The sequence below is a fragment of the Planococcus donghaensis genome, from assembly GCF_001687665.2.
GTDB classification, from domain to species: domain Bacteria; phylum Bacillota; class Bacilli; order Bacillales_A; family Planococcaceae; genus Planococcus; species Planococcus donghaensis.
Genome location: NZ_CP016543.2, coordinates 2,825,373 through 2,940,715 on the forward strand (window position 1 = coordinate 2,825,373; position 115,343 = coordinate 2,940,715).

Below are 115,343 nucleotides of genomic sequence, written 5' to 3' on the forward strand. Positions count from 1 at the left end.
CTTTTGCTGGATCAACCCCCATTTCGAGTGCAGCTGGAATGACTAGCGGAGCTTGGACAGCCCATTGTCCACCGCCTGACGGGATAAAGATATTCAGAATTCCCGCCGATAAAAATGTAAATAATGGTAACGTTGTTTCTGTCGAAATATTAATAAAGAAATTGGAGATCAATACCGCTAATCCGGAAGCACTTAGCATTCCCATAATTCCCGCATAAAATGGATATTGCAGCACGAATTGCCCGACACTGCTAACGGATTTCACCAAGCCTTGAGTCAGCTCACGCACATTTGAGAACATTAATAAAGCGGCTGTAAGGAATAGTAAGTTTACAGTGTTTAAATCCAATGAAAATCCATTAGTAATAAAGTGGTTGACTAAATAGCTCATTCCAAGAAAACCACCAATGAGAGGAATAAGACGTGTTTTCTCAATTTTATCATTTGGATAATTTGTTTCTTTTGACGAATCTTCTTCCACTTTAGGGTCCTCTAAACGTGACTGTTCAACTATATAGCGATCTTTTGGATTTTTCGGGTGGATTAAACGCATAACGAACGGAAGCGTTAGAAATAAAACCACCACAATAGCAATATTAACTGCGGACAACAACGTTTCTGAAATAGAGATCAATCCAATTTCACCTTCAAATACGTGCCCAGCTGTTGCAACAAATAATGCTGGAGAAGAAGATAAACCACCTTCCCAGATTAGAAAACCAGAGTAACCAGCAGCCACAAGTACACGATAATCGACATCACGAACTTTCTTAGCAACCAATTTGGCGATAATTCCGGCAACTACTAACCCAAATGCCCAACTAATTAGAGACGCTACCAATGCAGTAAACGTAACCATTAAAATGGCAGAGTTTGGAGACTTTGGAATAGATGCAATTCTCTCAAGAGCTCTCGATACGGTCTTCGTCAATGCTAAAGCGTAACTTAAAACAAAAGTAGTGATAATTTGAGCTGTAAATGTTAGTAGGCCCCACAATCCATCGCCCCAATAAGTCATCATGTCAAAAGGGCTTGCTTCTGTAAAAATTACTCCTGCGATAAAAGCGATAGCTGTTAAAATAATAGCAAATACAAACGCATCAGGTAGCCAACGTTCTGCAACTCTTGAAAATAACCCTGCCAGCTTAGCGAGCGGATTATTCTTACTCGCTTCCAATACTCTTTCTCTTTCCATTTCTTCTATACTTTTCACTTTACTCATCGCGTTTCCCCCTTAAATCCATTTTTTCATCTGTTGTTTCTGTATTTTCCCCACTGAAGTTCGTGGGAAATCTTCAGTGAAATGAAATTCTTGCGGCACTTTAAATTTCGCTAAACGCTCGCGGCACCACTCTAGTAATTCGTCTGGTATAAGTTCTCGATTTTCCTTTAAAATCACAAAAGCATGAATGGCTTCTTCGTACACTGGGTCCGGAACAGAAATAACAGCACTTTCAAATACAGCGTTATGTTCGTTGATAACCGCTTCTACTTCTCCGGCTGCTATGTTTTCTCCTGAACGTTTCATCATATCTTTTTTTCGATCTACAAAATAAAAAAGTCCACTAGTTTCATCAATTTTCGCCATATCTCCTGTATAAAGCCAGTTATCACGAATTGTCTCTTCTGTTGCTGATGGATTTTTATAATATTCTTTCATAATCGTTATACCCGGCTCCCCATAAACCGTTATTTCACCTTCTTCACCTGTCGCAACTTCACGTCCTTCTTCATCTCTTAAAACAACCGAATATCCGCAAGCTTCTTTGCCAATGCTGACATGGTCTTGAAGATTTTCTATTGGATTCATCAATGGTATAGCGATGGTCTCGGTCATGCCATAGAGTTGCCGAAGCTGAACTTGATACTTAGTAAGAAAATCTTCATACTGCTGATTTGTCAGTGACTGCGCATATATGACAAGTCTTAAAGGGTTCATAACATCTTCAGAATCATATTTTTTTTTCAAAATCATTTTAATAGGAGCTGAAAAAAGTGAACCTACTGTTGCTTTCAACCGTTTCGCCTGCTTAATATAATTTGTAGCACTGAAATTTTCAGTGATCGCAATACTGGCTCCTGCATAAAGTGCAGGCATTGCCATATAGTATTGACCATTACCGTGGAACATTGGCAAAACAATTAATACGCGATCTTCTTGTTGGTAGCCAAGTGTTTGTGCCATCTGTTTCCCCGTGTGTAAGTAATTCTGGTGCGTCAGTACGACGCCTTTCGGCTTTGAAGTCGTTCCTGAAGTATAAAGAATTGCTGCTTCGTCTTGTGTTGCTAAATCCGGAAAATCGATTAATGGAGCAACCTTCTCCATTTCACCTTCTAGCCAAGTTCCCTCTTGCCCAGTTTCTAGCCGTGAAAATAGCAATGGAAGCTGAAAACTTAAAAATTTGTCTTCGTACGCCTTTTCAGTAATAATCAACTTACTTTCAGAATGACTTACTAAATACTTTATCTCTTCTTTAGGTGACAGAATATTTGTTGGGACCATTACAGCACCAATAGATAAAATAGCAAACCAGGATTTCATGAAAGCGCTACCATTAGGTAGATGCAATAGCACTTTATCACCTTTTTTAATACCTCTCTTGTTCAATATTTGTGCTAGTTTCCCAACCTGCTCGTGAAACTCCTGATAAGTCAGTTTTTCCACATCGCCATCTTTGTCTTCAACCACTAAAAGCTCTTTATTGGCATATTCTTTACATCTTGCTGTCAACAATTTAGAAACAGCTTCATACTCCATTTAATCACCCAATCTTTCTATCCTATTTCTTAGTTCGCAGTCCATCCTCCATCCACATAAAGAATTTGACCGGTTACATAAGTAGAGGCATCAGAAGCAAAAAATAATGCGGGCCCAATCATTTCGTCTGCTTGTCCCATTCTTTTCATCAAAGTTCGATTGATAATTTTCTCCAACCGCTCTTCATCTTGCAGAAAATGTTCAGTCATAGGTGTAATTATGTAAGCAGGTGCCAAAGCGTTTACGGTTATCCCATGCTCTGCTAATTCAGCTGCCCAAACTTTTGTTAACTGATCGATAGCTCCTTTACTAGCTGCATAGCTCGTCTGCAACGGATTTCCTATTTTCCCAAGAATCGATGAAATATTAATAATACGACCACTTTTTTGGCTAATCATTCTTTTGGCAGCCTGCTGTCCCACAAGAAAAGCACCTTTTAAATTAGTATCGACAACTTTATCCCAATCTTCTTCTTCTACTTCAATCAATGATTTCCGGATATTCATACCCGCGTTATTAATCAAAATATCAATTTGTTGAAACTCATCATCTATATAATCGAATAGCTCCTCCACGTCTTTTTTTGTTGTGACATCAGAAGCTCTCCAGGAAACTCGATATCCTTGCTTCTTCATTTCATCGGTAGCTTCTATCAAAGCCGATTCGTTTCTTCCGGTAATAAGTACTTCTGCTCCTGCATGTGCTAGACCAGCAGCAATCGTGAAACCAATGCCTTTACTTCCTCCAGTAACTACCGCTTTTTTACCAGTCAAATCGAATGTTGGATATACATAATTTTGCAAGATAACTACTCAACCCCTCTAATAAGAATGAATATTCCGTTAACTTAAATTACTTTTGACTATCTTTCAAAACAAAAGCACCTTTTAATTTCGAGTTTCCTTGATTATCTTCGATCCAAACTTCCCCTTCATTTTCAGTAAGCATCGTTCCAGTTATCTTCAACACCGTCTCCGTATGAGTGACGGCCTGAAAACGAACGCTTAATGACTTAAGTTGTTGATTTGGAAACCATTCTTCTATAGCTGCAGCTGCCCAGCCCATGACGAACATGCCATGGACAATTATTCCAGAAAGCCCTTGGCTTTGTGCAACTGCCGGAACAGTGTGGATTTCGTTGAAATCGCCCGAAGCCCCTGAATATTTCACAAGATCAATTGGTGCAATGGGGTTTTTGATGATTGTCGGGAGTTCAATCATGAATTCACCTCCAGCATTTCAATGATTGTAGCCCGACCGATTGCTACGGTCTCATTCCATTGATTTTTATAAACCGTTTCCAAGAGAAAAAAGTTTTTCCCTTTTTTGCAAAATTGATCTTTAAGTCTCACTTGCGCCGAAATGGTATCTCCGACCACCATTACTTTATAGTATTCATAGGTTTGCTCACCGTGAAGAACATTATTCGGATTCAGTTTCAGAAAATCTGAAAATAGTTGATAAAAGCTCCGATCATTCCAAAAATCAATGACAGTGGTAAAAGTCGGAGGTGCAGGAATCCCGCGATAGCCAGCTGACTTAGCTATCTCTTCGTCAAGGTATACTGGATTATTTAGTTGTAAGGCTTTTGCAAATTCCTTTATTTTTCCTGACTCGATTAAAAACGGTGCATAATTAAAAATGATTGGTTGTCCACTCATCATTCCACCTTCTTCTCAGGAGTTCCTATCAAATCAATCGACCATTTCTAGTCTGATTCGCCATATCGATTAAATTTGAAACAGCTTTATTTAAATCACTAAATCGATCGTCATCGATTTCTCCAATTTTCCACCGATAATGGATTTGCTGTAAAATGACAGCGAGCTTATAGAAACCGAAGGCCACGTAGTACGTTATACCAGACACATCACGACCACTTTGTTTTGCGTATTCCTTAATAAACTCTTTTCTATCGAAAAACCCTGGCTGATTCGTAACAACATTAATACCCATATCCGGATCTCTCGGTCCAGCCCAGTATGCCACCGTCGAACCTAAGTCACTTAATGGATCGCCAATAGTTGATAACTCCCAATCCAAAATGCCAATAGCTTTGCTTGGATCATTTTGATCAAGCACCATATTGTTTAACTTAAAATCATTATGAACAATTGTTGTTTCGGGATTAACTGGAATATGAGCCTCTAACCACTGTTCAAGTTCATCTAGATTAGCAATCTCCTCAGTTTTTGATTGACTATACCGTTTTACCCAGCCCTTTACTTGACGCTCCATAAATCCTTCAGCCTTCCCCATGTTAGCCATACCAGCCTTCTGATAATCAATGGACTGTAGCTGAACTAAAGTACTGATAACATTTTTTGATATTGCTTCTCCGACTTGCTCAGAGCTACCATAAGATTCAGGAAGTTTATCATCGATTACCACACCTTGTTTTTTCTCCATAATATAAAAATGCTTGTCCATTAGCTCGGGATCTTCACAATAAATATATGGCTTCGGAGCTAGCGGGAAAACAGGGTTCACTTTTTCCAACATACGGTATTCTCTTTCCATATCATGTGCTCTCGGTGGCACCTCACCAAAAGGCGGCCGTCTCAGGACACCTTCCCAGTTCCCCATTTGCACCAAATATGTAAGATTCGAATAGCCTTCTGAAAATTGTTGAACAATCATTTTTTCTTTAGGAAGACCTGGAATCGACTTACGTAAATATCCTTCGACTTTGTCCCAGTTGATTTGTTGGACTGTCTTGTCTATTGCACTCATTTTATCTACTCCTTGATTATCAGTCATATGTAAAAAAACCTTGTCCGGATTTCCTGCCGAGACGGCCAGCCCGCACATATTTTTTTAATAAAGGTGCAGGGCGATACTTAGAATCATTGGTTTCGTTGTATAAAGTCTCTGCTACAAAAAGCATTGTGTCCAAGCCTATCAAGTCAGTTAATGCGAGCGGTCCAATTGGGTGACTTGCGCCTAACATCATGCCTCTGTCAATATCTTCCGCCGATGCAATGCCTTCAGACAAAACAAAAATTGCCTCATTAATCATCGGAGTCAAAATTCGATTGACTGCAAATAGAGGTGCCTCTTTAACTGAAATAGCTACCTTATTGAAACGTTCAGCGATTTGATGCGCAAGCTCAAATGTTTCATCAGTTGTTTGTTCCCCTCTGATGATTTCAACCAACTGCATGACTGGAACTGGATTAAAGAAATGCATGCCAATCACTTTACCGCTACGCTTTACAGAGCTAGCCATTTCGGTAATACTCAATCCTGATGTATTAGAAGCAAAGATAGTAGAAGGTTTGCAAATATTGTCGAGTTCAGCTAATAGACTCTTTTTAGGTTCAATTTGTTCAATGATTGCTTCGATCACCAAATCGACGTCCTTTAAGTCATTGATATTTCTTGTTGGAGTAATTCGCCTTCTGATTTCATCACTTTGACTTTGATCGATTTTCGTTTTCTCGACATTTCTAGCTAAGGTCTTTTCAATTCTTGATACTCCACGTTCTAGTCCAACCGCGTCGACATCGTACAAAAATACATCAAAATCACTTTCAGCAGCTACTTGAGCAATGCCATTCCCCATAATTCCTGCGCCGACAATTGCTATACTTTTCATCAACCCATCTCCTTTAGGCTTTATTTCCCTTGAAAATCAGCTATTCTTTTCTCTGTAAATGCTTTTACACCTTCCTGCATATCCTGCGTTCCGATTAACTCTGAGAACAATTGCGTCTCCAACGCTTGCCCCGCAACTAAACTTAGTTCTAAACCTTCATCAATTGCTCTTTTAGCATTTGCCACTGCTAGTGGTGCTTTTGAAGCAATCGACCTCGCGAGCTTCATTGCACTGTCAAAAGCTTGTCCGGTTGGAACTAGTTTTTCTGCAAGGCGTGCTTCGTAAGCCTGTCTCCCTGACAACGATTCCCCTGATAAAATCAGCTCTTTTGCTTTTCCAGGACCAACTAATCGTGCCAATCTTTGTGTGCCACCGTAACCAGGTAATATACCTAATCCAGTTTCAGGGAGCCCTAACTTCGCTGTTTCTTCGATAATACGAATATCACAAGCAAGCACCAATTCTAAACCTGCACCAAGGGCCAGTCCATGAACCGCACAAATAACCGGTTTTCCATTCTCTATCTTGTCAAAAATCTTTTTACCTTTTTCTACAAGTGCTATACCGCTTTCTTGTGTTAATTTTGGAAATTGACGGATATCTGCACCTGCAGCAAAGGCCTTTTCTCCAACAGCTCGTAGTACAGCCACCCGAATGCCTGGTTGTTGATTAAGATCATTGATAGCTTCAGCTAATTGATTCAACAGCTCATCTGTTAAAACGTTTAAAGGCGGATTATTTAAGGTTACTACCGCCACGTCCCCCTGCCTTTCCAACTCAATCACGGTCCAATTTTCTTTCTGCAATGGCTTTCCTCCCTTACATTTTCTTAGTAGCTGTTACTTGATAGTCATTGATAATTTTTCCTTCTATAAAAACCGGAACAACATCCACTTGCTCATGATGGCGAAGAACAAATTCCACAGCATTAGGAAAGTTAAATTTCTTCAGTAAATGAGCCGTTTCACATTCATACAAATCCACAAAAGACCTTTTCTCAGCATCTCTATAAGCCTCTCTAGCGAGCTTCGAAGAATCGGATAATTCATAGTCTCCCTTGCTCATCAAATGTTCAACTATTTGCCCTGCACCGATAAAGTCTTCCATTGAAAAACGATCATCATTCCCGGAACAAATTAAAACAATAGAGGAATTATCTTGCTGCAGATGAATTTGCTCTGCAACCAAATGACCATTGACTATAGATGAAATAAACAACGTCTTTGCTTTACTCGCTTTTTCGATAGCGATTGTGCCATTTGTCGAACAAATGATAGCCCCTTGTTTTTCATCGCTTTTTCTAATTAGTCCAGGATCAGGATAACCAAATCCGGGAAGAGATTCTCCTTTTTTCTCACCTAACAAAATATGAGGCTCAGATTGACTCTTTGATAACTCGATTGCACATTCACTGTCTTTAACCGCATAAATGGGCTCGAAGTTATTTTCAAGTAAAAAAGCAATCGTAGATGTTGCAAGGAAAACGTCAATGACGGTTGCTGTACAAGCTGTCAACTTTTCTTCTGCAACGGCTTCTTTTTGGGTGATGACATGGACCTTTCTCATCGCAATCAATTCCTTTAATTTTTCCGCCTGACTGTAATTCAAGTACTTAGCAAGCACGAAAAAAATTATTGTTAAGCGAAATTTCTTTTTCGCTTCTTATACAAGCATTCTTAAAAAATATTCCGCATAGATATCTTCTATTTCTTCTTTACTATACTGACCTTCGGCTGAATACCAGACTTGCACCCAGTTGGATGCGCCTAATATAATCATGCGAGCCATCTTTGGATTAGAAATAGTAAATTCTTCATTTTTTACACCTTCAGCTATAATTCTGTCGAAAATTTTAGCGTAGTTATCTCGCTTTTCAATAATTTCTTCGATGTTCTCTTCTGAGAAAAGTTGTTCTGGCTTAACGATCAGATTAAATACCTCTTTTTCACGAATAGCAATGTCCAAATGTGCTTTTATCACTTTTTTCATCTTGTCCATTGAAGATATTTCTTCGGAACATATACTTTCTAACTTTTCCATAGCTGAGGATAAAATCAAATTATGACAGTTATACAGAAGCTCTTCTTTGTTTTTAAAATAATAATAAAGAGATCCTTTAGTCATAAGCAATTCTGCAGCAATGTCTTCCATGGTGGCATTTTGATAGCCATTTCGCGAAATAACTAAACTTGCCGAACGAAGAATATCTTCTTTTTTCTTGGCTGCTTTTCGTTCTCGGAGACTCATACTGTCACCTCACTCATTCAATTTCAAAGCAATTCTTCTGGTTTATTTTCTGTTTCTCTCATTACCATTGATGGATTGTTATCTAAAATATTTTTAATAAAAATAAAAATATTCTCAATGACAATCATGGCAAATGCGATAGGAATTAGGAAAAACAACGGATATAACGGATATAATGTTCCGGCAGCAGGAAAAGCGGTTTTTCGATCAAGACCGCTCATAGCATATTCCCAGCTGAATTGAACAATTAACACAAGGACAAACAATTCAAGCAACAACATAAAGAAAATCATTATTTTTTTTGCTTTTTTGTTTAATCTCTCTAAAATCAAATCCATTTTCGGTAACACACCTGAAGCATAAACGTACGCAAGACCTGGAAACACTACTAACGGCATCATGTAATTTTGAATTATCTCAAACCCTCCACGGATGGAGCTTGAAAAAAGTGTTCGCATGGTCACATCGTACACAATCATTAGCATCATCAGGAGCACACTGATACCACTAATCCAGATTCCCGCCAGTTTTATATAATGAAAAATGTTATAGGCTTTCCATACACCATTCACTCAAGTCCACTCCCTTCAATCACTCACATGGAATTTGGTAACCACGTGGCTAGTCCTGGAAACGCAATCATCAATCCACATACGACTACCATCGCGACAACGGCAAAAACCATCGAAATTCGGAATATCGACCCTGAACTAATTCCACTCACCCCTGCAACTGCGTAAACACTCAATCCGACAGGCGGCGTAATTAGCCCAATTGTACAAATAACAGCAACAAACACACCAAACCAAAGAATATCGACTTGAAGTTCCTGGATGATGGGAAGAATAACTGGAATTGACATTAAGATTACAGCAGCACCTTCTATAAACATGAACATGAAAAACAACACAACCGAAATGGCAATCAACACTAATACCGGGGTATCCATGATTGGTTCAATCAACTTTATCAACTGTCGTGGCAGTAGAGATAAGGAAACAAAGCGTCCGAAAATTTGTGCCCCGATCATGATAATCATGACCATTCCTGTCAGTTTGATAGTTTCAACGACAGAGCTCTTGAAAAACTGGAAATTGACCTTCCCAAGAACTAATGCAGAGAGAAAACCTACGAAAGCTCCGACCGCTCCTGCTTCTGTCGGTGTAAAGATACCTGAATAAATGCCTCCAAAAATAATTAAAACAATAAGAATAGCAATGACGCTGACGATGACTAAACGGCTAATAGCTAATTTTTCTGGCGTATGTACCTCATGGATAACGGGTTCCTCGAATTGTTGCTGTTTTTTTCTATCCATTTGAAAATACACTAGCATTACTAAAATAAAAACAATCATCGTTAGTATTCCTGGGATGAAAGCACCGACAAACAAACTCCCTACTGGTGTCTCTGTTGCTACCCCATAAAGGATTAAAATAATACTTGGCGGTATGATTCCAGATAATGAGCCTCCCGATGCCGCAATCGCTCCAGCAAGTGGCGCGCTGTAGCCATGTTTTCGTAATTCAGGAATCGCTACTTGACCTAATGAAGCTGAAGTAGCGGTTCCAGAACCTGACACTGCCCCTAACATTCCTCCAATGATTAAAGTCAAAATGCCTAGCAAACTATTCTTGCCTTTGGACACTTTATGGACCATATAAAAAATATCTTGTACTAGACCTGAATGAAGAATAAACTGAGCCATCAGTACAAAAAGAGGAATGGTCGTCAAAGTATAACTGGCCACTCTGTTAAAAGGCTCATTTCCCAGTAAACCTGGTAAAATACTAAAGCCCTCCAGTAAGATCAAACCGATTATTCCGCTAGCAAGGAGTACCGAATGTATATACAATCCTGTTGCTAACAAGACAATCATCATTGCTAGAATAATTCCTATGACCACTAAGTTATCCATTTCCAACCTCCTTACATCAAATTATGAAAACAAAAGGGTAGCACTCTGCATATGAAAAGCCTCCCCTTTTGCTGAAATGGTTATTCCAAATTCATAATAGACTCTGGAACTTCACCACCCTCTTCAATTAGAAGGTCTCTCCACATTTTAATAAGGTCATTTCCTGGCAAGCCATTTTCCTCCAGCAATGCCGCATAATCTGTCCAAGTTTCTTCAATACCATTGTTAAAATGATCTTGTACTGCTGGATCTAAATCAGCAAAATCAACAAACTTACCACCATTGGCTTCATTTTCAGGAATAATTTTCTCTGCTCGATTTATCCATTCCTGAGCACCTGGTTCAAAAATTTCTTCATTTGCCTGAATCATCGCTTCTTGAACATTCTCAGGCATTTCTTCCCATCTCTCTTGGCTCATTCCGATAAAGGAATTAAAGTGTCCAAAGTTGATACCAGTTAAGGTATAACGGAACAAATCTTGAAAACCATAGCCTGTCCAGTCGGCAATGCTATAAAATGCCCCTTCAAATGTTCCCCGGCTTAACGAGTCGAAAATTTCTACAGCTGGCATCGTGACACTGTTGATTCCTGTTTTAGCCGAATACATCTCATGAATTCTCGAAGGAGTACGCAGTGAAGTGCCTTCTACATCATTCACTGTATTAAATTCATGACCAGTTGTTGAAATGGAATATTCTTGGGTAGTCGAAATCGGAAACACCTTGAAATTCCCAAATTGCATTTCTGAATATGTTTTTCCATCTGCTAGTTCTTCTTCACTTTCAAGAAGTTTTTTCCAAGCTTTCGAAGCAATCAATGTATCAGAATGGTTTAGTGGTAGCATCGTCACTTCCGCCATCGGGAATTGGTCCGGCTGATAAATCGGTAAGACAAGTGCTACATCAACCGTACCGGTTTCGAGTGCTTCCGCCTCATCGGGTACAGACACTAGTTCTCCACTAGTAAAAGATTCAAACTGTACTTGCCCTTCCGTTAGTTCTTCGACTCTTTCCATCCAAGGTACCATCGAAGCTTCCCACCAGGCGTGCTGTGCACTTAGTCCAGTAGCTGCTCGCAAAGTAATTGTTTCACCTTCTGAAGAAGCAGTTGTTCCTTCAGTATCTCCACAACCTGACAATAGTAAGACTACACCTAGACCTGCAATTGAAAAACGAGATTTGACTGATTTCATAATTTTTCCCTCCATCCATTTATTGTTACGCCCTCTTTGTATCCGCTTACAAAAACCTTTTTCCTTTAAGGTTTAACGACTAGCTTTCCGTAAGTTTTGCGATTCCCCAACAAATCCAATGCATTCGGAACTTCGTTAAATGAATATTCTTCATATATCATCGGACGAATAGCGCCTTTTTCATATAAAGCCATCAATTCATAATGAGCTTTCATCACTTCTTCTGGATACAAATTGCGGAATAAACCGAAATGGACACCAACCACGGAATAGTTTTTTATTAAGGCGTGATTGGTTGGGGCATCCGCAATCCGCCCGCCTGCAAATCCTATGACCAACAATCGTCCTTCAAAAGCGATGCATTTTCGCGAACGGTCAAAAGTGTCACCACCAACTGGATCAAAAATGATATTTGCACCTTTTCCTCTTGTGGCTTCCTTAACAATGGCAACAAAATCTTCTGTTCGATAGTTTATAACTTGATCAGCACCGAGCTTCTTACAAATTGCGGCTTTTTCATCACTACCAGCGGTGGCAATGACCGTGGCTCCCGCTGCCTTCCCAAGCTGAATTGCTGCAGAGCCAACTCCTCCTGAACCTGCATGCACCAATAAAACTTCCCCTTTTTGAAGACGCGCTGTCCGGTGCAAAGCAAAATATGCAGTCTGGTAAGTGATAAACAAAGCAGCTGCTTCGCTATAGGAAAGTGAAGCAGGAATAGGGAAGACCCCTTCTTCCTTCATCATTGTCCATTCTGCCAGGCCACCCGTCGGTAATTGCGGTGTCGCTAAGACGCGCTGACCTGGTTGAATGCTTACTCCTTCTCCGACTTTTTCTACAACACCTGAAATTTCAGCTCCTGGCGTAAAGGGTAGGTCATGCTTTTCCTGGTATTTTCCTTGGCATTGAAGGATATCGAAAAAATTCAAGGCAGCTGCTTCTACTTTCACGAGCACTTCTCCTGCTTTTGGTTCTGGATTTTCAATTTCAGTAAGTTCTAGAGCTTCCTGTGGATCTCCAATGCGGAGTACGGTCCAAGCTTTCATCAAGCCACTCCTTTCTTATTTCACATGTAAAGTTTCTTTTAATTGTTCACGTAGTTCAAGACGACCTACATCACGCAAATGGACTTGGTCTGGTCCATCAACTAAACGAAGCGTGCGGGCATTCGCATAATGTGCTGCTAATGGGAAATCTTCTGTTAGTCCAGCTCCACCAAATACTTGTATAGCGCGATCGATAACATTCAGTGAAACGCGCGGTACCGCTACTTTAATCATGGCGATCTCTTTACGAGCAGCTTTTGCACCTTCCACATCAATCTTATGTGCTGCATGTAAAGTTAGAAGACGGGCCTGCTCAATTTCAATTCGACTTTCAGCAATAATTTCTTTAATAACGTCTTTTTCAGCCAAAGTAGAACCGAATGCTTCTCTACTGTCCGCTCGCTTACATAATAAATCGAGCGCTCTTTCGGCAGCTCCAATTGCGCGCATACAATGGTGGATGCGACCAGGTCCTAAACGACCTTGTGCGATTTCAAATCCTCTTCCTTCGCCTAGCAACATATTGGATACTGGTACTCGAACATTCGTGTAATGAACTTCTGCATGTCCTTGTGGGGCATCATCATAACCAAAGACTGTAAGCGGTCGGATGATTTCTACTCCCGGTGCATCAAAAGGTACGAGAATCATTGATTGTTGCTGATGTTTCGCTGCATTCGGGTCTGTTTTCCCCATGACAATTGCAATTTTACAGCGGGGATCCATCGCCCCTGTAGTCCACCATTTCTTTGCATTAATAACGTATTCATCGCCATCACGAACGATGCTACTTTGGATATTAGTAGCATCCGAAGAAGCAACAGCAGGTTCCGTCATCGAAAAACAAGAGCGAATCTCTCCACGTAGTAATGGCTCAAGCCATTGTTTTTTCTGTTCTTCTGTTCCGTACTTAACGAATACTTCCATGTTTCCGGTGTCTGGTGCGTTGCAGTTAAACAACTCTGGTGCTATCAATGAACGACCCATGATTTCGCACAAATGTGAGTAGTCGTAATTCGATAAGCCTGCTCCATATTCCGGATGATCTATAAACAAATTCCATAACCCTTGTTCTTTTGCTTTTCCCTTTAGTTCTTCAATGATCGGTGGAATCGTCCAACGGTCGTCAGCTTCCTCCAAGTATTTTTCGACAGTCGCTTCGTTCGGATAAACATATTCATCCATGAATTTTAATAGTTTCTCTTTTAATTCTTCTGCCTTTGGTGATAATTCTTTAAGCATTTGTTTTTCCTCCAATGTTTTTCAGTGTATTTTTTAAAATTTTACCGGATGCATTTCTTGGTAAGCTATCGATTAACTCAAACTCTTCAGGTATTTTAAATTTTGCAAGCGACTTTTTACAATGCTCTTTTAGAGCGGTAAAATCGCGTCCATCCAATTTTGGACCCACTACAAACGCTTTTATTTTTTCTCCAAAAATCGGATCTGGTTCACCAATTACTGCAGCTTCTACTACATCAGGATGTGCCTTTAATACATCTTCTACCTCAATCGAGAAAATTTTTTCTCCAGCGCGATTGATCATATCTTTCTTACGGTCTCGTATATAGATAAATCCATCCTCATCCTTTATACCAAGATCACCTGAATGCCAGTACCCTTCTGTAAAATTAGAATGATTGGCTACCGGATTTTCCCAATACTCTTTGACAATCATTGGTCCTTTAATATAAAGCTCCCCAGCTTCCCCAGCTTGGCATTCCTTTCCTTCTGCGTTAACAATTTTAATTTCGCCTACTTTAACAGGGAGCCCTACTGAAGTTACTTTGGAATCAGGATATGCTACCGGCATTAACGTGGCAGGAGAACTTGTTTCTGTTGCGCCATAAGCATTATGCAATTGAGCATTTGGAAATGCTTTTTTTAGCATCGTAAAAGTTTGCTGATAAATAGGTGAACCACCAAAAGCCACTTTTTTCACAAAGTCAAACGAGTGCTTCTGAAATTCTTCACTGGTAGACATCATGATAAAAATGGTTGGTACATTAAACAGGAAATTAATCTTGTTGTCGATTATGCGTTTGATATATTCTTCATTCTGATAGCGCCGCATGCTATAGGCAGTTCCGCCAACATAAAACATATGTAATAATTGTCCGATTAGCCCTGTAACATGGAACATCGGTACCGCAATAAGGGTATTAAATGTATCGTTTGTTTCAAACCCCAGTTTAAAATTCATTAAACTATGAATAACATTGATATGGCTCAACACTGCGCCCTTAGGTTGTCCCGTTGTACCAGAAGTGTAAATGATGAAAAGATTATCTTCTTCGTTGACTGTGATTTGCTCATAATGACTTTCCTTATTCAGGAGCTCTTCGTATGTATTTTCACCACCAATAATAAGAATATTTTCGTGCGCAACTCCTGAAACACCTTCGCTAGCTTTTTTCACTTTACCTTCAAATTCTTGCTCGCTGATAATAATACTTGGTTTGGAATTTCCAATAATATATTGAAGTTCCTCCACAGCTAATTTGACGTTAATGGGAACCATGACCGCACCGATTTTTGCACATGCTATAACTAGTAAAGGAAATTCACAACTATTGCCAACTACGGCCGCTACACGATCCCCTTTTTTAATTCCTCGCATTTGAAGGTTAGCAGCAATAATCGTGGCTAACTCTTCTAGTTGCCGATAACTCAAAGATTCTTCTTCCGTCACAACTGCCAGTTTTTCCCTATAGATTTTACAGCTTTCACTGACTGTATCTCCTATAGTTTGTGGACGTTCTTTAAAAACCTTGACTCCTTGGCGACCAAACAAACTTATTTCTTGAATTTCCATAAAACGCCTCCTCATAAACCAGAATGAAAACCCTTACATTTAAATACAAAAAATAAAATAGTCATAATTTTCATACTATTGCTTCAAAGTCAGTATAATTGTTCTGTTTTTGAATTACAAGTCAATTTTAAAATTATCAGAATATTTTTTTGAAAATAAAAAGATGCTCTGATTTTCTCAGAGCATCTTTCCCTACTTATCCTTCTAAATCCACGTTGTGGTAAACCTGTTGTACGTCTTCTAAATCTTCAATTGCATCAATCATTTTTTCAAATTGTGCTTGCGCATCTTCTGGCAACGGCAATTCGTTTTGAGCAAGCATCGTCAACTCAGCTACAGTAAATTCTGTAATGCCTGCACTTTTGAATGCTTCTTGTACTAGGTGGTATTGATCCGGTTCTGCATAAACAATTACGCCGTCTTCTTCTTCCATAATGTCGCGAACATCAATGTCCGATTCCATCATTAGTTCCAACACTTCGTCAGCTGTTTTGCCTTCAACTCCAAATACCGCGGTGTGGTCGAACATATACGCAACCGATCCACTAACCCCCATATTGCCGCCGTTTTTACCAAATGCTGCACGAACATCTGAAGCAGTACGGTTAACGTTGTTTGTTAACGTATCTACGATGACCATCGAACCATTCGGACCGAATCCTTCATAGCGCAATTCATCATAGCTTTCTTCAGATCCACCTTTGGCTTTTTCAACCGCACGGTCAATAATCGCACGTGGAATGCTGTAAGTTTTTGCTCGCTCTAACACTACTTTTAAGGCTTGGTTAGATTCTGGATCTGGCTCGCCTTGTTTTGCAGCTACATATATTTCACGTCCGAATTTTGCGTAAATCCGGCTTGTGTTGGCATCTTTTGATGCTTTCTTTTCTTTAATATTGTTCCATTTGCGTCCCATTAAATTTCCTTCTCTCTTCAAAGTTTCACATTACATACTATTCACTATCTACTATTATAGTACAAATCATTTAAATGTAACGCAAATCACTAATAAAAACCGAAGTCTTTCTCATGTAAAGAGCACGATTATCTCTAACTAATAAGGAGAAGGTTGGTGAAAGTAATTCGGTTTGACCAAATTTTTTTTATAAGGCTTGTGGAAAATATGCGTTGTAGCTGGAGACATCGGCGGAATGAGCCATGCCCAGTTTCCAGTAACATCTCGTCCTTCGCTTTCTTCTTTTTTCTCAAAGTTTTTGAATTGCTTTGCGGCCGTATGATGATCAACGATGGTCACACCTGCTTCTTGGTACGACTCTAAAACGGCAATATTCAATTCAACTAATGCTTTGTCTTTCCATAAAGAACGATTGGACTGTGTATTCAACCCCATGAGTTTTGCTACTGCTGGCAAAGCATTGTATCGATCTTCATCTGCGAGATTTCTTGCACCAATTTCAGTGCCCATATACCAGCCGTTAAAAGGAGCCATCTTGTATGCAATGCCTCCAATTTCTAATAACATATCAGAAATTAAAGGAACCCCGTACCACTTCAACCCCAATTGTGAGAATCCTGGTATTTCCGGATGATCTATTTCAACTTCTTTAATTGATGTTCGTGGAATTTCTTTTAAAAATAGTTCCCCATTTGGCATTTCAAAAACTAGTGGCAAAATATCAAAAGCGGTCCCCGTTCCTTGCCAGCCAAGTTTTTGACACTGTATTGTAAATTCAACTGAACTCGAATCGCCAATAATGCCTTCCTGTGTCTCATACCCTGCATAACGAATTAGCTGGTGATTCCATAAGCGCATTGATTTTTCATTTTCCTGCTCTTGACGAAAAACGGTAATTGTAGGGCGAATTTTGCCACCATTTGTAGCAAAATCAATGTGTCGAACCAACGCTTCGAAAATACCTTCTGCAGTCGTTTGATGCCTTTCATCAAAGACCGTTAGTGAGTTCCAAAACAACCGACCGATGCAGCGATTATTATTGCGCCAGGCCATACGTGCGCCATGTTCTACCTCTTCGAAACGATGTGTGTAAGTTCCGGTATTTTTAATTTCGATTTTTATTTCGAGTAATCTATTCGACTTTTCGCACGCACTCTTCCCGAGCTCTTCATAACAAGTTTCAATAAAGTTAGTCGCTTCTTCTAATAAAAGCATCGCTGAATTGCTAATGGTCATTGTTTTCACTCCTTATCCATATCATACACTTGAAGTCCCTTTTTTTCTGTGACAGTTCTCTGAACCCCTATATTTCCATAAGCTTTTCCAGTACACTAAATGAAAAGTAAAGATATTGTCAGGAGGAGCTCAATCGATGGTAAAAGCGATTTTTTTTGATTTGGATGATACTTTGTTATGGGATAAAAAAAGTGTGGAAAAAGCATTTCAGGAAACATGCCGATTAGCCGAAGAATTAACGGGTCAAGATTGTTCAGGGTTAGAAGAAGCCGTGAGAGCTGCCGCAACTGAACTGTATTCAGGGTACGATACATACGACTTTACAAAAATGATAGGCATCAATCCTTTTGAAGGACTGTGGGGAACTTTTGATGATGAAGGAGAAGATTTTCAAAAAATGAAAACCATCGTTCCAACTTATCGTCAAGAAGCTTGGACGCTTGGTTTACAGAAAATCGGAATCGAAGACAGCGCTGAAATCGGCAGCCAGCTTGCTGAATACTTTCCCGAAGCACGTAAAAGAAACCCTGTTCTATATGAAGAAAGTTTAAATGTACTAGCTGAATTAAAAGAACATTACCAACTACTTTTATTAACAAACGGTTCACCTAGCTTGCAACAACTTAAACTTGAAATCACACCTGAAATTGCTCCTTATTTCGATCACATCATCGTTTCTGGTGCATTTGGAAAAGGAAAACCAGACCCTGACATTTTCTATCATGCTTTATCTAAATTCGACTTTACTGCTGACGACGTATTGATGGTCGGAGATAATTTAATGACAGATATTATCGGTGCCGGAAAAGTAGGCATCCGCTCTGTTTGGATCAACCGTGAAGAAAAAGCACCGCATGACACTATCGTCCCGACATATGAAATTCAACATTTAGAAGAATTACTTCAATTGTTAGAACAACTTTAATGAAATAGGAGGTATTGGAATAGACTTGATCCAATACCTCTCTCCTTGTATATTTCTTGATAGACATGTCTATTTATCATAGACGCTAGTGCTGGCGCGTCCACGGGGTAGACGAAGCAAGAAGACAGGTGATTTTCCTGGCTTCTTGCGGGAGTCACCCCCAAAGCGACCAGCGCGGTTTTGTTGTCTCACATTGTGCAAACGGACTTTGCTTAAAACCTCAAAGGAGATCCTCGTAGCGAGGACCTCCTTTTCTTTGATTATATGTTAATAGCTGTAACTCCTTGAATTTCATCTAATTTCGCTAATTGCTCAAGACTACCTGTTTCTGCAGGTTTATCAATTGATAACATCATGATGGCACTTCCTCCAACGATTGAACGTCCAACTTGCATTGTCGCAATATTGACGTTTTCCTGCCCAAGTAGCGTTCCCACTCGTCCAATCACACCTGGACGGTCATTATGACTAACGTACAATAGATGACCTTCTGGTACAACATCTACTAAATAATCATCTACTTTAACAATGCGTGCTCCTTGTCCATTCAACAATGTCCCAGCCACTTTTCGAACACCATTCGCCGTTTTTACTTCTACTGTGATGAGCGTCATAAACCCTTTCGATTCAGTAGTCTTTTGTTCTGTTACGACGATGCCTTTTTGGTTGGCAAGATACAAAGCATTTACATTATTGACTTGTTTGCCAAGATGGCGCTTGAGCATCCCTTTTAGCATGTTGCGTGTTAACGGTCTTACGTCCATATTCGCTAATTCTCCCGCATAACGTACGGTAACTTCCTCTGCCGTTGCACCCGCTAAATCCGTCAAAAAAGCACCTAGACGTTCTGACAAATCAAAATAAGGTTCGATCTTTTTCATAATTTCTTTTGGTACGGATGGCAGATTCACTGAGTTGCGTACAGTTCCTGTCGTGAAATAGCTCACCACGTCCACGCTAACATCTACTGCTACGCTTTCTTGTGCTTCAAAAGTACTTGCGCCTAAGTGAGGCGTCGCGATAATTTCTGGTAAATCCAATAAACGAAAATCGACCATCGGCTCTTGTTCAAAAACATCAAGTGCGGCTCCGGCAACTTTCCCCGATTTCACAGCATTGTACAACGCATTTTCATCAATAATCCCACCGCGGGCACAGTTAACGATTTGAACGCCATCTTTCATGATTTCAAATGCTTCTTTATTGATCAAATGCTTTGTTTCTTTTAATAATGGCGTGTGCACCGTTATAAAATCTGCTGCTCTTAACACATCTTCTACAGAGCCAAAATCGACGCCTAGTTTTTCTGCTTTTTCAGCTGTTAAGAAAGGATCGTAAGCAATAACGTTCATTCGTTGACCTTTCGCCCGAGCCGCTACTTCTTGACCAATTCGTCCAAATCCAACAACACCGAGCGTCTTGTTTTTCAATTCGACACCGACATATGATTTCCGGTCCCATTGCTGATTGCGCAATGCATGGAAAGCTTGAGGGATTTTACGGGCCATTGACATAATCATCGCCATTGTGTGTTCTGCAGCTGAATTGGTGTTACCATCTGGTGCATTTACCACAATAATGCCATGTTCTGTTGCTGCTTCTAAATCAATGTTATCGACGCCCACACCTGCACGACCAATGATTTTCAAGTTCGATGCTTTTTCGATCAACTCACGCGTTACTTGCGTTTGGCTTCGTACCAGTAATGCATCAAAGCCATGAATACGATCTTCTAGTTGCTCGGGAGTTAAATTGGTTTCCATGACGATGTTTACTCCATTTGCCTGGCGTAAAGGATAAATTCCTTCTTCACTTAATGGGTCACTGATTAGTATATGAAATGTCATTTCGCTTTCGCTCCTTCTGTTAAAAAGACTCGCTGTGCAGCGGCAATTCCTTGACCAAGTTCAATTTCTTTCCCGACTTTCATTAACCCAATTTCCATCGCTGCGATAGTTTGTAACATATCTGCCGGAGAGCAGTAACCCATATGACCGATACGGAAAATCTTTTTCGCTAAATGCTGCTGACCGCCTGCTACTTCTAAAGCAAATTCTTTTTTCATGACTTTACGGAATTCTTCAGCATCAAAATCATCTGGTTTTACCGCAGTAACAGTTGGGGATGCATCTTTATCAGAAGTGAGCAATGGGATGCCTAATGCATTAAACGCGGCACGTGTCATGTCTTTCATGAGACGATGTCTCGCATAGACGTTCTCCAATCCTTCTTCTTCAAGCAACTCTAATACTTGCTGCAAACCAAATAAAATTGATAAAGCAGGCGTAAATGGTGTTGTATCTTTTAAAATATTGTCGCGGTGTTTTTTAAGGTCCAAATAAAATCTTGGCTGAGGGTTAGCTTCGATTTTTTTCCATGCACGTTCGCTTGCTGCGATAAACGAAAGTCCTGCTGGCAACATGAAGGCTTTTTGTGAACCTGTTACGACTACATCAATTCCCCATTTATCCATTTCAGTTTCCGTACCCGCTACACACGAGACGCCATCAACAATCACAAGAGCATCTGACACTTCTTTTATAGCAGCAGCCATTTCTTTAATCGGGTTCAAAACACCCGTTGAAGTTTCACAAAATGTAGAAAAGACCACTTTGATTTCAGGATGTTCTGAAAGGAAGTTCTTTACCGCTTCCGGATCCACTGCTTGTCCCCACTCTACTTCGAAAACATGAGTTTGAATATCGTATGCTTTACAAATTTTCGCAAATCGATCACCGAATGCGCCTGTTACAAGAACCAGAACTTCTTCGCCAGGAGCAACCGTATTGACTACCGCTGTTTCTAGCCCCGCAGTTCCACTGCCTGTCAAAATGATGACTTCTTGTTTTGTTCCAAAAACACGTTTTAGTCTTGGTCGGATGTCACTAATCATGTCAGATGTACTTTGGCCACGGTGTCCAATCATCGGTTGTGTCATTGCACGTTGCACACTTGGTGGGATTGGTGTTGGTCCTGGGATTCGTAAAATTTGTTGGTCTGTCAGCATAATAAATTCATTCCCCTCTCGATTTACCCGCTTTCACGGGTCACTACGTTTACGTATTAAAGTGAAAAAAGACCCTTCTCCCCCTACATAAAGATGTAAGGGGCGAAGAGTCTTTAGTTCGCGGTACCACCCTAATTCACTGTCAAAAAACTGACAGTCTCATTGGTTCACATGCGTAACGTGCACGAACCGGATGGACCTACTGGTTTTGTTCAATCCATCTATTCAGGAGTGCTACTAAATGCGGAAACCACTGATTCTCACCAACCATCAGTTCTCTTGAGATTTCCTTGCACAAAGTGTATCTCCATCAACATAGTTAATCGGTATATTTGAATTGACTCCATCATATACAGCGAAAAAACCATTGTCAATATATAAAAAATATTAAGATTATTTTGCAAGCGTTTCCACTTTCCGCAAACCTAACAGCCACAAGACTTCAAGAAAACCAAAAAAAATTTCATAATTCAATCTAGCCCGTCTATTTCTACTTTACTTTTTGTTTCTAAAAAGATCAGCATAGAAAAACCGTCCATCAAACGTGCTTAATGGACGGCAAGGTTTATTAGCTTAAGCCAAAATCATTTACTAATGCTGCAAGGCCGCCTTGGTAGCCACTGCCAATTGCGTTAAATTTCCATTCGTTGCCATGGCGGTATAATTCGCCAACCACTAGTGCTGTTTCGATTGAGAAATCTTCGCCAAGATCATAACGGATAAGTTCTTCGTTTGAGTTTTCGTTTACAATGCGGATAAATGCATTTGAAACTTGACCAAAGTTTTGTCCGCGGCTGTCTGCCTCGTGAATCGTTACAGTAAATACCACTTTATGAATATCGGCAGGAACGTTTGGTAAATCTACGATTACTTGTTCATCGTCGCCTTCTCCTTCACCAGTCAAGTTGTCACCTGTGTGAACAACCGAACCATTTCCGCCTTCAAGGTTGTTATAGAATACAAAGTCTTCTGGTCCGCGTGATTTGCCATTTTCACCCACTAAGAAAATAGATGCGTCTAAATCGAAATCGCCGCCACCGCTATATTTGTTGGTATCCCAACCTAAACCAACGACCACTTTTGTAAGACCTGGATTTGTTTTTGTTAAATCGATTTTCTGTCCTTTTGAAAGGTTAATTGCTGACATCGTAAATTCCTCCTCTAGTTATTTAGCTTTGCGTTGAGCATCTTCATATTTCTTTTGCAATTCTTCGATGCGGAGACGTCCTTCTTCACGCATTTTACGGTTTTCTTGCTCAATTTCGCGTGTGTCGTTCATCCCTTGCATAATAGTTTCCCATGTCTGTTCAATGGTTTCAATCTTGATGCTCGGTTGACCCGACATTCTCGCAATATCAACACTTTGACGTGAAATGTCGTTGGCATTGTTAAGTAGCATTTCGTTCGTGCGGCGATCCAATTCACTCATCGATTCGGCCACTAAGTTTTGACGCTTAGCTGCGATGGCATTGATCAAGCCTGTTTTAAAAATCGGAATGGTCGTCACAAAAGCTGAGTTGATTTTCCCGATTAGTTTTGTGTTCCCGCGCTGTAGCATACGGATTTGAGGCGCCGACTGATAAGAAACTTGTTTGGCCATTTCCAAGTCATACACGCGTTGTTCTAAAAGCTCAATGGCATTTTGCAAAGAGTTTAGTTCCATTAATGCCATTTGATCCCCAGATTCTGCTTTTGCACGAACTGCAGGCTCTTGAGCTTTTAGTTCTTCAACTTTAATGTCACCTGCTGCGATGTATTTTTCTAACTCCATAAAGTAATTGAAGTTCTGGTTGTATAGTTCTTCTAAAGTTGTTGTCGATTTTTTCATTTCGCCTTCATACTTTGTAATTTCAACGTATACTTTGTCGATTTCAGTTCCCATCGTTTGGTACTTATTAAACAATTGTTCGATTACTTTATTGCCTTTGTTAAAGATTTTGTTGAGGAAGCCTTTCTTTTCAACGAAATCTTTCTTATCGAATTTGTCCATGATTTTACCTAATTGTTTTAGTAATTCACTAGACTCTTCCATACTATTTGCTTGAACAGAATTTAATACTTTTCCTGTAAAAGCGGAAATTTCATTGGCTGGCTCACGGCCAAATTCCAATAAAGCAATTTGGTTTTTCGGGTCGATTTTCTCCGCTAATTGAAGAACTTCAGGATCTTTTTTAAGTTGAACTTTTAATTGGTTTTCATCCTTCATCACCAATTCTTGTTGTTCGATTTGATCTGGCATATTGGTCATCGGTTCTCACTCCCTCTTTGGCTATAGCCATTTTTTAAAGATTTTCTTCACTACAGAAGGCTCACGGTATGGCTCGTTAAAGCTCCGCTCATCGAGCCAGTGTGTGTCAAATGACTCCACATCAATCCATCTTTCAATATCTTGATGTCCTTGAGGATTGATAACAATTACATCAAGCCCAAATACATGGATGAGCGCGATAGCATTGGCATCCGCCCGGCTCAATTCACCATCTTTTTCTTCGTTATAAAACAACATTGTTGGCACAAATTGCGGATAATCAAACAATTGAATCAACTGAATGACTGAATCTGGTAACGACATCGATTGCGAAAAAGCATATAGCTGCAGTTCTTCAAACGATTCGCTGCCTTGAGTCTGCAGTATCGGCTTTTCTACATGCCTTGCAATTGCGGCAGCAATCGCCGTCTGCACACCATCCGGCAATTTATTGTATTTCCACCAATGTGCCGTTTTCATCTTCTCCGGATCAAGCTTCCCGTTTTTCCCAAGCGCTGCTCGGTAATGAAATTGCTGGTTGCCTTTTCGTTCTTCGATAAACGGGAAACTTCGAATCAATTTCGTGTCTTCACGTTCGGTCAAGTTATGCACATTGTCCCAAAAGCGTTTACGATCTTTTTCAATGCCCATTACTTTTGAGAAAACAACAGGAATGTTGACTCGCCCACTCCCTACTGAAAAAGATGGTCGAACCATCGCACGTTCTTTAGCAAGCATGAATGCTTCGTCCATTGTGGTCTTCAAGCGAACAGATTGCGTCAAATAAGATTTGAATTGGAATGGTTTATACAGTCCTGAATCATCGTGGTGCAATAACCGATCTACTTCTTGTGTAGCACGATAAGCGACCGTTCCTACACGTTTTGGCTTTTCTTCCGGGAAGGGCAGAAGAGAATCAGCATTTACTTGGAAACTATGGCTATGGAGCCCCTCACTTCCAACAGCCTTTTCAAACCACCGTTCTCCTTTTGGGTCATAAACAATAACATGAAAACCAAAATCGGTTGCTAACTTTAAAAACCAATTCTCACTTTCCGTAACGCTGCCGTACCACAAAAAGCCCGGCAAGCCTTTTTCTAACTCCAATTTTTCAATTTCAGGTTCGATATGATTAAACATCCACTTAACCAAGTCTGTCGTTACGCGACGAAAAGACGAATGCGTCGTATCCCCACCTGATTGCGCTTGAAACGCTTTCAGAATATCAATCAACACAAGCCGCAAACGTCTATTAAGGTCTGCATCTTTTAACTTAGGCAGTAAGCCTTTGCCATCAAGAAAAGCTGTCATGCGATTGGGTGATAAGCCTTTTTCTTTTTTGTTCATTTCAAACAAGTCCTGGAGTGTACGCAAACGATCTTGTTCAATGTGTTTGTTCATCTTGTCAGAAAGTCGAATTAACCGACCTTCCGACGCTTCTATAACGTCGTAAATTGAAGCGAAATATTCATCCGCATCAAGTGTCATACCTGTAATTTGGCCAAGCAATTGAGGATAGGTAATGCTGTTTTCTTCAATTTTCGTTTCACTGTGATCCACAATCGGTTTTTTCAGCCATTCCCCGATTTTCTCCGGATCCCAGGTTTTAGCGGGGATTGGATTCAACTGAACCATCGGAATCTCTCCTTGCTTTGTTGCTTACTGTCGTTGCAATGATAATTCAGCCACACGAGCTAAAATTTCCTCGCCTGCCTTAATGCCATAATTTTTTGTTTTATGAATATGCGCTGAAATTGAAACTGCATTTTTCGCAGCTTCACCGTGAGCTGCAAGCATGCCGTAATTGGCGCTTTCTAACAAATCCAAATCTAATAACGAATCTCCAGCAGCAACAACATAATTTGCCCCTATACGCTTCTTAATATACTCCATTGCCCCTGCTTTCGTAATGCTTTCTGGCATAAAATAAAGCTTTCTGCCTTGAAGCGATAATCCCCAGCCAAGCTTTTTAAAGGTAGTGGTATAAAAATCCAGCTTGTCTTCCGGAAACCGAGCACGATCGATGATTAAATAAACAAACCAATCGTCTGCTTCTCTAACTTTTAGTACCCAATCCTCAGAGAAATGACGTTCAATTTCCGGTAGCAATTCCTCTATAATGGTTTTACGGTTTATGCACGTTTGGCGAATTTGGTCGGACCATTCTTTAATCGGATGACCATTTTCTAAAATAACCGCTCCATTAGAAATAACTGCAAACTGTGGATGTTGCCCTTCAAAAATACCGGTTACTCGCTCGTACTGAGCTTGCGTACGCGTTGTCACCGGCAGAAAAAAAGCAGAATCGCCAATATTCCATAGTGCCGATTGACTCTTTTTTGTCATAAATGACAAAGGCTTGCCCTCATAACGCTCTACTTCTACTAGCTCTTCTTCAGTGACCTCCATCCCCATTGAATTGCGGGAATAGATTAAGGTTTGGTCTAAGTCGCTTGCAAATAATACCGTCATATTTCTTTACCTGATCGGATTAGACCAATTGCACGATAAAACAAGTCAGGAACTACTTCGACCGGCACATCTTTTTCTTTTGCCAGCATTAAAATATGATGGACGTCTGGATTTTCCAAGCTGTTAACCAGTACTTTCCAAGGACTTCTTCGTAGTAAAACACGTGTCGTTTCACCAACACCCGGTTTAATCAAATGATAGTCGGTTTCCTGATACATTTGCTGGCCAATTTCTTCGACTTCTTTCATGCCTTGCCATGTTCTTTCTGCTGTAACAGGAGTTGAAACAGCATCTTTTTCGACTCTCTCGCGCGTATCCTTAAAACAACTAGTAACTTGATCAACAAAGTCATTTGATAAATCTTCTTCTAGCAATTCACCATAAAACTTTGCTCCATGAAAGTCATCTTCACCAATATACAGTTTGTTTAAAATGGTTCGACTGACAAGTCCGGATACCGTAGCATTCAGGCATGCACTTGGAATAAGAAAGTCTTCACGCGTGCCGAATAATACTGCACACGCTCCAGGGTCGGCCAGTACAGCCATATCGTCATGCAAATCCATTTTTTTCGTCTGATTCAAATGATTTACTGCTTTAGTCAATTCTTTTTGAATCGCGCCTTTTCCTGTCCAGCCATCCACAAATTGAATACGGCTTGTCGGATGTGCAGCACGAATTGAATCGATTGCTTTTTCATCGATTCCTTTGTCACGCAAAATCGATACACTATAATGTGGCCAATCCATATTCAGAACTTTTTCAGCATACCGGCGAATTAAAATGCCGATTGGGCTGCCTGCACGCGCTAAAGAAACTAGGACAATATCATCGGTTCCTGCGTTCATAAAAATACGGCGTGTTACAAGCCCCACTAAATAAGCTAATTGCTCTTTTGTTTTTACTACTGTTTCGTGATAAAGCTCTGTGTATTCGTCAGAAGGACGATATTCCATTGGCAGGCGCTCTGCATAATGAGCCCCTGTTTGAACTGCTTTTTCACGCTCTTCTAAAGTACTTTCAGTAAATACTCCGCTTACATCTTTTAATAGGAAAGTGATGTCTTCTTTCGGATAACTCGTTTTCACTAAACCGGTAGCTATCATTCGATTTCTTCACTCCTTTTGGTCGTTGTTAGAGAGATCCATTCTACTGGTGCTTTTTCTTCTAAATATGCTAGTAACGGCTGCCACTCGGAGGTTTTAACAACCGACTCAGCAAGCAAATAAATCCGATCAATATCCAATTCATTTAAATTATAGATGAATTGGTCTATCCCTTCCGCATCTGGCAAGTTAAATTTCGCTTTTTCTTGAATTGGATAACCTGTTGTCTTTGCGGCAAAAATTGGACTGCGCGTCGTTGTCTGTACACGTGAATTGCCCCCTAATGCTAAAGCAAAACGAATGGGCAAATACATATTCTCGCCTACTCCAATGACCAATGCTTTATCGCTTTTTTTTGCCACTTGCGATACTGCAGTTTCTGCCCAACTCGTGATTTCATCGTGTTCTTTACTCGTAAGGCCAAAGCGCCCCGTGTGCGAAATATATTGTTGTTTTGTTTTTGAAGCGGCCGATAATTTGTTTTCGCTTAATTCGATAGACGGAGCTCTTGCTCCTGTCCCATTTAATAGCTTATCTATAGGTTCTTCAGGTGCTCGGCTATAAACTAATTCAAATTCACCAGACATTAACGACAAGATTTTCAAACTAATGCCTCGCTCATTTATAGCTGTCTCTATTTTTTCTCGTTGGCTAGCATTCCGCCAATCGAGAATCGACAGCGACACGTAGTGTTTCCCAGGAAATTGATCATCCAATGCACAAACCAAATTCAACAAAGTATTGCCCGTTGAAATTTCATCGTCAATAAGCACAATGGTTTCAGCTTCTTCAAGCATTCCAGAAGGCGCATATACTTTATGGGAAGTTGCGTGGGAATGTTCTTCTTCAAAGACAAAAGATGGGGTCATGCCAACAATTTCTTCACGGGTTGTATGAAGATAAGCTGCTTTTTCAAAATGCTGAAAAACTGAATGACCAAGACCTGTCGCAGTTTCCGCCATTCCAATAAAAACCGTTTTTTGCGGCATCTCTTTTTTGAATTCGAGTGATTCGATGCTTAGTTCGCGATTTGCTTTGTTGGTTTCAATCATTTCAACAAGCTGTTTTGTATCCGGATACCCGTCGAGACCTGCTTCTTCTATTAACAAAGAAGCTAGTAACGTTCCTGTTCCAAGTGCTAAAGATGGATCTACAGCTAAATGTTTAGCAATCAGCTTGCTAACAAATAAAAACTGACGTTTTTTATTGACACGCAAAGCTACAGAAAAAAGCGATTCCGGAGAAAGTCCAGGATACGTATCTGTAACTGAAATTTCCATCGTTAAGTGATCCCATAATTTAGTATTGATTTGATAATTGGTTCGCCCGGAGATGATTGAGGACGTCGATTGGTTGATAGTTTTCATTCAGCACCCCGTAGACTTCCGCTTGAGCAATTACTTTTTTAGCCCAGCTCAAATGCGGTTTTACTTCGTTCATTTTATTGCGTTTAGGGCTTTGTAAAACACCATTTCTTCCCTGGCTTTCATTAAGGATCAACTTGGCATCTTCATAAGCTTCGAGCGATATGATATGTCCAGCATTAACAATTGATACTTGAGATGGATGAATACAAGTTTTCCCTTTAAAGCCGTTTAAAATATCCAATTGAACTTCTTCCCAAAGAGTTTGTTCTGGTTTTGACGACAGCCATAGTTGTTCTCCGACAGAAAAATATTCATAGACAGGACCCGAAACGGTGAATCCGTCTTCTGAACGGCCAAACTGGTTTAATATGGCGATTAAACAATCACGAATAATATGGACATCATAAACCGTTCGTTCCGCTGGTCGTCGCAAGCCATACAGGCTAGAAAAATCGGTTGCCCCCACGCGCACTGTCAAAATCCGTTCGGCTTCTGACTGAATAATTTTGTATAATTCCGCTAAAGTCTCCTCACGAGACTCACTGTACAACACTTCTTTTGTTTCCAGTAAAGGCAGGGCGTATAGCTTTCTACCCGCTGCTTCGCTAGCACGATCGAGTGCCTCAAAAAACAAGGGCAACGTGTCAGGTAAACATTTCGGAAAAACAATTCCTGTTATAACACTTAATGCGGTTCCGGCATTTTTGATCAATTTATCCAATTGATCCGGTGTACGAATTCGTAAAAACAAAACCGGACCGGCTGCCAATTGTTCAGCACTTGCTTCTTCGAGCTTTTTAAATTCATTTACTGTATTTTTTTCCGCTTGCTCTAGTTCTGTATCAGCTACTGCATCTTCTAGGCAGACAATTAACGTAGTTAAGCCAGTAAATGCACCTTTACTATACTCACCATTTAAAATCTTTTGAGCGAAATCCACTCTAGATCCCGGTGTATAAAGTGCTGCGCCTACTGCTAAACTTAATGTTTCCCGTTTTGTATCACGGTTAAATTCTGCCGGGGAATATTTAAAAAAAGTCTTTAAATCAGAATCGGTTAATCCGTTAAAATGTCTCATATATGATCCCTCCCGGCATGCTGCCGTAACAGCCCGTTCAAATTATCCATTCCTGTATGAATGGAGAAAAAGCAAGGAGACAGTCTCCTTGCTTTTCCATCGTTTCCTCAGCTGTTTAAGCCAAAGTCCTTCACAAGCGACTCTAAGCCACCTTGATAACCGCTGCCAATGGCATTAAATTTCCATTCTCCCCCGTGACGGTAAAGTTCACCAACTACCACTGCGGTTTCAATTGAGAAATCTTCCCCTAGGTCGTAACGGATCAATTCTTCATTTGTATCGCCATTTACAATACGCACATATGAATTGCTTACTTGGCCAAAGTTTTGACCGCGTGCTTCAGCATCATGAATCGTAATTGCAAAAGTGGCTTTTTCAATCGATGCAGGAATGGCTGATAGGTTAACGTTTACTTGTTCGTCATCCCCTTCACCTTCACCTGTTTTGTTATCGCCCGTATGCTCTACAGCACCGCCAGCACCCGTCGTATTGTTGTAGAAGACGAAATCTGCTTCTGAAGCTGTTTTTCCTTCGCCATTTAATAGGAAGACTGAAGAATCTAAATCGAAATCTTGTCCGCCGTCGTATTTATTTGTATCCCAGCCTAATCCCACAACTACTTTAGATAAACCTGGGTTACTTTTTGTTAAATCTACTTTTTGACCTTTTGATAAATTAATTGCCATTACTCCAACACTCCTTAAGAATATTTGTTTGCAATTGATCCGATATCAGGTTCTGATGCGCCTTCACCAATCGCCGAAAACTTCCATTCAGTTCCTTGACGGTAAAGTTCGCCTGTGATTAACGACATTTTGCCCGCATAGTTTTCTGTTAAGTTGTAATGAACCAGTTCCTCTTTCGACTGATTATCAACTAAACGAATAAATGCGTTTTCGATCATACCGAAATCTTGTTTCTTTTTCTGTGCGTTGTAAATGTTTACAACAAAAACTAAACGGTGAATTGACGGTGAAATTCGTTTTAAATCAATATTGATCATTTCATCGTCGCCGTCACCTTCTCCAGTCAAGTTATCCCCTGAATGGACTACGCTGCCGTCTTTGCTTTTTTTGTTACCGAAATAGATCAAGTTTTCTTTTGCAGTCAACTTGCCGTTTTCGTCTAGTAATAGAACAGACGCGTCACAATCAACGTCAGCTCCGCCGCCTCCGCCGCCTAATAAATTACTTAAGAAGCCTCCACTTTTTTTGGTTGCAACTGGATCCCAGCCTAAGCCAACCATAATGCTCGAAAGCGATGAACGTCCTTTTGTTAAATCGATCTTTTGACCTTTTACAAGATTAATCGCCATTCCTAACACTCTCCATTCATCATTATGTATTCTATTTTAATGGTATCGGTCTAACATGTAAAATTCAACGAGTAAAGCTTACCGGAAATTTTTAAATTTCTGACAGCTAAAATCCCTCAAGTTACTATAACACGCCGAATTTTCAGACAAATGTTTTCTTAAAACACCTGACGTATACTAATACGTATATAAAGCTAGGAAGTTTCATTTTCTTATGTATACTTCTTAAATAGCATGGGTAATGTGAGCTATTGAATCATTTCAGTCAAAATTAGAGAGGGGAAATAATAATGAAGCTTATCTCGATCGTGGTTCCGGCTTATAACGAAGAAGCCAATATTGCAGCAATGCACCAAAAATTGATGCAGGAACTAGAGTCGCTTCCATATCGTTATGAAATTATGTTCATTAATGATGGCAGCAGTGATAACACCTTGCGAGAAATTTTGAAATTAGCTGAAGCTCATGAGCATATAAAATACATTTCCTTAACACGAAATTTCGGGAAAGAATCTGCCATGCTCGCCGGCTTAAAACGCATTCAAGGAGATGCTGTTATCGTAATGGACAGCGATTTGCAGCATCCGCCAACGTTAATTGGGGAAATGATTCAAGGGTATGAAGATGGCTTTAACCAAGTGGTCGCTAAACGCTCGCGTACAGGAGATTCTAAAGTTCGGTCGTTATTTTCTTCTCTTTATTACAAAATCATCAATTCAATCACGGATGTAGATTTTCAAGACGGTGAAGGAGACTTCCGTTTACTAAGTCGGAAAGCAATCAATGCTATTTTGGCATTAAGTGAAAGCAATCGTTTTTCTAAAGGGTTGTTCTCATGGATCGGCCTTAGCAAAAAGACCATTAACTATGAAAATGTATTGCGTACGGATGGCGAATCAAAATGGTCGTTTAGCAACCTTGTCAATTATGGAATCGATGGGATAATTTCATTTAATATGAAGCCGTTGCGCATTTGTTTTTACACCGGCTTTTTAGTGTTATTTTTGTCTCTCATTTATATTTTCTTCACACTTTATAATATTATGAGAGAAGGAATTGGAGCTCCGGGTTATTTTACGACAATTACAGCGATTTTGTTACTTGGCGGCATCCAACTGATCAGTCTTGGTGTGATTGGGGAATACATTGGACGGATTTATAACGAAACAAAACAGCGCCCTCACTTTCTTGTAGATATTAGCAATGCGGATGAATATCATGAATCTTAAAGCGCTGAATACTGAATTTACTCGTTTTATCTTTGTCGGTGTCCTTAATACATTGAGTTACTACTCCATTTACTTAGTTCTTCACAACCTGTTCAATTTGCCTTACCTTTTGGCACATATCGTGGGCTTTTTAATCAGTTTAAATATTTCATTTTTCTTAAACTGTTACGTTACGTATCGCATTAAGCCCACTCTAAAAAAATACTTGTATTTCCCATTAACACAAGTTGTGAATATGTCCGTTTCGACTATACTTATTTTTGTTTTCGTTGAATTTCTACACCTTAACAGCAATATTGCACCTTTTGCTGCTGTATTGTTCACAGTTCCCATAACCTTTATCGTATCAAGCAAGATCCTTAAAGATACACCTTCACCAAAATAAGCAAAAAGACGGTGACTCTATGCAAAAGTTTCGACCTATTGTAGTTCTCATGCTCATCAGCCTAATCTTGTCGGCGATCGGACATCTTGTTTTTCTTCGTCAATGGTCTAATGATCATTTTATGGTAGGGATTAATGATGGCCTTTCACAAATGATGCCTTTTAAACACCTTCTCTATCAGCAATATACTCAAGGCGAGTTTTTCTATTCTTTCGATTTTGGTATAGGGGCTGGCACGTTTAGTGAATTGTCTTATTATTTTTCTACTTCCATTGTATTTTTGGTAACAGTAATAATCGTCTCTATGCTCCAAACATTGCACATTATTCAGACTACCGATGTCTTGTTTTGGGCAAATGCTGCTGTTTTTATTAGCATTATTCGGTTAGCTGCTATCCTGTTTATCACCACTCGATTATTTATGTATATGAAAATATCTAAACCCGCAGCACTACTAGGCGCTTCACTTTACGGTATCTCTGGCATGTACTTCCGCCACGTGACGTATTGGGAATTTTTCGCGGATGCTTTTTTATGGCTCCCGATTTTACTGCTGGGGGTTGAAAAGATTTTCCGTGAACAAAAGCCCGGCTGGTTTATAATTGCCGTAGCGATTTCCATGATTGATAACTTTTACTTTGCCTATATTAATCTATTACTGACCGCTATTTATATTTTGTTCCGTTTGTTTATCCCGTTAGCAGTGAATGAACAAAGTAAAATGAAAAATATGATAAGCTTTTTGGTCGCCGGATCTATTGGTGCTGGCATTAGTGCAGTATCGTTTATACCGGCAGTTTATGCCTATTTAAATAACCACCGGCCAGATTTTAAGCAAGAAATTCTTTGGGTGGACGAAGCTATTGATAATATTTTATTTAGTAGCTCTATTATTGTCTTGCCTGCATTTTTTGTTCTTGTATTATTTAGCTGGTTTTTATACCGCAATAAAACATTCCGCTTGTTTGCGCTTCTTGGAATTGTCGCCATTATTATGCACAACAGTCCAATGATCGGCAGTGCTTTTAACGGATTTTCTGCACCGCAATATCGGTGGGAATACTTTTTGTCGTTAGTTATGGGTGGAGCCGTTGCGGTTGCCATTGACCATTTGCATAAATTCACGTGGCGAAGCTTTTTTATACCAGCTTTACTCGCGATTTTCAGCTTTTGGTTTTACACATGGAGAGATAAATATTTCGAAATAGATTCACAGTTTTCAACGCTATCCATTAATGCGCTAGTCATTACGTTTACACTGCTATTTTTGTACACTCTATTTAAGAAAGACTTTATTAAATGGACATTAATGGCATCCATATTGATTTGGACATTGCTTTTTGCCAATTTGTATCAAACTGAAAAAATTCTTGAAGAAGGAGACATTTCACAAGTTGGCAAAAAACTAATGACGGGTGTCGATTACAACGATCCCGAAATCATTGAATTGTTGGACTATATCCATGAACAAGAAAACAATGGACCTTATCGCATCGATTGGATGGAAGGTGTCCGCAACAACACCCCAATTGTTCAAGATTTCCAAGGATTCAGTGCGTATTCGAGTATTTTAAATGAAAATTTATTGTATTTTTATTTATATGACCTGGAAATCGATATGGGACGTGAAAGTGTCAGTCGCTATGCGACACTTGGCAATCGTGCAAACTTGTACAGTATGCTACAAGGAAAATACATTATTCGTTCTCGTGGAGATTCCAATATTCCATATGGTTTCGATGAAATCCATGCGTCACCCAAATACATCATTTATAAAAACAACTATGTCTTACCGTTCGCCCGTTCTACCGCTAACGTATACGAAGAACAGCAATTAGCGGCAGCCTCTCCATTAATGCGCGAACAAGCTATGTTGACCGGAGTCGTACTTGATCGAGGAGAAGTAGCTGATCCTTTACCAGAGCCGGATGAAAACATTCTCAACTTTGCTACCGTCCCAATCGGTGCTACGTTTAACGATGGACTGTTAAAAGTAGTTGAAAGAACAGGTGGCTTAAATTTAAACTTGGACAATCCGCCTAAATCTGGTGGTGATTTATTCGTTTCTTTCCACTTGATAACAAAAGCAGAAGATCAAGGTTTTTTACTCGAAGTAAATGATTACCAAACGACAAGAAAATCCAATCAGTCGATTTACAAGACATTTGTAGATGACTTAACCATTCGTATTCCGGCTGAAGATCTGATTAAAATTCGGTTACCTAAGGGTGAATATGAAATAACAGAAATTCAAGTATATGCAGCTTCTTACCAAGCCCTGCGTAAACAAGCTGATGAGCCAGATTTATCTAGCAATTTATCAATTGATGGTAGCCAAGTCGAGTTGAATTTCGATAATGCAGCGCATGATGAATTTTTAAAATTATCTATTCCTTATGAGCGTGGTTGGCGAGCGACAATTAACGGGGAAAAAGTAGAAGTTTTAAAAGCCGATTTTGCATTTATGGCCCTTCCATTAGAAGCCGGAAACAATAACATTTCTCTTTCTTACCGTCCGCCGTTTTTCAAACCTACGGCTGCAGTAAGTATAGTCTCCCTATTTCTTGGCTTCGTATTTGTTTTTCGTAAAAGAAGAAGGCAAAATGAAAAAATATAACATAAACGGAAACTCCTATCTGTATAAGGAGTTTCCGTTTTCATTTTTCTATGCTCAGTAAGAAGACGGGTTTAAGTGAAGTATGTGCGGGAATATTGACGTTAAATACTACTTAATTTTAAGGAGGAGTTAACATGACAAAAGATAAATTCGAACAAATAGATGAACAAGTTGAGCCACAAGAACAATCGACACAACCTGGTTCAGAAGAACAGATGCAACCAGAACCAATTTATGATGATAAAGATTATGTGGGCTCAGGAAAGCTAAATGGCAAAGTTGCTTTGATCACAGGTGGAGACAGCGGCATTGGCCGTGCAGTGGCAGTAGCATATGCTAAAGAAGGTGCCAATATTGCGATTGCTTATCTTGATGAACATGAAGATGCAGATGAAACACTCAAAGCGATTGAATCCTATGGGGTGAAAGGAGTTAAATTTGCTACCGATATTAGTGATGTAGAAAATTGCAATCAGCTAGTAGTAGATGTCATTTCTGAATTTGGCCAATTAAATATTTTAGTAAATAATGCTGCCAAACAATTCCCACAAGAAGATTTTTTAGCGATTAGCCCTGATCAATTAATGGAGACATTCTCTACCAACATTTTCAGTATGTTCTATTTAACGCAAGCTGCTCTTCCTCATATGCAAAAAGGAGACAGCATCATTAACACGTCTTCCGTAACAGCTTATCAAGGTTCTCCTGGACTAATTGATTATTCATCTACGAAGGGTGCGATCACGAGCTTTACACGTTCTCTGTCAGCCAACCTTGCGCATCAAGGGATTCGCGTGAATTCGGTCGCTCCTGGACCTATTTGGACGCCATTGATTCCTTCAACTTTTGATTCAGAGAAAGTTCAAAAACATGGTCAAAACACCTTATTAGAACGACGCGGGCAGCCTTCTGAATTGGCACCTGCTTATGTATACCTAGCTTCTAAAGATTCTACTTACGTTACCGGTCAAGCCATTCATATTAATGGTGGAGACTTTATCAGTTCTTAACACAAAAACAGACTCGGCAAAATGTCGAGTCTGTTTTTTTATCGCATATTTTGTTTGCTTTTTTCTTCTTGTGCGATGAAATTTAATGCTCTTTCAATTGTCGAGAATGTTACTAAGCGATCATCACGGTCTAAATCATTAGAAAATTGTTGGGCGGCCGATACAGTTATACCCGTTACATAAAGCTTGCTTCCCATTATTCGAAGCGCATCGTAAATCTGCTTAAACCAATAAAGCGGTGAATTTTCATTCCACGATAAGCCGGTAATGTCGATGATGACATATTCAATGCGATGCAATTGAACATATTCACAAATTTTCACTTTCAACGTTTCAAAACGATGATGATACATTGTCCCAACGAGTGCTACCGTTGCCACATTTTCTTGTACCGATAAGATTGGCAACATTAATTTTTCGATTTCATCTTCGTTGGCCATGATTGCTTGTTGCTGAGAACGTTCGAGCGTAATATCGGTTTGCGTACCGATAAAGTACAATTTCCCTTCAATTCGTACCGGATCAATAACTAGTCGATTCCAAAACGGCGAGCCGTCTTTACGATAATTTTGAATCGTTACGATGACTTTTTCTTCAGCAGCAATAGCGGTCCGCATCTTTTCAACATCTTCTTTCGCTGTACCTGCCCCTTGTAAAAATCGGCAATTGCGCCCTATTATTTCTTCTTGAGAGTAACCCGTCATATCAACAAAAGTTTGATTTGTATAAATAATAGGGTTATCCGGTTGCGACGGATCCGTCACGATCGTGCCCACTTTGCTACCATCCAACATTGCTTCAAGCAAAGTAACTTGTACTTCATGGTTTAACTCTTTCAAGCAATCCACCTCGTCTTTCGTTTCATAAAATAATCCTAGCATAACCACGAAGCGAAATCCAAAGACTCCTCTGCTTTCGCGTTTCAGCTTCTCTTCATAGGGTAAATAGAAGAACAAGGAATCTTTCATACAGGAGGAAGATATAATGGCAAAAGTATTAGCAGTGTTATCGAGTGGTTATACAAATGAAGAACATAATTACGTAACCGGTTGGTGGGCAGAAGAACTATTTGCTCCTGCATTAGAACTTGAAAAAGAAGGGCATACAGTTGAACTGGCTTCTGTTGACGGAGGTAAACCTATCGTCGACCCGATAAGCATTAGTGCAGAATATGACCCGAATGGCGTATACAAAAAACAATATGAATCCGGGATTGCGGACAAAACCATGCCAATCGTTAATGTTAAAGCTAGCGATTACGATGCGATTATGATTGTTGGTGGACATGGTGCAATGTTCGATTTAGCGCACAATGAAGATTTGCACGCCGTGATTAATGTAGTTTACGAAACAGGTGGAATTGTATCCGCTGTTTGTCACGGACCCGCACCCTTAATTTATACAAAAACAAAAGAAGGACGCCGTTTGCTTGAAGGTCTAAAAGTAACGGGTTACCCAAATGATAAAGAACCAAAAGAAATTGTCGACTTATTGCCTTTCAGCTTAGAAGACGAATTGAACACCATTGCCAACTATCATGAAGAAAAAGACCATGACGCCTATGTTGTTTGGGGCAGTAAGCAAATTCTTACAGGACGTGACCCCCAATCTTCTGAGCTGTTCGGTAGAGAATTGGCACAAAAATTAACGAAACGAACACTTCAAGCGGAAGAAAAGTTCACAAATTAAGCTACTTTAGCTAGAAGAAATAATAATGATTTTAAGGAGGCATTTATATGAATAAAAATAAAAATGAAGATCATGAAGAAGAATATATGGAGGCGACGGAAGAAGAGGCAAAACACCGTTCCCCAGAAGAAAAACAAGGCATTCAAGAACCACGAGTAACAGGCTATAAACCGTTACAACTCGGCATGATTGTCTTTGTTATTTTAGTTCTTGTTATCGTTGGTTTTGGATTCGGCACTGATTGGTTCGGTATTTTCGACTAATTATCTTATGTGATTTTGTCATAATACAAAAGGCTTTCCGATTGTCGGAAAGCCTTTTGTGATTAGTTATTCTCGGTTAAAGTTAGTTCGAAATTTTGTAACTCACCATTTCTATAAGCTTTCACCTTTAATGCATCGCCTACTTTTGTTTCATTGTACAAATACTGTCGAAGTTCTAACACGGAATTTACAGCCTTCCCGTCTAATTCGACGATGACATCATAAGGTTTCATGCCCGCAGAAGCTGCTCCTGAGTTTTCTACAACTGATTGAACGACAATCCCGCCTTCAATTTCTGAAGGTAAGTCTAACTGGCTCGTGCGGTATTGTGCCGGCACTTCAGCTAAATCCAAAATAGCTACGCCCATAGATGGTCGGTGTACAGCCCCTTCTGTTTCTAAATCCGAAATGACTGGAATCGCTGTATTGATCGGAATCGCTAGCCCAATTCCTTCTACAGCATCTTGCGAGATTTTCATCGAGTTAATGCCGATTAATTGTCCTTTTGCGTTGATTAACGCGCCCCCACTATTTCCGGGGCTAATGGCTGCATCAGTTTGAAGAACTTCTGACTGCCAATCTTCTGTCCCATCCTGGTTAATATCCAGCGGTACTAAGCGTTCGGTTCCTGAAATGACGCCTGTGGTAACAGATCCTGAAAATTGTAGACCCAGTGGATTCCCAATGGCAATTACCGGTTCTCCTGCTTGTAACACAGATGAGTCTCCAAATTCTGCAACAGTTTCGATACTTTCACCTGGCACTTTTAAGACAGCTAAATCGGTCCAAATGTCGGTTCCAAGCACTTCTGCATCAAGTTCTGTGCCATCGGCCAAAGTGACCATCACATCTTGCGCACCTTCTACTACGTGATTATTTGTGACGATATACGCCATATCGCCGTCTTTTTTGTAAATAACCCCAGATCCTGCCCCTGCTTCTTGTGACTCTTTTTGGTCACCTGTTTGCGAAGCGAAAGGATTTTGCTGAGCAATTTGTAAATTAGAAACACCCACAACGGCACTAGAAGTTTCCTCTACAATTTTTGTCACATCTGAAGTCACCACAGTAGATGTTGTTTGCAATCCGCTAACAGCCTGATTTGTTGAGGTTGTTGTCGCATTTCCAACTTCTCCATCCGTCACACTTGGCAAAATCACACCTACTAATAATGCTCCGGCAACCAGTCCTGTAAAACTTGAAGCAAAATAGCCTTTTTTGTTTGTTTTTGTTTCGGTTGAATTATAATACCCCATCTTTGTGTCCTCCTTATTCTGCTAATTCGTTAACAATGTTATAAGACTCTGTTTTTTCCGCTAACCATGCTGCGTATTGTGTATTTAACGCTTCATCAAACAACGTTTCTTTTATTTGTTCTTTGCTATCTTCTAAATCGGCTTCTGTTGCTTCTGTTTTACCAGTAACTTGAATGATATGAAAACCATAATCTGTTTCGACAGGATCACTTATTTCATCTACTTTTAAACTGAACGCGGCTTCTTCAAATTCGGGCGTCATTTCACCTGCACCAAACTCTCCTAACGCTCCACCGTTCTCAGCATTGCTTGTGTCTATTGAATATTCAGCTGCTAGTTCGGCAAAGTCATCACCATCATCTAGTTTTGCTTTTACTTCATCTGCCTCTTCTTGCGTTTCTACCAAGATGTGATTTGCTTCTACTTTTGAAGCTTGTGCAAAAGTTTCTTTGTTTTCTTCGAAATAAGTACTAATTTGCTCATCTGTTATTTCAATATCGGGTCCGATGATTTTTTCAACTTTCAAGTAGATTTTCATTTCTTCTTCTAAATCTGCAATCGACATACCACTTGAAGCAAGTGCTTGTTCAAGTCCTTCTGCACCACCATATTGCTCTTCGTAAACAGCCATTTCTGCATCAATTTCTTCTTGTGTCACTTCAACTTCAGCTTTTTCTGCTTCTTGATTGACCACTTCGTTAGAAATCATTGCATCAAGTGTCGTTGCTCCTGAAGTAGCTACTAATTTTTCATATAACGCTTCTTTTGTTATTTCTTTGTCTCCTACTTTTGCGACCGTTTCATCCCCATTAAAAGCAGCTAATATAAAAATAGCGGTTGCCGCTAACACACCAATCGAAATATAAATCATTTTTTTCATCATTATGTCCCCTTTTCCTATTCGTTATATCTAGCTTAACAAGCAAGTATGAATAAACTATGACCAGAGTTTTAACAAACATATAAAGTTTTCTACACAAAAAAATGAACTAAAGGTTATGACCTTAGCTCATTTTTGTGTGGTAACAGAATTATGAATTTTGTTCCTTGCCCTTTTTCACTTTCCACTTGGATTTCTCCTTCGTGAAGTGACACCAGTTGCTTAACGATTGATAAACCAAGCCCAAATTGACCACTTCCGCGTGATAAGTCCGCTTTGTAAAAACGACGCCACACAAGGTCAATTTCTTCTACATCAATGCCTTCTCCATTATCTTCTACCGTTACCTTCATTTGTTTCGCTTCCCTATGAGTTGAGATCGTAATGACGCCTTTTTCAGTAAATTGAATTGCATTCTTGACAATATTCATTAGGATTTGAATTAATCGATCCATGTCTCCATAAATAACATCTCCAGGATTTGTTTGAATAACAATTTGGTTGCCCTTTTCTTTTGCTTGTAAGTAAAGCTGCTCTTTAATTATTTCCAAAAGTTCGTCTGCTTCAATTTCTTCTTTCGTTAAAGTTACTTGATTAGATCTAATTTTTTCATAATCCAAGTTTTCATTTACTAAACGTATGAGCCGTTTTGTTTCTTCACTTGCTAAACGAATGCCTTTTTCTCGCTGATTTTCTTCAATCATATTGTTACGCAAACCTTCCATAATCCCTGCTATTGTTGTTAAAGGGGTGCGCATTTCATGGGAAACATCTGCCATGAATTGTCGTCTGCGGTTTTCAAGTCGATCGATTTCTTCGTTAGATTGTTGAAGTTTAGCAGCCATTTTATTAAAGTCATGTGCCAAATCACCAAACTCATCGAAATTTGACTCTGGTAAATTCACATCGTAATGTCCTTCACTTATCATAGATGTCGCTTTTCGCATGCGTTTGATTCGGCTAACATGCATTTTAGATAACCCTAAGCTAAGCAACAATGCGATCGCTAGCGCAATTAACACGGCAGTGACTAAAGTTTTATTCAACTCGGCAATCATTTCACTTACACCGCTAACAGGAGCAGCAAGAAGAACCCCTCCAGCTAATTGTTCATTTTCGAAATACGGCATCGCTACAAATGTTACCGACAATTCAAATCGTTCAACATCCCGGTTAACGGTCAATGTTTCCCCTCGTTCAATAACGTTCCATTCTTCTGGCGTCAACTCTACAGGGGGAAAAGAACCTGAGACCGGGTACATAATCCGACTTTGCTGATCAAAAACGATAAAACTAATGTTTTGCGCTTTTAAAATAGAGACATAGGATTGCAGATTTGTTCCTGGACGTGCTCGCTCAAGTTCTTGGATGATTTGTCCACCGTATTTCTCCAGTTCTTCTGCCTTTTCAGCATATGCAAAATCATCTACAAAGCGAACAAATAAGATACTCAAAACCAAAAAAGCAATGAGTAATATACTCATATGGCTAGCGATTAGCTGATAAAAATACTTAATTCGCGTGTTCTTCAAATTTATAGCCAACTCCCCATACTGTATGGAAAAGCTTGTCTCCGCCATCTATCTTTTTGCGGAGACGCTTAATATGAACATCTACTGTTCGTTCATCGCCATAAAACTGATAGCCCCATACTTGTTCCAAAAGTTGTTCCCGACTAAATACTTGTTTTGGATGCTGCAGAAAAAATACCAATAAGTCGAATTCTTTTGGTGTTAAACTATCAACGGCTTGACCATCTTTTAAAATATCGCGTGTTTCTTTATTGACAATAAAATGGATGGTTTGAATTAAATCCGACACAGGTTCTGGCTTTTGAACTCTTCTCGTCACGGCTTTTATACGTGCCATTAATGTTAACGGGCTAAAGGGCTTTGTGACATAGTCATCCGCACCCATTTCAAAGCCAATAACTTGATCAGATTCACTGTCTTTTGCAGTTAACATAATAATAGGAACAGCGCTTCCTTCTTCTCGAATTTTGCGACATAATGCAATCCCATCCATCCCTGGAAGCATCCAGTCCAAAATCAACAAATCATGTTTACCTTCTTTATATTTTTGGTAGCCTTCTAGTCCATCTGCTGCAAACTCCCCGTTAATGCCTTCTTTTGAAAAAAACAACTCCAACATGGAACTGACGCTCGGATTGTCTTCTACGACCAATATTCTCATCCCGCACCTCCGTCTATCTTTCTCTTAAAGTTAAATGACAAATCCAAAAGACGCAAGAAGATTGAAAGCCGCTCTTCTGTAAAAGAAGAACGGCTCAATATTTTTCAGGCTTTTTGTTCGCGATTTTTGAATTTCTCGAACAACGACCCAATCATGTCATAATCAATGTCGATATTGTTTTCGTATGCATATTTCACGCCATAACCAAGCGCTAATGTCATAGATGAGGCGACGGTACCACCAATAACCGATCCTGCTCCCGGGATAAATTTTAGCGCTTGGCGGTAAATGGTGTGCCCAATTGTTTGCGTCGCAGTTACAACAATCATGTCTTTTGCTGCTTTTTTCGTTAACGGTTTATCGTAAAGGTTGGATAATTTAATGATTAAACCTGCTTGTAACGTAGTAAGCGGCAATACATCAGAACCTGGAATGGGTGACGCGCCGATTACCCCAGCTGAAACACCTGCACCAATAATCCAACGATTAGCCGCTGAGGATTTTTCTTTTATGCTTTTGGCGAAGAGCAGGTCTTTACCCTTCTTTTCGAGCAAAAAAAGAATTTCCTTCTTTAAAGTGTCGAGATTTTCTTCTGTTTTTGAAGAAATCGGAATAACTTTGTATTTATTGACAGTATGGTTTTTTATAAACTTTACAATAGACGGTATATCTTCCGCAGCATCGATTTTGTTTAAGACGATTAAAATATCTTTGTTATGTTTTTCAATTTCATTGAACTTTTCTTTTTCACTCTCAGAAAACACTGTCCCTGCAGCGTTGAGAAAAAACAAGACAACATCCGATTTTTGAACAAATTCCAAAGTTTTTTTAGGATTTTCATCGTTCGGGTCATTTAAACCAGGTGTATCCATAAATTTGATGTTTTCTAATCCTCTAATATTATAAGGGTCTACGCTGACCGTTTCTCCTGGCATTGGATTTGTGCTAGCAATGTCTTCTCCAATGATTTTATTGACGGTCGTAGATTTCCCAGCATTTACTTCACCGATTAAAGAAATCAACAGTTCCTGCTCAAGAGAATCGTTTACTTTTTTCATTTCTCTTTCAAACATCTTATCCATCGCTTGCATAACTTCTTTTTCGAATTCCTTTACCATGACTCCAGTTCTCCCCTCGTGCATACTTACTCATTCTTCACTTTAACAGCTTTTCTTGAATTCCGGGTATTTACTCCGTATAAACTTTCAATAACGTATCCGCATAGTTCATCAACGTTTCCGTATCTTTAATGTGTTTTTTAGCTGCGCTATTTTTATTGCGTTTCTCCATAGTCTTCAAATCGTATAGAACATCTGGCAATTTAGCTCCTGGTGCTTTATAAAATTGTTCAGACTGGATATAAGAACCACCTGGCATATAATAGCGCATCCCTAGTAAATTCTTTTTATACTGAAATAAGTTATGCCCCATCATTGGATAGTCGTGATCGATTCCGAGTAACGCGAGTACTGTTGGCATAATATCCGTTTGACCACCAAGGCGAGTCATTTCGGTTTCTTCAAAAAGATTTCCTCCAGTAAATAACAGTGGAATCGTAAATTGATCTTTTAATGAATACTCATGCCCTAAAAACTCTCCTAATAATTGACGATCTTCCTCGGTCACTAAACTGCCGTGCATACCAGAATGGTCTCCTAAAATAACGATTAACGATTCATCGTAAAGCTCTCGATCTTTTAGTATTTGAATAAACGAACCGATTTGTTCGTCTGCGTAACGAACCGACTGCAAATAATTGCCGATATACATGTCCTCATATTCAGAAGGAAGATCTAAATATTGCATAGTGTCAGGCATTTCAAATGGTGTATGACTAGTAACTGTAACAATATTGGCATAAATTCGCTCATAGGTTTCGAGCTGTCGCGGTAATTCCCCTGCTACAAAGTCAAACAACACCTCATCTGCTGGTCCAAAGCCAACTTCTTTAACGTTTGGTATGTCTTCACTCGAAAAAACCTCTTCGTATCCAAGCACTGGATACAGCACATCACGGTTCCAGAATGTCACTTCATCAGCGTGATACGTTGCCGATCCATAACCTTTTCCCTTTAACGCTCTTGCTAACGAAGGTGCTTCTTTTCCGGACAAGCTATTTGATGTCGGAATCATTCCTTGTGGATAAAGCCCTGTGTTGACCATCCACTCCGCATCAGAAGTTGTCCCAGCTCCTACTTGTTGAAATACATTTGAAAAATAAGCACTTTCACTCAATAGCTGATTAAGGTTCGGCGTGATTTTCTGTCCATTTACTGACTTGTCTATAACAAATTCTTGTAAAGACTCAACTTGAATGATAAATAAATGGCGTCCTTCAGCAACTCCGAAACTATCATGTTCACGAACTTCGACAAATTTATTGCCTTTTAGTTCTTCTAGTTCTCGATCAGACAACTTAATCGAAGAAGCATGGGCGCTCTCTGTCGACCGGTTATACAATTGAGCTACTTGAGACTGCAAATATCCATGTTCCTTCGCAAAATAAGAAACATCAATGATCGACTGCTGCAGGGAATAGGTCACCGTAACAGCACAAATCGCTGCCATGCTAACTGCCACATGTTTCAAAGCATCTAGCTTTACTGGTTTTTTCCATCGACGTGCCAAAAGGAAAAGCACTAAAGCATCGAGGAAAAACAAGAAATCCCATGGATTTGAGAGCATCGTAATGGTGCCACCAACAGAGCTCGATTGTGTCAATTGCTGCAAATCATAATAAGAAGGAATGGTCGAATAGTAACGCATATATAATGTGATTGTAAAAAAAATAAGGGAAACCAGCAAGTTAAAAATCCAAACGGCTCGCCACATCTTTTTATGAGCAACTAATAAAACGATCGATAGCAACAAAGCCCACATTGGGAACTCAATTAAAATAATGTGCCAAATTGATTTCTCATTAAAAATAAGCACACGAAAAGCACTTACTTTCATCAATAACAAAAGGTAAATAAGGATATATGGCATAAAATTTGTTTTTTTCACTCAGAGCACCTCTTTTCTACAGACGAAAAATCTAGTTGAATGTTGCATATATTCAATTTAAAAGGGAATAAGAATCTATAGTGTGATTTAGAACTACACACCTCATCAGCAGGCAAGCTAGTTATCTTTTTTTATCCATGAGCCTGACTAACTAAAAGGAGCGATTCGATGCAACCAGTAAAAGCACTTTTCATCAACACTTCATTAAAAAGTTCAAAAGAACCTTCCCATACGGAAGAGTTTATCAAAGATGTTCAAGTTCACTATAATCAATTAGGTGTAGAATCTGAAGTTGTGCGTTTGGCCGATTATGCTATAGCCTATGGTGTACAACCAGATATGGGCGAAGGGGACGAATGGCCGCAAGTTTTTGAAAAAGTAATGGCTGCAGATATTGTAATTATCGGTACGCCTTTATGGCTTGGAGAAAAAAGTTCGTTAGCGACACAAACGATTGAGCGTCTTTACGCGAGCAGTAGTGTAACTAATGACAAGGGCCAATCCATCTTCTACAATAAAGTTGGCGGTGTAGCGATTACCGGCAACGAAGATGGTGCTAAACACGCAGCCGCTTCTGTTCTTTACGCACTTTCTCATATCGGATTTGTCGTTCCTCCAAATGTCGACGCTTACTGGGTGGGCGAAGCAGGTCCTGGTCCGTCTTATATGGATACTGAAAAAGATAATGAGTTTACTAAAAAAGCGATTAGACGACTTGCTTATAATACGTATCATTTTGCAGGTATGCTTAAAAATAACCCGATTCCAAGTGAAGGAAATACACTTGAATAGTATTCATTTAACAAACTGACAGCCGTTGTGCTGTCAGTTTTTCTATGTAATTATTGCCATAACCGCACTACCGATGTTTGCCCCTTAGTTATTTCTACTTTAAACACGTCTGGGTTGGTCAATTTCCCCCATGCTGAAAAGTCATATTGAGAATCGATACTTTTTAACAGTAACCCTAGCAAGTTTCCATGAGTTACCGCAGCGGTACCATCTTTCATGTCCTGTAATGCTGCTATTGCACGAGTTGTTGCTTCTCCACCCGATTCGCCTCCAACAAATTTCAATTCCGCATCTTCGAATGACGCTTCCAACTTTTCTATCCAATCTGGTAAATCTTCCGAGCTTAATATGCGTTCAGCTAAGCGCTCATCAATGATGATTGGCAAATCCATTTGTTTAGCCGTTGGTTCAATAGATTGTATCGCTCGCATAAACGGACTCGAAACAACATACTCAACTTTCTGTTGTTTTAAAAACTCCGCCAAATCCTCTGCCTGTTTTTTGCCAACCTCTGTAAGTTCGGCTTCGGGCGCTTGTCCAGTCGCTTGACAATGCCTAATTAGATAAATTGTTTTGTCCATTATTTCTCCACCTTATTTCAATTGATATGTCTCGAGCAAACTGCCTTTTAGTAGTTCCCGCTATATCACACATTCCCCCAATTTATACTTTTTAACCTCAAAAAAACTCCCGAGCATAAGCTCAGGAGTAATAAATTATAATTTTTTCATCAAGTTTGCCATTTCAATAGCACCGGCTGCCGATTCCCAACCTTTGTTGCCTGCTTTTGTTCCTGCACGTTCGATTGCTTGTTCAATCGAGTCTGTTGTCAATACACCAAAGATTACTGGAATATCTGCATGGTCACTAGCTCTTGACACACCTTTAGCAACTTCACTGCAAACATAATCAAAATGAGGAGTTGCACCTCTGATGACTGTCCCTAAAGTAACGATAGCATCATAGTTTCCACTCATTGCCATCTTTTTCGCAACAAGGGGAATTTCAAAAGCACCTGGTACCCAAGCAATTGAAACATCGTCTGCTCCAACGCCGTGACGTTTTAACGCATCTTCTGCCCCACTTAATAATTTACTTGTAATAAACTCATTAAAACGTCCTACTACAATTCCGATTCGTAAACCTTCACCATTTAAATAGCCTTCAAAATGTACAGTCATCTATTCCATCTCCTCTAGTAGATTAATAAGTGGTCATATTTTGTTGTTTTTGTTGGTATGTCACTAAATCTTTAATCGTCAAAATACCTAAACCAAGTCGGTCTGCTACATGCAACAAGTCGTTAACACGCGCCATTGTGCCATCAGCATTCATAATTTCACATATAACCCCTGCCGGAGGCGATCCTGCAAGTTTTGCTAAATCCACTGCTGCTTCAGTATGTCCTGTCCGTTCTAAAACGCCGCCATCTTTTGCAATTAAAGGGAAAATATGTCCTGGCCGTTTAAAATCTGTAGCTTTTGCATCTGGCTTTACTAAGCTCGTAATCGTATGAGAACGTTCAAAAGCACTGATTCCTGTCGTCGTATCTTTATGATCCACACTGATTGTAAAAGCTGTACCATATTCGTCTGTATTGTGATCCGTCATAAGACCAATCTGTAAGTGTTGAGCGATTGATTTTGCGATAGGTACACAGATCAAGCCTCTTCCTTCAGTTGCCATCAAATTGACGATTTCAGGAGAAGCGAATTCTGCTAAAGCAACAAAATCACCTTCATTTTCTCGATCTTCATCATCAATTACTATGATGGCTTTACCATTCTTTAAATCTTCGATGGCTTTTTCTACCGTGTAAAACATTTGTGTCGCGCCTCCTTTTAAAATCCGTTTTCTGCTAACCAGCTTCTGCTAATTTTCGGCTCTGCTGTTTGAATTCGCTCGGTATACTTCGCTAGTAGATCGCATTCGATATTGACCTTTTCTCCTATGCCTTTTTCTCCTAATAACGAATCTTCTTGCGTTGTCGGAATAAGAGAAATGGTCACAGTATTATGGGCAAGTGCAAAAATAGTCAAAGAAGTACCATCTACTGCGATTGACCCTTTTAGCATCATGTACTTCATTAGATGAGGCTCGAGTTCGATTGTTTTGGTAATTGCATTCGCTTCTTTTTTCACTGAGCGGATCACACCAACGCCATCAATATGTCCACTAACAAAATGACCACCGAAACGTCCGTTAGCAGGCATCGCACGTTCAAGATTTACCCTGGAACCTGTTTTCAATTCCTTCATCGTTGAAGATTTGACTGTTTCCGGAATCACATCAACGGTGAAGGTACTAGAAGTGAATGTCGATACAGTTAAACAAACGCCGTTAATGGAAATACTGTCTCCACGCTTAACGTCTTCTAAAATTAGCGCACAGGAAATGGTTAGCTCCATTGCTTGTGGCTTAGAGCGAACTGAAGCAACATGGCCAAGTTCTTCAACAATACCAGTAAACATTTAGGCACACTCCTCCATTCTGTTCGCTATAGCGTATTCAATTGTGGGCTTACGAGTTTTCGGGTGCTTTCCACCATGGGGCGTATGGGTGGTGAGGAAAGAGTTTTGCAGAAGAGTTTGAAACCATAACACAATGTGCCCTGCTTCTTTATCAAGTTGACCAGTTGGATGGCAATTTTTCGTACCTTGAAGAGGCTCGTTTTCCATAGAGGAACTGAGCAGGGTTAAAAACCGTTGATTTGTATTTCCAGAGACTACTCCCTGATAAAGGTGGTTGGTCATACAAATTCCTCCTTTCAATTTCTACACATTGAAAAGAAGAGGCACATAACGAAGCCGATCTCTACATTCTTCTCCCATCCAGACTGTAACTGTCGGTGCCGGAATTTCACCAGCTCCACCGGTTGAACGCTTCAAACATAGTGGCCTATGCTTGTCCTCGTTCAAACGGGTCACGGACTTGCAGTTTCCTGCTCACCGCCGGTAAGGAATTTCACCTTGCCCCGAAGAATTAGATTCGTAGTTTCGTCCTTTTAATAGTAGCATAGAAAGAAACTGAACCCTATCAATCAAACTGATTATTTTAAATTAAGAAGCGTTATTTCTAAATTTGCTTTTCTTATTCTAAAGGAGGAACTGATATGTCCCACCATCAACAAGTAAAAGGCATAAACGTAGATGCTGAAACCCGTTGTATTCACTACCACTCATCGATTGATCGTATTGCCATTAAGTTTTTCTGTTGCCAAGAATACTTTCCTTGTTTTGAATGCCATGAGGCGGTAGGTTGTGGAAAGCATGACGTTTGGCCAACCGACCGCTTTCAAGAAAAAGCGATTTTATGCGGTACTTGTGGACATGAATTAACCATTGCCGAGTATTTAACCTGTGACTCTACTTGTCCGGGTTGCTCTTCACTCTTCAATCCGGGTTGTAGTTTACATACACACCTGTATTTCAAATAAATAAAAAACCAAGTAAAAGCAACACTGCTCTCACTTGGTTTTTTTAGTAGATAAAGACATCACGAATTGTTCACCTTTCGAACGCATAATTCGTCTACCGGTATCTATAAATCCAGCTTTTTGGTATAGCCGTTGGGCCGGTATGTTGCGCGCGTTGACTCCTAAGACCACTTCATCGAAATTCGGAAATTCCTCTTCCATAAATTCCGGCAGTGCATAAATAGACCCCGTTGCAATGCCTCTTCCTTGAAATTTCGGGTTAACCGAAAATCCCCTAAGCAATAAAGCCCTAGGATTGTCCGAGTATTTCTTCCGGTCTTCTGATTCATCCAACTCAAAAAAACCAGCATCTTCCCCACGCGCTTTAATGATAATAAAATGTTTTGATGGATTACTAGCATCTTTTTCAACGATTTCTTTAGGTAAGCGTGTAAATTCTAGCTGATGTGTTGGTAAGTCGTAATCGATAGATCGCTTTGAAGAGTAGCGATGCAATGTAACTTCCCTTTTTTTAATCACTCGAGGCGGCCCCCTTGTTTTCATTTGCTATCTAGAAAATCGATCTTTATTCTTTTTTCAATGTCACTACGACAACTTCCGGACGATTGAAAATTCGGAGAGGAAACGTACTGTTTCCTAACCCGCGACTAACGACCATTTGGGATTCGGCGTTCTCAAAAATCCCTTCTGTTACTTTTGGAAACCATCCTTGGCCAGTAGCATATAACCCACCAATTCCAGGAAGACGAACTTGTCCACCGTGAGCATGTCCTGCAAAAACAATATCCACTTCTGCTTCAGCATAGTTAGCTAGATATTCGGGACGATGTACTAATAACAAAGTGAAATCATCAGTCAAATGAGCAGCTTCAAGATAATCATGCGTAACCTCGTCCCCGTGCATTGCAGGTTCGCTTAGTGGGTCATCAATTCCTGCAATTTGAAGCGTACTGCCATCCTTTTCCCACTCTACTGAATCATTCGCCAAAACGATCACCCCGCGTTCTTGCAAAGAAGCTGTAATTTCATCCACCTTATTTGAAGCTATTTCATGGTTTCCCGTAACAAAATAGACTTTACTCATCTTCACTATTTCATCTACTAACACCAAACTCGCTGACAAATCATAGCGATTGCTGTCAATAAAGTCGCCTGTCAAAAAAATCGCATCAGGTTTAGCGGATTGTATTTTCTTTATTAAAGAGGATTGATCTTTCCCAAAAGTTGCATTGTGCAAATCGGATATTTGAACAATTTTCACTCCATCAAAAGCCTCAGGTAACTCTTCAGAGACTACTGTATATTCTGTGGTTTCTAACCACTTATTATTACTCCAAAAGATGCCCCATAAAACTAGCGTGAACAAGATAATCATTACAAGTTTCTTCATATTTTAATTAGCCTCTATTCGATTCTAATTTTGTTGACTGCACTGTAACATGAACTTTAAGCATTGCTCATTGTTTCATCTGGCGCGACAATTTCTATTTTTAAGCGATCTGGTCCTTCAAAGAAAACCGCATAATAATCTGGTCCGCCCGCATAAGGATGAAGATCTTTATATAAAATTCGTGCCCCTAATTGCTTTATCTTTTCAGTCATTTCGTTTACTTGCGCATGTGACGATGCGTGAAATGCTAAATGATTCAATCCTGTTTCTTTGCGATGATAAGGAATTTGTAAAAACTTTTCTTCTGTTTGGACAAAAACTAAGTAGGTAGGACCTGCCTTATAGCTAAATCCCTCTTCCCATTCTTGAAATAATGAATAGCCTAGAAGTGGCAATAGTTTGCTGTAAAAAGATTTGGATTCTACTAAATTCGAAACGTTAAGTTCCACATGGTGCAACATATTCCCCAGCTCCTTTATGCCATTTTAACAGTTGAACCGAAGACTACCTAATCACACTGTTATCATGAAACTCCAAACTATACTTTCGTCTTTGCTTTATTTTTTTTTGCTGCCCAACTCCCTACAGCAAACAAAAAAATGATAAGAAGGACTGCTATTCCGATAGCCCCCCATAAACTACTATTAGCAGAGCCTGTTAACCACTCTACTCCATATTGAGGGATTTTTACGGGTGAAAAAGTCCAGTTTGAGCCGAATAATCCATCAATTAATTGAATCAACAAATACGTGCCCAATGCAATAGCTGCAGCAAATCCGCTATTCGGAGCAATAGCACTTGCAACTAGAACGAAAGCCATAACAACTAGCACCCACATACTATAAGTTCCTACCATTTGGAATACTTTGATCAATTCCACTTCACCAAAAAATAAGAATGTATAATAATAGCCTGCCAAAAACCCTAACCATACACTGACTAGAGAAATAACAGATGCCGTTGTCCATTTGCTTAAAAAATAGGCTTTAAATGAGAGCGGTCGAACATACAACAAAGTAGCAGTTCCACTTTTCCGCTCTCCTGCTATTGTTCCCATATAAGCTAAAATCAGCACCGCAATCCCAATAGTTTGGAATTGCTCCATAATTGCCGCTAACATTTGTTCCGGTGTAGGTGTCGGCATTTCAAACACCGCTCCTTCTGGCAAGCTTCCAGAGGACTCAAGAATTTGCGGAAGAAAATAATTTGTAGTGGGTTCTACTATGCCCAAAAGAATAAAAATTGCGGGTATCCAGTATATTTTATAATTACGTATATTTTCTAGCTGTTCTTTTCTTAATAGCAACAGAAATTGTTTCATTTATTAGCAACCACCTTCAGAAAGATTTCTTCTAAGGAGGCATCTTGAAACTCGACTCCTATAATATCCTGTTTTTCCGTAGATAGGACGTAGAGAACTTCCTGCATTGTTGGTCCTGTTTCAGAAACCGGTAGTAGAACAAAATCTTCTTTAACTTCACATTTCCACGTATGATTGCTTGCGAACTCTAACGCATTGATAGAGTTTCTAAATTTCATTTGAATATACGGAGCTGCATGTTTTTTCTTAACATCTTTCAAAGAACCTTGTTCAATCAAACGTCCGTCTCTCATGAATAATAGCTGATCTGTCATTTCTTCCGCATCATTCAAAATATGAGTAGAATACAAAATAGTCGTATTTTGTTGTAATGATTTTAATAAGTTTATGATTTCTCTGCGTCCTGTTGGATCTAATGCCGAGATGGGTTCATCTAGTAAAAGCAATTCGGGCCTGTGAACAATCGCTTGCGCAAGACCTAGCCGCTGCTTCATGCCTCCTGAAAAGCTGCCGGTTTTTTTATGTAAAGCATTTTCAAGACCTACAAATTCTAACGTTTGTATGGACTGCAACCTTGCTTGTTTAGTATCAACTCCACTGATTTTAGCTGCTAATTCTGTAAATTCAAGCGCTGTTAGCCATGGAAAAAATTGTGGATATTGAGGAAGAAAACCAATGGATATATCTTTTTTCATTATGATTTCCCCGCTGGTCGACGATAACAAATTAGCCAGCATCGATAAACTCGTTGTCTTTCCGGCACCATTTGGACCAATCAATGCCGTAGCCGTCGCTTTCTCTAATGTAAAAGAAAGATCTTCAACGGCTGTTTCTCCTCCATAGCGTTTTGTGAGGTTTTCAACTTCTACGATGTTCAATAATTTTTCCTCCCTATAACCAAGTATAGAATGGGCCCAATAAGATTAATAACCACAATAACGATGCCCCACATCCATTTCGGTCCATTTGGGTTAGGGTTTTTCACTAAGTCCACTAAAGCGAAAATCATTAAAGCAAGTTGAATAAGAAAGATTGGCACTAAAGCCATAATCATTGTAGTTTGATCCATTGATACTGCCCCTCCTCTCTCATTTCAAGCTATTTTATTTACCATTTTAACGATAAAAAAAGTGATGTTAGAAAAGTCTTCTCGGTTTCTCCAATGCTCCACTGATTTATCTCTTTTCGCAAGCTATCTTTTGTCCCGAAACCTTTCACAAATCCGTTTAATCGCGCAGCAAAAATCGAGTCTACTAACATATCCTTATTTGGATAAAGCGTTTCCAACTGATCGAGCGCTTTTGGGTAACGCTTTAAATAGTATTTTTGATGACGTTCTTCTGCCAAAGTAAACTGGCTAAAAAGAGCAACCTCTGTTTCAATTGACTCTCCAAGTTCTGCTTCCATTTCTTTTCGGATTGTTTCAATTGTTTGCTTTTGTTGATCGGTATGATAATGCAGTAAAGAAATATATTGTCTTCCTTTGTAATTATCACGATTTGGATAGTGATTACGCCAAAATTCCTTTAGTATAGTTGCGTAGCTAATCACTTGCGGGTCGTATTCAATTTGAAGCGTTTCTGTATGGTCACCCATCATGCGGTAACTAGGAGTTGGAGTTGTTCCACCTGCAAATCCGACACGCGTTCTCATAATACCTGCCATACTTCCAAACCGCGCATCCGGCCCCCAAAAGCAACCCATTCCAAAAGTTGCAAGTTCCCATTCTTCTTCATTTGTATAAATTTCTTTTTCAATTGTTTCGATAGTCATTTGTTGATTTGTCATCACAACAAACTCCTTCCTTCGAAAATTCCGTAGCAAATACTATACAGCTAGCTGTTTTCCACTTAAAATTACTGTAACAAGACCACTCAGAAAATGCATGATTTAAACACTGCTTTGCTTATTATTTCCGAGGGAAAAGAAAGTAGGGAGAGATAATGGAAAATCGAAAAAAAGAGATTATTGCTTATTTCAGAGAAATGGATCGCAGCTATTTCATGGACGCTAATAAAGATCTCGCCTCACTCGATCATGCTCTGCCCATTGGATTTGAACAAACTATCTCACAGCCATCGCTTGTTCTTGAAATGACTTTAGCACTCGATCTTCAGTCGCACCATAAAGTGTTAGAAGTAGGAACAGGTTCCGGGTTTCAAACTACGTTACTTGCCGTTTTCTCAGGAGCTGTCTACACCATTGAACGAATTGAAGAATTACACAATCGTGCAAAAGAACGGTTAGCTCAATTAAACATCCACAATATTCACTTTAAATTGGGAGATGGTAGTATAGGTTGGCAAGAACAGGCTCCTTTTGATCGCATTATGGTAACAGCCGCCGCTTCAGAAGTGCCAGCAGAATTGCTTGACCAATTAAGTAATGATGGAAAAATGGTCATTCCAGTTGGTAACTCCTTTAACCAAGAACTGCTCTTAATCGAAAAAGATACTAATGGAAAACTGCACAAGATATCTTTAAACAAAGTGTTATTTGTTCCGTTAAAAGGAAAATATGAAATTTAACCAAGAAAAGGGCAAGCTCAAAAATGAGCTTGCCCTTTGTTGATTTACTTACTTGTTAGAAATGTCTTCAAATTCTTTAGCGATTCGTTCTAAAGCTTCTTGAATCAGTGGACGCGGTGAAGGTGTACAAATTCGCTGATAAAACTCGCCTTCTTCTCCAAACAGGTTGCCATCTTCTAATAAGACATTGGCTTTGTTGTAAATGCGGTCGTGAATTTCCTTTGCCGAAATTCCGTAACCACTAAAATCTAACCACATAATATATGTGCCTTCTGGTATAGCCACTTTAACTTCCGGCATGTTGTCTGCTAAAAATTCTTTAATATACATCATCGTGCCATCTACATAGTCCTTTAACTGCTCTAGCCAGTCTTCGCCTTCATTGTAAACGGCAATTAACGCCGCTATGGCAAATGGAGACGCTAGTTGCATGCCCATTTCAGTAGAGAATTTAGTTCGCAATTCTTCATCAGAGATAATGACATTGGTGCAATGAAGCCCAGCCACATTAAAGGTTTTATTGATCGCTGTGCATGTAATGATATGATCTTTGTGCTCTGCTACTTTCGCCATTGGCACAAATTTTTCGCCACGACGAAGCAAATCTCCATGAATTTCATCTGCCACAATTAAGACGTTATGGTTATGACATATAGCCGCCATTCTTTTTAGCTCATCTTCATTGAAGTTTCGCCCTGTTGGGTTATGGGGATTACACAAAATAAACATCTTTGTGTTGTCCTCTTTTGCTTTTGCTTCAAAATCTTCAAAGTCGATTGAATAATAGCCATCCTCATCTTTTTTCAATGCATTATTTACGACATGCCGATTATTTCCTTCAATTACAGAAGTAAAGGGAGGGTAAACGGGGCGTTGAATCATGACGCCGTCTTCTGCATTTGTAAATGCTTTAACTGCAATATTCAATGCATGAACCGTTCCCGGACTGTAAACAACATGCTCTTTTTCTATTGTCCAATTATGTCTCTTTTGCATCCAAGATTGAATCGCATCAAAATATTCATCTGGAAAAACAGAGTAGCCATAAATTCGGTGGTCAACTGTTTTATGCAATGCATCAACTAATGGTTGAGGCACTGGTAAATCCATATCTGCAGTAAATAACGGGATGGTGTCTTCATCGTACCTTTCTGTTAGACCAAACTGCTTGATCAATTCTTCTCCGTCCCATTTCAAGGAGTAAGTGCCTCTTCTATTAATAATTTCATCAAAATTATAGTTCATACGAAACTCCCTTTCCTCCAGATCGGTTACTTGACTCTCTCATTGATTATCAAAGAAAGCCGGGGGTTATTGCAACCAAATGAACTTCAGAACTCCATTTTCAATTTACCGTCTTCTAGTATCAACTTGGCATTGAATTTTTTTCCGTTTTTCGAAACAAAACCTTTAATAACGGGCGTCTTGCCTTTCGTACACAAATACTCAATTTGCTTGGCGGTTAGTCGTTTTTTCAGGAAAGTCGCAGGAAAAGATTGCTTGCAACCATTTTCGTATTCCGTGCAATTATAAGAACCTCTTCTAGAGACAATCATGCCTTTTTTACATCGTGGGCAAAGCGCAATTTCGTCTTTAGCATCAGGCGTGGCAAGTTTTTCTGGCAACCCATTTTTCTGCATTTGAGCTGGTACTTCGTCGAGCAGTTTTTGAATAAATTTGCCGATAGTAGCTAAAAATACTTCAGCTGATCCTTCCCCGCGTCCAATTTTCTTTAAATACGTTTCCCACTTTGCCGTCATTGATGGACTAGACAATAAATTTCCCTCAATAGACTGACATAGAATACGCCCTTTCTCTGTAATCGAAACAATATTTTTAGTAACAGAAATGTATTCATGACGTTTGATCGTTTCAATAATGCCACTTCTTGTCGCTTCCGTACCAAGGCCTTCAATTTCTTTCAAAATCTCGGTATCCTCTACGTCTTCCACAAGCTTTCCGCATGTCTTCATCATCGCGATTAGTTGCCCTTCTGTGTAAGGCTTGGGTGGTGTCGTCATACTTTCTTTTATATCAATCTTGCTCTTAACAGGCTCTTGCTCGCGCAATTCCGGCAAGGAAGGCTCTTGTTTCGCTTCTTTAGAAACAGCAAACAGCTCTTTCCAGCCTTTTTCAAGCTCGGTTTTGCCGGTTGTGAAAAATGGCAATCCTTTAACTTCTGTTGTCACTTTTGTTTCTGCATACCGATAATCTTTATGGAACATCGCCAATGTCGTACGCAATACTTCTTCATACAAATTACGCTCGTCTTTCGCTAAGCCTTCAATTTTGCGTGCTGTCGGTATTGTTTTGGTCGGGATGATGGCGTAATGCTCTTGAACTTTAGCGCTGTCCACAAAGCGCTTTTTAGGTGCTTTTGACGCGATTGGAAATGGTGCATTGATGATTTGTTGGTACTTCTCAACTTGTCCTGCCAAATAACTAAATTCACCAGGCGTAATGTGTTGCGTGTCGGTTCTTGGGTAACTCACTAATTTTTTCTCGTAAAGGCCTTGCATGACAGATAACACTTTCGCCGGACTGTATTTCCACTTGCGATTGGCCGCTGCCTGCAAAGTCGATAACGAATGGAGTTGAGGAGGTGGCGTACGTTTTTCTGTCGTTTTGACTTGTGTCACAACACCCTCTTCTTTTGCTCCAATCGCATGCTTTGTGAGCAATTCCTCTGCTTCTTTACGCTCTTTTGCACGCAACTTCACTTTGCCTTTGTACCGCCCTTTTTCTGCCTCAAATGAGCCTTCAATTTCATAAAAAGGTTCTGGTACAAACGCTTCGATTTCTTTTTCACGCTGGTAAATGAGAAAAACGGTTGGTGTCTGCACGCGCCCAATCGCAAACACTTCGCGTATGCCTTTTTCTTGTAGCAATAACGAATACAAACGAGATCCGTTCATACCAACTAGCCAATCACTAATTTGACGCGCCTTGGCTTCTTGATATAGTAATAAGTCTTGTTGATTGTCACGCAGTTCTTGAAACCCTTTTCTGACTTCATCTGCTTCTAGTGAGTTAATCCATAGACGTTTTATTTTTTTGTTCTTAGCACCTGTATGATAGTAAATGCTATAAAATATATTGGATCCTTCCCGGTCAACATCACACGCATTGATGACCGTATCGGTTTGAAATATCAACTTTTTAATGATGCCAAATTGCTGGGCTTTGCCTCGTGCTATTTGAAACTGATAAGTGTTCGGCAAAATTGGCAAAGCAGCTAATGACCACTTTCCCCATTTCGGATCATAAGCTTTCGGTTCTTTTAACTCCACAAGATGTCCAATTCCCCATGTGATATATGCGCCTTCTGGAAAAATCGGATCTGGTGCAATTTCTATAAAACCATCACGTTTTGTGGACTTGAACGCTTCAGCATAGGCCTTTGCTTGGCTTGGTTTTTCAGCGAGTATCACTGGTTTCATGTGCGTCTTCCTTTCTTTTTGACCTTACTCTTATTGTACCCCTACAATGAAAGAATCAAAGCAAAAAGGCAATTCCCCATAAATTAGGGTATAGTAGATTTTAAGCTAAAGAAACATAGACAAAGGAGTCGTTCACAATGAATAGTAAAACGGCTTTACTAGCAGGAGCTAGCGGATTGGTTGGTAAAGAATTACTTTATATCCTATTAAACAGCTCAAATTATTCGAAAGTTATCATTTTGGTGCGCCAACCTCTTGAAATCGCTCATGAAAAGTTACAGCAAGTTACTACAGATTTCGATAAAATGGAGGAATACGCCAAATACTTTGATGTGGATGATGTTTACTGCTGCCTCGGCACTACTATAAAAAAAGCCGGGTCACAAGAAGCATTTAAAAAAGTGGATTATGACTATCCTCTTAAAATGGCTGAATTGTCCGCATCACAGCAAGCAAAAAACTTCTTAGTTATTACAGCATTAGGGGCAGACTCTACTTCCAAAGTTTTCTATAGTCGTACGAAAGGGCAATTGCAAGTGCGTCTAAAGAAATTAGGATTGACTGCTCTCCATATTTTCCAACCTTCTTTGCTCTTGGGGGAGCGAAAAGAATTCCGTTTAGGCGAAAAAGCTGCGGCTTCGTTAAGTCCCATTTTTAATCGATTTCTGAAAGGGAAAATGGAAAAATACAAACCCGTGGAAGCCAAGTCAGTAGCATTAGCTATGTATGAAGTCGCTCAAATCGAGAGAACAGGAAACTACACGTATCCATCCGACCGAATCGAAACAATAAGTGGAAAAAGTGCTGAAATATAAAAGAGGACGCCTTTTAAAGGGCGTCCTCTTTTATATGTTAAAGAATATCTGACCAGATTTTAATAGCGGTACCTAATATTAATAAGGCCAAAATCCATTGAAGATATTTGGTATTCATTTTTTGTCCTAGCTTAGCTCCAAGCGGTGCTGCAATAAGACTTGCAACAATCATGATAGATGCTGGACCATACAAAATCTGATCCGTAACAATTTTACCAACTGTTGCACCGATTGACGACAAGAATGTAATCGCAAGCGAAGTCGCAATCGTCATCCGTGTTGGGATTTTTAATACAATCAGCATAATTGGTACCAAAATAAAGGCACCTGCTGCGCCTACGATTCCGGCTGCAATTCCGACAGCAAATGCTAATCCTGCTGCTAGCCATTTGTTAAAGGTAACTTGATCAAGCGGAATGTCATCCACACCTTTTTTAGGCATAAACATCATGATTACAGCAATTGTTGCCAAGACAGCATAAACAATATTAATAGCTTGCTCAGACAACAGCGTTGAACCATAACCACCGATAAAGCTACCTATTAAAATCGCACCACCCATATACGCGATTAAGGTTTTGTTTAAATAGCCACTACCACGATATGCCCATACACCAGCAATCGTCGCGAAAAATACTTGGATAGCACTAATACCTGATACTTCATGGGCACTAAATGCCGTATAACCTAGCATTATTGGTATATAAAGTAACATCGGATACTTGATAATCGAACCGCCAATTCCGACCATTCCGGAAATAAAAGAACCAATAAAGCCGATGAGAAATATAACAACGATAAAATCTATGCTCATTTTACATCACCTTTCTAAAAGGGAAAAGGGTATCGTACCGATACCCTCTGGTCCACCTCTTAGCCTTTCTTAATCCAAAATTTGAAGACGTCGCCCTCTGTTTGAGAATCCATAAGTTCGTGTCCACCTGATTTTGCCCATGCAGTTAAATCTGCTTGTGCGCCTTTATCAGTTGCCAAAATTTCAAGAATTTCGCCACTTTCCATAGTTTTCATTTCTTTTCTTGTTTTTACGATCGGCATTGGGCATGCTAGCCCTTTTGCGTCTAATACTTTAGTTGCGTTCATCAATATCTCTCCTTTGAGTTGTTTAATACTATTTATTGAATCGACTATTTACTATTCCACTGTTAGCTATTTCACAAACTATCTCTGCTTTTTTGCGAACTTGCGAAAATCTTCGCTGATTTGCTCTATAACGAAAATAATTGGCTATTTAAAGGTGTAACTTTTACTTAACGGACGGCACAGCGATTTGGTCCAATTTCCATTTCACGCTGTATTTCTTCATCTGGTGTGATTTGACCCATATTTGTTTTGCGAATGTCTTGATAGGCATTCGGCTGTGGCGGTAAGTTTTTTGTAACCATATTACGAAATTCCTGCTCGTCCGAAATATTCAATCCGTGGTTTTCTTTAAACAAATCACCTAGTTTTTTAGCCACACTGCCATCTTCATTTAACTCATCCATAATCATGAAATGAGCTGGAAGAACAATAAGTTCGTTTGCTAGATCTTGATAACGCGAGTAAAGAGATTCTCTCAAATCGCCTACCCAGTCTTCTGCAAGACCTGCAAGGTCCGGACGTCCAATTGAATCGATGAAAAGAATATCCCCAGTCAACAAGTACTTGCTATCTACGATAAACGAAGTAGAACCAATTGTGTGACCTGGTGAATAAAGAGCTTCCATTTCAAGTTTCGAGCTTCCAATTGCCACTTCTAACCCATTTTCTAAAGCTGCATATTCAAATACAACACCTTCTGCATCTTTTGGTGGCAAGTAATACGTTGCACCTGTCGCTTCTGCAATAGCACGACCGCCAGAAATATGATCGGCGTGTAAGTGTGTATCAAAAACATGTTTAATTGTTGCGCCTTTTTCCTGCGCGAAGTCCAAGAAGATATTTGCCATGCGAGTTGCATCAACTACAGCGGCTTCTCCTTCAGAGATTACCATATAAGACAGGCAACCTTTGCCAAGACGTACAAATTGATATAATTCTCCGCCGTTGCTCAATTCACCGACTTTTACTGGTTCCAGATGCTCACTCCAAGCTTTCATACCACCTTGTAGATAAGCTGCTTGAACGCCTTCTTCTGACAACATTTCTGCTACCATTATAGAAGACCCTTCTTTTGCACAGACCACTAAAATGTCTCTGTCTGTTGGCAATTCTGAAACCACTTCTTCGACGCCGTCCAATAAATCGAAATAAGGTGTATTCAAATATTGGATATTGCCTCCTTCGATTTTCCAATCCGCGAAGGCATCGCCATTTCGTACATCCAAGATGAACAATGGCTGATTGTTTACTACTTTTTTTGCTACTTCACTTGCTGTCATTGCTGTAACCGTCATACAAAATTACCTCCAGGGGTATATATTTAGTTAAAAATTTTTAAACTGTTTTTCCTGTCCAATCTCTCATACCTGGTACTACGTTATAAAGTTTATCAAAGCCTTTTTTGGCCATCGCGTCTCCTGCAATTCCACTTCTACGACCAGAATGGCAAATGATATAAATTGTGTCTTCTTTTTTCAACTCTTCCATGCGCGTTTCTACATCACCTAAAGCGATATGAACTGCACCGGGAATATGAGATTCTTCAAACTCGTCTTTTTCACGAACATCTAAAATTGTAAGATTTTCATCTGTTTCTACTTTTTGAGCAAAATCAGCTAATGCGATTTCAGGTATGGTAATGGTTTCTTCAGGAGATCCTGCACCATCTTTACGTAGAAAATGGCGCAAAACGTCTCCTTCAGTTTCAGTCCCAATATATTGATGACCTGAACTTTTTGCCCATGCTTGAAGATCAGCAGTTGATCCTTTATCTGTCGCAAGAATTTCTAATACTTTCCCTGAATCCATGCTTTTCATTGTTTTTTTTGTTTTTACGATTGGCATTGGACACGCCAATCCTTTTGCATCTAATGTGAAGTCGATCTGTACCATTAAATTTCCTCCTTGATATTCCGCCTGTTGTTCAGCAGATATTTTAGTTTGTTTCGCCATTCCAATTCAACATTCCGCCGTCCATGTTCGTAACATTGTAACCTTGATTTTCAAGGAAACTAGTTGCTTGACCACTGCGTCCACCTGAACGACAAACCATAATGTATTCTTGGGATTTATCAAGTTCGCTCATGCGAGACTCCAATGTTCCTAAAGGAATATTGATCGCACCTGAAATTTTACCTGCTGCAACTTCGTCTGTTTCACGAACATCGATCAAATTGATTGATTGGTTACTTTCCAATAATTCTTGAACTTCTTGAGTTGTCATGGTTTTCATGATAAATCTCTCCTTTTATCTGCGGTAAGTGCTCATTCCGCCTCTAATGTTTGTAATTGCGGTAAAGCCATTTTTTTTCAATAATTGGCTTGCTTTGCTGCTGCGCATTCCACTTTGGCAAATAACGAATGTTTCTTTATCTTTTGATAGTTCATTCATACGTTTCGGGAGTTCATTCAATGGAATGTTTTTAAAGCCTTTAATGTGATTTCCTTTGAATTCACCTGGTGTTCTTACATCAATATACTGCTTATCTTTTTTACCAAGCTGTGATTTCATTTCTTCTGTGGAAATCGACTGAACTCCTTTAGTAGGTGTCGTAAATCGATAAACCAACCAAAGAACTGCCGCTCCAATTATGACCCATGTAATCCATTCCATCGTGCATCTTTCCCTTCATATTTAAGTTTAATTAAATGAATAGGTTAACGTGCCCGTCTTCTGCATCTCCAAGATAAGCTGCAACTCCTGCATACTCAATGTTATCAAGTAGCTCTTCTTTTTGAAGTCCTAGAAGATCCATTGTCATTGTGCAAGCAATCATTTTTACATCTTGTTCTTCTGCCATTTCAATTAATTGTGGCAAAGATAATGCATTGTGTTTTTTCATAACTTGTTTGATCATTTTCGGGCCCATTCCACCGAAATGCATATTTGATAAACCAAGTTTATCTGCACCTCTTGGCATCATTTTCGAGAACATTGTTTCTAAACGACCTTTTTTCAGCTCTGGTGGATTTTCTTTTCTTAATGCATTTAATCCCCAGAATGTGTGGAAAATTGTTACTTCATGATCGTATGCCGCAGCACCGTTGGCAATAATGTAAGCCGCCATTGCCTTGTCATAGTCACCGCTAAATAATACGATCGTAGTTTTCTTTTGCTCTTGTGCCATTGTATTGCCTCCATTTAAATTACCCGTAGGGGTATTTATTTTTTCAAAAAAAATAACGTTTTATAGTGACGCCGCACTTTTTATACCCTACAGGGTATGTTAAAGCATATGTTTTTGATTGTCAAACATTAATTTTCTATCTGCTCTTTACGAGTAAGTCTACAGCTTCTTTTACCATGCTTTCAGTACTTTCACCTTTTTCTATGCTTTCACGTACGCATGATTCTAAGTTATCGCTAACGATTACTCCAATAGCACGATCTACTGCACTTCTTACTGCTGAGAGTTGCATAACGACGTCTCTGCATTCGCCTTCGCTCTCAACCATTTTAATTACACCGCGTAGCTGGCCTTCTATTCTTTTCAATCGGTTTTCAACAAGTTTATCGTATTTCATATCGATTATGCCTCCTATTAATAAAATAAAGGATATCTTACTTACCCCTTATTTTATACCCCTTAGGGTATGCAGTCAACACATTAGCTTACGATAAAAATCTCTTTAACATAAAGACCAGCTCGGGTGCATATGTGCATATCTAATTACACAGACTGGTCAATACATTTGATCAATCGTTGTTCAATGTCTTCTGCAATCGATTTAATATTTTGGTCTTCTACCATGCCAATCAAAGCAGTTGGTTTTGGCATTCCAATTTTCACACTGTCGCTTTCTTTGTAAACAACGATTTTACAAGGCAGGAAGTAGCCAATCATCAAGTTTTCAGATAGTACCCGATTTGCTTCTTGCGGATTACAAACTTCTAAAATCGTATAAGGAGTATCGAAATCTTCCCCTTTTTCTTGAAGCTTCGCAGTTAAATCAAAATTCCAAAGTACGCCGAACTTTTCTGCCTTTAAGTTTTCTTCTAAAGCTTCAACGGCCTCGCTCACTGATTTAGATGTATCGACTGTGTAATTGAACATATATAAGTTCCTCCTCATGTTTTTTCGCTCTACAAGTACCCTACCCCGTATAAAATCGGTTAAACATAAGAAACCTCAGTTCAAGCTTTTATCTATTCACCAAATAAATGCTGCCCATGTAATTGCGATGGCGAGGATAACCAAGCTTGAATAACTGCCGACAATTATTTGTTCTTTAAATGAAAGAGCGTTTTTTTGAAAAGCTAAAAATGTGGTTGGTGAATGAATTGGTAATACTGTAACACCACCAATAATCATAATCACTAAAAATGCACTCGCTATAATCGACAAGTCAAGAATACGTGCATAATTCATAATGATAGGAAAAATAATAATCATTGAAGTCGAGGGTACGACAAATAAAAAACGTAACACAAAAATAAAACCAGCAATAAAAACAAAATTGCCAACCTCTCCGAGCCCTTCTGGTAAAAAGCTCATCAATTGTTCAGCGAGCACGAGTGCTGTCCCATTCATTTCAATTACGTAACCAAGTGAAAAGGAAGATCCTATTAGTAAGAAACTTTCCCAATCATAGTTTCTTATCGTCTGATTGGTTATTAACCCATTAATCGGCATTCCATAATACCCTACTAACAAGAGAGGGGCCAATACTAACGGCACTTGTTCATGATCTAAAACAATCCAACTAATAATCATCATGCCAAAAGGTACGATCACCCACCAAAAACGTGGCGGGAGTTTTTCATCATTCATTTTAGGAACTTCCCAATTAGTAGCGCCCCTAGCGTCATTTTGCCCCTTAAAGTAAAACCAAACGCTAAAACTAATAACTAGCATTGCGATCCAAAGTGGTGGAGCAATGCGTAAAAACCATCCGAGCCATGAAATTTCAGTATTTCCAAAATCCTTCAATAGTTGCGCCGCCAAAATTGGAAATCCACCGCCGGTAAACACCACCATTGTTGAGTTTTGATTGAACATTCCTATTAAGTACATGCAGTATTTACGAAATAAGCTTTTTTGTCCAAAGCCGAACTGAACGTTTAGTTGTTCAATAATGGGCTCGAGTATACGAAATCGTGCCACAGCTGACGGCAAAAAAATAGGCATCCATAAAATAAGCAGAGGCAATCCGAACAAGATTGCTCGAAATCCACCCCTGCTAAATTTCATAATAATTTGCGCAAACACTCGATCTACTCCTGCTGTTACTAAAGCTGATGATATAAGAGATAGTACTAATATAAAGTATAGAGCACTAGAAATAAAACCTGTAAAAGCTTCTTCTGGCTCGCCTACCACACCAAACATCAACATCAATCCAATCAGTACAAAACTCGATGCCGCAATAGGCAATGAACTGATTGTCCAAAAATAGATGGCAATACCCAACAATAGCAGCGTTAATTGCTGCTGCAGTGAATACGCAGAGGCAATATCAGGATATATATAGTAGATACTAGTCAAACTCAACAGAAAAAACAGACTCCAAAATCGAAATTTTGAAAGAGCCACACCATCCCTCCTTACATGTTAGCTAGTTTGCGACGGCTTCTCCATTTTAGAAGACCGGGAATAACTAGTGAGAAGAATGCAATCAAGATTAATGATAGTGGCAAAGGACTGTTAACGAAGATGGCTAAATTCCCATTAGAAATAGTCATCGATTGTCTGAATGCTTGCTCCATCATTCCCCCTAAGATAAATGCCAAGATAAACGGCGGGGCTGGAAAAGAAAAAACTCGCATTGCAAAACCAAGTGCCCCGAAAACAAGAAGCATATAAAGATCAAATACGTTAAAACTAATCGAATACACGCCGATTAAACTAAACATAATAACCAATGAAATCAATAAAGGCCTCGGAATGCTCAATATCTTCGCTAAGTAAGGAATAAGCGGCAAGTTCAAAATCAATAGAAAAATATTCCCTACATACATACTGGCAATAATTCCCCAAAAAATCTCTGGACGATCCGTCATTAACAATGGTCCAGGCTGAACGCCTAATACTAGAAATGCGCCTAGCATAACCGCTGTTGTGCCAGAACCTGGAATACCTAGACTTAATAAAGGAACAAACGCGCCACTTGTAGCCGCATTGTTTGAACTTTCTGGAGCGGCTAACCCTTTAATAGAACCTTTTCCAAATTCCTCTGGATTTTTTGAAATTCGTTTTTCAAAGATATAACTAATAAATGAAGCGATTGTTGCACCTGCACCTGGCAGTACGCCGAGGATAAACCCAACAAATGATTGACGGGTCATTGGGCCGCTCATTTCTTTCAAATCTGCTCTTGTCACTTTTAAGCTGCCAAGTTTTTGATCATCACTCAAGCTCCGATTTTTCCGATTAAGCACTAACATGCAGACTTCTGCAATAGCAAACAAACCAAGTGCAATAATTAAAAAGTCAAATCCGTCAAACAAATTTACATTCCCAAACGTAAATCGTTGTGTCCCAGTTTGCGGATCAATTCCGATAGTAACGACCATTACCCCAGCAACTGCAGCGATCATCGCTTTTATCGTAGAACCTTCAGATAAACTGGAAATGGCGGTTAACCCCATAAGCATCAATGCAAAATAGGCAGGTGGGCCAAACGAGATGGCAACACTTGATAAGGCTGGGGCTAACAACATCAGCATAATAACAGAAACCGTTCCCCCGAAAAATGAAGCAATCGCAGCGATGGCTAGTGCTTTCCCAGCCTTTCCTTGTTGCGCCATTGGGTAGCCATCAAAAGCTGTTGCCACAGTTCCTGAAATCCCAGGAGCATTTAAAAGAATCGAGGAAGTCGATCCCCCAAATACAGCGCCATAATATACTCCGGCCATCATGACAAGTGCAGGCGCTGGATCCATTCCATATGTAATCGGAATCATAATGGCTATGGCACTAATGGGTCCAAGCCCTGGCATCATGCCGATTAGCGTACCGACTATAACACCGATCAAAACAAACAAAATTCCTTCCCAGCTTAAAGCGACTTGAAAACCTGTTATCATTCCATCAAAAGCATTCATAAAGTCCACACCTCCTATATTGGTAAAATGCCTTTAGGTAGCGAAATTCCTAAAGCAAAAACAAAGATCACATACATCCCTAAAGGAAATAAGATTGAAACAATAATGTTGGATTTCCATTTGGTATATCCTAAAAACCATGAACAGAAAAAGATGAAAATTGCAGTCATAATGACAAATCCAATGATTTCAAATAATAAAATATAAAGAAAAATCATGGCAAAAACAGCTAGTAAAACCAATAATTCTTTTTTAGGAATATTGCGTTTCTCTTTTTCCGCCTCGGTTTCAATAGCTTTAGAGAAAAAGAGAGCAACAGATAAAATAATCATTAAGATGCCTAGTCCTTTTGGTATCACATCGGCATCTACTGGTGCATATGGATAATTCGGTAATTGAAAGCTTAAAAACAAATAAATGGCTGCTATAACAAATAAGATTAGAGCTATTCTTCGATTGATGGTTAACGGCAAGTGGAACGCCTCCTTTATACTGAAAAGAAAGAAACCGAATAATTGTTATTCGGTTTCTAAATTCTTTAGTTTCCTAACCCAATTTCCTCTAATAACACTTCAATTTCTTTGTATTCATTGTTTAAAAATTCCTCGTATTCTTCTGAACTTAAGTACATTTCGTTCCAACCATACTTTTTGCGCACTTCAGCAAATTCTTCAGATTCACTTAACTCTTTGAATTTTTCTTCGTAGTAATCCACTGCCGCCTGATCCATGTTTGGCGGTCCAAAGAACCCGCGCCAGTTGATAAAGCTTTCATCAATTCCTTGTTCGATAGCTGTTGGGAAGTCTGAAAGAATTTCGCCTTCCATTCGTTCTTCGGCTGTCACACCAAGAACTTTGATGTTTCCAGCACGCACTTGTTCTACCACTTCTCCAACACCTGTAGAAAATACATCAACTGATCCGTTTAATACCGATGTTAATGCTCCACCATCTTGGTCAGATACATATTTGATTTTCTTTGGATCTACACCTGCTGCTTTGGCGATGCGAACAAATTGCATATGATCCATACTTCCGGGAGATGATGTTCCTACGACCGTTACACTCTCAGGATCTTCTTTCATTTGATCAAACAAGTCATTCAAATCTTCCCATTCGCTATCTGCACTTACTGCAAATGCGCCATAATCTGCAATCATATTTGCTAATGGTGTAAAGTCTTCATGACCATACTCAGACTGTCCATTTAACGGGACAAACATTAAGGGTGGCGAAGAAACAAATAAATTATAAGGACTGTCATCTTGACCCTGAATATATGCCCAAGCAATGGCTCCACCGCCACCTTCTTTGTTGATAACGGTCATGTTCTTTTCAATAATTCCCGTTTCACCAAAAACTCTTGCCACTTCACGAGCTGTCGTATCCCAGCCGCCACCAGCTCCAGCCGGTGCTACCATTTCGATATTTTTTGAAGGCTCGAATGCCCCAGCTTCACCTGTATTCGCATTCGTAGATTCTTCTGAGTTACATCCAGCAAATACGAAAGCACTTGCTGCTAAAATTGTCGTAAGCATTGTTTTTTTCATTCGATTTCCTCCTCGTTTTTTGATTAACTTGAGTATAACTTTGAATTTTCAGAATGTAACCGTTTGCAAAATAAGCTATTTAAAGAGTTTTGTGTTCTTTTTGTTCATAAAGTTCACGAAAAAAAGACTGATGAATAGCATCAGTCTTTACTGTCGAAAAAATTTACATAAGCAGTTTAAGATGGCCTTAACCCGTGCTGGTGTCTTTTTTATAGACGAGTCAAAGAATCTTGAGAATTTTCTATAGATGAAGAGCGTACAAAAGAAAAATAGGAGTGAGTCTGGGTTGTCCACATACACAAGTTTATGAAGTCTCAAAACCGTGCTGATCGCTTTGGGGATGACTCCCGCAAGAAGCCAGGAAAATCGCCTGTCTTCTTGCTTCGTCTACCCCGTAGACGCGCCAGCACTAGTGTCTTTTTTATAAACGAAACGAATAAAGAAGAGACTGATATATAATATCAGTCTTTTTTCATGTAATAATGTCGCTCAGGTCTTCCTACAATTCCATATGCTAATTCCGCGTAACATTCTTCAATCGTTACAAGGTGTTCTAAGTACCGACGAGCGGTTGTTCGTGAAGCGCCCATTTGTTCGCCCATTTTCTCAGCCGTAATGCCTAATGTGTTTCCTGTTAAGACGTCTCTTACCTTTTCTAACGTGAGAGGATCGATTCCTTTCGCACCGATCGTTGGCTTTTGAACAAGTTTTACACCAAAAAAATCATCTAAAAAATGCTGATCAATGTCTTGTGTGTTTTGAAGCGTTTTTTTACCTTCTATGTAGTTCATGATTGTGGAGACAAATCTTTCTAATGTCGCCGGCTTAATAATAATGCCTTTTACCCCTTTCCGTATAGCTTGCTCTACATATCCTTTATCGTTTTCAGCAGATACTAATATGACATCTGTTTGTGGACTTAAAGTACGTATGTCATCGATCAAATCAATTCCCAATCCATCCGGCATATAATTATCCAATATAACCAAATCGATTTTTTGCTCTTGTATGGCCTTTAAGGTTTCTTGACAATTGCTAGCTTTGCCAAGCAATTGTGCTTCGGGGATCTTCTTAAGAAATTGTTCATGGATATTCGCTACGCGAAAATCATCTTCAGCAATATATACTTGTATCATTAACTTTTCCCACTTTCTTATTTCGGCAAAAAGACTGTAAAAACCGTGCCTTTTTTCAGCTCTGAGCTGACTTCTATCGTTCCTTGTAATTTTTCAACTGCTTGTTGCACAATTGTCAATCCGTATCCTCGATCTTTTTTTCCAACTTTTGTTGAAAACCCTAGCTTAAATAAGTCTTCCATGTGTTCCGCTGGAATTCCACGGCCCGAATCTTCTACCTCGATAACTAAATCGCGGCCTAAATCAGTAACGAAAAAAGAAACTTCTTTAACAGGTTGTTGCACTACTTCTTCAATTGCGTTGTCTATCAAGTTCCCTAAAATGTGAATCAGCTTAGCAATATCAAAGTGATCCGGAAGTTCTTCTAAAGAGCTATTTTCGTCAATGAGCAGTTCTACTTTATTTTCTGATGCTTTGCCCATTTTCCCTAATAAGATTGCTTGAACTTTTTTATCCTTAATGTGGTCGAGCATATATTTTGTCTGATTTTCATGAATTTTGGTTTCTTGTTGGATCAACTCGATGGCTTCATTCTTTTGTTCGAGCTGCAACAATCCGGATATTGCATATAGTTTATTGGAGTATTCATGTGTTTGAGCCCGTAATCCTTCTGAGTATTGCTGAATTTCTGATAAAGTTTCCAACACTTCCTGAATATCGGTTTTTTCACGAAAAGTTGATACTGCACCTACAATTTCATTTTTGTGCATAATTTGGGTCCGATTAATAATCAGCACTTTGTTGCCAATAAGCATTTCTTCGTTGCGCATCACTTTATCTGGTTGCAATGCTTCTTTCATTCGTGAGTGAGGAAGAACATCAGCAATATCCGAATTAATAACGGCTTGTGTAAGTCCCAGCATTTTTTCGGCAGATTGGTTGATTTCAGTAATTCTTCCCCGATTATCAATAGCCACTACTCCCTCTACTATGGAAGAAAGTAACGCTTCACGATCTCGGTACATCGCTGCTATTTCCCTGGGCTCTAATCCCATAGTTTCTTTTCGAATATTTTTGGCTAACAGAATACTACCAACTACACCAAGTGCCAGAGCTAGCAACACAAACTTTAAAAGCTCTAAGCTTTTTTGAAGAATGATTTGCTGTACGTCTTCTAACAAGTAACCAACTGAAACTAGTCCAACTACATTTCCGTTGCTATCAAAAACGGGTGCTTTTCCGCGCAAACTCGGACCGAGTGAACCTTGAGCTTCAGATGTATAAAATTCGGCATTTAATAATGCACGTTCATTGTCGCCTCCTACCATAGCTTTGCCAATCTTCGACGGAGTAGGATGAGAATAGCGAATACCATCTGTATTCCCCACCACAATAAATTCTGCTCCCACTTGTTTTCTCATATACTCAGCTATTGGTTGAATCGTCTCTGCTGGGTTTTCATCGTCCATGGCCTCCACCACACTAGGCATAACTGAAATGCCAATTGCAGTTTCAAGTGCACGGGTTCCCACGTTTCCTTTCGTGTCACCCACTTCGTTATAAATAACAATGCCTCCAAAAAAAACAGTGACAAATAATATCAACGACATACTTAATAGTATAATTTTTGTTTGAAGCGATAAATTCTTCATACTCTATACTCCCACAAGATACTGAATTTTTAATATTTGTAGTCTATCACACTTTATGTAAAGAAAAAGCTCATTTTCAAGACAATTCAAACAAAAAAACTTCATCCCCTAATAGAGGATGAAGCAAAGAATAAGGCTTTAGTTTTCTTTTTGAATATCTGCCTGCAACTCAATTTCCACATTGCCTTTGATCGCACGTGTAATCATGCATGAACTTTCGGCTTTTTCTGCTAGCTTTTGCGCTAGCGCTAAGTCCTTTTCTGTCGCGTCACCTTTTAACACCAATTTAGGCTTATGAATAATACGCTTGTACGTAATGACGCCTTTTTCAACTTCGACAATTCCTTCTGACTCCATGGTGAGCGATTGTTTTTCTAATTTACTACGCTCCATCATGGCAGCAAGCGTAATAATGTAACACGTCGCCGCTGCACCTAAGAGCATCTCGTCAGGATTCGTACCGACTCCTGGTCCGTCCATTTCTGGTGGGATCGAGATGTGTGTTTTTAAATTACCTGTTTCAATTTCTCCTACATCGTTACGAAGACCTGGCCAATTCGCCTTTAAATGAAAGCTATGCAATGCCATTACACTTCTCTCCCATCTTTCATCTCTTCAATACGCGGCATCGCTGTTAAAGCACCTGCTTTCGTCGCGCAAAGAGCTCCCATTCGATTCCCAAAGTCAGCACACTCTATGACGTCCTGCTGTGTTTTAGGGAATCCGTTTAAATAGACGTGACGAATAATCCCTGCCATAAATGCATCTCCCGCTCCTGTCGTATCGACAGGTTGTACAGGAATAACCGGCACATGGATTGTTTGGTCTTGAAAAACCGCATAAGTACCATTTTCACCATCAGTTACAAAAACCAACGGAATCGCATTGCCAGATAATCGTTCAATTCCCTCTTCGAGTGAATCTGTTTTCATTAAAAATGCAAGCTCTTCTGTTGTTAGCTTAATGATATCGGCTGTAGGTAAAAATTTCATAACAATTTGACGGCAATGTCCTTCGCTTTCCCAGCGCAGTGGTCGAATGTTCACGTCATAGGAACAAATAACATTATGCTCTTTTGACAGTTCAATCGCCTTTCGTGTGGTCGCCCTCGCCTCTGGATGAAAAAGAGTTCCTGAACAAAAATGAAAGCCACTAGCTTGCTCAAAAGATTTGGTGTTTAATTGTGTTTCCGTCACTTGAAGATCCGGAGTTTCATTCACATACGAAGCAAATACTCGATCAAACTCAGGCGTCAAATGAATATAAACGCCACTGACTCTTTTTTCAGGCACCGTAATTGCGTGTGTTAAATCGACCCCTTCTCTTACCAATTCATTGCGTACAAAAGTAGAGGTCTCATCGTCCCCCGTGATGGTGATGAAGTGTGAAGGTATGCCTAACCGACTAACGCCTGCAGCTACATTTACTGTAGCTCCGCCGAGATGGCGATTAAATGAGGTGTTAGTAGTGTCTGTAGCGATATAATCTACAAACGCATCTCCATATGTGAGTATGTACTTATTTTTTTTCATGCGTAATTCTCCTTTGTGTTAAAAACCTTCTTCATTGATATACTAGTAATTGGATAAATTTCAACTAGCATCAGAAGACTTCATAATATGAGTCTGTACAATTATACTCTCCATTTTTACAGGCAAGACCGCTTTTCACTAAGTAAAAGGAGGTTTCCACCTTGGAAATCAGTATACGACAGGCACTTCCTGGCGATGCAAAAAAAGTCGCACCTCTTATTATCAACGCTATCGGTAAAATTGCAAACCATATGACCGCAGAAAAAGATTCTGTAACCGTACGCGAAAAAGTTGAAGATATGGTGCGTGGAGAAAATACACGTCATAGTTACCACTATACATATGTAGCCACTTTAGCCGGGGACATTGTAGGCATTTTAGTTCTTTATCATGGCAACCAAGCAGAAGTTTTAGACCGTTATTTGATGGAGCAATTGAAAAAGCAAGGACATGAGCGAATATTTGAACCTGAAGCGCATCTAGACGAATGGTATATCGACACTGTTTCAATCGACCCTCCTTATCAAGGACAAGGAATTGGCTCAAAACTACTTGATTACGCAGAAGAACTTGTATCATCTAGTGGAAATAGTAAGCTTTCGCTCAACGTCGATGTGGACAAGGAAGGGGCTATTCGTCTTTACAAACGTCTCGGGTATTCTATTGCTGAACCGTGGATGATTATTGGCGAGCCTTTCCATCACATGGTGAAAATCATTTCTTAAAGCCTATATTAATATAGAAGAAAGCCGCTCCAGAAAATCTGGAGCGGCAGTTTGTAGATAAAATAGTACTTACTCATTTTTTGTATGCATATAGGATTCTCCGCACCCAGTGGACGCTTTCCGCGGACTCCGCGCTGAGCCTCCTCGTCGCAAGCTCCTGCGGGGTCTCATCACTTCGTTTTTCCTCTGGAAAGTCAGTGACCGAAGGGACTTCGGACAGTGGCTTTGCGACGAAGCTAGCGCAGCGATGCAGGAGCATATCTTTGCCCTTCGCCACTTGGTGCTCCGAATCTTGGAGTGAGTAGAGGAAAAAACTTTTCATAAGTTATTTTTATGATGAAGCGTACTAAAGAATCTTACTTTGTTTGTAGCAAGAAGCCTTCAACTGGGCTGGTCCACGGAGACTCCTGTGGGACAGCGAAAGCTGAAGACCCCGCAGGAATAGCATTGGCCGAAGCCTGCGAGGACAAGCTTTTGCGACGAAGCTAGCGCAGCGATGCAGGAGCATGGGTTTTCAGTGACGAGGAGGCTGAAGCTGAGCCCACGGAAAGCGAAGTGGCCAGCCCGGTTGAAGAGTATACATCACTATTTAGTTTAATAAGACTTTATACACAGTCTGAGCCGCTCCAGAAAACCTGGAGCGGCTCTTTTTAGCTTATTACTACTGTTATTGCTCAGTCATCCATTGAGGTTTACCGAATCCTTCAAAATTCTCATCGATTACTTTTTCGAATTCTTCCGATTCCACAATTTCTATTAAATCATTAGCCAATTCACTATCTTCATTTTCTGCTTTAACCGCCACTAAATTACGGTACTGATCTGGCATGTTTTCAAGTGCCAATGCATCCAAAAGATCCATTTCAGCTGCTAATGCAAAGTTTCCAGGAACAGCGGATAAATCAGATCCTTCAACTGCACGTGGCAATTGACCAGCTTCGATTGGCTGGAATACTAGGTTCTTTTTGTTCGTAATAACATCTCTTTCTGAAATTTTTAAGTCATCTACTTCTGGATCCACTTCAACGAGACCTTGATCTTCAAGAATCTGCAAAGCACGAGCCGCATTAACAGGGTCATTAGGAATTGCGATGGTTGCGCCATCTTCAATGTCCTCTAATGTATCAAATTGATTAGAGTAAATACCCATTGGTGCTGTTGGCACAACGATTAAGCCAGACAAGTCCATATTGTTTTCTTTTTCAAAGTTCTCCAAGTAAATGGTGTGCTGGAATAGGTTGGCATCAATATCGCCACCATCAAGCGCAATATTGGGTTGTATATAATCACTAAATTCTACCAGTTCAACTGTATATCCTTTTTCTTCAAGACCTGGGACAATGGCTTGTTTAAGCATATCGCTATAAGGCCCTGCCGTAGCTCCTAATTTAATGTCTTTTGAAGGCTCTCCTGATGTTGCTTCGTTTTCTTCACTGCCACATGCCGCTAAAGCTAATGCACTTGCTGCTACGAGTAATCCTAATTTTTTCATGTCATTCTCCCCTTATCGTTTATCTATCGCTTTCGCTGTATAGTCTCCTGCTTGTTGAATCAATTGAACCAACACAATTAAAATTACGACTGTGACAATCATGATGGTGTTGTCGTATCGATAATAACCAAAGCGAATGGCCAAATCTCCTATGCCTCCGCCACCCACAACACCAGCCATAGCTGAATAAGCAACTAAGCTAATAATCGTTAATGTAATTCCTTGGACGATGCTCGCCTTTGCTTCAGGGAGTAGAACGTCTTTAATAATCATCCATGGTGTGGCTCCTACTGCAATAGCTGCTTCAATTACCCCTTTATCAATTTCACGAAGTGAATTTTCTACAATTCGCGCGAAAAAGGGAATGGCTGCAACCGATAAAGAAACACTGGCCGCAACCGGACCGATTGTTGTCCCTGTGATAAGTTTCGTCAAAGGAATAAGTGCTACTAACAAAATGATAAATGGAATAGAGCGTACAATATTTACAATAAAGCCAAGCACTGAGTTGACTGGTCGATTTTCAAGAAACAAGCCACGATCTGTTATAAATAGCAAAATTCCGAGTGGCAATCCTATAATCAGTGACACCGATAATGAGATGCCGATCATCATTAACGTTTGGAAAAATGCAGTTTGGATTTCTGGCCACAACTCAATAATTCGTCCCCATTCAATGTCCACTCGATATCACCTCCACAATTGCTGACCTATTTTCTAAGTATCTCAAAGCCTCCATAACTTCTATTTCAGCGCCTTTTAACTCCATAACAAAGATACCAAGTGGTCGCTCTTGAATATACTCGATGGCTCCATGTAAAAAGTTACCTTTTACTGAAAAGCTCTGGAGCATGTCGGAAATGACGCCTTCACCGGCTACGCCACCTTTAAATAATACTTTTACTAAGGTTCCTTTAAACTCTTTTAAAATATGTACTGGCACATTAAAGGATACGACACTAGAGATAAATTCCTTTGTTAGTTCTTTTTGAGGATCCGCAAAAATATCGTATACTCGTCCTTCTTCAATCACACGCCCCCCTTGCATGATGGCCATGCGATCACAAATTTCTTTTACGACATTCATCTCGTGAGTGATTAACACAATCGTAATGTTCAATATTTGATTGATCTCTTTTAATAACCGCAAAATTGATAAAGTCGTATTAGGATCGAGTGCTGAAGTTGCTTCGTCACATAGCAGCACCGCGGGATTGTTGGCCAACGCTCGCGCTATGCCGACGCGTTGTTTTTGACCACCACTCAACTGTGCAGGATAGACATCCCGTTTATCAGCCAAGCCGACCATTTCAAGCAGTTCTTCTACACGATTTTTAATCTCTTTAGAAGGCGTACCAGCCGCTCGAAGTGCAAAAGCGATATTGTCATACACCGTCTTTTGACTAATCAAATAAAAATGTTGAAAAATCATGCCGATTTTTAATCGCGCTTTTCTCAATTGATCGCCACTTAGCGTAGTCAAATCTTTTTTATCGACTACGATACTGCCTGAAGTTGGTCGTTCAAGTAAGTTGATGCAGCGAATCAGAGAACTTTTTCCGGCTCCTGAATAACCAACAATTCCGAAAATCTCTCCTTTCCCAACTTCAAGTGAGACATTGTCCACTCCGGTGACGGTACCATGCTTTGTTGTATAAGTTTTTGTCAAATTCTTAATCTGTATCATAGCTTCCCCCCGGCAATAAAAAAATGCCTCTTTCATCAAGAAAGAGACATCGAAAATTTTAATTTCTCGACTTATCTTCCGAAATGCTTTTACATTTCGCAGGACTTGGCACCTTCCCAATTGGGGGTTGCCGGACGTCATAGGGCCTACCCCTCGGTCTCTCTTGATAAGTTGTTATATTAGATTGAATTTTATATTACAGACATAAATTCAGAGTGTCAATCAAATTTTGAATGTTTCGTATAATTTTTCGCGGCGATCGTCGAATACCGGAATTCGTTTTCGAACTTCTTCTACTTCGTTCAAATCAATTTCCACATAACCTATGCCTTCTTCTTTTTTCATGTCTAACCGAATTTCTCCCCACGGAGCAACTACCATGGTGCTGCCACCAAAGACGTTGTTCGGATCACTGCCGATGCGGTTAACGCCAACAATAAAACATTGGTTTTCAATCGCACGAGCTTGTAGTAACGTACGCCAATGATCAATTCTTGGCTCCGGCCATTCTGCAGACACAAAAATAAGCTTTGCATCGTTCAATGCTTGCGCTCGAATCCACTCAGGAAAACGGATATCGTAGCAAATAACACCGCCATAAACGACATTATCCAATTTAAACGTGCCAAGAGAATCGCCTTCTTCTAAATGAATATGTTCATCCATCAATCCAAAACGATGTGCTTTATCATATTCAGAAACAAGCTCACCTTTTTTATTGACGACATACATCGTATTGTAAAAACCGTTATTTTTCTCTGTTGAAACAGAACCCCCAACAATGTTTACCGATTTTTCTTTTGCAAAGTTTTTCAACATCTCTACTGTCCGGTTTGTACTGTCCGCCAATGTGTTGAGCTCTGTTAGCGCATAACCCGTATTCCACATTTCAGGCAAAACTATCGTATCTGCCCCATTGTCAGCGGCTTCAGTTAAATAGTTCAATACCTGCTGGTAGTTTTTTTCTGGTTCCCCAAATACAATATCCATCTGAACACATGCAATTTTCATATTCTCTCCTCCAGTAGACAAGCTCCTCTAAATTCTATAAGATTCGGAGTAGAAGTGCAATTATTTCGAAAATAAGGAGAATTACATGGACTTTTCTAACCGCTTGCAAAATTTACCGACTCAATTTTTTGCTTCTCTTGTTGCTAAAACAAGCAAAGCTATCGCTGAAGGACGTGATGTGATTAATCTTGGCCAAGGCAACCCTGATCAGCCAACACCCGATCATATCGTTAAAGCATTGCAAACTGCAGTGACCGATCCAAAAACGCATAAGTATTCACCTTTCCGCGGAATATCAACTTTACGTCAAGCAGCAGCGGATTTTTATAAACGCGAGTATAACGTAGATATCGACCCTGATTTAGAAGTCGCGATTATGTGCGGGACAAAAATTGGTTTGGTTGAATTGCCATTAGCATTATTAAACTCAGAGGACCTCTTATTACTGCCTAACCCAGGTTATCCTGATTATTTGTCCGGGGCACCATTAGCGAATATTGATTTTGAACTGATGAAACTTGATCCACAAAAAGGCTATTTGCCAAACTTTGATGAGTTATCGGAATCTGTTCGCACGCGCGCAAAATTAATGTATTTAAACTATCCAAATAACCCAACAGGTGCCGTAGCGAACAAAGAATTTTTCGACGAGACTGTTGCTTTTGCGAAAGAAAATAACATTGCCATTGTTCACGACTTTGCCTATGGAGCTATTGGTTTTGAAGGTAAAAAACCTACAAGTTTTTTACAGTCTGAAGGAGCAAAAGAAGTCGGTATTGAAATGTATACATTATCGAAAACGTACAATATGGCTGGCTGGCGCATTGGATTTGCCGTGGGGCATCCGAAAATGATTGAAGCATTAAATTTAATCCAAGATCATTTATTTGCTGGATTATTCCCTGCTGTTCAACTAGCTGCAGCTGAAGCGTTAAACGCCGATCAGCAATGTGTCGACGATTTAGTAAATCTCTATGAAAAACGCAGAAACGTACTCGTCGCCGAATGTGCACGTATTGGTTGGGAAATAACAGCTCCCCAAGGCTCATTCTTTGCTTGGTTACCGATTCCAAAAGGTTTTACGAGTATCGAATTTGCTGATTTCCTACTTGAAAAGGCAGATATTGCGGTAGCTGCCGGTAGTGGATTTGGTGATGGTGGAGAAGGCTTTGTCCGGGTTGGACTACTCGTTGACGAAAGTCGTATTGTTGAAGCAATCAGCCGTATTGAAAAACTAAAGTTATTTTAAACAACAAAAGACAGCTCCTTGTTTTTAAGAGAGCTGTCTTTTGTTGTTTAATCCGCCACATGCGATCTGGTTATTCGACAACCCCCACATGTTCGAGTGGTGAAATTCGCACTTTCACTTCTCCCACAACACTCTTTTCTGAAATAAACCCTAAAACTCGGGAATCAGTACTGTTCAATCGATTATCTCCTAACACAAAATAAGATTCCGACGGCACAGTAAATTCTTTCAAATCCTCGGTTAATCGCAACATGCCCATTTGTTTTGCCGTTTTTAAATTTTTTTCTAAATAGGGCTCAGTTACTGCTTTTCCATTCAAATAAAGTTGATCATCTTGCATGGAAATAACATCACCCGGCACTCCAATTACCCGTTTAATAAAATTTACGCCATTTGGCGCAGTAAAAACAATCATGTCGAAATTTTCGATTGAGTAAATTTTCGCTAGCACGACTTTATCATTTTCTTCAAACGTAGGCATCATCGATTCCCCGTGGACGGCTACTGGTTCAAACAGAAAATGCCTTGATAGTAAGACAATTAGTACAGTCAAAATGATGACTCGCATCCAAGATATAGATTCTTTTACAGGATCTTTATACACATCGTCTCCTCCTATAACTTTATATCTTTTATTATAATACGCATTATGCTTTGTGCCTACTGCTTGGTTTTATCCTTACAGAAGCAATTAACTTCATAGGCTTTTAACGGCCCTTTCCAACATAGAATGACGCCTCTAATTCTTACTATCTATATAGCTTACTAGCGTCTGAATCGTCAGACTTTTGAGCCCTTCGCAATTTTATGTTACACTCAATAAAAAATGTAGGTGATTAGAATGGTAGGAAGAAATGATCCATGCCCATGCGGCAGTGGCAAGAAATACAAAAAATGTCACGGAAAACAAGAAACTGTATCTATCAACGATTTGGTGAATGAAGAACTATTCAAAGTACGTCAACAGTTCTTCTCGGAAAACCCAAATCAGACACATATTACTGAATTCCGTGAGTTACAACAAGAATGGCAGCCACATTTGATGAAATCAATGGCTGAAAACGATGCACAAGCATTTGTTATTGAGAATTTCCTGTTCATGAAAAAACCTGAACTATGGGAAGAGTTTTTAGAAAAACAAATTGAACTTGCTCAACGTCCAACAACAAAAGAAGTACTTGGAAATTGGAAAGACGTAAAAGTATTCCTTGGTCAATATATTAAAGGCGATACAGAAAAAGCTCAATTTACAGATGTTTTCACTGGTGAAACCCTTGAAATGGCAGATCAACCACCAACAGATATGGAAAACGGTCAAGGCTTATTAGCAATCCTTCTTCCAGATTCACGCGTTGGTGATAAAGGCGTTTTATTCTTGAACGGCTATTTAACAGTTGTTGGAGAATTTACTCCATTCTTCGAACAACTGAAAGCACAAATCGCTACTGAAAATGCTTCACAAGATGAAAGCTACTTGCGCGATAACTACTTAACCATTGTTGAACAAATTGTTAAGTACTCAACTGGCCGTGTAGAAGAAAGCATCCAGCTTTCTCCAGAACATGATTCTGTGATGGCTGAACTTGATAAGCATATCGAGAAAGCTGATTTTGATGAAGAAACAGTTAGCAATATTACAAGTATTTTAAATAGCTATCTCGTTAGCCAGCAACCAACTGTCCAAAAACCTGAAGCACTTGTAGCAGGATACTGGAGATTCTTACAGGATCACGAATTGGTGAAAGGCCCTATGCTCTCTTCAAAAGACTTAAGTGAAAAATTCGGTGTATCTTCAAGTACAATCTTGAAACGCTCTAAAGAATTCAGCGCTTATTTCGAAGAATTGTTAGCCAAAAAATAATCCCAAAAGCTGTAGCACATTACCGTTTATTGGATATATCAGCAAAAAGAGTAGCCTCGGCTACTCTTTTTTTGTTTGTTGATAACTTTAAAGGGAATCATAAAAGAAGGAAGAAAAAACGGTGTCTATAAGGAAATTTCTCTATTTTAATCATCTTATACACAGTAAACCGCTAATTATTGTGTGCTATGTGGATAAGTTTTTAGAATTTTGTTAATTTTATTGCATAAAAGAAACTTATTAACATGTGGATAATTTTATTAAAACTAATAAAAGGAGGATGAGTATGTTTGAAATCACACTCAGTAGTTTTATACGAATCGTTACAGTCGGATTTCTAGCTTATGTGGGACTTGTTATTTTACTTCGGGTGTCAGGTAAACGAACATTAACAAAATTAAATGCTTTTGACTTGGTCGTGACAGTGGCTTTAGGTTCGACCCTTTCGACTATATTACTCAACAATAGCATAAGTTTACTTGAAGGAATGACAGCATTTGGGATGCTCATTTTATTGCAATATTTGATGACTCTTTTTTCTCTTCATTTCGATTGGTTTAACAACTTGATTAAGTCAGAACCACGTCTTTTGTATTTAGATGGAAATTTCTTAAAAAGCTCTATGCGAAAAGAACGCATTAAAGAAATGGAAATTCTTCAAGCTATACGAAATACAGGATTTGGATCTACGGAAAAAGTAAAAGCAGTCATCCTCGAAACTGACGGTAGTTTATCAGTTATTAGTAGTGAAACAGGCAATGCGTTAAAGCACGTTAACTCAGAAGTAGATTTAAACGAGACCTAATTTATTCACGAAAAAAGTGCATGGGTTTTATCCATGCACTTTTTCTTATGGTCTAGGTGGCTTCACGCGCAATTTTCGGTATTCCCGTCTTGCAGGTGCTGTTTCAAAAAAGAGTTTTTCGCCTACCGATTCCGGCAAAACAGGAGGAACAGGGGTTGGTTTGCCATCGTCTCCCATTGCAACCATCGTCAAGAATGATTCTGTCGTTAACTTTTCATCACCTGTTTGAAGGTTCTTTGATTTTACTCGGACGTAAACTTCCATCGAAGTTCGGCCTGTTGAAGTAACATTCGCCTCAAGTTCTAATACATCTCCAACTTTAGCTGAAGATAAAAAATCAACCGAATCAATAGATGCTGTTACAACAACTTGACGACGTGCGTGCTTCATTGCCGTAATTCCTGCGATTTCATCGATGTATGCTAAAACTTTCCCCCCAAAAATAGAATCCATGTGATTGGTATCAGGAGGAAGAACAAGCTTGGTTTGAATGGTTCTTGATTCTTTCATCGGTTTTGCTTCCATTATCATCAATCCTTTCTATAATAGCCGTGTTATTGGAAGTTTCCCCAAAACAATAGCCTTTCCTTTATAATATATTGAAATGAGGAGGAATACTTTATGTCAGAGTTATTGAATATTTTAAACACCCCTGAATTCCAGTCCAAAACAACCTTAAAACATCAGCTTCAAAAGCTTGGCATCGTGGCCGGGGACCGAATAATGGTTCATTCATCATTAAAATCTATGGGATGGATCGCTGGAGGGGCTCAAGCGGTCGTTGAAGCCTTACTAGAAACTATTACAGAAGCAGGCACTATCATTATGCCCGCTCAGTCTTCGGACAACTCAGACCCTGTTTACTGGATGCAGCCACCGGTTCCTGAAAATTGGCATCAATCGATTCGCGACCACCTTCCTGCATTTGATCCTCACTTAAGCGGACTACGGGGTATGGGCAAAATTGCCGAATGCTTTCATCGCCACCCAGCGACCATTCGAAGCCCCCATCCTTCTCACTCATTTATGGCGTGGGGGGCCCATGCCAAAGACTGGATGAGTGAACAGCCGATTGACGATTCTTTTGGAGAAAAATCACCCTTGGCAAAAATGCTACAAGCCAAAGTCAAAATTCTTTTAATTGGGGTCGATTTCGATTCATGTACAGCTCTTCACTATGCCGAATTTGTTCAAGAAAATCGTTCCACTTCACCACAAGGTGCCGCTATGATACAGGATGGAGAACGAGTTTGGCAAACATATGACTGTATCGATATGGATTCAGAGCGCTTTCCAGAAATCGCCAAAGCTTTTCCAGGTGTTATTTCTAAAGGCGTATTGGGGCAAGCCGAAACGCAAATCGTTGATATGAAAGAGATTGTCGAATTTGGAATCGACTGGATTAAGGAACATCCTACAACATAAAACATAGAAAATGCCAGCACTCTTTGAGCAGCTGGCGTTTTTCATGGCGTAATAATTTCGGATAACAATTTTTCTAAACGATCATTGTCTTTATTGAATGAGTCAACAAACGCATTGATAATCTCTGCAGGTTCACGTACTTTTCCCCACTCTAACTGATAGCCTGCATTTTGTAGCAATTGACGTGCAAATTCACGAATACTACGCCCATTCCCTTCTCGAAAAGGATGCAAAGCATTCAATTCCGATAGAAAATAAGCTAGTCGACTAACGAGCTGATTTCGTGGCAACTTTTTCAAGTAGTTCTCAGCTTTTAATTCGTTAAAAATTTTAAGCAACTGTGTTTCAATGTGTTTGGGATGAGCAAAAGACGAAGAACCTTTCGAAATCATTTCTTTTCTCAATTCTCCAGCAAACGGATAGACATCTTGAAGGATGTATTGATGAATGGCCAAGTAAGCTTTAACATCTAAAGAGTCTGCTGGCTTTTGTAATCGCAGTTCTGCAAGGCGGAACAAAGAATAGACTTTCTCCAATTCTTTCAGCTTTTCTTCATCTTCTACATCAAACAAATTGATCAATACATCAGTACCGGGGTAACAATACATTGAAGCATGTTGATACTTAGACATTGAACTTCCTTTTGATGGCCTGATGGAATTGTGCTTCCGTCCGTTCACCAGTTAATACCGATCGAACGAAGTTCTCATCCTCACTTGTCACATCAAATCCTTCTGTAACTAAAGAATGTGAAGCATAGGAAATCGCATGATTGGCTTGTTCATGGGAAACTCGGTTTGCTAAATTCGTCAACGGAATGACCACCTTTCATGTAGAAATTATACCATTTCTCTACTGTTTTTTCTATCATCAACCCTTGCTCCATAAAGGTTTCGATCGCATTTTATATACTGAAAAAGAATAAAAAAACCCGGATGCAAATGCATCCGGGTTCGTTTACGCTTGTTGCTGCAATTCTTTACTTTCTTCGGGCGTGAAAGCTCTAGACCTTGTTAAGAACCGCTTGCCTTCAACTCCCTCTAGTGAAAACATTCCGCCTCGCCCTGGCACGACATCAATAATCAGCTGGGTATGGCTCCAGTAGTCAAACTGGTTTTTATGCATATAAAATTCACTGTCTCCGATAACCCCCATTAAAATGTCTTGATCCCCGACAAATAAGTCGCCTTTCGGATAACACATAGGCGAGCTACCATCACAGCAGCCTCCGGATTGATGAAACATGACAGGGCCATGTTTTTCCTTTAGCAATTCAATCAATTCAAGAGCAGCATCTGTCGCAATTACGCGTTCGACCATTGCTATCCCTACTTTCTTGTAGTCTTTAGACTACATAAGATCAAAAGAATCCTTGCTTGTTTTCATTGTAGCTAACTAACATATTTTTTGTTTGTTGGTAATGGTTAAGCATCATTAGATGATTTTCACGACCAAATCCAGACATTTTGTATCCGCCAAATGCTGCGTGAGCTGGGTACTGGTGGTAACAGTTTGTCCATACGCGCCCTGCTTGGATACCACGTCCAAAGCGATAAGCTGTATTCGTATCACGTGTCCAAATTCCAGAACCTAGTCCATATAATGTATCGTTAGCGATTTCAAGCGCTTCTTCTTTTGTTTTAAACGTCGTAACAGAAACAACTGGACCAAAAATTTCTTCTTGGAACACACGCATCTTGTTGTGCCCTTTAAAGACGGTCGGTTGGATATAGTAACCTTCTGCTAAATCGCCTTCTAAATGGTTCCGATCACCGCCTGCAAGAACTTCTGCGCCTTCTTGTTTACCGATATCTAAGTAAGATTGAATTTTCTCCATTTGCTCTGTAGAAGCTTGTGCTCCCATCATCGTTTCTGGATCAAGCGGATTTCCAAGTTTAATCGCTGCTACACGCTTTAATACACGCTCCATAAACTCGTCGTAAATGTCTTCTTGGATCAATGCACGAGATGGACATGTACACACTTCACCTTGGTTTAATGCGAACATAACAAATCCTTCAACTGCTTTATCAAGGAAAGCATCGTCCGCGTCCATAATGTCTTTAAAGAAGATATTTGGTGATTTTCCACCCAGTTCCAATGTTACTGGGATTAAGTTTTGTGATGCATACTGCATGATCATACGACCAGTAGTCGTTTCACCTGTAAATGCTACTTTGCTAATGCGTGGACTTGAAGCAAGTGGCTTCCCTGTTTCAAGACCAAAGCCGTTTACAATATTTAAGACACCAGGCGGTAAAATATCACCAATTAATTCGGCTAATACAAGAATACTTGCCGGAGTCTGCTCAGCAGGTTTTAATACCACGCAGTTACCCGCAGCTAATGCCGGAGCAAGTTTCCAAACAGCCATTAAAATTGGGAAGTTCCAAGGAATAATTTGACCCACAACACCAAGCGGCTCATGGAAATGATACGCTACTGTATCGTCATCAAGTTGGCTTAAAGATCCTTCTTGTGCTCGGATTGCTCCAGCAAAATAACGGAAATGATCGATCGCTAGTGGTAAATCGGCATTTAGCGTTTCACGTACCGCTTTCCCGTTATCCCATGTTTCAGCAACAGCTAACATTTCTAAGTTTTGTTCCATGCGATCGGCAATTTTCAGTAAAGCATTGGCACGTTCAGTAACTGAAGTTTTGCCCCACGCATCTTTAGCTGCATGTGCTGCATCAAGTGCTAGTTCTACATCTTCGGCGGTTGAGCGCGCAATTTCAGTAAATTTTTTGCCTGTAACTGGCGAAACGTTATCAAAGTATTGACCTTTGACAGGCGCTTTCCACTCTCCATTTATAAAGTTCTCATATTTCTCTTTAAAATTTACTTTTGAACCTTCTGTATTAGGTACTGCATAGACCATTCTTATCTCTCCCCTTTGATCATTTTACCATTATGTACACGCTTTCATTATTTCATTACCCCTTGGCGTAGTAATAACAGCTTCCCTTCTATATTGTCAAACTAATCTAAAAATTGCAACTGTAAAACACTAATTTTTTTTATTCATCCCCTTGGTTCATGTATAATGAGAGCGAGACTAGGAAATACGGTACTGAAAGGAATTTATTATGCGAATCAATAAGTTTTTAAGTGAGACAGGAATTACTTCTCGGCGCGGAGCTGATAAGTTTATCGAAGCAGGTCGAGTGACCATTAACGGCAAATTAGCCGAACTTGGTAGTAAAGTAGAATCGAATGATGAAGTAAAAGTCGATGGCAAGATTATCGAACAACCGCAGCGGCAATACGTCTACTTAGCGTTAAACAAACCAGTAGGCATCACGAGCACAACAGAGCGGCATATTGAAGGAAATATTGTCGATTTCGTTAATCACCCAGAACGTATTTTTCATATAGGCCGCTTGGATAAAGATTCAGAAGGGCTTATTCTATTGACGAATGACGGGGATATTGTCAACGAAATTTTACGTGTTGAAAATGAACACGAGAAAGAATACATCGTTAAAGTAGACATGCCCATCACTGAATCTTTTTTATCCAAAATGGAACAAGGTGTTGAAATTCTTGGAACGAAAACACTTCCAGCAAAAGCTGAAAAATTATCTAGTTACACCTTTAAACTAACCTTACGTCAAGGTTTAAACCGACAAATCCGTCGCATGTGTTCAGCACTTGGCTATGAGGTTCGGAGTTTAAAAAGAGTCCGCATTATTAATATTTTCTTAGGAGATTTACCTATTGGTGAATGGCGCGATTTGACAGATGCTGAACGAACAGAGCTGTTCAACCAACTCAATTACACACCAAAACGCTAAGGGGGAATTTGATATGTTAGCCATGAAAAGCACACCTAACCATACAGGGGTTAAAATTAGCGGCGATTATTTTGATTTGGATGAGCTAAACTTAGCCATTTATAAAATGATTGGGCAAGAAGACCAGTATTATGGCTATGAAGGATCGAGAATGAGAATCCTTAGTATTTCCCATGAAATCCGGTGTGCCGCTCAAGGCGACCGTAATGTAGACTTTGTGTTTAATGGTCTTCACGAACATACAATGAAGCAGCACGAATTAATTGCTCCTGATAAAAATATTTACTTTTCTACTGAAGTGTTGTGGCCTGAAGTAATTTATGCAGCAATCGCTTTAAAAGATTTCGTGAACTTCTACCAAAAGGATAAAGAATTTCCGTTTTGGGACGTGCACATCCCTACAATTCTTCGCTTTCAATCATTGGTTCTTGATTGTTTACAAGGGCATGTTCCAGAAGAGGAATTCGATGCTATCTTACAAGCCTTTAACCAACCGGGCTCCGTAAACGATTACGCTATCCAATACGTAGACCTATTAAACTTAAAATACATCGGCATGACTAAAAAGCAACGTGAACAAAGTCTATCAACGATCGCAATGAAAATCGCAGTACAAGATCAAGATTACACAGCGTTTCGCAACCAAGTAATCGCCGCGGCTTCTCCACATAAAAAGCCGATACACGAAATTTCCATAAAAGCCGAATATCCGGAAAACTTTGAGTGGTGAACAGAAAAGTGAAAGTGCCTGTTCAGCTCCGACAGGCATAAGGCAGAACAGCAGTGTGGCGCTCTTTGCCACGCAGCTGGGTTGCCTTATGTCCCGAGGAGCTAGGCACTTGCAACTAGACTAGAAAAGCGCAGGCTGCCATGTAGATTCGACGGGCATAAGTACAGAAATCAAAAAAGCTCACGCTAACAATGCGTGAGCTTCAGACTGTAGACAAAGTCTTATTAAACTGAATAGTAATGCATAATCTCCAACTGGGCTGGCCACTTCGCTTTCCGTGGGCTCAGCTTCAGCCTCCTCGTCACTGAAAACCCATGCTCCTGCATCGCTGCGCTAGCTTCGTCGCAAAAGCTTGTCCTCGCAGGCTTCGGCCAATGCTATTCCTGCGGGGTCTTCAGCTTTCGCTGTCCCACAGGAGTCTTCGTGGACCAGCCCAGTTGAAGGCTTCTTGCTGCAAACAAAGTGAGATTCTATAGTGCGCTTCACCGTATAAACAACGTGGTAAAACATTTTCCCTACTCACTCCAGGATTCGGAGCACCTAGTGGCGAAGGGCAAAGATATGCTCCTGCATCGCTGCGCTAGCTTCGTCGCAAAGCCACTGCCCGAACTCCCTTCGGTCACTGACTTTCCAGAGGAAAAACGAAGTGATGAGACCCCGCAGGAGCTTGCGACGAGGAGGCTCAGCGCGGAGTCCGCGGAAAGCGTCCACTAGGTGTGGAGAATCCCATATGCATACAAAGAAATGAGTAAATATTTTTTTGTCTACAAGCTGAAGCTCACGCTAACAATGCGTGAGCTTTTTTGATGCCATAATATGCAGAACAACTAAGTCACTTGGTTCCAGTGCCGTCAACCTATGTCTTTCATTGGACTTTATATGAAGAATATTTTCAGAAGTCCCTTCAACAACTTTCCCTTCTACTTTAAAAGAAACCTTTCCACTCCACACAACAATGAGAGTATCCGCTGCTGAGTCATACTCCGGAATAGTTTCTCCAATTTGCAATTGTATATTTACTACATTGGTGTTTTCAAAGCTTAATATTTTTTGAACATGTTTACTTTTCTCACCCAGTAGATTAGGAGTTTCAATCCATTCCATTCAAACACTTCATTATCTGTTATACAGACTATGTACTCGCTACCAACAAAAAAGCGCATGTTCCTTTGAAAGTTCAAAGGAACATGCGCTTTTCATTATTTATTTACCTAACATTTCATCTACTTTGTCTTGGTTGTTATCGATCCATTCTTGTGCAACTTCTTCAGGATCTCCACCTTCTTCAATCTTCACAATCATTTCTTCCACATCGTCAATAGTGATATTCCAGTTACTTAAGAATTCATAAGCTTCTGGTGCACTTTCTTTTAATTCATTGTTTGTAATAACTTCAACAGAAGATGTTTCGAAAAATCCTTTATCGTTCGCCAATACTTTTAAATCGAACTTATTGAACATTGTATGTGGTCTCCAACCATAGAAAATGACGGGTTCTTCATCTGCCATCATTTTTTGAGCTTGAGCCATCATACCGCCCTCTGAAGAGTTTACTTGTGTCATATCAAATTCATAAGCTTCAAGAATTTCGTTACTTTCAAGTGTAGCGCCTGCTCCTGCTTCAATTCCGTAAAATTTGTTACCAAAATCATCTTCACGGCCTTTTAAATCTTCAAGTGTATTAATATCTTCCATATAAGCCGGAACTGTCCAGCCTGTTTCTCCGTCTGGGTAGCTTACGGAAACACTTGAAATGTTATCTTCATACTTATCAAGGTAGGTTTGGTGCATTGGTACCCAAGCATCCATGAATACATCTAGATCCCCCCGAGACAATCCTGTGTAAACACTGCCTGCATCTGCACTTGTTTCAACTACTTCATAACCCATGTCTTTTAAGATCAAACCAGCAACTTTTGTTGGGGGTACTGTACTCGTCCATGGTGTCACACCGAAAGTGATTGTTTTTTGTTCAGCACCTTCAGCCTCTCCTGCTGCCTCTTCGTTATCAGAACCACAAGCTACTAAAATTGTTGTAAGCAATGCAATCATTGCTAAAAATAATAATTTTTTCATCATTTATTTCCCCTTTATTTTTTATTTATTTCGAACCAACCCTTGAGTGATTCGATCCATTACAATCGCTAATACTACAATACCTAAACCGCCTGTTAGACCAAGGCCAACGTTTACGGTAGAAATACCTTCAAGAACTACTGAGCCCAGTCCTGGAGCTCCAATCATCGATGCGATAACTGCCATTGATAAGGCAAGCATCATGGTTTGATTAATACCAGCCATAATAGAAGGCATAGCCAGTGGCAATTGAACTTTATAAAGCAACTGCCATTTTGTGGATCCGAAAGCTTTTGATGCTTCTACAACGTCCGCCGGAACTTGGAGAATTCCAAGTGTTGTCATACGTACAGCTGGTGGCGTAGCAAACACAAAAGTCGCGATAACTGCAGGAACATTCCCAAGTCCGAATAATAAAATCGCTGGTATTAAATAAACAAAACTTGGCAATGTTTGCATAAAGTCTAAAACTGGTCGGACAATGCTAGCCATCGTTTTATTGGTTGCTGCTAATATCCCCACTGGAATACCAATAATGACTGATATTAGTGTAGAAACAATAACAATCGCTACTGTTTGCATTGCTGCTTCCCACAATTCAACAGAACCTAAATACAAGCTACCTAATAATGCAAATAAAGCTAGACCCTTGCCGGAAAACTTCCAAGCAATCAATACAAGAATTAGGACCAGTACTTCAGGGGGCGTGACAAGCAATAAATTGGTTACTCCGTCCACAAATGTTCGAAGGCTATCACTGATGCTGTCAAAAAAATCACCTGTGACCGGTAAAAGCCAATCATCTACAAATCGATTTGTCCATTCTTCAATGGGTAATGTGAAATAATTCATGGAGTCGTCACCTCTTCTTTCCCTAATACTAAGCCAGAAAGAATTGAAACCCGTGAGACAATTCCAAGTAATTTTCCGTTCTCAATTACTGCCAGTGGATATTTCGCTTCGACAGCCACACCAAAGAGGTCATTTAAAGGGGTATCTGGAGAAATCTCATGAATATCTTCTATTAATACCGTTTCAATTGCCAGCTCTTTTTTATAAGCATTGATGGCATTATCAATTGTTAGTAATCCTTTGAAGTTGTTTTCTTTGTCTACTACAAAGATACTTGAAGCTCCTGCATCTTCCATCTTGCGAACAGCAGCTAACGCACCACTCTTATCCATCATATGAACTGCTGGCTTTTTCATAACATGAGAAGCCATAAGCACTTTTGAGCGGTCAACATCTTTAACAAAGTTCGAAACATATTCATTTGCAGGGTTTTCCAATATTTCATCAGCTGTCCCTACTTGAACAATTTCACCATTTTTCATTATGGCAATACGGTCACCTAATTTCAGTGCCTCATCCAAATCATGTGTAATAAACAAAATCGTTTTTCCCAGTTTGTTCTGTAAATTTAATAATTCATCTTGCATTTCTTTACGGATCAATGGATCGAGCGCACTAAATGCCTCATCCATTAAAAGAATATCTGAATCATTAGCTAGTGCTCGCGCTAATCCAACACGTTGCTGCATTCCGCCACTCAACTCTTTTGGATAGCTTTGTTCATATCCTTGTAAACCAACATCTTCTATCGACTTCTGGGCGCGCTTATTCCGCTCTTCTTTTTTGACCCCTTGGATCTCAAGACCGTACGCAACATTCTGTAAAACGGTACGATGCGGAAATAACCCAAACTGTTGAAACACCATGCCTAGTTTTTTTCGTCTAGTTTCAATTAAATCGTTTTTACCCATTTCAACAATGTTTTGGCCATCAATCAGTACTTCACCTGAAGTTGGCTCGATTAACCTGTTTACTAAACGGATTAATGTTGATTTACCACTTCCTGATAATCCCATAATAACAAAAAATTCGCCGGCTTCTACTGAAAAAGAAGCTTGGTTAACGCCTACTGTCATGCCAGTTTCAGCTAATATATCTTCTTTTTGATCACCGTTCAAAAGCCTTTTCAACCCTTGTTGGGGATTAGAGCCGAAAATTTTTGTTAAGTTATTCACTTCAATCTTATTCATCGACATGCTCCTCATTAGTTTGTTACAGATAATCAACGAAAGCCGATTTTTCTACCTGCTTGTTTTGGTATCGGCAACTCTTTTTGTTTTTGTGCAAGTATCTCTACTTGTGTAGCTATTTTTTCTGGAAATGGTGCTGGTTTTCCTTGTGCAGAATCCATTCCCATCCACATTTGCTCACTTGTGGCGACTAGCTCACCAGCTGAGTTGGTCATTGAAAGAAAGGTATGCAATCTTTTTGCGTCACTATCTAACAACCTTACCTCAATCGCCAAGTTGTCCTGTTCGTGTACTTCTTTCAAATAACATAAATGTGTTTCAAGAGTAAAGATGGTGTAGTCGAGCTGATGCCGAGCATCTTCAGTTAATCCTAAAAAATCGATAAAATGATCTGTTGCTTGGCTGAATACCTTTGCATAGGCCGCATCGTTCATGTGGCCATTATAATCAACCCAATCACTTTGAACCTTTTCTTCGTATCGAAAAGATGATTCCCCCACACAACTCAGCTCCTTTCTACATTGTTTTCACAACCGTTAGTTACTTAGCTGCTGTCGTTTCTGGCCAGTACGATTCGACCAAATCCAGTAACTCAACCAAGAACGCATTGCGCTTATTTTCTAACTCTGCAATTGTCGTGTCGTTGGCATGACTTTCACAACCTATGATTACTTTCTCTTTCAATTCTTCTGTTAGTTCAGGCGCTTCAAGCTTAGTCCAAGGTAATTTTAATGCTGGCCCAAATTGTTCGAGCATATGGCGCATCCCTTTTTCGCCACCCGCAAGGTGGAAGGTAAGAAATGGACCCATTTGAGCCCAACGAAGACCGGCTCCATAAACGATCGCAGCATCGACTTCTTCTGTAGTCGCAACTCCATCATTTACAAGATGTAATGCTTCGCGCCATAACGCTTCCATCAAACGGTCGGCTAAGTGACCTTCAATTTCTTTTTGGATGATTAAAGGTTTCATCCCGACACTTGCGTAAAATTCTTTAGCACGATTTATCACATTCGTATCCGTCTCATTGCCCGCAACTAGTTCAACAAGCGGCAAGATATACACCGGGTTAAATGGATGAGCAACAACCAACCTTTCAGGATGCTTTAATCCAGCTTGCAAAACGCTTGGCATAATCCCTGAAGTACTTGAACCAATTATTGCATCCACTTTCGCATATGTATCAATGGTTGCTAGTACAGATTTTTTCAAGTCTTCTCGTTCAGGCACGTTTTCTTGGATTAAATCAGCTTCGTAAACAGCTTCTTCAATCGTTGGCATAAAGGTTAATCGGTTCCGGTTTGCTCCTTTAGCCAATCCGATTTTTTCTAAAGACGGCCATGCTTGATCTAAAGCTTTTTGTGTCCGCTCTTGCGCACCTTCTGCAGGGTCAAACGCAACCACATCTAAACCTTGAGCTAGAAAGCGTGCTATCCAGCCGTTTCCGATTACGCCCGTTCCAATTACAGCTACTTTGTTAAACGAAGATAAATGCTCGCTCATTATTTTTCACCTCCGTATGGGTTTCGCAAATTAAAATGAATACGCGCTTCCTGAGGTGTCATCACTTCTACATTCGCTGTGTGTAATTTTTTCACTGCTTGATCTACAAGTTGTTCATTACGTGCAAAGACGCCTTTGCCTAAATACAAATTGTCTTCAAGCCCGACACGAACATTTCCACCGTGTTGCGCAGCCATTTCCAAAATCGGCATTTGCATCCGGCCAATACCGAAAGCGGACCAATGAGCATTTTCTGGGAGACGGTTTTTCATATACAGCATTGTTTCTTCATCTGCTTCAGCTCCCCACGGGATACCTAGACAAAATTGGAACATTGGATCTCCATCGATCAAACCTTCAGCAATCAATTGCTTTGCAAAACGCAGATGTCCTGTATCAAAACATTCTAGTTCAGGTTTTACGCCACTTTCTTGTATCAACTTTGCTTGTTCACGTAACCATTCTGTCGGACTCATGTAAACCATATCGCCAAAGTTGACACTCCCGCAGTCTAGCGTACACATTTCCGGAAGCAAACTGCCAACCGGTTCGTGTCTTTCTTTAGGCGTCTGCATATCTGTTCCTTCTCCACCAGTTGATGGATTGGCGAGGTTAGGGATAAAGTCTCCTCCCCCACCTGAAGTAATGTTAATAATTACATCGGTTTCAGCTTCACGAATGCGTTCAATGATTTCTTTGTAATGATCTAAATTATGGCTAATGCCACCTGTTTTAGGATCACGAGCATGAACATGCGCAACCGTTGCGCCCGCTTTTGCCGACTCGATTGCTGAATCTGCAATTTCTTTTGGCGTGACAGGAACATATTTGTTCTTGCCAACGGTATCTCCAGCTCCCGTTACCGCTGCTGTCAATAAAACTTTTTGTGTCATGTAACCTCTCCTGTATTTTTAGACATTTATTTTTTAATTTACTTTTTATTCCATATAAACAATTAACTTGTTTTTCTATACTTTAAACTGTACCATCCAGACGGTTCTCCTTCAAGGCGATTTCCTGTACAAATGACCAGAATATTCGGCGTATATACCTCGCTAACGTAGACGCTCACTGGGTTGAGAGAGTTATTAAAAAAAATAAAAAAATCGCATCATTTTGTTTAATGACACGATTCCAGTTTACTCATTTATCCATTTTTTCATTTTTATATAAATTTCTTTTTTCTTATGTTCGTCTAAGTGATGGATGTCAAAAAGCTCTGATAACCAAATTCCATCTGCTGCCAAACGAATAATTGTTGCTTTGACTGGATCAATTCCATCATCTTCTATGGCAGCTTGCCATTCGTTATAAAGATCTCGAATCGGATCCAGCAAATCAGAATTCACAGCTTTTGCAGCTAGTAAGCCTGCATGCATTTCTTTGTTAGGATAAGTATTGTTAAATGTTACATCTGCGTATGCACTAATCCACTTTCCGTGCTCTTGAGTTGATTCTTCTACAGAAGCAGAAATTTTTTCTCGATAATTCCCAGCTAGATGTTCCACCATTCCTTTTACCAACGCCTCTTTAGATGGAAAATGATAAAGCAACCCACCTTTACTAACACCTGCCTCGATTGCGACTGCCTCTAATGTCAGATTAAAAATACCACGCTCACTAACAACTTTCGATGCCGCATGAAGAATTTCAATTTTCCTAGTTGCTCTAGCCATAAGCATCTCCTTTACTGAGTGAATTTTACTTTACTATACTTCGTGGACGGTTTTTTTTCAAATTCCTTTTAGCTTATCTATTTATAAAACGGCTGTCTTTTGCTACTGACAATAACCTGCAAATAAACTAAACAAAAAAGCTGATTCTACGAAGAATCAGCTTTTCAAAACTAGGATTACTCTAACTTAGAGTTTCTACTCATTAGTTTCTTCCTCGTAAGGGGTTATCGAGTCAGGAGTTGTGGCCAAATCACACCAAGAAACAATTCCGATGATGCGATCGTTTTCAACAATGGGCAGTCGGCGAATTTTGTGTGTAGTCATCAATTCCGCTGCCTGCTCAGCGCTTAACTCAGTTGTACCTGTAATGACTTCTTCCGATAAAATTTCTGCAATGGCCGTATCACTCGGTAATTGTTCGGCTAAGCCACGAACGACGATATCTCGATCTGTAACGATGCCAACTAAACGACCTTTTTCACAAATAGGAATAGCACCAACGTTTATTTCACGCATCATTGAGGCAACTTCTTGAAGTGTTGATTCGGGCATACACGTTTCGATATCTGTTGTCATGATTTCTTCAATTCTCATCTTCTTGCCTCCCCATGTTATCTCATACTATACCTTAACCGTTTTAAAGGAGAGCAAACGTCAATTCCTAAAAGAAGGAAGGAGTCAGTTCTAATGAACTGACTCCTTCCTTCTCAATTAGGATTATTAACCCATTTTTAGCTCGATTATTCCACCAATTGAATAAATTGTTTTGTGCGTTCGTTTTGCGGATTTTCGAAAAACGTTTTTGGATCTGCTGATTCAATAATCGTCCCTTTATCAATCATAATTATGCGATCTGCCACTTCTTTCGCAAATTTCATTTCATGGGTAACGACTACCATCGTCATACCTTCTTCGGCTAGTTGCTTCATAACTTGAAGTACCTCACCAACTAATTCTGGATCCAATGCCGAAGTTGGCTCATCGAATAACATAACCTTTGGCTCCATTGCAAGAGACCTTGCAATAGCGACGCGCTGTTTTTGTCCGCCTGACAGCTTGCTTGGATAGACATTTGCTTTATCTTCCAAACCTACTTTTTTCAATAATTCCATTCCTAAAGCTTTTGCTTTTTCCTTTTTCATCTTTTTAACGGTAATTGGTGCTTCGATTACGTTTTCCAATACCGTCTTATGAGGAAATAAGTTGAAATGTTGGAACACCATACCGACTTCGGCACGAATGTTTGTTAAATTATCTTTTTTCGGATTTACCGTATGACCATCAATGATGATTTTTCCTTCATTGATCATTTCAAGAAAGTTAAAGCATCTGAGAAGTGTACTTTTACCAGAGCCACTGACTCCAACTAGAACAACCACTTCTTGAGGCTTTACATGAAGGTCTACGCCTTTCAGCACCTCGAGGTCACCAAAGGATTTATGAATGTTTTCTCCAATAATCATGTTAGTTCCTCCTTAGGCTTTATCGACATCGAGTTTATTTTCATACCAACGCAATAGATACGTAAAGATCATTACAAGCACCAAGTAATACAATGCAACAACTAAGAAAGATTCAAAAGGTTGGAAAGACTGTGCTGCCTCACGGTTCGCGAGCGCAAAAATTTCCGATACCCCAATAATATAAACAAGAGATGAATCTTTTAATGTAATGATAAACTGGTTGCCAAGTGGCGGAATTGAGCGACGTAATGCCTGCGGGAAAACAATACGTTGCATCGTTTGTTTCCGGTTCATACCAAGTGACATACTTGCCTCACGTTGACCAGGGTCAACGCCTTGAATCGCACCACGGAAAATTTCCGCAATATATGCACCATTATGGATACCTAGAGCAATTGCACCAGCCCAGAAATTGTCCATTGTATAAATTTCCACAATCCCAAAATACAAGAACATAATTTGAACGATGAGTGGTGTCCCACGGATAACTGTAATATACAGGTTCGCAATTCCTTCCAAAATTTTTGAACCCGAGATTTTCATCAATGCGAAAATTAAACCAATTACAGTACCTAGAATAACACCGATTGCAGTTAATTGAAGAGTAACAACGGTAGCTCTTAGGAATCCTGGATAGGTCCGCATGAATACTTCATAGACTGTTGAAAATAACTCTAACATACACACCATTCCTCCTTATCCTAATTGATTACTTGAGGATTTCGACTCCTTCAAGATCTACATCAAGGAGGTTACGGCCAAACCATTTATTCGAAATTTCATCATACGTGCCGTTTTCGATAATTGCTGCTAATGCTTCGTTTACTGCAGCTAAAAGTTCTTCATCGTCTTTGTTAATAGCAACAGCTGCTTGTTCAATCCATAATGGATCGCCAACCATTTCGATTTCAAGTCCAGCATTTTGTGCTTCAAAGCCTACTACATCGGCAGTAATAACTGCGTCTAAACGACCTTCAATTGCTAAATCCTGCAACGCAACAACGTCACTATTATAGTACTGAATATCGTCTGTATATTTTTGTGCTGCTGTATCGTACGTGCTTTGACCAACAACGCCAATTTTTGCGCCTTCTAGGTCTGCTTCAGATGTGATTTCTGTATTTCCAGCTTTCGTGAAAATTACCCCACCTGAATAATAGTATGGATCAGAGAATGAAATCTGTTTTTCACGTTCTTCTGTAATGGCCATCGATCCGATAATCGCATCAAAACGATTTGTCGTTAACCCTTGAATAATTGTTTCCCAAGGCGTAGTGACCGGATTTGGTTCAAGACCCATTTCTTCTGAAAGTGCGTTACTAATATCAATATCAAATCCTGTTAAGTCGCCACCTTCTGTAAAGTTGAATGGCTTATAAAGACCACTTGAAGCCGTCGTGAATTTTCCTTCTTCAACTAAATTCAAATCACTGTTTCCACCATCTGTGTTTGAACCTTCCTCCGAACTAGATGAGTCGTCTCCTCCACAAGCTGCCAATAACATTCCTGCAGAAAAAATGACGCTTAAAAATGATAATTTCTTTTTCATTTTGTTCTCCCCTTTTCGTTTATAATTGACCAAACCGCGAAAGCGTTTCGGAAATTCCTAGTATCAAAATTTCTTACATAAAAAGCTCTCGATCTTTGTAGACTGCTTCTACTTTTGACAAATTGTCATTTACCTTAGCATGTTCTTTAACATAAACAAAACGCATAATCGAAGTTAAAAGCGCATGAACAGATGTGTATGAATCGATATTCAAATTCGAGTTTACAGATACGGTTAGCGAATAGTCTGCATAAGTAAGCGCTGGCGATTCCTTAGAGTCCGTTAATACGACAACTTCTGCGCCTTGGGCTTTAGCACTCCTCAGCGTATCAATAGCAAGCTTGGTGTACCGGGGAAAAACAAAGGCAATTACTAAATCCCCTTTTCCCAATTTGGCAAGTTGCGTGTAGTACTCTCCCGTTGAAGGATACATAGTTTCCGTATGGCCCAGCACAAGATTTAACCAATTGGCGAACCAATGAGCGATACCATAATCAAAGAAGTTTCCAGTAACGTAAATTTGATCTGCTTGACTAATTTTATCGACAACTTCCAAAAGTTTTTCTTCATTTATCGATTTTTTCAGTTTCACAATACTCAAAATATCCGCATCTAGTAAATTCTCTAAAAAAGACTGATCGGCGACAGGCTCTGGAATTTTCTGCTCTGCCTTTTCCAATCGTTCTTCTGCTAACTTTCGCTGCACGACTTGTTGAAATTCTGCATATCCCTTGTATCCAAGTTTTTGTGTCCACCGAATCACTGTAGATTCACTGACATTTACTCGCTTGCCTACTTCAAGAGCAGTAGAGAACGCTAAAAAAATAGGTTCTTTAAAAAACAAATCGCTAACCTTTTTCTGGCCCGAACTAAATTCTGTATAAGAATTAGATACACTCCGCAGTAATTCCTGCATATTTAACGCCTCCACTTGAAGAACACACTCATTTACTCTTCAAAGTATACTATTGTGCAGGAAAACCTGCAATAGTTTACAGAAAATTCTATAGAAACTATTTTTACAGATTATTTATAAATATGTATAAATAGCCGTTCTTAAAGGGTTTTAGGCATTAATCTAAATACAAATAAAGTACGAATAAAGCGTGATAATTATTTTTTCGAAGCTGTTTTGCAACATCACATCAACCATTTCCCTAAAACACTATCCCCTTTTTTATCCAATTTAAACCCAGAAACTAAAGCACGCCTCTGTCCTGCATCACTTGTTTTTATATTCTTCTCCAGTTCCTATATAATCTTTGTATAAGTAATTTATTGAGGGGTTGTTTGGCGTGTGGGAAAACCGGATATTTAAGCTGTTTATTTTTTGGTATATTTGTGGAATTATCCTTCTCGGATTTGACCTTTTACCTTCATGGTTGGAATGGGCAAATGCATTTTTTTTAATTTTGGCTGGCACTCTTGGCTTTCTATATTTTCTTAATCGCTTTGATGTGCTTAGTGGATCTGTTCTGAGCGCTTTTATCTTCTTCTCTACTTTTATAGTTGAATGGGCAGGTTCGGATAGCGGTTTCTTATTTGGCTCTTACGATTACACAGAGCATTTTGCCCCAAATATATTTGGCGTGCCTATCGCAATTGGATTTGCTTGGTTAATGGTTATGGCTACCACACACGTCGTGGCACGTTGGATAATTCCAGCCGGCGGTTTTTTCTACGCTGTGGTTGGAGGGATTGGTGCTGTAATTATAGATTTGATCATTGACCCAGTAGCCTATCAAGTCAAACAATATTGGATTTGGGAAGATACTGGTCTTTATTATGATATTCCTTGGACGAACTTTTTTGGCTGGTTCGTAGTGGCCTTTGTTCTACACGTTGTAATCGACTTCCTAATGAAAAAAAAATCTTTGGTTATTGCTGCCGAACAGCCTGAAAAGCGTATGGTGCTTTTATATGTATTAATGATTGCTATGTTTGTTATGCTCGGATCTATCGGTGGTTTATTATTAGCCGCTTTCTTAACTACTGGATTAACCACTTTGATCGTTTTAGTGGCTTGGAAGAGGCGACCAGTATGATCAAAGCCACTAAATCTGCTTTGTTTGAAACCGGCTTCAACTTGTATTTAACGCCACTTATTCGATTTTCTTTTAGTCGTTTACTTGGTCAAGGAGTAAAAGCAATTCCTCAAAAGCCCGTATTATTTATCGCCAATCATAGCTCTTGGTGGGACGGTTTGGTGTTCTTTTACTTAAATCGGACGATTTGGCATCACGATATTCATATGATGATGCATGAAAAAGGACTTAAGAAATATTCTTATTTCCGCTATCTTGGCGCATTCTCTATTAATCGTGAGAAACCAAAAGAAATTCTGACTTCACTTCAATATGCTGAAGCTTTATTAAAGCAAGGAAAATCCGTTATTCTTTTTCCGCAAGGCGATGAATTTCACCTTGAAAAGAGGCCGCTCACTTTTCAATCAGGTGCCGCTTATTTAATGGAGAAGTGCCCTGAAGTTTCTGTAGTGCCAATGAGTTTCTACTATTCTTTTGGACACCAACAAAAACCTGAACTTTGGGTTCGTCAGCATGCGGTGATTTCAAACGAAGAAATTGCTCAGTTAACAAGAAAAGAGAAAACCTTATACCTTCAACAACTTTGTACAGAACAACTTGACCACTTAAAAAGTGCAGTCATTAGTGAAAATAGCGAAGCGTTTCAGTCTCTCGGAAAAAGGAGAAGTTGATCATGATTCTTTATATCGGAATCCACGTATTTTTTTTAGCCTGGATTATTATTAATCGACTATTCCTACCTTCCTTGCCAAAGCAGCCAAAGCTTACTTGTGAACCTTTTGTTTCTGTCTTGGTCCCTATGAGAAATGAAGAACGCAATGTGGCTACACTTATAAAATCCTTAAAAAACTCTACGTATCGTCAGTTGGAATTTATCATCTTAAACGACCAGTCAACAGATGGGACTCAACAGGCACTTACTCAAGAAATTGCAGGAGACTCCCGCTTCAAAATTATTATGGGCCAAAAACTCCCTGAAGATTGGGTCGGAAAAGTTCACGCTTGCCACCAATTACAACAGGAAGCTTCTGGAGAGTATTTATTGTTTGTAGATGCAGACGTTCGTTTTCGTCCAAAAGCTATCGAGCAATCACTGGTGTTGCTTCAACGAAAACGAGCGCAATTGTTAACCGGATTCCCTGCTTTTGATGTATCACCTTTTCTTAGCAAATTGCTGGTTCCCATGTTGCATTTTGTAGTATTGTTTCATCTCCCCGTTTTTCTAGCTAATCACACCAAATTTAAAGCAGCCACTGCCGCTAATGGAATGTGGATGATGTTTGAATCATCAAGTTACCGAAAGATTGGGGGACATGCAGCAGTTTACAATTCATTAGTTGAAGATGTTCATATCGCCAGGAAAATAAAGGAGCACGGTTATAAAGTCGTATTGGCACACATTACAATGTCCGTAAAATGTCGTATGTACGATACTAACGCAGAAGTGTGGGAAGGATTTTTGAAAAATAGTTACGCCGGAATTGGCCGCTCTCCTGTCATGGCTTTTTTCCTCATTCTCTTTTACTTTATTTTCTATATCCTTCCCCCGTTTCTCGCAATCTATGGCATATGGAATGGATTTTATTTATGGGCGGTTCCATATGCGTTAACAGTAGCTCAGCGGTGGTACATTGATATGGTGACCAACCAACGTTGGTACTTGGCGTTTCTCATACCACTGCAAGCTTTAGCAATGCTTGCTGTACTCACACAATCTATGCGCAAGTCTTTAAAAAAACAAGCTTACTCATGGAAAGGAAGACATTATTCATGAAAAAAATTGTCATCGTTGGCGGTGGACTGGGTGGATTGGCTTCTGCGGTGACGCTTGCCCATGCAGGGTTTGACGTAGAACTATTTGAAAAAAACGATCATTTTGGTGGGAAACTGATGCCTGTGCAACTTGGAAATTATCATTTTGATTTTGGCCCAAATACCATTACAATGCCGAAAGTTTTCACCAACATTATTTCGCAAACAGGAGAAAACCCACAAGACTATTTAGATTTTATCCCATTAAAAGCGCATACTCGCAATCACTTTCCCAACGGTAGTTTTTTTGACTTTACAAACAATCAGCAGCAGATGATTTCTCAGCTTCAAACAATCGATGCCCAAGCGGCAATGAATTACCCTACTTTCATCAATGAAATTAGCCGTTTGCATAAACTATCCGAACGTTATTTCTTCCCAGTAACGTTTCAATCGTGGCGCGATTACTTGTCACCATCACTTGGTTTCGCACTTTTCCAAGTACGTCCTGTAGAATCTATGCATCACTTTTTCCAGCGTTATTTTACGAACCCTTTCTTGGTTCAAGCCTTTGACCGGTATGCGACATACATCGGCTCGTCCCCTTACCAAGCACCGGCTACATTTTCCATGATTGCTTATTTAGAGTTGGTCGAAGGCGTTTACTATACAAAAGGCGGAAACACAAAAATTGCTGAAGCTTTTGCTGCCGTTGCAAAAAAAGCTGGGGCTAAACTGCATTTAAATACAGCCGTTACTAAAATTATTACAGACAAGGGTCAAGCGACGGGCATCGAACTCCAAGATGGGACCTCTATCTCAGCTGACAAAGTAATTTTAAATGGAGATTTGTTATCGGTTTTTCCTGACTTAGTCGCAGAAGACGTGCGTCCGTCTTTATCTGATAAAAAGATAGCGGCGTTTGAACCTTCGATATCAGCGTTTGTGATTACCGCAGGCTTAACGAAAAAACTCGATATGCTAAAACATCACAATGTTTTTTTCTCATCAGATTATAAAAAAGAATTTACCGATTTATTCGAGACTGCTGCATATAGCGATGAACCAACCGTTTACATCAGCAATTCCTCTTATACAGATCCAGCTATTTCACCCGATGGAGACAATTTGTTTATCTTAGTCAATGCCCCGGCCTTAACTAAAGAAGGGCATCTTCAAATCAATCCTGAGTTGTATAAAGAACGTATTTACGATTTTTTGTTTAGCTACGGCGTTGATATCCGAAGCCACTTAGCAGAAGAAAGAATTTTCACACCTGCTTTTATTCGCGAAAAATTTGGGTCGTTCCGAGGAGCTTTATATGGCCCATCTTCTAACCGAAAAAAAGATGCTTTTTTGCGCCCACCAAATGCAAGTCGCGATATTCAAAACCTTTATTTTGTTGGGGGCAGTACGCACCCTGGGGGTGGGTCACCGATGGTTGTTTTAAGCGGATTGAATGTTGCGAAGAAGATTATCCACATGGCTCAGCCAAAATAATTGGATAGACGACAAAAAGACACTTAAACGCGGGTTCCCTCCGTGTTTAAGTGTCTTTTTCAATTGTCTTCAGGCAAGGAATCGAATTCTTCTTTTTTCTGTTCAAGCCATATTTTCATTTCTTCCGATGTGAACTTGCCCATATTATTCATCGCATCTAAATGAGCTTGATCTCCTTGCTGAAACATCTCTTTTCCATGTTGTTGACTTTTTTTCGCTATTTCCTCAAAAGAATTCGCACTAAATGGTTGATCGCAGGCACCTGCTAGTTGTTTACAGGTCATGGTCTTCATTATTGTGCACTCCTCTCGCTTTAAACGCTCTTCTTGTTATAAGCAAGCTAATATGGCTTGTTTTGATTCGTCGGGCACAAAGTGTTTTTCACGGAACACGTTGTATTCTTTTGATCTGATTGTTGCTAAAATCTCACGGTAAACGAGGGCTGCTCCTTTAACTGGTACGCGTGAAGATAGTGGATATTCATGAATGGTTTCAAAAGCCTTTTTATAATGACACTCGGCTTTTTCAGCCAAATCTTCCCAAACCGCAATAAACTGGGGACTAATAATTCCGGCACGTAATTCGTCTTCATGCAATTCGTATTTCTTCATAATTTCTTCTGGTAAATAGATTCTTCCCATTTCCAAATCTTCACCAATATCACGAAGTATATTGGTGATTTGCATGGCATAGCCAAGCGAAATAGCACCTTCTTTTAAAATCACTGTTTTTCCCGGTGCTAAAATTGGCAATAACATCAACCCTACTGTACTAGCTACGTAATAACTATAGTGCAGCAATTCATCCATTGTTCTGTAGCGGTTAATGGTCAAGTCCATTTCCTGCCCTGTAATCAAACCCGAGAACGCCTCAACATCCATTTCGTAATTGTCAAATACGTCTGCAAGTGCTACCCACATAGGATTTCCGTCATCATAAATGCCTGTCAAAAACCTTTGAAAGTCTTGTTTAAATTGTGCAAGCTCTTCAGTCGAATTTGTTCCTTCATCGACAATATCGTCTACTGTGCGACAGAAAGCATATACGGCCCAAACTGCTTTTCTTTTTTCTTTCGGCAATAATGAAAAAGCTTTATAGAAACTTTTCGAATGCATAGCAATGACTTTTTCACAGGAAATATAAGCATCTTTTAAATTCATTATGCATTGCTCCTTTCCTTTGCAAAATCGCCTTGGATTTGTTCAGCTAGCAACTTTGCGCCTTGCATCACAATAGGAATGCCTCCTCCTGGATGTACTGAAGCACCTACTGCATACAAGCGATCTGTTTTAAACGGTTTAACTTGCGGTCGGAAAACGCCTGATTGGAACAAAGTTGGACCAATTCCGAAACTGCCTCCTTTAAACAAACCAAAAGCTTCTGCTTCAGAAGGTGTACGAACTTCCATCCATTCAACTGCTTCACGGAAATTCGGGAAGGCTAAACTTTCTATACGATCGATAATTCGATCAATCCATTCTTTCTCATTTGCCCAATCAATATCTGTTCCGGAAGGTACCGGAACCAATACATACAGTACGCCTTTGCCTTCTGGCGCTAGTGAATCATCTATTTTTGATGGATGAAACGTGTAAATTGCAGGATTTTCAGTCTTCTGCTTTTTCACAAACACATCATCCATGTGGTCGATGTAACTGTCACCGATGAAAAATTGGTGGACATTGCCTTCTTCATATACTTTATTCAATCCAAAATACAATAATACGCATCCAGAAGATGCTGTGTAACTTTTCTTTTTCTGTTCAGGCAACACTTTTTCAATGCCTGGAAAGTCGCCGTTATAGACAACCGCATCGAAAGCTTCAAAGCCGGATGCTGTTTCAACTCCGGTAGCTTTTTGGTTTTCAGTCACGATTTTTTTAACCGGGCTACTCGTTTTAATCGTTACGTTAGTACGTGATCGAAGTGCTTTTTCTAACACCGGAATTAAGCTGCCGTATCCACCTTTTAGGTAGTACACACCGTGTTCATGTTCACTAAAAGGAACAAGCGCATACATGGCTGGAGCGCGGAAAGGATCTCCACCGATATACAAAGACTGCAAGGAATAAGCTAGCTGTAGTCGCTCATCGCGGAAATAGTTCGACATAAGTTTGTTAACAGATTGTTGAGGTTTTAATTTCATCAATTTTCTTATGTTTCCTGCTGTGAAAAAATCGGCTTTATTTACAAATGAATGCTCTAAAAATGAAGATTTGCCGATTTTAAAACGCTCACGTCCTTCTGAAATAAATCGAAGAAACCCTTCTTTTTCAGATGGAAAAACATTTTCGATTTCCTCTAACTGCCGATCAATGTCTGGATATTTTGTGTAGACTACTCCATCTGGAAAGCGAATTGAGTAAAGTGGATCACATAATAACAATTCGGTATCCTCTTCTGGAACTCCTGCTTGTTGTAAAAGGTCTTGGAACATTTCAGGTAGCAATACAATAGTAGGGCCTTGATCAATTTTAAAGCCATCCCGCTCAACAAACGTTAAACGGCCACCCAATTTATCTTCTTTTTCAAAAATAGTGACGTCAAATCCCATATTGGTTAAATACAAAGCACCCATCATGCCACCAACGCCGCCACCAATCATCGCGATTTTCATGCAAATCCCTCCATTGCTGGAAGCGGTAAGATTGGAATTCCTTTTTTACCATGTTGCTCAAGTATACCGTTAGTTGTAATACGTGCCGATTCTAAGATTGTCGGTAATCCACTTCCTGGGTGTGTGCCACCACCGACTAACCAACAATTGCTCAGTTCTTCAAATTTATTGTGAGGACGGAAGACCATCATTTGTGTTAATTGATGTCCTAAGTTAAATGTCGCTCCTTGATAAACTGAATAATCTTCTTGCCAGCCCATCGGTGTTAACATTTTTTCAACTTCTATATGATCGCGAAGATTTTTGAATTCCGATTTTTCTTCAATCGTATCTAATACCAATTCACGGAAGGCTTGTTGTTCGTTTTCCCAACCGATGTCACTAAAATTATTTGGAACTGGCGCTAAAATATACAATGCCGATTTTCCTTCAGGGGCTAAAGTCGGATCTGTCACACTTGCATTTTGCACATAAATTGAAGGGTCTGCAGAGAGGATACGCGATTTCGTCATTTCTTCTACATTTTTTTTATAATCTTTAGCAAATATAATCGTATGGTGAGAAAGATCGTATTTTTTATCCAGTCCTAAGTAGAGCATAAACGTAGAGCACGAGTATTTTTTCTTCGCCAATTTCTCTGGTGTGTATTTTTTTAAAATTCCCGGTTCGACCAAATTATTCATAACGTGCGCAAAGTCACCGTTAATAATGACTTGATCTGCTTTTTCACGCTTGCCGTTTTCTAAGTCTACTCCTTTGACTTTACGATTTTCGATCCATAGTTTTTTTACACCTGTGCTAGTATGGATTTTGCCACCTAACTCTTCTACTACTTTCGCCATCGCATGCGATAGTTGATTTACCCCGCCAATAGGATGGAAAATGCCGTAAGCGTGCTCCATATAAGAAAGAATAGAAAATGCACCCGGACACTCCCATGGAGACATCCCTAAATACTTGGATTGAAAGGCAAAGGCCATTTTTAATCGCTCATCTTTAAAATATCGAGATAAAACATCATAAAGCGTTTTGTTTATTTCAAGTTCTGGCAACGCTTTTAAAACTTTAGGATGGACCATATCAAAATAGCTATCCATCTTTGATTGCAACATCGGCGATAAGGCTTCTAACTTCTTGGCCGTTTCTTTCATAAAACGTTCATAACCGTCTCCATCGCCTTTGAATTTTTCATTAATTTGCTTTTTCATTTCTTGGTTATTTCGTGTCATTATCAAGTTTTCATCTTCAAAAACTAATTCATACATTGGATCTAGTTCAACAGCATTCATATAATCTTTTAAGTTACGACCTGTTACTTCAAACAATTCTTCTACTAAATGCAGCATACTCAAGAAAGTGGGACCCGTATCAAACGTAAAATCACCAAGACGCAGCTCTGCATTTCGGCCACCTATCCACGGTTGCTTCTCATAGACATCTACTTTATATCCTCTACTTGCCAATAACATAGCTGCGGCCAGTCCCCCTGGGCCTGCGCCTATCACAATCATTCTCTCTGACATAACAGATGCCTCCATTTCAAATATCCCGTAAACTCTACAATAGTTATACAAATATTATACCGCCCGATTATTAAAAAGACTATTTATTTGAATTTACCCTCTTTCGACTTTTTATATGTCTTTATTCACATTTAGATATACAGTTTCTGAGAATGCTCGTTGATTATCTATTCAATTGCTATGTTGAATCTATTTTTAATCCATTATATTTTTATTCATTAAAAAAGCCAGCTCACAAAATGAGCTGGCTTTATATCAATTTAGTATTTTTATTTTTACGTTTTTGCGTCCCCATCGAAGCGCATTGCTTTGAGTTGGGATGAAGACATCAATTTTATTTCCTTTAATTGCACTTCCAGTATCGCCTGCAACTGCGTAGCCATAGCCTTCTACGTGAACTTTCGAACCTAACGGAATAACTCTTGGATCCACTGCTATAACTTTAAGACCTGGGTTTTTCTTTAAGTTAATCCCTGTTTTTGTTATACCAGAACATCCTTTGCAGTATGCTGTGTAGGCAGTCGCACTCACTGTGAATTCTTTTGCTACCGAACCGCTTGTTGAACGAGAAGGAGTTGTTTTTTTAGAAACTGTTGTTGCTGCTGTTTTCTTTAACTTAAGTTTTTGATTTGGATAAATCGTGCTAGATTTTAAACCGTTCCAAGCTTTTAAGTTACTAACTGACACTTTTTGTGATTTTGAAATTTTGTAGAGGGTATCTCCACGTTTCACTGTGTATATTGTCGAACTTCCGCTTTTAGAAGTAGATGCTTTTTTAGAAACTGTTTTTACTGTTGTCTTTTTTAATTTTATTTTTTGGTTTGGATAAATCGTATTAGATTTTAAACCGTTCCAAGCTTTTAAGTTACTAACTGACACATTGTTCATTTTTGAAATTTTATATAGGGAATCTCCACTTTTTACTATGTATACGTTTGATGCTGCTGAACTTTCAATCGAAGTGCCTAGGAATAAAATCAGTGCAAAACTCAAGACCATCAATAGTTTTTTCAATCCGCTATCCCCTTTGCTTTTTCTTAGTACAACCAAAATAGCACGGCAATATTACAAACGTGTAACAATTAGAGATAAGTTTCATTACAATATGACTTCTTTTTGTGACATAAGTATGGTTAAGGCTTAATTTTTATCCTAAATAATGGGTTTTTAAAAGACTTTTAGACCATTTCATATGTTGCACTTGAAATATATTCCCCGGGAAATAAAAAACACGCACTCTCAAAGAGTACGTGTCAGCTTATTTATTTATTTGCTTTATGAACTTTCAATGTTTTGCCTTTAACGGTCTTATCTTTCATTGCTTTTAATACCATCGGACCTTTGCCATTTAAAATATCGATATACGTTACCGTATCTTGAATTTTAATGATCCCGATATCTTCAGCTGTCACTCCGGGAATACTTGTTAACGTTCCTACAAAGTCAAAAGCACGGAGTTTCTTTTTCTTACCACCGTTAAAATACAGTTTCAGAATATCTTTATTGACTTGCTCGTTTTTGTTTTTCTTTAATTTCGGACGACTTTCTAGTTTTTCTGTAAATGCCTGCATCGCTGCATCCACTTCATGAACAGAAGGTGCGGTTCTATGTGGAATTTCAAATCCGATATAGCTTTCAATTTCAGCTAAAAATTTATCTTCGTTTGGCGTTACAAACGAAATGGCTTTACCTGTTTTCCCAGCACGTCCTGTACGACCTGAACGGTGCACGTAACTTTCTTTTTCCATTGGTAAGTCGTAATTGATGACATGCGTGATGCTGTCAATGTCAATTCCACGAGCTGCTACGTCAGTTGCTACTAAATATCGGAATTCTCCACGCTTAAATTCGTTCATAACCGCCGTCCGGTCTTCTTGCAACATGCCACCATGCAATTTATCACATGTGTAATAATGTTTTTCTAATTGTTCCATTACAAAGTCAACATTGTCTTTTGTGCGACAAAAAATAATACAGCTATCCGGATTTTCCACAATCGTCACATCACGTAATAGTGAAAACTTCTTTTGCTCTGCTACAACAAATAACGAATGATCAATTTGATCCGTCAACGTTTCTGTAGAGGCAATTTCGATATGTTGAGGATCAATCATGTACTTTTTCTGTAGTTTTTCTACATTTTCAGGCAATGTTGCTGAAAAAAGCATCGTTGTCCGCTGTTTTGGCAATTTGTTAATAATTGCTTCTACTTGTTCAACAAACCCCATATTCAACATTTCATCTGCTTCGTCAAGAACAAGATACTCAATTTGCTCTAATTTTAATGTTCCACGCTCGATATGATCCAACACACGACCTGGAGTGCCAACTACAACATGGCATTTCTGCTTGAGTTCTGCTTGCTGATAAGCAAATGGTTGTTTACCGTAAACTGCTGCAGCTTTAATACGTTTAAAACGCCCAATATTTGTTATGTCTTCTTTTACTTGGTCTGCCAGTTCACGTGTTGGCGTCAAAATCAGCGCTTGCGGTTTGTTTTCTTCCCAGTCAACCAGCTCACATATCGGAATACCGAATGCTGCTGTTTTCCCACTACCGGTTTGCGACTTTACTGTTAGGTCAGTCTTAGAAAGGGCTACAGGGATAACTTTTTCCTGTACTTCTGTCGGTTTTGTATACCCAAGGCCATCAAGTGCTTTTACGATTTGTTCACTAATATTGTATTCGTTAAATTTTTTGTTACTCATAATTATTCTCCATCTCCGTTCAAAAATTTCAGGTTCTTTTATTATCGCACGGATTAGAAAATTCTGCAGTTAAACGATTATTAAGTTATATCTAGTTTTCTTACGCTACTTGTTATTGATCCATTAAGCTTACTGAAACTTTTACGTCCAAAGACTGACTACCTCCACGGTATACACCTTGAACTGGGCTCACATCATTGTAATCTCGCCCAACCCCAACACGGATGTGACTTTCTAATGCCTCTACATTGTTCGTTGGATCTAAGCCAACCCACCCAATACCTGGCACCATTACTTCTACCCAGGCGTGACTCGCAGCATCACCAACAAGTGCAGAGTTTTCACCCACATACAAATAGCCGCTAACGTAACGAGCTGGTATATGCTTACTACGCAAGATACCAAGCATCACGTGGGTGATATCTTGGCAAACCCCTTTTTTAAGAGAAAATGATTCTTCTGCTTTTGTATGAACCGTAGTAGAATCTCCGTCATACGTAAAGTGTTGATGAATATATTCCATGACATCAATCGCATATTGTACCGGATTTTTCATCATTCCAAGTTCACGATCAATTTGACTCATTTGTTCGGGAGTTAAATACGTGTAAGCTGTATTGCTTAAAAAGGCCAAATAATGCTCCCCAAACAATTGCGAATGAAAAATAGCATTCATTTCCGGAGAATAATCGATTCGATGGATAAACGGACTTTTTTGAATACTGACAATAGAGCTGGTTTTAACTTCTAAATGTTGATGATGCTCCGCAATGAAAAAGGTTTCTACATGATTTCCCCAAATATCAATATGTTCTTTCGTCAATGAAGCAGGTGTAATGTCTGCGCGATAAGAGAGAAGACGTTGACATTCATCGGTTCTCGGTTTTAAGCGAATCGAATTCATGCTTTGGTCAACGATTGTGTCATATTCGAATATATTCGTGTGTTCAATCTTATATTTCATAGTAGTAATTCCTTTCGCGCCCATGCTCTGTGATTGGCTAGATCCTACCAATTTCGTCTCGGAATCGCTTAAATAATAGGTTTTCGAAAAGATATGGCCAATTTCATTGCAATTATTTTGAAAGTCATTCAGAAAATCCATAATTTCATCTGAATTCAACTCATCCATACTGATTTCCTTAAACTCTTTTTGTAGTTGATCTAATTTCGCGTAAAGTTCCCATGAATAATGTGAAATTTTTCCACCTTCCAATTCGTCAACTGCTTGACGGACGTGTGCCAAGCAATAGCGAATTGAACGCGGAAAATTCGTATTGGCAATTAGAAAAGACAATACTTTTTTAGGTTTCATTTGAGGGGGATTCATTTTTAAATAAGCGTTATATCCATTAGTCATCCTTAAAGCAGCTAGCCAATAATAATAGTCTTCGGACTGAGTTTGAAACGACCGCTCTAACGTTCGCTCGCAAACTACATTTAAGATACGAGCCGTTTTTTCAGCACGCTCTAACCATTTAGCAATTTTGATAATTTGGTAGGGTACGCCTCGAGGCATTGAAGACTCGACAATACCTTGTGTAATCAATGAGGTTAGCTTAACCTGTTCGAGGAAGTCTCGCATTTCTTTCACTGTGCAGCTTTGGTGGTCCATCTCCTGCAAGGTTAAATAACAGCGATTCCACGCTTCCCAGTAATCATCTGGAATGTGATCTCGACTAATTCGAGCATTTTCTCGAACAACTTTTACGCAACTTGCAACAGAGTTAAAATTGCTTTCTTCCATTGCCAAATAATAAACAAGTTGGTCTTCTTGATAGCTCGGCATAGACTGGATTTTCTCCATCGTTTCTGTCGAAGCACAAATCTCATAAACCAACTTCCAATCACTGCCTCGGGCCAACTCTTCGTCAGAGGCTTCAATCATTTGCAATAATTGCACGTCTAGAATGCGAGCATTGTTCTCTGCCCTTTCTACATTTCTCGACATCCAATACAACGAATTCGCTACACGACTAAGCATCAAGAGTCCGCCTCCTCTTCTTTATTTTTGAACACCCATGTGTCCTTTCCACCGCCACCTTGTGAAGAATTGACAACAAGTGAACCTTCTTTTAAAGCAACTCGGGAAAGTCCGCCTGGCATAACATGCGTATCTTCACCTCTTACTACAAAGACTCTCAAATCAACATGGCATGGATAAAATTCTTCTCCTTGATATGCAGGAGCACGAGATAATTTAATCGTTGGCTGAGCAATATATTGGTGGGGTGTTTCAATAATTTTCTCTCGGAATATTTCGATCAATTCCTCAGAAGCATGTGGCCCGACTAACATATCGTAGCCACCTGACGCACCCACATTTTTTACTACCAATTCGTTTAAGTGATCCAATACCCATTCCCGCTCCTCAGGATTGTCTAATAGATACGTTTTGACATTATCGATAATTGGTTCTTCTCCCAAATAATAGCGGATCATGTCCGGAACATATGCATAAATAGCTTTATCATCAGCCACTCCATTGCCAATGCCATTTAAAATGGCTACATTGCCTTTTCTATAAGCCATCAAAAGTCCAGGGACCCCTAACGCAGACTCGGCTAAAAATGCTTCCGGATCTAAGTAATCATCATCAATTCGGCGATAAATGATATCTACCCGTTTCAAGCCTCTCATAGACTTCATATAAACAATATTTTTTTTGACGATCAAGTCCCGTCCTTCTACTAAATCGATTCCCATTTGTTGAGCTAAAAATACGTGATCATAATAAGCAGAGTTATACATACCTGGCGTTAACAAAACCGCAAAAGCTTTATCTTTTCTTGATTCTGGTGCATGATCTAATATCGCTTGATGCAAATGAGACAATTGGTGCTCGAGGGTGTGAACAGACTGGTTAGCGAAAAATTCGGGGTACACTTGGCGCATAACATATCGATTTTGATACACGTATGACAAGCCTGAAGGGTTTCGTAAATTATCTTCAAGTACGTGATACTTCCCTTCTTCATCACGAATCAAATCAATACCCGCTAAAAAAATGTGGTTTTTTAGTGGAATGTCGATGCCTTTTACTTGTTCATCATAATAATAAGGGTTTTCTTCTACTAATCGCCTTGGGACGATTCCATCTTGAAGAATACGTTTTTCATTGTAAACATCTTCTAAAAATTGGTTGAGTGCTTCTGCACGTTGAATCATTCCTTTTTCAATCACTTCCCAATCTTCGGAAGGAATAATAATTGGAACAAAATCAAAAGGCATTGTTCGTTCAGTCCCAACATTATTGTTGTATACAGTGAATGTAATGCCCTGTCTTAAAAATGACAATTGAGCGGTCTCGTGCTTTTCTCTAAGCTCATCGTTTGAAAATTTTTGAAGAACCTCAAAGAATTTTCGGTAATGCGATTTCGGCTTTCCATGTGGCGTAAACATTTCATCAAAAAATGCTCCAGTTGAATAAGTTTTGAACAAACCGGTGACCCCCTTCAATACATAGAATATTCAGACAAAAAATGAGTAAGAAAAAGCTATGCCGTTTCTGCAAACGCGCATAGCTTATCTTACTTCTATTATAACAAAATCATTTTCCAAATGTTGAATCTTCTGAAGATGATTGATTTTTTTTCAAAGATTCGCTATATTCCGTGCTTCCACCATAAACCCCACCCGTCGGCTTATTGGAATCTGAAGAACTTTTACTTTGGTCATCTGAAGAGCGATCGGCCGTTTTAGATGTCGACTCTTGAAATTCTTTATTGGCTTTATCCAATACTTCTTTTTCTTTATTCATCATTTCTTGCTGAGCATCTATTGCTGTTTTCACTTTTTCCACAGCTTTGTTGACCGTTGGTTTTACTTTATCCACCATGCCACCAGACTGTTCATTTAACCGATCGAGCCCTTTTTTAATATTTGCCTTTATGTCTTCTTTACTGGTTTGAGTAGTTCCATCCGTCATAGTTTTCTGCTGAGTCATTGCTGCACCGATTAACGCACCGAGACCGATTAATACGAGCTTACCAAATATTCCACTTGATGAATTTCTAGCCATATGAACCTCTCCTTTTCGCAAGTATAGAAACTATTGTGTATAAAGTATTGACCATTTTTTTCTTTTTCAAACATTTCTCATTAAACAAAAGACACCTTGAAATTTTCTAGGTGTCTCTTCACATTCGTTATAAATTCAATTTACCTTCTTCTATTAAAACTTGTTCAAAGGCTTTAACAACTGCCTCATCATATTGAATTCCAATCAAACTATTAATTTCAGCCATCGCATATTCAGCAGAAAAAGCAGCGCGGTATGCGCGGTCTTCTGTCATGGCATCGAATGTATCACAAACTCCAATAATTTTAGCTTCAATCAATATTTCATCACCCTTTAGTCCGAACGGGTATCCTTTTCCATTTACACGCTCATGGTGCTGTTCAACGATGGCCGCAATATCCGCATAAGGTGTTTCACGAATCATAGCAGCCCCTTCGCCCGGATGTGTTTTCATCAAGTCAAATTCTTCGTTTGTTAGTTTGCCCGGTTTTCTCAAAATTTCTTCTGGAATATTAATTTTCCCTATATCGTGCAATATAGAGGCTAATAGCAAGCCCTCTGTTTGTTCTTTTCTTAATTTCATTTTAGATGCTGTCTTAACGGCATAATGAGCTACTCGAGAACTGTGTTTATGTG

121 protein-coding genes, 1 pseudogene, 2 riboswitches and 1 other annotated feature (2 of these 125 cut by a window edge) are annotated in these 115,343 nt (G+C 39.5%); of the genes and pseudogenes, 22 read left to right on the forward strand and 100 right to left on the reverse strand.

Annotated elements, in window-relative coordinates; genetic code table 11:
- The 18 genes from BCM40_RS13895 to BCM40_RS13980 all read right to left on the reverse strand — a co-directional run.
- On the reverse strand, positions 1-1,222 hold the 5' portion of the coding sequence (locus tag BCM40_RS13895) for a short-chain fatty acid transporter (protein WP_238323730.1). It extends 170 nt beyond the left edge of the window; 1,222 of the gene's 1,392 nt are visible here — the first part of the coding sequence; it begins with the start codon at positions 1,220-1,222; the stop codon falls past the left edge of the window.
- 12 nt (positions 1,223-1,234) lie between these two features.
- A complete protein-coding gene (locus BCM40_RS13900; protein WP_083394531.1) occupies positions 1,235-2,758 on the reverse strand; it encodes a class I adenylate-forming enzyme family protein in 1,524 nt (507 codons plus the stop codon).
- A 29-nt stretch (positions 2,759-2,787) separates the two neighbouring features.
- Positions 2,788-3,561 (reverse strand): SDR family NAD(P)-dependent oxidoreductase, encoded by a 774-nt coding sequence (locus tag BCM40_RS13905; protein ID WP_065525369.1) that lies wholly within the window; start codon positions 3,559-3,561, stop codon positions 2,788-2,790.
- A gap of 49 nt (positions 3,562-3,610) precedes the next feature.
- Positions 3,611-3,979: a MaoC/PaaZ C-terminal domain-containing protein gene (locus tag BCM40_RS13910; protein WP_065525368.1), complete on the reverse strand. Its 369-nt coding sequence runs from the start codon at positions 3,977-3,979 to the stop codon at positions 3,611-3,613.
- Positions 3,976-4,419 (reverse strand): FAS1-like dehydratase domain-containing protein, encoded by a 444-nt coding sequence (locus tag BCM40_RS13915; protein WP_238323731.1) that lies wholly within the window; start codon positions 4,417-4,419, stop codon positions 3,976-3,978. The genes BCM40_RS13910 and BCM40_RS13915 overlap by 4 nt, the downstream gene beginning before the upstream one ends.
- A gap of 28 nt (positions 4,420-4,447) precedes the next feature.
- A complete protein-coding gene (locus BCM40_RS13920) occupies positions 4,448-5,491 on the reverse strand; it encodes a phosphotransferase family protein (protein WP_065525366.1) in 1,044 nt (347 codons plus the stop codon).
- A gap of 19 nt (positions 5,492-5,510) precedes the next feature.
- Positions 5,511-6,356 carry a 3-hydroxyacyl-CoA dehydrogenase NAD-binding domain-containing protein gene (locus BCM40_RS13925; RefSeq protein WP_065525365.1) on the reverse strand — a complete coding sequence of 282 codons (846 nt, stop codon included), beginning with the start codon at positions 6,354-6,356 and terminating at the stop codon, positions 5,511-5,513.
- Positions 6,357-6,376: 20 nt separating this feature from the next.
- Entirely contained in the window at positions 6,377-7,162 is a 786-nt protein-coding gene (locus BCM40_RS13930) for an enoyl-CoA hydratase/isomerase family protein (protein ID WP_065525364.1), read from the reverse strand.
- A 13-nt stretch (positions 7,163-7,175) separates the two neighbouring features.
- Positions 7,176-7,922, reverse strand: coding sequence for a 2-phosphosulfolactate phosphatase (locus BCM40_RS13935; RefSeq protein ID WP_065525363.1), 747 nt, complete (start codon positions 7,920-7,922; stop codon positions 7,176-7,178).
- Between the two features lie 96 nt (positions 7,923-8,018).
- A complete protein-coding gene (locus BCM40_RS13940; protein WP_065525362.1) occupies positions 8,019-8,603 on the reverse strand; it encodes a TetR/AcrR family transcriptional regulator in 585 nt (194 codons plus the stop codon).
- 23 nt (positions 8,604-8,626) lie between these two features.
- Complete coding sequence (locus BCM40_RS13945; protein ID WP_065525361.1) at positions 8,627-9,175, reverse strand: TRAP transporter small permease; 549 nt, start codon at positions 9,173-9,175, stop codon at positions 8,627-8,629.
- Positions 9,176-9,198: 23 nt separating this feature from the next.
- Positions 9,199-10,521, reverse strand: a complete 1,323-nt coding sequence (locus BCM40_RS13950; RefSeq protein WP_065525360.1) for a TRAP transporter large permease — start codon at positions 10,519-10,521, stop codon at positions 9,199-9,201.
- 80 nt (positions 10,522-10,601) lie between these two features.
- Entirely contained in the window at positions 10,602-11,714 is a 1,113-nt protein-coding gene (gene dctP / locus BCM40_RS13955; protein WP_065525359.1) for a TRAP transporter substrate-binding protein DctP, read from the reverse strand.
- 65 nt (positions 11,715-11,779) lie between these two features.
- The gene (locus BCM40_RS13960; RefSeq protein WP_065525358.1) at positions 11,780-12,760 is read right to left on the reverse strand and encodes an NADPH:quinone oxidoreductase family protein; all 981 of its coding nucleotides are present in this window, start codon (positions 12,758-12,760) and stop codon (positions 11,780-11,782) included.
- 15 nt (positions 12,761-12,775) lie between these two features.
- Positions 12,776-14,002, reverse strand: a complete 1,227-nt coding sequence (locus tag BCM40_RS13965) for an acyl-CoA dehydrogenase family protein (protein ID WP_065525357.1) — start codon at positions 14,000-14,002, stop codon at positions 12,776-12,778.
- Entirely contained in the window at positions 13,995-15,575 is a 1,581-nt protein-coding gene (locus BCM40_RS13970; RefSeq protein ID WP_065525356.1) for a class I adenylate-forming enzyme family protein, read from the reverse strand. Before BCM40_RS13970 ends, BCM40_RS13965 begins: the two co-directional genes overlap by 8 nt.
- 196 nt (positions 15,576-15,771) lie before the next feature.
- The gene (locus BCM40_RS13975; RefSeq protein ID WP_065525355.1) at positions 15,772-16,491 is read right to left on the reverse strand and encodes a YebC/PmpR family DNA-binding transcriptional regulator; all 720 of its coding nucleotides are present in this window, start codon (positions 16,489-16,491) and stop codon (positions 15,772-15,774) included.
- Between the two features lie 138 nt (positions 16,492-16,629).
- The gene (locus BCM40_RS13980) at positions 16,630-17,727 is read right to left on the reverse strand and encodes a nitric oxide synthase oxygenase (RefSeq protein ID WP_083394532.1); all 1,098 of its coding nucleotides are present in this window, start codon (positions 17,725-17,727) and stop codon (positions 16,630-16,632) included.
- Positions 17,728-17,863: 136 nt separating this feature from the next.
- Here BCM40_RS13980 and BCM40_RS13985 point away from each other — a divergent pair, with 136 nt between their 5' ends.
- Positions 17,864-18,652, forward strand: a complete 789-nt coding sequence (locus BCM40_RS13985; RefSeq protein WP_065525354.1) for an HAD family hydrolase — start codon at positions 17,864-17,866, stop codon at positions 18,650-18,652.
- 260 nt (positions 18,653-18,912) lie between these two features.
- On the opposite strand, the gene serA is transcribed toward BCM40_RS13985, so the two are convergent.
- The 11 genes from serA to BCM40_RS14040 form a co-directional block, all read right to left on the reverse strand.
- Positions 18,913-20,499 (reverse strand): phosphoglycerate dehydrogenase, encoded by a 1,587-nt coding sequence (gene serA, locus BCM40_RS13990; RefSeq protein ID WP_065525353.1) that lies wholly within the window; start codon positions 20,497-20,499, stop codon positions 18,913-18,915.
- Positions 20,496-21,659 carry a pyridoxal-phosphate-dependent aminotransferase family protein gene (locus BCM40_RS13995; RefSeq protein WP_065525352.1) on the reverse strand — a complete coding sequence of 388 codons (1,164 nt, stop codon included), beginning with the start codon at positions 21,657-21,659 and terminating at the stop codon, positions 20,496-20,498. Before BCM40_RS13995 ends, serA begins: the two co-directional genes overlap by 4 nt.
- A 95-nt stretch (positions 21,660-21,754) precedes the next feature.
- Positions 21,755-21,982 (reverse strand) — a binding site (T-box leader).
- Positions 21,983-22,227: 245 nt separating this feature from the next.
- Positions 22,228-22,806 carry a TerD family protein gene (locus BCM40_RS14000; protein ID WP_008430258.1) on the reverse strand — a complete coding sequence of 193 codons (579 nt, stop codon included), beginning with the start codon at positions 22,804-22,806 and terminating at the stop codon, positions 22,228-22,230.
- 18 nt (positions 22,807-22,824) lie between these two features.
- Entirely contained in the window at positions 22,825-23,907 is a 1,083-nt protein-coding gene (locus tag BCM40_RS14005; RefSeq protein ID WP_008430257.1) for a toxic anion resistance protein, read from the reverse strand.
- Between the two features lie 21 nt (positions 23,908-23,928).
- Entirely contained in the window at positions 23,929-25,542 is a 1,614-nt protein-coding gene (locus tag BCM40_RS14010; protein WP_065525351.1) for a YceG family protein, read from the reverse strand.
- A gap of 24 nt (positions 25,543-25,566) precedes the next feature.
- The gene (locus tag BCM40_RS14015; protein ID WP_065525350.1) at positions 25,567-26,379 is read right to left on the reverse strand and encodes an HAD hydrolase family protein; all 813 of its coding nucleotides are present in this window, start codon (positions 26,377-26,379) and stop codon (positions 25,567-25,569) included.
- Entirely contained in the window at positions 26,376-27,485 is a 1,110-nt protein-coding gene (locus tag BCM40_RS14020) for a cysteine protease StiP family protein (protein ID WP_065525349.1), read from the reverse strand. Before BCM40_RS14020 ends, BCM40_RS14015 begins: the two co-directional genes overlap by 4 nt.
- The gene (locus tag BCM40_RS14025) at positions 27,482-28,852 is read right to left on the reverse strand and encodes a phosphoribosyltransferase family protein (protein WP_238323732.1); all 1,371 of its coding nucleotides are present in this window, start codon (positions 28,850-28,852) and stop codon (positions 27,482-27,484) included. The genes BCM40_RS14020 and BCM40_RS14025 overlap by 4 nt, the downstream gene beginning before the upstream one ends.
- Positions 28,785-29,930, reverse strand: a complete 1,146-nt coding sequence (locus tag BCM40_RS14030) for an HpcH/HpaI aldolase/citrate lyase family protein (RefSeq protein ID WP_065525347.1) — start codon at positions 29,928-29,930, stop codon at positions 28,785-28,787. The genes BCM40_RS14025 and BCM40_RS14030 overlap by 68 nt, the downstream gene beginning before the upstream one ends.
- Before the next feature lie 107 nt (positions 29,931-30,037).
- Entirely contained in the window at positions 30,038-30,616 is a 579-nt protein-coding gene (locus BCM40_RS14035; protein WP_065525346.1) for a TerD family protein, read from the reverse strand.
- A gap of 14 nt (positions 30,617-30,630) precedes the next feature.
- A complete protein-coding gene (locus tag BCM40_RS14040) occupies positions 30,631-31,245 on the reverse strand; it encodes a TerD family protein (RefSeq protein ID WP_065525345.1) in 615 nt (204 codons plus the stop codon).
- Between the two features lie 290 nt (positions 31,246-31,535).
- Here BCM40_RS14040 and BCM40_RS14045 point away from each other — a divergent pair, with 290 nt between their 5' ends.
- The 4 genes from BCM40_RS14045 (at position 31,536) to BCM40_RS14055 (ending at position 36,486) form a co-directional block, all read left to right on the forward strand.
- Complete coding sequence (locus tag BCM40_RS14045) at positions 31,536-32,474, forward strand: glycosyltransferase family 2 protein (RefSeq protein ID WP_065525344.1); 939 nt, start codon at positions 31,536-31,538, stop codon at positions 32,472-32,474.
- On the forward strand, positions 32,464-32,859 hold the full coding sequence (locus BCM40_RS16345; protein WP_008430244.1) for a GtrA family protein: 396 nt from the start codon (positions 32,464-32,466) through the stop codon (positions 32,857-32,859). Before BCM40_RS14045 ends, BCM40_RS16345 begins: the two co-directional genes overlap by 11 nt.
- Before the next feature lie 19 nt (positions 32,860-32,878).
- Positions 32,879-35,476 carry a YfhO family protein gene (locus BCM40_RS14050; RefSeq protein ID WP_065525343.1) on the forward strand — a complete coding sequence of 866 codons (2,598 nt, stop codon included), beginning with the start codon at positions 32,879-32,881 and terminating at the stop codon, positions 35,474-35,476.
- 134 nt (positions 35,477-35,610) lie between these two features.
- On the forward strand, positions 35,611-36,486 hold the full coding sequence (locus BCM40_RS14055) for an SDR family oxidoreductase (protein ID WP_065525342.1): 876 nt from the start codon (positions 35,611-35,613) through the stop codon (positions 36,484-36,486).
- Positions 36,487-36,524: 38 nt separating this feature from the next.
- On the opposite strand, the gene ytvA is transcribed toward BCM40_RS14055, so the two are convergent.
- Positions 36,525-37,334 carry a YtvA family blue-light photoreceptor gene (gene ytvA / locus BCM40_RS14060; RefSeq protein WP_238323787.1) on the reverse strand — a complete coding sequence of 270 codons (810 nt, stop codon included), beginning with the start codon at positions 37,332-37,334 and terminating at the stop codon, positions 36,525-36,527.
- 136 nt (positions 37,335-37,470) lie between these two features.
- On the opposite strand from ytvA, the gene BCM40_RS14065 reads away from it, so the two are divergent.
- Positions 37,471-38,175, forward strand: coding sequence for a type 1 glutamine amidotransferase domain-containing protein (locus BCM40_RS14065; RefSeq protein ID WP_065525341.1), 705 nt, complete (start codon positions 37,471-37,473; stop codon positions 38,173-38,175).
- A 47-nt stretch (positions 38,176-38,222) separates the two neighbouring features.
- Positions 38,223-38,438: a hypothetical protein gene (locus tag BCM40_RS14070; protein ID WP_065525340.1), complete on the forward strand. Its 216-nt coding sequence runs from the start codon at positions 38,223-38,225 to the stop codon at positions 38,436-38,438.
- Positions 38,439-38,500: 62 nt separating this feature from the next.
- Here BCM40_RS14070 and BCM40_RS14075 read toward each other — a convergent pair whose 3' ends face one another.
- From BCM40_RS14075 to BCM40_RS14100, 6 genes are all read right to left on the reverse strand, one after another.
- Positions 38,501-39,694, reverse strand: a complete 1,194-nt coding sequence (locus BCM40_RS14075) for a S1C family serine protease (RefSeq protein WP_065525339.1) — start codon at positions 39,692-39,694, stop codon at positions 38,501-38,503.
- 13 nt (positions 39,695-39,707) lie between these two features.
- The gene (locus tag BCM40_RS14080; RefSeq protein WP_065525338.1) at positions 39,708-40,574 is read right to left on the reverse strand and encodes a peptidylprolyl isomerase; all 867 of its coding nucleotides are present in this window, start codon (positions 40,572-40,574) and stop codon (positions 39,708-39,710) included.
- A 116-nt stretch (positions 40,575-40,690) separates the two neighbouring features.
- Entirely contained in the window at positions 40,691-42,106 is a 1,416-nt protein-coding gene (locus BCM40_RS14085) for a sensor histidine kinase (RefSeq protein WP_238323733.1), read from the reverse strand.
- Positions 42,087-42,767: a response regulator transcription factor gene (locus BCM40_RS14090; protein WP_065525336.1), complete on the reverse strand. Its 681-nt coding sequence runs from the start codon at positions 42,765-42,767 to the stop codon at positions 42,087-42,089. The genes BCM40_RS14085 and BCM40_RS14090 overlap by 20 nt, the downstream gene beginning before the upstream one ends.
- Before the next feature lie 104 nt (positions 42,768-42,871).
- Positions 42,872-43,885, reverse strand: coding sequence for a YcjF family protein (locus BCM40_RS14095; RefSeq protein WP_065525335.1), 1,014 nt, complete (start codon positions 43,883-43,885; stop codon positions 42,872-42,874).
- Positions 43,886-43,955: 70 nt separating this feature from the next.
- Entirely contained in the window at positions 43,956-45,773 is a 1,818-nt protein-coding gene (locus BCM40_RS14100) for an LTA synthase family protein (RefSeq protein ID WP_065525334.1), read from the reverse strand.
- Positions 45,774-45,941: 168 nt separating this feature from the next.
- On the opposite strand from BCM40_RS14100, the gene BCM40_RS14105 reads away from it, so the two are divergent.
- Positions 45,942-46,565, forward strand: a complete 624-nt coding sequence (locus BCM40_RS14105; RefSeq protein WP_065525333.1) for a flavodoxin family protein — start codon at positions 45,942-45,944, stop codon at positions 46,563-46,565.
- Positions 46,566-46,615: 50 nt separating this feature from the next.
- Here BCM40_RS14105 and BCM40_RS14110 read toward each other — a convergent pair whose 3' ends face one another.
- The 5 genes and pseudogenes from BCM40_RS14110 to BCM40_RS14130 all read right to left on the reverse strand — a co-directional run bounded on the left by BCM40_RS14110 (position 46,616) and on the right by BCM40_RS14130 (position 49,318).
- Positions 46,616-47,146 carry a histidine phosphatase family protein gene (locus tag BCM40_RS14110; protein WP_065525332.1) on the reverse strand — a complete coding sequence of 177 codons (531 nt, stop codon included), beginning with the start codon at positions 47,144-47,146 and terminating at the stop codon, positions 46,616-46,618.
- A gap of 135 nt (positions 47,147-47,281) precedes the next feature.
- The gene (ribH, locus tag BCM40_RS14115; protein ID WP_065525331.1) at positions 47,282-47,746 is read right to left on the reverse strand and encodes a 6,7-dimethyl-8-ribityllumazine synthase; all 465 of its coding nucleotides are present in this window, start codon (positions 47,744-47,746) and stop codon (positions 47,282-47,284) included.
- 34 nt (positions 47,747-47,780) lie between these two features.
- Positions 47,781-48,389, reverse strand: a pseudogene (gene ribB / locus BCM40_RS14120) (3,4-dihydroxy-2-butanone-4-phosphate synthase); the annotation flags it as partial.
- Between the two features lie 17 nt (positions 48,390-48,406).
- Entirely contained in the window at positions 48,407-49,036 is a 630-nt protein-coding gene (gene ribE / locus BCM40_RS14125; RefSeq protein ID WP_065525330.1) for a riboflavin synthase, read from the reverse strand.
- Positions 49,037-49,318, reverse strand: a complete 282-nt coding sequence (locus BCM40_RS14130) for a hypothetical protein (RefSeq protein WP_065525329.1) — start codon at positions 49,316-49,318, stop codon at positions 49,037-49,039.
- A gap of 62 nt (positions 49,319-49,380) precedes the next feature.
- Positions 49,381-49,551, reverse strand: a riboswitch (FMN riboswitch).
- Between the two features lie 126 nt (positions 49,552-49,677).
- Between BCM40_RS14130 and BCM40_RS16350 the strand changes: the two genes are divergently transcribed.
- Complete coding sequence (locus tag BCM40_RS16350) at positions 49,678-50,001, forward strand: CHY zinc finger protein (protein WP_083394534.1); 324 nt, start codon at positions 49,678-49,680, stop codon at positions 49,999-50,001.
- Positions 50,002-50,031: 30 nt separating this feature from the next.
- Here BCM40_RS16350 and BCM40_RS14135 read toward each other — a convergent pair whose 3' ends face one another.
- From BCM40_RS14135 to msrA, 7 genes are all read right to left on the reverse strand, one after another.
- Positions 50,032-50,520: a GNAT family N-acetyltransferase gene (locus BCM40_RS14135; protein ID WP_083394535.1), complete on the reverse strand. Its 489-nt coding sequence runs from the start codon at positions 50,518-50,520 to the stop codon at positions 50,032-50,034.
- Between the two features lie 46 nt (positions 50,521-50,566).
- On the reverse strand, positions 50,567-51,391 hold the full coding sequence (locus BCM40_RS14140) for a metallophosphoesterase (RefSeq protein WP_065525327.1): 825 nt from the start codon (positions 51,389-51,391) through the stop codon (positions 50,567-50,569).
- Between the two features lie 56 nt (positions 51,392-51,447).
- Positions 51,448-51,852 (reverse strand): VOC family protein, encoded by a 405-nt coding sequence (locus BCM40_RS14145; RefSeq protein ID WP_065525326.1) that lies wholly within the window; start codon positions 51,850-51,852, stop codon positions 51,448-51,450.
- A 77-nt stretch (positions 51,853-51,929) separates the two neighbouring features.
- Positions 51,930-52,712 (reverse strand): ABC transporter permease, encoded by a 783-nt coding sequence (locus BCM40_RS14150; RefSeq protein WP_065525325.1) that lies wholly within the window; start codon positions 52,710-52,712, stop codon positions 51,930-51,932.
- A complete protein-coding gene (locus BCM40_RS14155; RefSeq protein WP_065525324.1) occupies positions 52,709-53,590 on the reverse strand; it encodes an ABC transporter ATP-binding protein in 882 nt (293 codons plus the stop codon). Before BCM40_RS14155 ends, BCM40_RS14150 begins: the two co-directional genes overlap by 4 nt.
- Positions 53,587-53,781: a PLD nuclease N-terminal domain-containing protein gene (locus tag BCM40_RS14160; RefSeq protein ID WP_065525323.1), complete on the reverse strand. Its 195-nt coding sequence runs from the start codon at positions 53,779-53,781 to the stop codon at positions 53,587-53,589. The genes BCM40_RS14155 and BCM40_RS14160 overlap by 4 nt, the downstream gene beginning before the upstream one ends.
- Positions 53,782-53,819: 38 nt before the next feature.
- Positions 53,820-54,500: a peptide-methionine (S)-S-oxide reductase MsrA gene (gene msrA, locus BCM40_RS14165; RefSeq protein WP_065525322.1), complete on the reverse strand. Its 681-nt coding sequence runs from the start codon at positions 54,498-54,500 to the stop codon at positions 53,820-53,822.
- A 155-nt stretch (positions 54,501-54,655) separates the two neighbouring features.
- Here msrA and BCM40_RS14170 point away from each other — a divergent pair, with 155 nt between their 5' ends.
- Complete coding sequence (locus BCM40_RS14170; RefSeq protein ID WP_083394536.1) at positions 54,656-55,240, forward strand: protein-L-isoaspartate(D-aspartate) O-methyltransferase; 585 nt, start codon at positions 54,656-54,658, stop codon at positions 55,238-55,240.
- 48 nt (positions 55,241-55,288) lie between these two features.
- Here the strand turns inward: BCM40_RS14170 and BCM40_RS14175 are convergent, their stop codons facing one another.
- Positions 55,289-56,485, reverse strand: a complete 1,197-nt coding sequence (locus tag BCM40_RS14175) for a MalY/PatB family protein (RefSeq protein WP_065525321.1) — start codon at positions 56,483-56,485, stop codon at positions 55,289-55,291.
- A gap of 86 nt (positions 56,486-56,571) precedes the next feature.
- Positions 56,572-58,680 carry a type IA DNA topoisomerase gene (locus BCM40_RS14180; protein ID WP_065525320.1) on the reverse strand — a complete coding sequence of 703 codons (2,109 nt, stop codon included), beginning with the start codon at positions 58,678-58,680 and terminating at the stop codon, positions 56,572-56,574.
- 137 nt (positions 58,681-58,817) lie between these two features.
- Between BCM40_RS14180 and BCM40_RS14185 the strand changes: the two genes are divergently transcribed.
- Positions 58,818-59,495: an NAD(P)H-binding protein gene (locus BCM40_RS14185; RefSeq protein ID WP_065525319.1), complete on the forward strand. Its 678-nt coding sequence runs from the start codon at positions 58,818-58,820 to the stop codon at positions 59,493-59,495.
- Between the two features lie 37 nt (positions 59,496-59,532).
- Here BCM40_RS14185 and BCM40_RS14190 read toward each other — a convergent pair whose 3' ends face one another.
- The 17 genes from BCM40_RS14190 to BCM40_RS14270 all read right to left on the reverse strand — a co-directional run bounded on the left by BCM40_RS14190 (position 59,533) and on the right by BCM40_RS14270 (position 73,450).
- Positions 59,533-60,309 (reverse strand): sulfite exporter TauE/SafE family protein, encoded by a 777-nt coding sequence (locus tag BCM40_RS14190; protein WP_065525318.1) that lies wholly within the window; start codon positions 60,307-60,309, stop codon positions 59,533-59,535.
- A gap of 59 nt (positions 60,310-60,368) precedes the next feature.
- Complete coding sequence (locus BCM40_RS14195; RefSeq protein WP_065525317.1) at positions 60,369-60,596, reverse strand: sulfurtransferase TusA family protein; 228 nt, start codon at positions 60,594-60,596, stop codon at positions 60,369-60,371.
- Positions 60,597-60,763: 167 nt separating this feature from the next.
- A complete protein-coding gene (locus tag BCM40_RS14200; protein WP_065525316.1) occupies positions 60,764-61,891 on the reverse strand; it encodes an MBL fold metallo-hydrolase in 1,128 nt (375 codons plus the stop codon).
- Between the two features lie 40 nt (positions 61,892-61,931).
- Positions 61,932-62,489, reverse strand: a complete 558-nt coding sequence (locus BCM40_RS14205; protein ID WP_065525315.1) for a sulfurtransferase TusA family protein — start codon at positions 62,487-62,489, stop codon at positions 61,932-61,934.
- Positions 62,490-62,532: 43 nt separating this feature from the next.
- On the reverse strand, positions 62,533-62,829 hold the full coding sequence (locus BCM40_RS14210) for a rhodanese-like domain-containing protein (protein WP_065525314.1): 297 nt from the start codon (positions 62,827-62,829) through the stop codon (positions 62,533-62,535).
- Positions 62,830-62,844: 15 nt separating this feature from the next.
- Positions 62,845-63,210, reverse strand: coding sequence for a rhodanese-like domain-containing protein (locus BCM40_RS14215; protein WP_065525313.1), 366 nt, complete (start codon positions 63,208-63,210; stop codon positions 62,845-62,847).
- 31 nt (positions 63,211-63,241) lie between these two features.
- Entirely contained in the window at positions 63,242-63,724 is a 483-nt protein-coding gene (locus BCM40_RS14220) for a DsrE/DsrF/DrsH-like family protein (protein WP_065525312.1), read from the reverse strand.
- A 136-nt stretch (positions 63,725-63,860) separates the two neighbouring features.
- Positions 63,861-64,121 (reverse strand): metal-sensitive transcriptional regulator, encoded by a 261-nt coding sequence (locus tag BCM40_RS14225; protein ID WP_065525311.1) that lies wholly within the window; start codon positions 64,119-64,121, stop codon positions 63,861-63,863.
- A gap of 146 nt (positions 64,122-64,267) precedes the next feature.
- Positions 64,268-64,651, reverse strand: coding sequence for a DUF302 domain-containing protein (locus tag BCM40_RS14230; RefSeq protein ID WP_065525310.1), 384 nt, complete (start codon positions 64,649-64,651; stop codon positions 64,268-64,270).
- 96 nt (positions 64,652-64,747) lie between these two features.
- Positions 64,748-66,130 carry an SLC13 family permease gene (locus BCM40_RS14235; RefSeq protein WP_065525309.1) on the reverse strand — a complete coding sequence of 461 codons (1,383 nt, stop codon included), beginning with the start codon at positions 66,128-66,130 and terminating at the stop codon, positions 64,748-64,750.
- Positions 66,131-66,141: 11 nt separating this feature from the next.
- On the reverse strand, positions 66,142-67,641 hold the full coding sequence (locus BCM40_RS14240) for a tripartite tricarboxylate transporter permease (RefSeq protein WP_065525308.1): 1,500 nt from the start codon (positions 67,639-67,641) through the stop codon (positions 66,142-66,144).
- Between the two features lie 14 nt (positions 67,642-67,655).
- Entirely contained in the window at positions 67,656-68,114 is a 459-nt protein-coding gene (locus BCM40_RS14245; RefSeq protein WP_065525307.1) for a tripartite tricarboxylate transporter TctB family protein, read from the reverse strand.
- A 65-nt stretch (positions 68,115-68,179) separates the two neighbouring features.
- Positions 68,180-69,190 (reverse strand): Bug family tripartite tricarboxylate transporter substrate binding protein, encoded by a 1,011-nt coding sequence (locus BCM40_RS14250; RefSeq protein WP_065525306.1) that lies wholly within the window; start codon positions 69,188-69,190, stop codon positions 68,180-68,182.
- 461 nt (positions 69,191-69,651) lie between these two features.
- Positions 69,652-70,326, reverse strand: a complete 675-nt coding sequence (locus BCM40_RS14255) for a response regulator (RefSeq protein ID WP_065525305.1) — start codon at positions 70,324-70,326, stop codon at positions 69,652-69,654.
- 17 nt (positions 70,327-70,343) lie between these two features.
- Positions 70,344-71,918: an ATP-binding protein gene (locus tag BCM40_RS14260; protein ID WP_065525304.1), complete on the reverse strand. Its 1,575-nt coding sequence runs from the start codon at positions 71,916-71,918 to the stop codon at positions 70,344-70,346.
- 138 nt (positions 71,919-72,056) lie between these two features.
- Positions 72,057-72,506 (reverse strand): OsmC family protein, encoded by a 450-nt coding sequence (locus tag BCM40_RS14265; protein ID WP_065525303.1) that lies wholly within the window; start codon positions 72,504-72,506, stop codon positions 72,057-72,059.
- Positions 72,506-73,450: a carbohydrate kinase family protein gene (locus BCM40_RS14270; RefSeq protein ID WP_065525302.1), complete on the reverse strand. Its 945-nt coding sequence runs from the start codon at positions 73,448-73,450 to the stop codon at positions 72,506-72,508. Before BCM40_RS14270 ends, BCM40_RS14265 begins: the two co-directional genes overlap by 1 nt.
- A 161-nt stretch (positions 73,451-73,611) precedes the next feature.
- Here BCM40_RS14270 and BCM40_RS14275 point away from each other — a divergent pair, with 161 nt between their 5' ends.
- Positions 73,612-74,175, forward strand: a complete 564-nt coding sequence (locus BCM40_RS14275) for a GNAT family N-acetyltransferase (protein ID WP_065525301.1) — start codon at positions 73,612-73,614, stop codon at positions 74,173-74,175.
- 667 nt (positions 74,176-74,842) lie between these two features.
- Here the strand turns inward: BCM40_RS14275 and BCM40_RS14285 are convergent.
- The 4 genes from BCM40_RS14285 to BCM40_RS14300 form a co-directional block, all read right to left on the reverse strand.
- Positions 74,843-75,667 (reverse strand): MetQ/NlpA family ABC transporter substrate-binding protein, encoded by an 825-nt coding sequence (locus tag BCM40_RS14285; protein WP_065525300.1) that lies wholly within the window; start codon positions 75,665-75,667, stop codon positions 74,843-74,845.
- 12 nt (positions 75,668-75,679) lie between these two features.
- Positions 75,680-76,351, reverse strand: coding sequence for a methionine ABC transporter permease (locus tag BCM40_RS14290; RefSeq protein ID WP_065525299.1), 672 nt, complete (start codon positions 76,349-76,351; stop codon positions 75,680-75,682).
- Positions 76,341-77,354: a methionine ABC transporter ATP-binding protein gene (locus BCM40_RS14295; RefSeq protein ID WP_065525298.1), complete on the reverse strand. Its 1,014-nt coding sequence runs from the start codon at positions 77,352-77,354 to the stop codon at positions 76,341-76,343. Before BCM40_RS14295 ends, BCM40_RS14290 begins: the two co-directional genes overlap by 11 nt.
- Positions 77,355-77,422: 68 nt before the next feature.
- Positions 77,423-77,527: riboswitch (SAM riboswitch) on the reverse strand.
- Between the two features lie 49 nt (positions 77,528-77,576).
- Positions 77,577-78,365, reverse strand: a complete 789-nt coding sequence (locus tag BCM40_RS14300) for a carbon-nitrogen family hydrolase (protein ID WP_065525297.1) — start codon at positions 78,363-78,365, stop codon at positions 77,577-77,579.
- Positions 78,366-78,450: 85 nt separating this feature from the next.
- Here BCM40_RS14300 and BCM40_RS14305 point away from each other — a divergent pair, with 85 nt between their 5' ends.
- A complete protein-coding gene (locus BCM40_RS14305) occupies positions 78,451-79,614 on the forward strand; it encodes a pyridoxal phosphate-dependent aminotransferase (RefSeq protein WP_065525296.1) in 1,164 nt (387 codons plus the stop codon).
- Between the two features lie 70 nt (positions 79,615-79,684).
- Here BCM40_RS14305 and lepB read toward each other — a convergent pair whose 3' ends face one another.
- The gene (gene lepB / locus BCM40_RS14310; protein ID WP_065525295.1) at positions 79,685-80,218 is read right to left on the reverse strand and encodes a signal peptidase I; all 534 of its coding nucleotides are present in this window, start codon (positions 80,216-80,218) and stop codon (positions 79,685-79,687) included.
- Between the two features lie 237 nt (positions 80,219-80,455).
- On the opposite strand from lepB, the gene BCM40_RS14315 reads away from it, so the two are divergent.
- Positions 80,456-81,475 carry an SEC-C domain-containing protein gene (locus BCM40_RS14315; RefSeq protein ID WP_065525294.1) on the forward strand — a complete coding sequence of 340 codons (1,020 nt, stop codon included), beginning with the start codon at positions 80,456-80,458 and terminating at the stop codon, positions 81,473-81,475.
- A gap of 286 nt (positions 81,476-81,761) precedes the next feature.
- Positions 81,762-82,280, forward strand: a complete 519-nt coding sequence (locus tag BCM40_RS14320; protein ID WP_065525293.1) for a DUF421 domain-containing protein — start codon at positions 81,762-81,764, stop codon at positions 82,278-82,280.
- Between the two features lie 45 nt (positions 82,281-82,325).
- On the opposite strand, the gene BCM40_RS14325 is transcribed toward BCM40_RS14320, so the two are convergent.
- Positions 82,326-82,805, reverse strand: coding sequence for an acyl-CoA thioesterase (locus BCM40_RS14325; RefSeq protein ID WP_065525292.1), 480 nt, complete (start codon positions 82,803-82,805; stop codon positions 82,326-82,328).
- 96 nt (positions 82,806-82,901) lie between these two features.
- On the opposite strand from BCM40_RS14325, the gene BCM40_RS14330 reads away from it, so the two are divergent.
- On the forward strand, positions 82,902-83,705 hold the full coding sequence (locus BCM40_RS14330) for an AAC(3) family N-acetyltransferase (RefSeq protein ID WP_065525291.1): 804 nt from the start codon (positions 82,902-82,904) through the stop codon (positions 83,703-83,705).
- Between the two features lie 41 nt (positions 83,706-83,746).
- On the opposite strand, the gene BCM40_RS14335 is transcribed toward BCM40_RS14330, so the two are convergent.
- From BCM40_RS14335 to adh, 4 genes are all read right to left on the reverse strand, one after another.
- On the reverse strand, positions 83,747-84,337 hold the full coding sequence (locus BCM40_RS14335) for a Fic/DOC family protein (RefSeq protein WP_065525290.1): 591 nt from the start codon (positions 84,335-84,337) through the stop codon (positions 83,747-83,749).
- Positions 84,330-84,518, reverse strand: a complete 189-nt coding sequence (locus tag BCM40_RS14340) for a hypothetical protein (protein WP_008432057.1) — start codon at positions 84,516-84,518, stop codon at positions 84,330-84,332. Before BCM40_RS14340 ends, BCM40_RS14335 begins: the two co-directional genes overlap by 8 nt.
- A 144-nt stretch (positions 84,519-84,662) precedes the next feature.
- Positions 84,663-85,025, reverse strand: coding sequence for a DUF779 domain-containing protein (locus BCM40_RS14345; RefSeq protein ID WP_065525289.1), 363 nt, complete (start codon positions 85,023-85,025; stop codon positions 84,663-84,665).
- A 40-nt stretch (positions 85,026-85,065) separates the two neighbouring features.
- Entirely contained in the window at positions 85,066-86,586 is a 1,521-nt protein-coding gene (gene adh / locus BCM40_RS14350) for an aldehyde dehydrogenase (protein WP_065525288.1), read from the reverse strand.
- A gap of 208 nt (positions 86,587-86,794) precedes the next feature.
- On the opposite strand from adh, the gene rluF reads away from it, so the two are divergent.
- Positions 86,795-87,502, forward strand: a complete 708-nt coding sequence (rluF, locus tag BCM40_RS14355) for a 23S rRNA pseudouridine(2604) synthase RluF (protein ID WP_065525287.1) — start codon at positions 86,795-86,797, stop codon at positions 87,500-87,502.
- Between the two features lie 13 nt (positions 87,503-87,515).
- On the forward strand, positions 87,516-88,232 hold the full coding sequence (locus BCM40_RS14360) for a DUF6904 family protein (protein ID WP_065525286.1): 717 nt from the start codon (positions 87,516-87,518) through the stop codon (positions 88,230-88,232).
- Between the two features lie 783 nt (positions 88,233-89,015).
- Here the strand turns inward: BCM40_RS14360 and BCM40_RS14365 are convergent.
- The 13 genes from BCM40_RS14365 to BCM40_RS14425 all read right to left on the reverse strand — a co-directional run bounded on the left by BCM40_RS14365 (position 89,016) and on the right by BCM40_RS14425 (position 99,457).
- Positions 89,016-89,336, reverse strand: a complete 321-nt coding sequence (locus BCM40_RS14365; protein WP_065525285.1) for a cupin domain-containing protein — start codon at positions 89,334-89,336, stop codon at positions 89,016-89,018.
- 99 nt (positions 89,337-89,435) lie between these two features.
- Positions 89,436-90,308: a glycine betaine ABC transporter substrate-binding protein gene (locus BCM40_RS14370; protein ID WP_065525284.1), complete on the reverse strand. Its 873-nt coding sequence runs from the start codon at positions 90,306-90,308 to the stop codon at positions 89,436-89,438.
- A gap of 21 nt (positions 90,309-90,329) precedes the next feature.
- Positions 90,330-91,160, reverse strand: coding sequence for an ABC transporter permease (locus tag BCM40_RS14375; RefSeq protein WP_065525283.1), 831 nt, complete (start codon positions 91,158-91,160; stop codon positions 90,330-90,332).
- Positions 91,157-92,350: a quaternary amine ABC transporter ATP-binding protein gene (locus BCM40_RS14380; RefSeq protein WP_065525282.1), complete on the reverse strand. Its 1,194-nt coding sequence runs from the start codon at positions 92,348-92,350 to the stop codon at positions 91,157-91,159. The genes BCM40_RS14375 and BCM40_RS14380 overlap by 4 nt, the downstream gene beginning before the upstream one ends.
- A 32-nt stretch (positions 92,351-92,382) precedes the next feature.
- A complete protein-coding gene (locus tag BCM40_RS14385) occupies positions 92,383-92,850 on the reverse strand; it encodes a thioesterase family protein (protein ID WP_065525281.1) in 468 nt (155 codons plus the stop codon).
- A gap of 40 nt (positions 92,851-92,890) precedes the next feature.
- Positions 92,891-93,853 (reverse strand): 3-hydroxyacyl-CoA dehydrogenase NAD-binding domain-containing protein, encoded by a 963-nt coding sequence (locus BCM40_RS14390; RefSeq protein ID WP_065525280.1) that lies wholly within the window; start codon positions 93,851-93,853, stop codon positions 92,891-92,893.
- On the reverse strand, positions 93,853-94,746 hold the full coding sequence (locus BCM40_RS14395) for a beta-keto acid cleavage family enzyme (RefSeq protein ID WP_065525279.1): 894 nt from the start codon (positions 94,744-94,746) through the stop codon (positions 93,853-93,855). The genes BCM40_RS14390 and BCM40_RS14395 overlap by 1 nt, the downstream gene beginning before the upstream one ends.
- 246 nt (positions 94,747-94,992) lie before the next feature.
- Positions 94,993-95,529 carry a TetR/AcrR family transcriptional regulator gene (locus BCM40_RS14400; RefSeq protein ID WP_065525278.1) on the reverse strand — a complete coding sequence of 179 codons (537 nt, stop codon included), beginning with the start codon at positions 95,527-95,529 and terminating at the stop codon, positions 94,993-94,995.
- 195 nt (positions 95,530-95,724) lie between these two features.
- The gene (locus BCM40_RS14405) at positions 95,725-96,123 is read right to left on the reverse strand and encodes a CBS domain-containing protein (RefSeq protein ID WP_065525277.1); all 399 of its coding nucleotides are present in this window, start codon (positions 96,121-96,123) and stop codon (positions 95,725-95,727) included.
- Between the two features lie 146 nt (positions 96,124-96,269).
- The gene (locus BCM40_RS14410) at positions 96,270-96,992 is read right to left on the reverse strand and encodes an amino acid ABC transporter ATP-binding protein (RefSeq protein ID WP_065525276.1); all 723 of its coding nucleotides are present in this window, start codon (positions 96,990-96,992) and stop codon (positions 96,270-96,272) included.
- 12 nt (positions 96,993-97,004) lie between these two features.
- Entirely contained in the window at positions 97,005-97,673 is a 669-nt protein-coding gene (locus BCM40_RS14415) for an amino acid ABC transporter permease (protein WP_065525275.1), read from the reverse strand.
- A gap of 28 nt (positions 97,674-97,701) precedes the next feature.
- On the reverse strand, positions 97,702-98,541 hold the full coding sequence (locus BCM40_RS14420; protein ID WP_065525274.1) for a transporter substrate-binding domain-containing protein: 840 nt from the start codon (positions 98,539-98,541) through the stop codon (positions 97,702-97,704).
- Between the two features lie 73 nt (positions 98,542-98,614).
- Positions 98,615-99,457 carry a MurR/RpiR family transcriptional regulator gene (locus tag BCM40_RS14425; RefSeq protein ID WP_065525273.1) on the reverse strand — a complete coding sequence of 281 codons (843 nt, stop codon included), beginning with the start codon at positions 99,455-99,457 and terminating at the stop codon, positions 98,615-98,617.
- A 379-nt stretch (positions 99,458-99,836) separates the two neighbouring features.
- Between BCM40_RS14425 and BCM40_RS14430 the strand changes: the two genes are divergently transcribed.
- From BCM40_RS14430 to BCM40_RS14445, 4 genes are read left to right on the forward strand one after another with little or no spacing between them, the layout of a single operon-like run.
- Positions 99,837-100,586, forward strand: a complete 750-nt coding sequence (locus BCM40_RS14430) for a carotenoid biosynthesis protein (protein WP_065525272.1) — start codon at positions 99,837-99,839, stop codon at positions 100,584-100,586.
- Positions 100,583-101,257, forward strand: coding sequence for a lysophospholipid acyltransferase family protein (locus tag BCM40_RS14435; protein ID WP_065525271.1), 675 nt, complete (start codon positions 100,583-100,585; stop codon positions 101,255-101,257). The genes BCM40_RS14430 and BCM40_RS14435 overlap by 4 nt, the downstream gene beginning before the upstream one ends.
- A 2-nt stretch (positions 101,258-101,259) precedes the next feature.
- A complete protein-coding gene (locus tag BCM40_RS14440) occupies positions 101,260-102,360 on the forward strand; it encodes a glycosyltransferase family 2 protein (RefSeq protein ID WP_065525270.1) in 1,101 nt (366 codons plus the stop codon).
- A complete protein-coding gene (locus BCM40_RS14445; protein ID WP_065525269.1) occupies positions 102,357-103,838 on the forward strand; it encodes a phytoene desaturase family protein in 1,482 nt (493 codons plus the stop codon). Before BCM40_RS14440 ends, BCM40_RS14445 begins: the two co-directional genes overlap by 4 nt.
- Positions 103,839-103,897: 59 nt before the next feature.
- Here BCM40_RS14445 and BCM40_RS14450 read toward each other — a convergent pair whose 3' ends face one another.
- The 10 genes from BCM40_RS14450 to BCM40_RS14495 all read right to left on the reverse strand — a co-directional run.
- Positions 103,898-104,131: a DUF1059 domain-containing protein gene (locus BCM40_RS14450; RefSeq protein ID WP_065525268.1), complete on the reverse strand. Its 234-nt coding sequence runs from the start codon at positions 104,129-104,131 to the stop codon at positions 103,898-103,900.
- 36 nt (positions 104,132-104,167) lie between these two features.
- The gene (locus BCM40_RS14455) at positions 104,168-104,998 is read right to left on the reverse strand and encodes a phytoene/squalene synthase family protein (protein ID WP_083394537.1); all 831 of its coding nucleotides are present in this window, start codon (positions 104,996-104,998) and stop codon (positions 104,168-104,170) included.
- The gene (locus BCM40_RS14460; RefSeq protein ID WP_065525266.1) at positions 104,998-106,455 is read right to left on the reverse strand and encodes a phytoene desaturase family protein; all 1,458 of its coding nucleotides are present in this window, start codon (positions 106,453-106,455) and stop codon (positions 104,998-105,000) included. Before BCM40_RS14460 ends, BCM40_RS14455 begins: the two co-directional genes overlap by 1 nt.
- Positions 106,452-107,978, reverse strand: coding sequence for a phytoene desaturase family protein (locus tag BCM40_RS14465; RefSeq protein WP_065525265.1), 1,527 nt, complete (start codon positions 107,976-107,978; stop codon positions 106,452-106,454). Before BCM40_RS14465 ends, BCM40_RS14460 begins: the two co-directional genes overlap by 4 nt.
- 255 nt (positions 107,979-108,233) lie before the next feature.
- Positions 108,234-108,992 carry a LysM peptidoglycan-binding and 3D domain-containing protein gene (locus BCM40_RS14470; RefSeq protein WP_065525264.1) on the reverse strand — a complete coding sequence of 253 codons (759 nt, stop codon included), beginning with the start codon at positions 108,990-108,992 and terminating at the stop codon, positions 108,234-108,236.
- Between the two features lie 248 nt (positions 108,993-109,240).
- Positions 109,241-110,686 (reverse strand): DEAD/DEAH box helicase, encoded by a 1,446-nt coding sequence (locus tag BCM40_RS14475; protein WP_065525263.1) that lies wholly within the window; start codon positions 110,684-110,686, stop codon positions 109,241-109,243.
- Positions 110,687-110,798: 112 nt separating this feature from the next.
- Positions 110,799-112,670 (reverse strand): alpha-E domain-containing protein, encoded by a 1,872-nt coding sequence (locus BCM40_RS14480; protein WP_065525262.1) that lies wholly within the window; start codon positions 112,668-112,670, stop codon positions 110,799-110,801.
- Entirely contained in the window at positions 112,670-114,127 is a 1,458-nt protein-coding gene (locus BCM40_RS14485) for a circularly permuted type 2 ATP-grasp protein (RefSeq protein WP_083394538.1), read from the reverse strand. Before BCM40_RS14485 ends, BCM40_RS14480 begins: the two co-directional genes overlap by 1 nt.
- A 109-nt stretch (positions 114,128-114,236) precedes the next feature.
- Positions 114,237-114,707, reverse strand: coding sequence for a hypothetical protein (locus BCM40_RS14490; protein WP_065525261.1), 471 nt, complete (start codon positions 114,705-114,707; stop codon positions 114,237-114,239).
- A gap of 127 nt (positions 114,708-114,834) precedes the next feature.
- On the reverse strand, positions 114,835-115,343 hold the 3' portion of the coding sequence (locus BCM40_RS14495; RefSeq protein ID WP_065525260.1) for an HD domain-containing phosphohydrolase. Its footprint extends 400 nt past the window's final position; only the last 509 of its 909 coding nucleotides appear in the window; the start codon falls outside the window, past its right edge; its stop codon occupies positions 114,835-114,837.

What these genes read in the sequence shown, in the direction of transcription:
- BCM40_RS13900 (WP_083394531.1), bottom strand. Translation starts at nt 2,758, where the DNA reads ATGGAGTATGAAGCTGTTTCTAAATTGTTGACAGCAAGATGTAAAGAA.
- BCM40_RS13910 (WP_065525368.1), bottom strand. Translation starts at nt 3,979, where the DNA reads ATGATTGAACTCCCGACAATCATCAAAAACCCCATTGCACCAATTGAT.
- BCM40_RS13915 (WP_238323731.1), bottom strand. Translation starts at nt 4,419, where the DNA reads ATGAGTGGACAACCAATCATTTTTAATTATGCACCGTTTTTAATCGAG.
- BCM40_RS13920 (WP_065525366.1), bottom strand. Translation starts at nt 5,491, where the DNA reads ATGAGTGCAATAGACAAGACAGTCCAACAAATCAACTGGGACAAAGTC.
- BCM40_RS13925 (WP_065525365.1), bottom strand. Translation starts at nt 6,356, where the DNA reads ATGAAAAGTATAGCAATTGTCGGCGCAGGAATTATGGGGAATGGCATT.
- BCM40_RS13935 (WP_065525363.1), bottom strand. Translation starts at nt 7,922, where the DNA reads ATGAGAAAGGTCCATGTCATCACCCAAAAAGAAGCCGTTGCAGAAGAA.
- BCM40_RS13940 (WP_065525362.1), bottom strand. Translation starts at nt 8,603, where the DNA reads ATGAGTCTCCGAGAACGAAAAGCAGCCAAGAAAAAAGAAGATATTCTT.
- BCM40_RS13950 (WP_065525360.1), bottom strand. Translation starts at nt 10,521, where the DNA reads ATGGATAACTTAGTGGTCATAGGAATTATTCTAGCAATGATGATTGTC.
- dctP (WP_065525359.1), bottom strand. Translation starts at nt 11,714, where the DNA reads ATGAAATCAGTCAAATCTCGTTTTTCAATTGCAGGTCTAGGTGTAGTC.
- BCM40_RS13960 (WP_065525358.1), bottom strand. Translation starts at nt 12,760, where the DNA reads ATGAAAGCTTGGACCGTACTCCGCATTGGAGATCCACAGGAAGCTCTA.
- BCM40_RS13965 (WP_065525357.1), bottom strand. Translation starts at nt 14,002, where the DNA reads ATGCTTAAAGAATTATCACCAAAGGCAGAAGAATTAAAAGAGAAACTA.
- BCM40_RS13970 (WP_065525356.1), bottom strand. Translation starts at nt 15,575, where the DNA reads ATGGAAATTCAAGAAATAAGTTTGTTTGGTCGCCAAGGAGTCAAGGTT.
- BCM40_RS13975 (WP_065525355.1), bottom strand. Translation starts at nt 16,491, where the DNA reads ATGGGACGCAAATGGAACAATATTAAAGAAAAGAAAGCATCAAAAGAT.
- BCM40_RS13980 (WP_083394532.1), bottom strand. Translation starts at nt 17,727, where the DNA reads ATGACCATTAGCAATTCAGCGATGCTTTTATTAGAAGAAGCGACTAAC.
- BCM40_RS13985 (WP_065525354.1), top strand. Translation starts at nt 17,864, where the DNA reads ATGGTAAAAGCGATTTTTTTTGATTTGGATGATACTTTGTTATGGGAT.
- serA (WP_065525353.1), bottom strand. Translation starts at nt 20,499, where the DNA reads ATGACATTTCATATACTAATCAGTGACCCATTAAGTGAAGAAGGAATT.
- BCM40_RS13995 (WP_065525352.1), bottom strand. Translation starts at nt 21,659, where the DNA reads ATGCTGACAGACCAACAAATTTTACGAATCCCAGGACCAACACCAATC.
- BCM40_RS14000 (WP_008430258.1), bottom strand. Translation starts at nt 22,806, where the DNA reads ATGTCAGCAATTAACCTTTCAAAAGGACAGAAAATCGATTTAACAAAA.
- BCM40_RS14005 (WP_008430257.1), bottom strand. Translation starts at nt 23,907, where the DNA reads ATGACCAATATGCCAGATCAAATCGAACAACAAGAATTGGTGATGAAG.
- BCM40_RS14010 (WP_065525351.1), bottom strand. Translation starts at nt 25,542, where the DNA reads ATGGTTCAGTTGAATCCAATCCCCGCTAAAACCTGGGATCCGGAGAAA.
- BCM40_RS14015 (WP_065525350.1), bottom strand. Translation starts at nt 26,379, where the DNA reads ATGACGGTATTATTTGCAAGCGACTTAGACCAAACCTTAATCTATTCC.
- BCM40_RS14020 (WP_065525349.1), bottom strand. Translation starts at nt 27,485, where the DNA reads ATGATAGCTACCGGTTTAGTGAAAACGAGTTATCCGAAAGAAGACATC.
- BCM40_RS14025 (WP_238323732.1), bottom strand. Translation starts at nt 28,852, where the DNA reads ATGAAAACTATCAACCAATCGACGTCCTCAATCATCTCCGGGCGAACC.
- BCM40_RS14030 (WP_065525347.1), bottom strand. Translation starts at nt 29,930, where the DNA reads ATGAGACATTTTAACGGATTAACCGATTCTGATTTAAAGACTTTTTTT.
- BCM40_RS14035 (WP_065525346.1), bottom strand. Translation starts at nt 30,616, where the DNA reads ATGGCAATTAATTTATCAAAAGGTCAAAAAGTAGATTTAACAAAAAGT.
- BCM40_RS14040 (WP_065525345.1), bottom strand. Translation starts at nt 31,245, where the DNA reads ATGGCGATTAATCTTGTAAAAGGTCAAAAGATCGATTTAACAAAAGGA.
- BCM40_RS14045 (WP_065525344.1), top strand. Translation starts at nt 31,536, where the DNA reads ATGAAGCTTATCTCGATCGTGGTTCCGGCTTATAACGAAGAAGCCAAT.
- BCM40_RS16345 (WP_008430244.1), top strand. Translation starts at nt 32,464, where the DNA reads ATGAATCTTAAAGCGCTGAATACTGAATTTACTCGTTTTATCTTTGTC.
- BCM40_RS14050 (WP_065525343.1), top strand. Translation starts at nt 32,879, where the DNA reads ATGCAAAAGTTTCGACCTATTGTAGTTCTCATGCTCATCAGCCTAATC.
- BCM40_RS14055 (WP_065525342.1), top strand. Translation starts at nt 35,611, where the DNA reads ATGACAAAAGATAAATTCGAACAAATAGATGAACAAGTTGAGCCACAA.
- BCM40_RS14065 (WP_065525341.1), top strand. Translation starts at nt 37,471, where the DNA reads ATGGCAAAAGTATTAGCAGTGTTATCGAGTGGTTATACAAATGAAGAA.
- BCM40_RS14070 (WP_065525340.1), top strand. Translation starts at nt 38,223, where the DNA reads ATGAATAAAAATAAAAATGAAGATCATGAAGAAGAATATATGGAGGCG.
- BCM40_RS14075 (WP_065525339.1), bottom strand. Translation starts at nt 39,694, where the DNA reads ATGGGGTATTATAATTCAACCGAAACAAAAACAAACAAAAAAGGCTAT.
- BCM40_RS14080 (WP_065525338.1), bottom strand. Translation starts at nt 40,574, where the DNA reads ATGAAAAAAATGATTTATATTTCGATTGGTGTGTTAGCGGCAACCGCT.
- BCM40_RS14090 (WP_065525336.1), bottom strand. Translation starts at nt 42,767, where the DNA reads ATGAGAATATTGGTCGTAGAAGACAATCCGAGCGTCAGTTCCATGTTG.
- BCM40_RS14095 (WP_065525335.1), bottom strand. Translation starts at nt 43,885, where the DNA reads ATGGTAAAGGAATTCGAAAAAGAAGTTATGCAAGCGATGGATAAGATG.
- BCM40_RS14105 (WP_065525333.1), top strand. Translation starts at nt 45,942, where the DNA reads ATGCAACCAGTAAAAGCACTTTTCATCAACACTTCATTAAAAAGTTCA.
- BCM40_RS14110 (WP_065525332.1), bottom strand. Translation starts at nt 47,146, where the DNA reads ATGGACAAAACAATTTATCTAATTAGGCATTGTCAAGCGACTGGACAA.
- ribH (WP_065525331.1), bottom strand. Translation starts at nt 47,746, where the DNA reads ATGACTGTACATTTTGAAGGCTATTTAAATGGTGAAGGTTTACGAATC.
- ribE (WP_065525330.1), bottom strand. Translation starts at nt 49,036, where the DNA reads ATGTTTACTGGTATTGTTGAAGAACTTGGCCATGTTGCTTCAGTTCGC.
- BCM40_RS14130 (WP_065525329.1), bottom strand. Translation starts at nt 49,318, where the DNA reads ATGACCAACCACCTTTATCAGGGAGTAGTCTCTGGAAATACAAATCAA.
- BCM40_RS16350 (WP_083394534.1), top strand. Translation starts at nt 49,678, where the DNA reads ATGTCCCACCATCAACAAGTAAAAGGCATAAACGTAGATGCTGAAACC.
- BCM40_RS14140 (WP_065525327.1), bottom strand. Translation starts at nt 51,391, where the DNA reads ATGAAGAAACTTGTAATGATTATCTTGTTCACGCTAGTTTTATGGGGC.
- BCM40_RS14145 (WP_065525326.1), bottom strand. Translation starts at nt 51,852, where the DNA reads ATGTTGCACCATGTGGAACTTAACGTTTCGAATTTAGTAGAATCCAAA.
- BCM40_RS14150 (WP_065525325.1), bottom strand. Translation starts at nt 52,712, where the DNA reads ATGAAACAATTTCTGTTGCTATTAAGAAAAGAACAGCTAGAAAATATA.
- BCM40_RS14160 (WP_065525323.1), bottom strand. Translation starts at nt 53,781, where the DNA reads ATGGATCAAACTACAATGATTATGGCTTTAGTGCCAATCTTTCTTATT.
- msrA (WP_065525322.1), bottom strand. Translation starts at nt 54,500, where the DNA reads ATGACAAATCAACAAATGACTATCGAAACAATTGAAAAAGAAATTTAT.
- BCM40_RS14170 (WP_083394536.1), top strand. Translation starts at nt 54,656, where the DNA reads ATGGAAAATCGAAAAAAAGAGATTATTGCTTATTTCAGAGAAATGGAT.
- BCM40_RS14175 (WP_065525321.1), bottom strand. Translation starts at nt 56,485, where the DNA reads ATGAACTATAATTTTGATGAAATTATTAATAGAAGAGGCACTTACTCC.
- BCM40_RS14180 (WP_065525320.1), bottom strand. Translation starts at nt 58,680, where the DNA reads ATGAAACCAGTGATACTCGCTGAAAAACCAAGCCAAGCAAAGGCCTAT.
- BCM40_RS14185 (WP_065525319.1), top strand. Translation starts at nt 58,818, where the DNA reads ATGAATAGTAAAACGGCTTTACTAGCAGGAGCTAGCGGATTGGTTGGT.
- BCM40_RS14190 (WP_065525318.1), bottom strand. Translation starts at nt 60,309, where the DNA reads ATGAGCATAGATTTTATCGTTGTTATATTTCTCATCGGCTTTATTGGT.
- BCM40_RS14195 (WP_065525317.1), bottom strand. Translation starts at nt 60,596, where the DNA reads ATGAACGCAACTAAAGTATTAGACGCAAAAGGGCTAGCATGCCCAATG.
- BCM40_RS14200 (WP_065525316.1), bottom strand. Translation starts at nt 61,891, where the DNA reads ATGACGGTTACAGCAATGACAGCAAGTGAAGTAGCAAAAAAAGTAGTA.
- BCM40_RS14205 (WP_065525315.1), bottom strand. Translation starts at nt 62,489, where the DNA reads ATGGTACAGATCGACTTCACATTAGATGCAAAAGGATTGGCGTGTCCA.
- BCM40_RS14210 (WP_065525314.1), bottom strand. Translation starts at nt 62,829, where the DNA reads ATGAAAACCATGACAACTCAAGAAGTTCAAGAATTATTGGAAAGTAAC.
- BCM40_RS14215 (WP_065525313.1), bottom strand. Translation starts at nt 63,210, where the DNA reads ATGGAATGGATTACATGGGTCATAATTGGAGCGGCAGTTCTTTGGTTG.
- BCM40_RS14220 (WP_065525312.1), bottom strand. Translation starts at nt 63,724, where the DNA reads ATGGCACAAGAGCAAAAGAAAACTACGATCGTATTATTTAGCGGTGAC.
- BCM40_RS14225 (WP_065525311.1), bottom strand. Translation starts at nt 64,121, where the DNA reads ATGAAATACGATAAACTTGTTGAAAACCGATTGAAAAGAATAGAAGGC.
- BCM40_RS14230 (WP_065525310.1), bottom strand. Translation starts at nt 64,651, where the DNA reads ATGTTCAATTACACAGTCGATACATCTAAATCAGTGAGCGAGGCCGTT.
- BCM40_RS14240 (WP_065525308.1), bottom strand. Translation starts at nt 67,641, where the DNA reads ATGAATGCTTTTGATGGAATGATAACAGGTTTTCAAGTCGCTTTAAGC.
- BCM40_RS14250 (WP_065525306.1), bottom strand. Translation starts at nt 69,190, where the DNA reads ATGAAAAAAACAATGCTTACGACAATTTTAGCAGCAAGTGCTTTCGTA.
- BCM40_RS14255 (WP_065525305.1), bottom strand. Translation starts at nt 70,326, where the DNA reads ATGATACAAGTATATATTGCTGAAGATGATTTTCGCGTAGCGAATATC.
- BCM40_RS14260 (WP_065525304.1), bottom strand. Translation starts at nt 71,918, where the DNA reads ATGAAGAATTTATCGCTTCAAACAAAAATTATACTATTAAGTATGTCG.
- BCM40_RS14265 (WP_065525303.1), bottom strand. Translation starts at nt 72,506, where the DNA reads ATGGCATTGCATAGCTTTCATTTAAAGGCGAATTGGCCAGGTCTTCGT.
- BCM40_RS14270 (WP_065525302.1), bottom strand. Translation starts at nt 73,450, where the DNA reads ATGAAAAAAAATAAGTACATACTCACATATGGAGATGCGTTTGTAGAT.
- BCM40_RS14285 (WP_065525300.1), bottom strand. Translation starts at nt 75,667, where the DNA reads ATGAAAAAATTAGGATTACTCGTAGCAGCAAGTGCATTAGCTTTAGCG.
- BCM40_RS14295 (WP_065525298.1), bottom strand. Translation starts at nt 77,354, where the DNA reads ATGATACAGATTAAGAATTTGACAAAAACTTATACAACAAAGCATGGT.
- BCM40_RS14300 (WP_065525297.1), bottom strand. Translation starts at nt 78,365, where the DNA reads ATGAAAATTGCATGTGTTCAGATGGATATTGTATTTGGGGAACCAGAA.
- BCM40_RS14305 (WP_065525296.1), top strand. Translation starts at nt 78,451, where the DNA reads ATGGACTTTTCTAACCGCTTGCAAAATTTACCGACTCAATTTTTTGCT.
- BCM40_RS14315 (WP_065525294.1), top strand. Translation starts at nt 80,456, where the DNA reads ATGGTAGGAAGAAATGATCCATGCCCATGCGGCAGTGGCAAGAAATAC.
- BCM40_RS14320 (WP_065525293.1), top strand. Translation starts at nt 81,762, where the DNA reads ATGTTTGAAATCACACTCAGTAGTTTTATACGAATCGTTACAGTCGGA.
- BCM40_RS14325 (WP_065525292.1), bottom strand. Translation starts at nt 82,805, where the DNA reads ATGGAAGCAAAACCGATGAAAGAATCAAGAACCATTCAAACCAAGCTT.
- BCM40_RS14330 (WP_065525291.1), top strand. Translation starts at nt 82,902, where the DNA reads ATGTCAGAGTTATTGAATATTTTAAACACCCCTGAATTCCAGTCCAAA.
- BCM40_RS14335 (WP_065525290.1), bottom strand. Translation starts at nt 84,337, where the DNA reads ATGTCTAAGTATCAACATGCTTCAATGTATTGTTACCCCGGTACTGAT.
- BCM40_RS14345 (WP_065525289.1), bottom strand. Translation starts at nt 85,025, where the DNA reads ATGGTCGAACGCGTAATTGCGACAGATGCTGCTCTTGAATTGATTGAA.
- adh (WP_065525288.1), bottom strand. Translation starts at nt 86,586, where the DNA reads ATGGTCTATGCAGTACCTAATACAGAAGGTTCAAAAGTAAATTTTAAA.
- rluF (WP_065525287.1), top strand. Translation starts at nt 86,795, where the DNA reads ATGCGAATCAATAAGTTTTTAAGTGAGACAGGAATTACTTCTCGGCGC.
- BCM40_RS14360 (WP_065525286.1), top strand. Translation starts at nt 87,516, where the DNA reads ATGTTAGCCATGAAAAGCACACCTAACCATACAGGGGTTAAAATTAGC.
- BCM40_RS14365 (WP_065525285.1), bottom strand. Translation starts at nt 89,336, where the DNA reads ATGGAATGGATTGAAACTCCTAATCTACTGGGTGAGAAAAGTAAACAT.
- BCM40_RS14370 (WP_065525284.1), bottom strand. Translation starts at nt 90,308, where the DNA reads ATGAAAAAATTATTATTTTTAGCAATGATTGCATTGCTTACAACAATT.
- BCM40_RS14375 (WP_065525283.1), bottom strand. Translation starts at nt 91,160, where the DNA reads ATGAATTATTTCACATTACCCATTGAAGAATGGACAAATCGATTTGTA.
- BCM40_RS14380 (WP_065525282.1), bottom strand. Translation starts at nt 92,350, where the DNA reads ATGAATAAGATTGAAGTGAATAACTTAACAAAAATTTTCGGCTCTAAT.
- BCM40_RS14390 (WP_065525280.1), bottom strand. Translation starts at nt 93,853, where the DNA reads ATGAGCGAGCATTTATCTTCGTTTAACAAAGTAGCTGTAATTGGAACG.
- BCM40_RS14395 (WP_065525279.1), bottom strand. Translation starts at nt 94,746, where the DNA reads ATGACACAAAAAGTTTTATTGACAGCAGCGGTAACGGGAGCTGGAGAT.
- BCM40_RS14400 (WP_065525278.1), bottom strand. Translation starts at nt 95,529, where the DNA reads ATGGCTAGAGCAACTAGGAAAATTGAAATTCTTCATGCGGCATCGAAA.
- BCM40_RS14405 (WP_065525277.1), bottom strand. Translation starts at nt 96,123, where the DNA reads ATGAGAATTGAAGAAATCATGACAACAGATATCGAAACGTGTATGCCC.
- BCM40_RS14410 (WP_065525276.1), bottom strand. Translation starts at nt 96,992, where the DNA reads ATGATTATTGGAGAAAACATTCATAAATCCTTTGGTGACCTCGAGGTG.
- BCM40_RS14415 (WP_065525275.1), bottom strand. Translation starts at nt 97,673, where the DNA reads ATGTTAGAGTTATTTTCAACAGTCTATGAAGTATTCATGCGGACCTAT.
- BCM40_RS14420 (WP_065525274.1), bottom strand. Translation starts at nt 98,541, where the DNA reads ATGAAAAAGAAATTATCATTTTTAAGCGTCATTTTTTCTGCAGGAATG.
- BCM40_RS14425 (WP_065525273.1), bottom strand. Translation starts at nt 99,457, where the DNA reads ATGCAGGAATTACTGCGGAGTGTATCTAATTCTTATACAGAATTTAGT.
- BCM40_RS14435 (WP_065525271.1), top strand. Translation starts at nt 100,583, where the DNA reads ATGATCAAAGCCACTAAATCTGCTTTGTTTGAAACCGGCTTCAACTTG.
- BCM40_RS14440 (WP_065525270.1), top strand. Translation starts at nt 101,260, where the DNA reads ATGATTCTTTATATCGGAATCCACGTATTTTTTTTAGCCTGGATTATT.
- BCM40_RS14445 (WP_065525269.1), top strand. Translation starts at nt 102,357, where the DNA reads ATGAAAAAAATTGTCATCGTTGGCGGTGGACTGGGTGGATTGGCTTCT.
- BCM40_RS14450 (WP_065525268.1), bottom strand. Translation starts at nt 104,131, where the DNA reads ATGAAGACCATGACCTGTAAACAACTAGCAGGTGCCTGCGATCAACCA.
- BCM40_RS14455 (WP_083394537.1), bottom strand. Translation starts at nt 104,998, where the DNA reads ATGAATTTAAAAGATGCTTATATTTCCTGTGAAAAAGTCATTGCTATG.
- BCM40_RS14460 (WP_065525266.1), bottom strand. Translation starts at nt 106,455, where the DNA reads ATGAAAATCGCGATGATTGGTGGCGGCGTTGGTGGCATGATGGGTGCT.
- BCM40_RS14465 (WP_065525265.1), bottom strand. Translation starts at nt 107,978, where the DNA reads ATGTCAGAGAGAATGATTGTGATAGGCGCAGGCCCAGGGGGACTGGCC.
- BCM40_RS14475 (WP_065525263.1), bottom strand. Translation starts at nt 110,686, where the DNA reads ATGAGTAACAAAAAATTTAACGAATACAATATTAGTGAACAAATCGTA.
- BCM40_RS14480 (WP_065525262.1), bottom strand. Translation starts at nt 112,670, where the DNA reads ATGCTTAGTCGTGTAGCGAATTCGTTGTATTGGATGTCGAGAAATGTA.
- BCM40_RS14490 (WP_065525261.1), bottom strand. Translation starts at nt 114,707, where the DNA reads ATGGCTAGAAATTCATCAAGTGGAATATTTGGTAAGCTCGTATTAATC.